The sequence below is a fragment of the Bradyrhizobium sp. 179 genome (assembly GCF_023073535.1).
Lineage (GTDB): Bacteria > Pseudomonadota > Alphaproteobacteria > Rhizobiales > Xanthobacteraceae > Bradyrhizobium.
Window position 1 is genome coordinate 1 of the sequence record NZ_JADPJR010000010.1, and the last position, 108,211, is coordinate 108,211.

Genomic DNA, 108,211 nt, shown 5'->3' on the forward strand with positions numbered 1-108,211 from the left:
CGCGGATCTCATCGAGGCCAGCGGCCATGTGCCGCGCGCAAAGGCCGGACATATGACCGCACCGTCCCAATGTGTGAATCGATTGAAAAAGCTCTTGCCACGCGGGCCGTTCCACATACGGGGGCAACGTCACCAGATCCGAAGTAAGCGTTTGCTGATTGATCGCCAGCCAAGCGGCGCCCATCTCTTCCCGAATACACTATCCGTTCTTGACGCTGTCCGAAACCTTCGAAACCACTTCCTTGCGCAACTTGATCTAAGAATCTGTCAGCCTAACAAGGAGGGGCATCAACATGGGTAATCGAGCATGTAGGCCATCTGTGCCGCCGAGATTGATACCGCGCCGTCGGACGCCGACGGCCAGATGAACTTGCCGCGATCCAAGCGCTTGGCGTAGAGAGACATGCCAAGCCCGTCATGCCAAAGGATCTTGACCAAATCGCCGCGGCGACCCCGGAAGATGTAGAGATCGCCAGCATGAGGATCGCGCTTCAGGCTCTCCTGGACCGCAAGCGCCAGGCTTTGCATTCCGCGGCGCATGTCGGTGTGGCCGGTGGCGATCCAGACCCTGACGCCGCTCGGGATCGGGATCATCGCTGTCTCAGAATCTCAAGAACCCGCTGCAGCGCCTCAACATCGACGTCGCGGTCAACGCGAACACGACAGCCGCCAAGCTCGATCTCGATAATGCCGGCCCTTGCGCGGTGCGCAGGCGGTGAAGACACCGGTTGTGGCACGCCACTCGAGATCGGAGCCGCCGCAGGCGTGATCTCAACCGGAACAAGCACCGGCGCAGCATCGCGGCTCAACTTGCCTTCGCGCGCCAACCGGCGCCACGTGAACAATTGGCTTGTCGACAGCCCGTTACGTCGCGCAGTCACCGACACCAGACGCGACCCGCCATAGCTCTCGCTGACGATCCGCTGCTTTTCTTCCAATGTCCAGCGGCGCCGTGCGCCCGTCGACACGACTTCAAGTCGGGAAACCTTCGGTATAGGCACATGGTCAGTCATACGCCTATGTCTTCCTCCTCCATCAAACCGCGCAAGGCGGTCTTCGCCGGAGCGATACTGTCGTGCAGCACAAGAACGAGACCTTCAGCAGCGGCTGCGCGATCACGTGTCGACTGGAAATGGCCGGCCGGAATGTCCGCTTCGCTGACCCGGTCATTGGAGAAGAAGCGGTAGGCTGCCTTGGTATTCGCCCAATCCTGGCAGACGAGCGGAATGCTTCGTCCCATGGCGCTTCCAATCTGCTTGAGCAGTTTGCGGAATCTGTCGCCGAGCCGCGCGTCCCTAAACTCGCATCCACGACTCTCTCGATCAATCCAACATTCGCCTTCTAAGGATCGTAAACAGCCCCTTGCCGATCGATCCCTTAATGTCAGCCTCATAGAGCACCCCCTCGCGAATCAGGTGCTCAGCAAGGAATCACAAGTGATTCTTTCGACTCAAGAGTTCGCCGATCGGCGGATCAAGCCGAGTGGTCAAAGTTGTGGGTAATTGAAAGCCGGCGGACCAGCGCCGAACAGTCAGGGTTTTCTTTGCAGAACCTCACAACCTCCGCCAAAGTCTCGGTGCCGAAGCCGGTGAACTTCTCCGACGCTATAGACCCAAATGACGCCATGTCGATCGCCCCTTCATTGGCCTCATCCCACAACACTTCTCGACTTCTACGAGGTTCTCCACAACCCGGGAACGGGGCGACGAGATGGAGCTTGTCGACGTTCATAATCACCCAGGTCTGCGTTGGTCTGCCAGAGCCATCAAATCGGCGGAAACTCGATCAAAGACGTAGTCCCAATCGCCCTCCGCACGAGGCCGATAAAGTCTCATAGAAGGATACCACGGACTATCGACACGGCTCAGGAGCCAAAGCCAATGTGCGTTGTGGCCAAGCAAGACCCAGACGGGTTTTCCCAGAGCGCCAGTTAAATGAGCCACAGAGCTGTCGGTCATCACGACCAGATCGAGGTGAGTTATCGCGGCCGCAGTGTCGGCGAAGTCTTGCAGGTGCGGAGCCAAATCTTTGATCGGTGCACCGCGAGGTAAGGAGGTGAGCTCCCTGACTGGCGGACCTTTTTGAAGGCTGTACAGCTCTACGCCTGGCAATGCACAAGCTCTTAGGAAGCTAAACAGTCTTTGCGCACGACGGTGATTCTTGCCGAATGTGACGCTTCCAGACCAAACGATCCCGACTTTCAGGCGATGGAGGCCGTTTTCAAACAGCGGAGCGAGCTTGGTCATGCGCTCACGTTGAGCCACAAGGTAAGATGCGCTTGGTATGGACGCAAAATCGGTCGTAAAAAAAGAGGGAATGCTGCAAATGTGCGCATGCAGATCCGCGTCGATTTCAGTGCCTGGGAGGACAACGCGATCGACAACCCCCATGTTTTCGATTATTGGAACGAGTTCGCGCCGACATTCTATGATAAGCTTCCCTCCAAGCGCTTTCACGTGGGGCAGATAGCGGGCCATCCATATTAGATCGCCGAAACCTTGCTCCGAAACGAGCAAGAGAGTCCGGCGCGAATAGGCCCTGCCGTCCCATTCCTTACCGGGAAGGTTACGCTCTGGCAGCTGACCAGTGTGCTTACGCACCTCATAATCTGGCCAAGCTTCACTGTAGTTTCCGAGCGTCAAAAGACTAAGCGCTCGGTCCCATCTTGCAGCCAGGTAATCGGGCTTGAGCTTCAAAGCTTTGCCAAACGCAATGACCGCCTCTGCATGACGTCCCGCTTCAGCTAAAGATACACCAAGATTGTGAAACAGCTGAGGATCCTTTTCCGACGAATGAGAAATCGCTCTCTCGTGGCAAGAAATTGCGGAATGGAGCTGATTCAGTTCAGTCAGGGAGTTTCCGAGATTTGACCAGACACCACTGGCGCCTTCGTCGTAGCGTAGCGCATCACGATAACACCATACCGCGTCGACGTGCCGCTTCATTGACGCGAACATCACTCCCCTGGCGTTGCGGAGGCTGACATCCGTTGGCCATTCCGCGACTGCATTGCGAAGCAGTTCCTCCGCTTCCGCAAATTGACCCGCTCCATGCAGCCGCTGAGCCTCGGCGAAGGCCGACTTTGCACTCGAGGTGGTCCGCTCGGTCAGGGTGGTCACTGTCACTTCTCACTCACGAATGCCAGGAACTTGCAATCGCGCTCGTCAGTGAGCTATCCGTTGGCATCGATATCGCCAGAGCAGGATTAAAGCCAGGATTCGCGGTTGAGTAAGAAGCCATTGCAGAGACCAGCTGAGCGACCTGACTATCAAGCTTGATCCCATCTGCGAGAGCAAATGTCTGTATCTGTGCTCGATCGTCCGCATACCAATCGCGAACAGCGATGCTATCGCTGGTGCCCAACCGGCTGATCTGCAGATCACTTCCAACCTGCTGAAACCAAAGATCTTGGTCAGTGGCCCCAGCAGAGAAGTCGATCTCGCCGGACGCCGCTGTGCTACCATCGGCGGCATTATTATCGATGACGTCTTGTCCAAAGGACGAGCCGACCCGGTAAATGTCATATCCACCCCCACCAACAAGCGTCGCATTGCCATCGCCTGCAATAAGCAGGTTGTTGCCATCGTTGCCAGTGATTGTATCCGACGTCGAAGGATCCGCGAAAATGAAATTGCCACCGTTCAGATTCGCTGTGGTAACGCCAGCGAGCAGGATGGAATTGCCGGTACCAAGCCCGATTTCCAGATACGAGCTGAGCCCATAATTTATTGTGTTGAAGGTGAGATCCGCAATAGAAGATACCCCTTCGATATTTGAGAGATCGATCGTGTCATTCGCTGAATCGAAATCCGCGATGACATTCTGCGGCTGATTCAGATCGCTATAAAAAGCGGCGCTTTCAACGACGAAGGTATTGTGGCCTGCACCACCGAAGAAAGTATTGCTACCGCTGCAGACGAATAAAGTATCATCTCCGCCGCCGCCCAAGACGACGTCGTCCGAACCCGAGGCAGTCAACTGCTGACCGCCGCTGCCGCCAATCAATGTGTCATTCGCACCACTGATCCAGGCCGCTTGAAGTCCGATGATGGTGTCGCTAACAGACGAGCCGTTGACAGTAGCGGCCCCTTGGCTCAGGTCGACTACAGTGTTATCGAGAGAATATGCGGCGACATCCAGGTAACTGCCAGTACCCACCAGCCTGCTACCCTCGCCATTGCCAAACAATAGATCCAACGTCCCCGCTGAAATCAGCGTATCTGCGCCCGCCGACGCAATGAGGGTATTACCAACGCCGGTAGACGACAGAGTGTCCGCGGCCCCGCCCGCAATCAAGGTGTCTCCAAATCCACTCGACGACACGAGATCGGTACCCGCTCCTCCTACGAGTAGATTGTAGCTTCCGGATGATGACAGTGTGTCGGTTCCCGTCGACCCCGTTAACGTGTCATTCGAACCTGAGGCCATTAGTGTTGAGCCCGACACGGACGCCAGCAACTGGTCGTTCGCGCCCGTCGCGAGTGCCATAGTCACTCCGATAAGTACATCCGACGTTCCGGACCCCACGATCGAGGCCGATCCGGCATCTAGATTAACCGTGATGTTGTCCTGGTCGTACTCCACGACCACACCAATTCCGGCCGAGGCGTTCAAGGTACTTCCCAAACCATTTCCGATTAAGGTGTCGCCTTCGCCAGTCGAAATAAGCAGCGCCGTCGTTGTACCCGCCGACAGGGTATTTCCCGACCCCATAGACAGCAGCGTGTCACCATCATTGCCGGCCGTCAGTATGTTCGAGCTGCCGGAGCTGAGCAAAGTACCGGCGGTCGCGCCTCCGTGAACGGTTTCATACTGCCCATGAGCGTCAACTGCGGAGAAGCCAATCAGCGTATCGAAGTTTCCTGAAAAGGCCGTCGCGCGGCCATTTTGGAGGTCGATGGTGACAAAGCTCCTGGCATACTCCGCGACAGCTCCCGAGGACGGGGCCGCCGCTATCAGCGTTGCTCCGAGAGCCTGACCTATGAGAGTATCATTAGCACCTGATGCTACCAGCGTCGCTGGGCTCAGGCCTGTAGCAGCGACATCGCCATCGCCCGACACCTCGACATAGCCCAATCCAACAAGTCGGTCCACTTGTGAGCTGCCAGCCACAGAAGCGGTTCCGGCGCCAAGATCTACAGAAACGTTGTTGACCTCATAGACCAATTTGGTCGACGAACTCGAGCTTATGAGAGTATTCCCACTCCCGTTGCTCACAATCGTCCCCTGTTCACCAGCCAAGTTGACGGCTTTGACACCAATAAGGGTGTCGCTCTCGCCTGAACCCTGAACCTCCGCAAGCCCTGTGACCAGGTCCACCATCATATTGTTCGCCGAATAGACTACCTCGACAGCATTTGAGCCTGCTTTCAAAGTGTTTCCTTGGGCGTCGCTATAAAAGGTGGCAGCTCCGTTCTCCGAAATGAGCGTCTGATTGGTTCCCAAAGCCGCCACGCCAACGAATCCAGACAAGCTATCAGTACCCAGAGCACCAGTAGCAATCGAGTTGTCGAGATCGATTGTCACCTCATCCGTCACGTAGGCCACGACGGTGCCGTTCAAATCGCCCTGCAGGACGCTCGATGACAGATTTCCATACAACGTGTCGTTCACGCCGCTTGAGATCAATGCACTCGCCCCCGAACCGGCAACAAGGCTGTTGTCTGAACCGGTTGATATCAAGGTTTGCGAGATCGCGCTTCCGATCAGGGTGTCGCCATGTCCTGTCACCCTGGCGTTTACGATTCCAACAAGTGAATCATAGAGACTGGTACCATTAACGTGAGCAGTTTGAGCGGCAAGATCGACGTTCATGTCATCGAGCTGATACTCCGCAATGGTGCCGGTCCCGCCCGCGACGAGCGTATTTCCGGTGCCATTGCCGATGAGCGTTGAGATGCCCGAGGAGCCGACCAGCGTATCATCCGTTCCAAGCGCTTCCGCAGCGCTAATCCCGATGAGGACATCACTTCCGACACCGCTCGTACTTGCCGTGCCAGAGCCGAGGTCGATTATCACATGATCGAGAGCATAAGCTGCGATTGCATCTCCCGCGGCAGATTGTAGCGTGCTGTCCGAAAGATTGCCGATGAGCTTCGCTCCCGCGGACGCCGCATCAGCAATGAGTTGGTCTGCGCCTGCGGACGCGATCAGCGTGTCATTCGTTCCGGTCGTGATCAGCGTATTGTCGGCGCTCTGGGCAATCAGGGTATTTTGATTGCCTGATGACGTCAGGAAGTTATTTCCCGATCCACCGAACAACGTATCGGATTGCCCCGCTGTCACTAGCGTCGATGATCCTGCACCTGCTACCAAAGAGTTCGAGTGACCCGTCGAGATAAACGTGTATGCACCCGAGCCGGCAGAGATCGTATCGGCCGTCCCAGTGACCGTAACTACGCTGACATTCAAGAGCTGGTCGCTGCCTACGGCTGACGACGCAGTGCCCGCATTAAGATCAATGTCGATACCATTGATCGCGTAAACGATATTAGTCACGCCGCTCCCGCCGACTAACGTATCTCCTGTGGTGTTGCCGACCAGGGTGGCATCACCACTTCCGCCGATAAGCGTATCGTTGGCGCCGAATGCTGTGATCGTGCTAACTCCTACAAGAAAATCATAGAGATCGCTTCCGTTCACGGACGCCGTGTTCGTGGATAGATCGATCGCGACGTTATCAATAGAATACGCTACCAGCGCGCCGCTTCCCGCTAAAACATCAAGAGTGCTGCCGTTGCCAGAACCAAAGAGGGTGTCGTTAAATCCGGAATCAATTAGTGTGCCGGCGGCAGATCCAGCGATGAGAGTATCATTCTGGCCCTCGCTTGAAAGTATGTAGGAAGGAACGGCTCCTCCAATCAGGGTTACATGGTTGCCTGCCGCGACGACATCATTGATACCGATCAGCACATCGGCACTGCCTGTTGCTGATGCTCTGGCAGTGCCATTAGCGAGATCAACCGTAGTGCCATAATTCTCGTACCGCGCTATGGTGTCAGATCCGGTTGAGATCAGGGTTGTCCCATGACCGGATCCAATCAAAGTGTCGTGCATTCCCGAGCTAATTACCGTATTGCCACCAGTGCCATCACAAAGCGTGTTTGAACTACCCGACGAAAACGCAGTGTCGTTGGCACCAAACACGTATAGGCCGTTTCCAGTGCCGCTGGTCTCAAGGACGTCACTATTTCCATCCGCTTCCATATACAAGTTCGCTCTACTGCCACCAATAAGCGTATCTCTATCGCCATAGGCGTAGGCTGAACCGATCGTGGTCAGGGAGTCGGTAACGTCGTTATCGAAGACCTGCAGAACGTCCAAGACCACGCTATTGTTAGACGTTGCCGAATTCCGGAGGGAAGCTTCGTCCGGCCATGGGTATAAATCGGCACCCAAGTTTGGCGAGTCGGATTGATATTGGCCGAGACTCACGTGCAGAGGAGTTCCATCGCCCTCTAGCCCAAATTGCCCCACGGAGGTGCCCAACGGATCTAGGGTCTCGAACGTCTCCGGGTCATAGTAATTTTGGAACTGCGACGCTGGATACTCCGCTAAGTGAGGCAAGCTGTTAAGCGGTTTTCCGTTCAGCTCCAGCACGTCATCCGACGTCGGATTGATCACGAATACATTCGTCCAATCATAGTATGTGGGATGATCTGGATATTCCATATTTATAATGGAAGTCGCAAATTTCGCGATGTCCAGGTTCTCGACCGTTTCAAGCGAGGCATCTGGCGCATTAACGACCCACACGGTGCCGCCGCCAATAATATTTATGGTATCCGCTCCTCCGCCGCCCCAGATGATTGAGGTCATGCGCACTGCACCCCAAACGTTGAATGTATCGTCTCCTTCGCCGCCAATCGCTATTACGTTTTGTGTGAGCAGGTTGCTCGCATCGTCCCAATTGGCATCGATGTTGAACGTATTATTTCCGGGTATCGGTAGATCTGGCGTGGGATTACCGGCCACTCCCGCAGCCTTGGCTGTTTCACCGCTGCCACCGACCAGCACCTGTTCCGGGCCGTAGCCAGAGTAGAGAACATTATTTCCCGCACCGCCAAAAATCAGATCGTTGCCGTTTCCTCCGTAAATGATGTCATCCCCGGCGCCGCCGTCGATAAGCGCGTCGCCGTCGCTCGGTGCATAGATTGTGTCGTTGTTCGGACCGCCGACAATTACCGTTGTACGATCGTCGTCTGGAGCCGATAAATTAGTATCCGCAGCCACTGTTCCCGTAACGTATTGTAGACCAGTCGAAACGTTGAAGGCCATCCGGAGTAACGACTGCCACAGTTGCCCACCGGCCGATTGCGAGAACACAATGTCTTCCGATGACGGTATGAATTCACTTTTCGGCGCGAGGCCGTAGTAGGTCTGAAAGAAGGACTGAGTGGTTTGCGCGAGTGATTTAAGGTTGCCGACGATTGCCCCTTGCGGGCCTCCAATCAGTGCTCGCATTCCATCGACTGCGTCGAACGTGTTGAACTTTTTCGAAGAAGGATCCGAGAGGTCCTGTCCTGTTTTCTGCGCCGCCTCAATACTCGATACGAGATCATAGGTCCCGCTCTCGTGCTTGAAGGTTATCGTTTGCGTTCCCTCCGGCCCTTGGATCGTTCCCGTAAAGGGTTCTGTATTACGAAGCCAGTTCGTGTAAAAACTGCTCGCACCAAGATAGGGAAACAGAAGCGTCCCAGCCCAACCTGCATAGTCCCCATTTGGGTTGTCGGAGTCGATGAAGACGGTTGATGCAGCGGCTCCGGCGTCGTAGACGCCCAGTCCCTGAACGCTTGGTATCACTCCGTCGCTCGCGAGAATGCCGCTGATTACGTTGAACGCAATGTTGTTCGAAGCCTTTTGAGCTAAACCGTCTACATCGTCGGTCTGCCCATCACGCAACTCCTTTTGTTCAATAGTATAGGTCGCGATAAAGTCCGCGGCAAAGCCGCGCTGACTGTTGATATTGATCGCATTCGATATCCAATTGAAGACACCCTGGTCGACGCCAGCCTTCGGCGTCAGCACTTCTTTGCCGTTAACAATGGTCTTGTCGCTGATGAAACCGAGGAGCGCTTTGTAGAGCGGTGCCCCCAAGCCAGCTTGGGAATTGTTCTGGCTATAGATCGCCGCTTGCTGGCTAAGCAACGCTTGCAGGCTGTCAAGCTCGTCAGACGTCAATCGCTGCACGATGCCTTCAAGGTTCCACCCACTACCGTACGAATATGTTGTCATCGATCACTCCCCGGATCAATTTTAAGCGGCCCAGGCCACTTGTAGTCATGGACCGTCGCGGCGCTGATATGCTCTTGCAGCGATCTGTCGAAGCTTAGGAGCTTGTCCAAAGGGAACGGATGAGCTCCGTGGTACGGGTGAAATCGATACGCCACGCCGAGCTCAGTGGTGATCGCGTATGCAACCTGGCAATCGTCTATCGGCGTGCTGAAGATCGTCGGGCCGCAACGCGCGACTAGCGGGTGTCCCAAGGGCGTTGCATATGTATTGGGATCGGTGCTGTAGTTCGCTGCCCAATCTTCAACGCGCGCATCTGGCGGGTTTGTTGGCTTCAGCCTACAAGCCTTCAAGCCATTCAGCAGGATTTCTGTGGTCGTGGCCCTCTCGCACATCAAACGAAGCATATCGAGACCGATATCCTCCCCGCGCCAAACCGAATTTTTTGCGTCCGTGTGCGCCCGTGGTCGCCAATTCCAGTAGAGAGTAATTGGCGTGACTGGTTCGTCGTCCTTCACGATCCAAAGAGAGCCAGTGAGCGCCCCAAACATCCGCACTTGGAGGGGATTACCTTGACATCCAACCTCTTCGGAGGAATCGGGTGGAGTTCGCTGCTCGTTCGGCGACAAACTGTCAATGAAATAGATTCTGCTGTCCGACCATGGAAATCTAAGAACTCTGTCACCGAATGCGACGTACACGTCGCCACGGACATCCGTCTTACACTTGCCCCAATCGTACCGAAATTCGTCCTTTGCGTTGGCCTGAACTGCCAAACAAGCGATCGCGATTAAGACACATAGGATGATCGACAGTGTTTTCGTCAACCGGGTCGCCGTCGAGGGGATTGGTGCTGTTCCTTTTACCGACAACGCGACAACCGATGAGACCCGATCTGGCCAGCAAGGGCGCCGTCTGGGGCTGAGTGCAACATTGAAACTCGCGAGCGGTTTAAGCCGGTTCATCCCGGACCAAATCTCCGCGGTAGCCGTGGTCCGGAGCTTGGGTTCTTCGCTAAATCCCAGCACTGCGGCAATGTTGGTCTCAAGCTTGCCGCACCGGAGACCAACCCGATCGAAGTCAACAATGATTCCATCAAATCGCAACGGCAGTGCATGCCGCGGCAATTGCATATCTTGGCATTTGGCTTGCAACTGACCGGTCCACTACCCTAAGTCGTCCTTGTAGAGTATTTCACGCTTGGCGAAATTGGCAAGAGGCAAATATTTGAAATGCGCAAGTGGAGCTTTCGAAAGACTGGGAAGGAACGTCGATGCTCGGATCGGCTGCAACGACAATTTCGCGGAAGCGCCGCTGATTAGCGTTCTGGCCCAACGTATCGCAGCCCCATATTGCAGGTCACGGACTTGCGGCGATCTTGCAGATTAGGTTTGCACGATGAGGCATCATCTTTCTCGCAGACTTTCTTGCTTGTACCGCAGCAGCGGCGAGATCACGTATTCGATGATCCGCCGCTGCCCCGTTTTGATCTCCACCGTCACCGCCATGCCGGGCGCGAGGTTCACCATCTTGTCCTCGACCTGCATCTGCGTCCCTTCGAGCGACACCCGTGCAGCGTAGAGCAGCTCCTGGCCCATGGGCTCACTTGATTCCGACAGCGCGCCGTCCTGCTTCACTGCGCCGTTCCGCTCGGGCGGCTTGTCCTTGACGATGGCATCGCGCGAGACACTGATGACCTTGCCGTGTAACAGGACATAGCGCGTGAAATTGAACGTATCGATCTTGATCTCGGCGTCCTGGCCGTGCTCGACGAAACCGATGTCGCGGTTGGAGATCATCGCCTCGACCTCGATGCTGGATCCCCGCGGAACGACCATCATCAATTGCTGCGCCGGCGAGACCACGCCGCCGACGGTGTGGATCGCGAGCTGCTGCACGGTACCGTCGATCGGCGCGCGCAGAAGCTGCTCGTCGGTCTTCTGCTGCGCTTTGACGGAGTCTTGGCGATATTCGTCGGCCTTCTTCTGGGCATCGGAGAGATCGCTCAAAACCTGCCGCTCGAACCCGGACTTGGTCTGAGCGAGCTGCTGCTCCAGCGCGCGGCGGGCGGCTTCGATCTCGACCAGCTTGCGCTCCTGCACGGTCCGTTCGTTCTGCTGATCCAGAAGGCGGGTCTGGGCGTCGATCCATGCGATGCGGTTGCCGTATTGAATGTCCATCGCCTTCTTGCGGATGGTGAGAGTTTCTTCGAGCAGCGGCAGGGTCGCGTCGATCTTGGCGATCGCGGCCGTGACCGACTGCGCCTCGGCGCGCTTCTGGTCGATCTGCTGGACCACCGAGGCGAGCTTGGCCTGCTGTTCGGCGGCCTGCGCCAGTATGGCGGAGCGTGCCCGCGCAATCTCGACCTCGGATGCGCCGGCGGGCTCTTCGATATCGTGGGGCGCGGCGAGATCGGCGAAGCTGCGGCGCAGCGCCGAGAGGCGGGCAACGTCGAGCAGGCTCGCGATCAGGTCCTGCCCCACCCGCTTGCGTTCGGCCTGGGTCACCGTGCGATCGAGCTCGACCAGCACCTGGCCAGCCGTCACCTTGTCGCCGTCATGCACGTGGATCGCCGAGACGATGCCGGTCTCCAGCGGCTGGATCGTCTTGGTGCGGCCGGTTGGCACCACCTTGCCGGTGGCGGTGGCGATGATGTCGACATGTCCGAAGGTCGCCCAGCCGATCGCCAGCGCAAAGAACAGGATGATGGTGAGGGCGACCAGCCGCCCGGCGGGCGAGGCCGGCGTCTCCAGGATCTCCAGCGCGGCAGGCAGGAACTCGCGCGCGTCGCGCTGGCGGCGCCAAAAATTGCGACTCTTGCGCTCGATCACATCAGCCGACGACATGGAGCCCTGCCTGGATCTGGTGCAGCATGGCGTAACGCCCGGCCTTCTTGATCAGCTCGTCATGGCTGCCGTCCTCGACGAGACGGCCGGCCTCGATGGTGAGGATGCGGTCGGCGTGACGCACCGCCGAGAGCCGATGGGCGATGATGAACACGGTGCGACCGGCGCAGATCTTGCGCATGTTGCGCTGGATGATGTTCTCGCTCTCGTAGTCGAGCGCGCTGGTGGCCTCGTCGAAGATCAGGACGCGGGGGTTGGTGACCAGCGCCCGCGCGATGGCGATGCGCTGGCGCTGGCCGCCCGACAGGCTGGCGCCGCGCTCACCGACCACTGTATTGTAGCCGTCCGGCAGGGCCAGGATGAACTCATGGGCGCCGGCGAGCTCGGCCGCCGCGATCACCCGTTCCATCGCCATGCCGGGGTCGGCCAGCGCAATGTTCTCGCGGATGGTGCGGTTGAACAGCACTTGCCGATCTGCCGCCTGAGCCAGACAACATCGGCGACCGTGAGGTCAATGCCGTCGATCAAGATGCGGCCGGCCTCCGGCACGTAGAGCCGCTGGATCAGTTTTGTCAGGGTCGACTTGCCTGATCCTGAAGGGCCGACGATACCGATCACCTGTCCGGGCGTCACCTTCAGCGAAATGTCCTGCAGCGCCAGCGAGGTGTCGGGCCGGTAACGGAAGTTGACATGGTCGAAGGTGACCTCGCCCTTGATCGGCGGCAGCGTCGCGCGCGAGGGATCGAACATCGGCTCGGGCGCGGCATTGAGGATGTCGCCGAGCCGCGCAATCGAGACCCGCGCCTGGTGGAAATCCTGCCAGAGCTGGGCCAACCGCAGCACCGGCTGGGCGACCCGCCCGGCCAGCATGTTGAAGGCGATGAGCTCGCCGACCGAGAGATTGCCCTCGATGACGAGGTGCGCCCCGAAATAAAGTGTCAGCGCGGTGACAAGCTTGCTGATGAACTGCACCGACTGGCTCGCCCAGTTGCCGAGCGACAGCACGTCGAAGCTGGCGCTGACATAACCGGCGAGTTGCTCCTCCCAGCGCCGCTGCATCTGCGGCTCGATCGCCATCGCCTTCAGCGTCTTGATGGCGCTGACGCTCTCGACCAGGAAAGCCTGGTTCTCGGCGCCCCGATCGAACTTCTTGTCGAGCCGTTCACGGAAGATCGGGGTCACGCCGGCCGAGATCGCGATATAGAACGGGAAGGAACCGACCACGATCCAGCTGAGGAACGGCGAATAGTAGAACATCACCGCGAGGAACACGAAGGTGAATCCAAGATCGATCACCAGCGTCAGGGCCGAGCTGGTGAGGAAGTTCCTGATGTTCTCGAGCTCGCGGACCCGCGCTACCGAATCTCCGGCCCGCCGCGCCTCGAAATAGGCGATCGGCAGCGCGATCAGATGGCGGAACAAGCGCGCACCGAGCTCGACGTCGATGCGGTTCGTGGTGTGGGAGAAGACGTAAGTTCGCAACACTCCCAGAACGGTCTCGAAGATCGACACGACGATCAGGCCGAACACCAGCACGTCGAGCGTAGTGTAGCCGCGATGCGCCAGCACCTTGTCGGTCACGACCTGGAAGAACAGCGGCGTAACCAGTGCAAACAACTGCAGGAAGAATGACGCGACCAGCACCTCACCGAGCAGCCGGCGGTATTTGTGCATGGCCTGAAGGAACCAAGTGATATCGAACTTGCGCGCAAGGTCGGACAAAGAGGCGCGCCGGGTCATCAGCACGATGCGGCCGGTCCAGCTCTGTTCGAACTCGGCGCGCTTGATCACCTGCGGACGACTGACCGCGGGATCGTGAATGAGCACGTCTTCTGGCCCGGCCTTGCCCAGAATCGCGAAACTGCCGTCATGCCGTTCGATGATGGCGGGCAGCGAAAGCTTGGCAAGGCCAGACCAGCTTTCGCGAACCGCCCGCGCCTTCAGCTTGAGCTGCTTGGCGCAGCGGAGCATTTCCTGGACGCCGACCGCGGAACCGGCAAACTGGTGCGCGATCTGCGCGGGATCGATTGCGATCTGCTGAAATCGCAACAGCAGCGCAAGGCACTGCAGTCCCGTGTCCTGACGTACGGCTTCCAAAGTCGCCCCTGCCACTACTTCCGGTCGTCATCTTGTGTATTGCACGTTTGTTTCTGAGAAGCAAAATGAAATCTCGCTGAGGTTGTGGATCTGGACACTTCATCAAAGTGTTACAATAGTGGCGAGCTAGACTTCTGGCTGCGCTTGGCAGCCGGACGAGACCGCGTTTCCCATTTTCATTGCGGCGTAGGAATTTTCCTAGCGTGAGAACGGCTTCGATCGCATTCTCGTTGGCCTAGATCCCAACGCGAGACACGTCGCATTGGAGAGATGCACAGGTGTGCCCAAAATCTGAGTGGTCTTCTGTGTGGTACTTTCTCTGGCCTTCGTGTGGCCATTAGTGGTCCTACAGTGAACTCGGTGGTCATGCGTGGCCCACCCCCGTGGGTGGACCTGAGATCGGAGGGGCTGCCTCGTCGAGTAAGCGAAGACAGAGCGGCTTGGTACGACTGTGGCGACCGTTTGCTGTCCAGCTTGAAAGACCGGTGTCCCGACCCGGTTCTTTAAGCTGGACCCACGCGCGGCTCGCGTCTCCCCCTTGAAATGACCGATTTCAGCAAAGCGCAGGCGCCCGCCTTCGGCGCCATTTGGCGGCCCACCGACTGCGAGCTTGAAGCGCGCGATCGTTCAACTTTGCACGATCCAGTTTGTGGTTAATTGGCCCTATCCTGGTTTACGAGTGGCCCTGCGTGTCCCCCGGGTGGCGCCGTTAACTTCCGCCACCTACGTAGCTGCATCATGGATATCGATCTAAAGGGCCTGCGTGCTCATGTGAAACAGCTCAAGGCTCGTCGTGCAAGCTCGCCCATAGGCAAAATCAAGACTGGGGCCACTGAGGTCATCCGGGCCAATTTCGAAGAGATCGAGCGCTTGCACCGCGAGGAGGGCGCGAGCTGGAAGGAAATCGCCAGCGGTCTGGCTGCTCAGGGCGTCACGCAAGGCGAGGGCCAGCCACTCACGGGACGGCGGCTGACGGCGTTGATGCACAACATCAGGACCCGCGCAGAGAAGCTCAAAATCAAAGGAGGCGCGCGAAATCGGACCACCATCGCGCCCGGACGCCTTCAGGATGTCCCAACCGGGAAGAGAGTCTCTCTCAGCCCCGAGATGAACATGCCGGCCGCCGGCAACAATGTGCCGGATACGATCAGTGAAGACGAAATACGGCGCAGCGAACTTGCAAAGCACGCCCACCTCCTTCGCAAGCCTTGATCGCACAACTGGGGCATTTGCATTCGCCTGCCCCCTTCGCTTTCCGCGCTAGACCCTCAGTTCACCCGACCGGCACCGCAAACCTGATTGCGTCGCTAGTCAGTGCTTCAGAGGAGTCCTCCATGTCACGCCTTTTGCTTGTTGCCCAAGAGACCGGCGGTGTCGGTAAGTCGACGCTCACCCGCGGGGTCGCGGAAGCGGTGCCCGACGCACCGATCATCGAGCTGGAGTCCACGCCGCGAATCCTGGAATACGACCACGGTAAGACCAAGGGTCCGAAGCGGGTATCGCATTTCCCGGTGCGTGCCGACCGGGCCTCCATCGACCGTACCGGCGGCCAGGCCGCCCGTGCCGAGTTCGACGGGCCGATCAACGCTATGGTCGGCGCCGAGCTGCCGACCATCATCGACGTCGGCGCCAACACCGCCTCGTCGCTGCTTGCTTCGTTCGACGATGAGTTCGTCACGGGTATCGCCGACGCCGGGATCGAGCTGGCGCTGGTCGTGGTGGTGACGGCCGATGCCGCCGCGTTGACCGACGGCGCCAAGCTGCTGGCGGCGTCGAAGCGCTGGGCTAAGGCCCGCTTCGTGGTCGAGAACAAGCTGCGCGGCGATGTCGATCCCGCGATGCTGAAGCGGGTCACCGACGGCGCGTATGTCACGGTGCTGCCGAAATTCGGCTTCGAGCCACGCACGCTCGGCTTCCTCCAGGCCACGGGGCTCTATGCTATCCCGCAGTTGAAGGCGTCCGACTTCCAGAAGGAGTACGGCTTCAACGAGGCACGTCGCATGGTGAGCGACCTCAAGGCGTTCCGCCTCGCGGTGATGGAAGCGGTTCGGCCCGCAGCGACGTGGCTCGCGTCATGAGCAAGCGTCTGGAAATTTTGCGCAAGCGGTTCATGGACGCGAAGGCTGACGCCGACGCGTCGAAACGCGAGGTGCGCCAGGCGAGCGCAGCAAAGCTCGCTCAAATTCGGGCATTGCCGGATCCCGCCGCGCGACTGGCGGGCTTGAAGGACCCGGCGCTGCTTCCCTCCGATCGTCAGATTCTGGAGCACGCGCTCGCGGACGTGTTGCCGCGGCGACGCATTCGGTTTCCCCTAGCGATCGGGGCGACCCTGCGGTCCGGACTTCGGCACGCGCGCTACCATTGGCGCGGGTTGGTGGTGGTCACCCTGATCTCGATTCCCGTCATGGTGATCGGCGGCTTCGCGGTCCACAACACGCTCGCCGTGATCTCGCCGCTCGCTTGGGCGAGCGGCTTTCCATTCTCGATAGTGAGCAGTCGAGCCAATTCCGCACTTCGCCGTTCAATTCGATCGGCCCACCCCAGCAGCGCCAATTGGCGCAACCGTGGATTCTGCGACCAGTTCGGACGTTCGAAAGCGTGTCTAGCGGCCGACACCGCCGCCTCTGCGTCAGGCCTTCCACTGGCCTCAAAGGCGCCGATTTTGGCCCCGTTAGAGGGGTCGATACTGCACGCGATTTCGCCAGAGGCCGCGTGCTGCCAATGTCCGCCGATGAGATTGCGAGCATGAAGTGACATCGCTTCAACCTAGTTTTCATGGCGTGCGCCGTTCCTGCACGACGCATCCGACTCAGCCATATTGTTCATCTCTCGCGAATTAGGGTCGCCCAAGCGCGCGTCCTAAGTCGCGCTCCGACTACGTCTGTCAGCGGCCGACGAATTTTGGCGGACGCTTGGCGTTGAAGGCTTCGACGCCCTCCTTGAAGTCCTCGGACTGGCGCAGGCGGCTGTAGCAGTGGCCTTCGAGTTCGATGGCGATGGCGAGCGTCGAATCCTCAGTGTCGTTGAGCAGCTTCTTGGCGGTGCGCTGCGCCAGCGGCGAGAAGGCGCGGAGCTCGTCGACCAGCTTGTCGGTCGCCTTCTCCAATTCGGCATCCGGAACGCATTCGGTGGCGATGCCCCACTCGTAGGCCTGCTTGGCCGAGATGCGCTTGGAGCGCATCACGATATCCTTGGTGCGGGTGATGCCGACCATCTTCTGAAGGCGGGCCGAGCCGCCGGAGCCCGGGATCTGGCCGAGCTTCTGTTCCGGCAGTGCGTATTGCGTGGTCTCGGAGGCGATGCGGAAGTCGCAGGCCAGCGACAGCTCGAAGCCGACCCCGAAGCAATAGCCGCGATTGGCGACGATGACGGGCTTGGCGCAACGCGCCGGCGCGGCAATGTTCCAGGCGAGCTTGGAGACGTGCTCCGGGCTCGCCTCCATGAAGCCGCCGATATTCCCGCCGCTGGAGAAGTGCTCACCCTCGCCGCGCACCACGATCACGCGCACGCGCGGATCCTCATCCAGCGTCTCGAAGGTCAGCCGCAGCTGGTCGCGCTGCGGCATCGCTACCACGTTGTAGGGCGGCCTCCCCAGGATGATGTCGGCGCGCTCGTGCGCCTCGTCGATCTCGACCTTGAACCCGTCGAGCTTGGCGAGCCGGGGATCGGAAAAATGATAGGGTGACGGCATCTTCTGTGCTTCCTTCTGTTGATGCGTGATGATCAGGCCGCGTCCGACGGCGGCAGGCGCTCGGCCTCGTATTCCCCGGCGACGAGCAGGCGCCGCAGCAGCTTGCCGACCGGTGATTTCGGGATCGCGTCGACGAAGACGTAGCGGCGCGGCCGCTTGAAATTGGCAAGGCCCGTAGTGCGGCAGAACTGCTCCAGCTCGACCTCGGAGACGGCGCGATTGCGCTTGACGAAGGCGACGACGATCTTGCCCCACTTCTCGTCGGCAACGCCGACCACCGCGACCTCGTCCACGGCGGGATGCAGCGACAGGCAGCTCTCGATCTCCACAGGCGAAACGTTCTCGCCACCGGTGATGATCATGTCGTCGACACGGCCGGTGACGAACAGGTCGCCGTCGTGATCGACAAAGCCGGTGTCGCCCGTAAAGTACCAGCCCTCACGCAGCGATTTTGCGTCGGCCTCGGGGCGGCGCCAGTAGCCTTCGAAGGCCTCGTCGCCCGCGAGCGTCGCGATGATCTCGCCCTCCTCGCCGACTGCAGCGAGGTCTGCGACCGACTTCGCAGCGATGCGAACGACCTTGACGTGCTGGTTCAGCCCCGCCTTGCCGGCTGAGCCGGGCTTTGCCGCGGCGTTCTGGTCGATCGTGAAGGTGTAGATCTCCGAGCTGCCGTAATGGTTGACGATCAGGTCGGGCTTGAACGCTTCGTTCAGCTTCTTCAGAAGGCCGTCGGTCATCGATGCGCCGGCGAAGCCGAGCTTGCGCACACTGGAGACGTCGGTTTTGGCAAACGCCTCGTGATGGACGAGGTCGTGATAGAGCGTCGGCACAAGATAGAGGTTGGTGATCGCTTCCTTCTCGATCAGCGCCAGCGCCTGGCGGCTGTCATAACGCGGCAGGCAGATGAAGGTGCCGCCGATCAGCGACATCGCCAGCAGCGAGCGGACGCCCATGGTGTGGTAGAGCGGCATCACGCCGAGAGTGCGCTCGCCGCGCCCGTAGAGATTTTGCGCAACATGAGCGATCGCCGCGGCGCGTTCGGCGCGGTGCCGGCGCGGCACGCCCTTCGGCCGCGAGGTCGTGCCGGAGGTGTAGAGCATGATCGACCAGGAATCCGCGCCGACGCGCGGCTCGGCATCCGGCGCAGCGTCCTTGATCAGACCGGCGAAGCTGGTCGCCTCGCCCTTTCCGGGATCGACGGAGACGCGCAGCAGCTTGCCCGCCAGGGCCGAGCCCTGCACGGCCTCGGCAGAGATGTCCTGATAGAACATCGCGCAGGCTTCGGCGTTCTCGATGCAGTAGTCGAGCTCGTCGGCCTTGGCGCGCCAGTTGATCGGCGTGATCACGACGCCGGCGAACTGGCAGGCCCAGTGCAGCGTCGCCGCTTCCCAGCGGTTCTGCAGCAGCGTCACGACGTGATCGCCGGGCTTGAGGCCAAGGCGGTCGAACGACGCAACGAGGGAGGAGATCTTGTCGTACCATTGCCGGTAGGTCAGGCGGAGATCGCCGTCGACCAATGCGATGGCGTGGGGATCGCGCGCGGCGCTGGCCATGAAGCTGCTGGCGAGATCAAGCATTCGACGTCTCTTTTTTGGATGAAGCGAGCTGGGCGGCGGCTTCGAGCGCCGCCTGGATGATCGGGGTGTAGCCGGTGCAGCGGCAGATATGCCCGCTGAGGAGATCGCGGATCTCCGCCTCGGTCGGTGCCGGGTTCTGTGCGAGATAATGGTCGAGCGACATCAGAATGCCGGCCGTGCAGAAGCCGCACTGGAGCGCGTGGTTGCGGCGGAACGCCTGCTGCAGCACGCCGAGCCGGTCCGCCGAGGGCGCGAGCCCTTCGACCGTCCTGAGCTCGCAACCGTCGACCTGCGCCGCGAGCGTGAGGCAGGAGCGTGTCAGCATCCCGTCGACGACGATGGTACAGGCCCCGCAGACCCCGTGCTCGCAGCCGACATGCGTGCCGGTCGCGCCCAATTGGTGGCGCAGGAAATCCGATAGTAGCATGCGCGGCTCGGCCTCGCCCTCGACGGCTTTGCCGTTCAGCGAGAAGCGGACGGGATGGCGGCTGTCTGCCTTGAGACGGGTCATTGCAGCACCTCGCCGATCAGGTCACGGCCGATCCTGCGGACGAGGTCGCGGCGATAGCGCGCCGTGGCGTGGACGTCGTCGCGGGCACCAAGCTCGTAGGCGAAGGCATTGAGGGCATCGTCGAGCGCACTGCCCTCCAGGTGAGGCCAATCGCGCGCGGTTGGTACATCGGCAACCCCGCCGACAGCGAGACGCACGCCGGTCGGAGTCTTCATCGCGGCGCAGGAGACGATGGCGAAATCGCCGTGGCGGCGCGCGACCTCGCGGAAGGCGACACGCGATCCCTTCATCGCCGGCAGCGAGATGCCCTCGATGAGCTCGTCGTCGGCGCGCGCCGTCAGCATCATGCCGGTGAAGAAGTCTTTTGCCGCGACGCGGCGGCGCCGTCTGGCGTTGCGCAAGAACACTTCGCCGCTGAGCGCGACCAGCGCCAGCGGCATCTCGGCGCTGGGATCGGCATGGGCGAGCGAGCCACAGATGGTGCCGCGGCTGCGGGTCTGCATGTGACCGACCCAGGGCAGCGCCAGCGCCACCAGCGGCAGCGCTTCGGATAGCTCCGGCCACGCCAGTAGATCAGCCTGGCGCACGCCGGCACCGATCACGACGGCCTCGCCCTTGCGCTCGATCCGGCGGAGCTCCTCGATCCGCATAATGTCGATCAGCAGCTTTGGCTTGGCGAGGCGCACGTTGAGCATCGCCATCAGCGACTGCCCGCCGGCGAGGATGCGCGCATCGCCGCCTTGTTGCGCCAGTACTTCGAGCACATCACCAACGGCTTCAGCACGGAGATAGTCGAATGCGGGCGGCTTCATCGGCGCCCCCCGAACAGGCCGGCCGTCTTCGCCAGCAGCGCGAACAGCGAGAAGCCGCCACCTGATGCACCGCCGCCGCCGGCCTTGCGGGCCAGCGCGGTGAAGAACTGGCCGATGATCACCCGCGTCGCGCCATCCAACAGGCGGCCGCCGATGCTGGCGACCTTGCCTCCGATCGCGGCGTCATAGCTGTAGGTCAGCTTCGTTCCGCCATTGCCGTCCGGCGCGAGCGTGATGCGTCCCTCGGCATTGCCGAAGCCGAGTGCGCCAGTGGCACCGCCGCGCAAGGTGGCCGCCCGCGGCGGATCGAGATCGAACAGCTCGACGTCGGCGCGATAGCGGCCGCTGACGGGGCCGATGCCCAGCGTCACGTCGGCGCGGAAGTGCGTGTCGGTGATCTTGTCGACGCGCCGACACCCGGGAATGACCGATTGCAGCGTGGCGGGATCGAGCAGCATGGCCCAGACCTGCTCGGGCGCACCTTTCACCAAAGCTTGCCCTTCGCCGCGCAAGCGTCGATCGCCGTCGCGCGCGGGCGCGGCAGTCGCGCCGACCGCGGGAGGCGGCGGTTCGGCGCCGCGCACGGAGTCGGCCAGCCGTGCCGGCACCAGCGGCAGCGTGATGTCGGCAACGCCGAGCGCATCCGCAACCGCATTGGCGAGGCACACCGGCGTCGACATGCAATTGCCCTCGCCGACGCCCTTGGCCCCGAGCGGCGTGAACGGCGACGGCGTCTCCATGTGAATAATCTGCGGCTCCGGCACCTCGGTCGTGGTCGGCAACAGATAGTCGGCGAGCGTTCCGGTCAGAAAGCTGCCGTCCTCGGCATAGGCATATTCCTCATAGAGCGCGGCCCCGAGTGCCTGCGCAAAGCCGCCGCGGATCTGGCCGTTGACCATGCCGGGATGCAGGATGGTGCCGCAATCGTGCATGGTGACGTAGCGATCGATCCGCGTCTCCAGGCTTGTGCGGTCGATCTCGACACCGCAGAAATCGAAGATGAAGCCGTGGCAGAGCGAGGAGTTGATGCGATCGTCCTCGTCGGGCGGCGTCAGCTCCGGCGGCGTCCAGAACACGGTCTCGCGGATGGTCTGGCCGGCATCGTCGGGCAGCGAACCCGGCGACCAATGGCTAAGCGCCGCGACGCGCGAGAACGCGATCCGGTTCTCCGGATTGTGCCTTGAGGCGACGAAGCCTTTTGCGAAGACGATGTCAGCGGCCTCGACGTTGAGCTGGCTGGCGGCAATGCGGGCGAGACGGCCGGCGACGCGCTCAGCGGCGATCTTCGCCGTGCCCGCGACCGCTGCGGCAAAACGGCTGGCGTAATTGCCCGATGCGATCGACCAGGCGTCCTTGGCGGTGTCGATCTCGGTGTTGACGCGGATATCCCCGGGCTGAAGACCGAACACGTCGGCGACCACCTGTGACAGCACGGTGCGATGGCCCTGCCCTTGCGGCACCGAGGCGACGTGAACGGTGACGCTGCCGACTGGGTCGAGCCCGACCGTCGCGGTTGCCTGTGCACCGTTCTTGGGGCCGGCCTTGCGGCGCTCGGCCGCCGTCAGCACGGTGGTGATGTAGCCCATGTTGGAGACGCTGGGCTCGACCACTGCGGTGAAGCCTATTCCGTACAGGCCGCCGCGCGCCCGCACCTCATCACGTCTCGCCTTGAGCTCCGCGAGCCTGCCCTGCTCGACCGCACGCGCGACCGCTTCCTGGTAATTGCCGGAATCGAGCAGCGCGCCGGTCGCGGTGCGATAGGGAAACGCCCCTGCGTCGATCAGGTTGCGCTTGATGACATCGAGCGGATCGAGGCCGAGGCCGATCGCGATCCGTTGCACCAGGCGTTCCAGCGCGAAATAGACCTGCGGGCCACCGAAGCCGCGGTTCAGCCCGGTCGGCGTCTTGTTGGTGACGACAACTCGGTTGCGGATGTTGACGTGGCGGATGTCGTAGGCGCCGGTCAGATTGCCGTGCATGCGGTAGAGCGTGGCCGGCTCGGGCGCGCGCAGATGAGCGCCGCAATCCTCGACCTGGTCCCAGTCGAGCGCGAGGATTTTGCCGTCGGCCGCAACCGCCGCCGACAGCGTCGTGGCGCGGTTGGTCGCCGACACCGAGGCGGTGAGATGCTCGAGCCGGTCCTCGATCCACTTGACGGGCCGCCCCGTGACGCGTGCGGCCGCCGCGATCAGCACGATGTAGGGAAACACGCCCTGCTTGACGCCAAAGCTGCCGCCGGAATCCGGCGGCGTGCGCAGCCGCAGCCGATTGCCCGGCACCTTCAGCGCACGCGCAATCACCGTATGGATGCTGAACGGGCCCTGGAAGTTGGCGAGCACCTCATAGGCATCCTCGCCGGAATCGTGCGAAGCAACGACACCATAGGTTTCGATCGGCGTGCAGGAGTTGCGGGGATATCTGATGTCGATGGAAAAGCGATGCGGCGCATCCGCAAAAGCTGTCTCGGGATCGCCGTAGCGGAAGGCGCGGTCGCTGGCGAGATTGCCGGGGAAGCCGTCATGCAGCACCGGCGCGCCTGATACGAGCGCACCAAGCGGATCGACGACGGCGCCGCGCGGGCGATATTCGACATTGATGAGCTCGGCTGCGTCTTCGGCACGGGCACGATCCGTGGCCACGACCACGGCGACCGGCTCGCCGACATAGCGCACGCGGTCCATCGCGATCGGCCAGCACTCGACCGGCGCCTTCACGCCGACGACGAGGCTTGTGGTGACGTCCCTGACGTCGCTGCCGGTCAGAACGGCGGCAACGCCCGGCAGGCGCTTGGCGGCCTCAACATCGATCGAAAGAATATCGGCATGCGCGTGCGGCGAGCGCAGGATCGTCGCGTGCTGCGTGCCGGGCGCAACGCCGAGATCGTCGATGAAGCGGCCGCGGCCGGAGAGCAGCGCGGCGTCCTCGACGCGCTCGATGGAACGGCCGAGCCAAGGCAGGTCCTCGCCATTAATGGCTGCGGAATGCGCCGTGGTCTGCTTCATTTCATGCTTCCGCGCGCCGGTCCGCGGCAGCATCGGCCGCAGCCTGCGCAGCCCTGCGCAATTGCGTGAGAGTTGTGGAAGGCGTGATTGCCTCGGGATCGATCCTCAACTCCAAAACGGCGGGCTTACTGTATCTCTCAGCAAAAGCCGTTGCCCGTTCAAACGCCGGGGCAAACTCCTCGGTTCTCTCGACAACTTCGCCGTAGCCAGCAAATGCACGCGCTAGTGCGGCAAAATCCGGATTTTCCAGCTCGGTTGCATGAACGCGCCCAGGATATTCCTTTTCCTGATGCATGCGAATTGAGCCGTACATGCCATTGTTGACAACGAGCGCGACGACGCCGAGCCTATACCGGGCCGCCGTAGCAAGCTCGTTAGCGCTCATCAGAAAGCAGCCGTCCCCCGCGAAGCAGACCGTGGTACGCTCCGGATGAACGAGCTTGGCGGTGATTGCTGCGGGCAGGCCGTAACCCATCGAACCGGACGTGGGTGCAAGCTGGGTACGAAAGCCGCCATAGCGGTGAAACTTGTGCACCCAGATGGCGTAGTTGCCCGCACCGTTTGAGATGACGGCATCTGCCGGGAGTACTTCGCGCAGGTGTAACATCACTGCGCCCAGGTCGAGCGGCCCTGGCATCGCCCCCGGGATCTGCTCGGCGAGGAAGTCCGCTCGAGCAGAGGCAATCCAAGCCTTTCGTTGCGCGGTTCCGTTCTGCAGTCCGGCCGTCGGTTTCATCTGCGCAACGGCGGCTGCGAACTCAGGCATGCCAGCGTTGATGGCGAGATCGGCTTGATAGACACGGCCAAGCTCGTTGGGATCGGCATGCACATGGACGAAGGTCTGCGATGGCCTCGGCACACCAAACAAGGTGTATCCTGACGTCGTCGTCTCGCCGAGACGGCCACCGAGGGCAATAACGAGGTCCGCGCTACGTATCCGCCGAACAAGCGTTTGGCTCGGGCCAAGACCTGCATGACCGATGTAGTTGAGGTGCCGATTGTCCAGAATGTCCTGTCGTCGGAAACCCGCCACGACAGGCAGGTCAAAAGTTTCGACGAACGTCTTGAGGTTGGTGCATGCCTGCGTATTCCACCCTCCTCCGCCCACGATCACGAGCGGTCTCTCCGCGGCACCGATCATTTCTCCCAGATGCAGGAGTTGATCGGCACCCGGGTGGGCGGCCGATCGCTTGTACGGTCTGGCGTCCGCCACCACGACCTCTTCGGCAAGCATGTCCTCAGGGAGGGAGACCACGACAGGACCTGGACGACCCGAAACCGCGACGTGAAACGCACGACTCACCAATTCCGGGATGCGCTCAGCGCGATCGATTTCGACAACCCACTTGGCCATGCCGCCGAACATCTGTCCGAAATCGACCTCTTGCCACGCCTCGCGTCCCAACATGCCACGCGCAACCTGTCCGATGAACAGGATCATAGGCGTCGAGTCCTGCGCTGCCGTATGAACCCCGATAGCCGCGTGGCTTGCGCCAGGTCCTCGCGTGACGAAGCAAATGCCCGGCTGCCCCGTCAGCTTCCCATAAGCCTCGGCCATGTGCGCCGCCCCGGCCTCATGGCGAGCCACGATGGTGCGGACCGCATCGCCTGCTCCGGCCAGCGCATCGATCGCGGCCAGAAAGCTCTCGCCCGGCAGGCAGAACACCGTATCTGTGTTGTGGATCCGCAGCGTGTCGACTAGAATTTCGCCGCCGCTGCGCCGACGGGTAGCCGTCAATTCCGAGGGGCCACCTGTCCTGCTTTGGCCGGCCGCAAAAGGCAAATGATCGTTCATGCCCGCGCCTTCCAGGGGATAAGGCGATGCTCAATCTCATCGAGCACGATAGAGAACAGGAACCCGAGCACCGCAATCACGAGCAAGCCAACATACATCGTGTCGACGGTCAGAACCTGCCAGGCATTCCAAATCATGTAGCCGATGCCGTCGTTGGCCGCGACCATCTCGGAGATAGCAATCAGGATCAGTCCCATACCGACTGCTAGCTTGACGCCCGCCATGATCGATGGAAGCGCCCCCGGAAAAGCGATGGTCCGAAATACCTGCCAGCGGTTGGCTCTGTAGTTATGACCTACGTCAAGATAGATCTTGTCGATGTTTGCGACGCCGACGACCGTGTTGATGATAATCGGATAGAACGCACCCAGTGCTACCATCACGACCTTCGACATCTCGCCAAGTCCGAAGATCAGAAGTACCAACGGCAGAATAGCGCTCTTCGGTATTGGATAGGTCGCCGAGATAAGAGGATCGATCGCTGCCCGTAGTGGTCGCGACACGCCCATGGCCAATCCGAGAAATAGCGCGGGAATTCCGCCGAGCAGCATTCCGAGCCCTAGTCGTTTGAGGCTGGCCATCACATTGGTGCCAAGCTCTCCGGAAGCGATCAGCGCACCAAATTGGTGAACGATAGCCGATGGCGGCGGAAAGAAGCGGACGTCAAGAAGCCCGAAATGGGCAGCGAGTTCCCATAAGCCGAGCAACAGAACGGGGGTCGCGATCCCGACCAGTCTGTCACGGCCTTTGACTTCTGAGCTCATACCTTTTCTCCCTCCGCATTTTGCCGCGCTCGCTGTACCTCCTCGCGCAACTGTTCCCAGATGTGGAAGACGAGATCGCCGTAGGCAGGCTTTTGCCTAAGTTCCAGCACGCTTCGCGGACGCGGAAATGGCACGTCAATGATCCCCTTCGCCCGACCGGGATTGGCCGTCATGATCATGATGCGGTCGCCGAGCGTAACCGCTTCGTCCACACTGTGCGTGATGAATACGACAGTCTTTTTGGTCGCCTCCCAGATCCGAAGCAGTTCCTCATGGAGCAGAAGCTTGTTCTGTTCGTCCAGCGCCGAGAACGGCTCGTCCATGAACAAGATCTCGGGGTCATTAGCAAAAGCCCGCACGATCGATACGCGCTGCCGCATACCACCCGATAATTGGCCAGGATACCGATCTCTGAAGCGCCACAACCCAATCCGCTCGAGCCATGACGCGACGGTCTCAGATACTTCTTTCTCTGGGACACGGCGCATCCGCAGTCCGTATGCAGCGTTGTCGAACACGGTCATCCATGGAAACAGCGAGTCGCCCTGAAAGATCATGGAATTTACTGGTCGCTTCTCATCGGTCCGGTTCACGGCGACCGTGCCCGCACTATGCGTATCAAGTCCGGCCAGGATGCGAAGCAATGTCGTCTTGCCACAACCGCTCGGGCCGACAATGACGAAGAATTGTCCCTGCGGAATATCGATCGTAATACCGTCGAGCGCGACGAAGCCCGACGAACCGAAACGCTTTGTGACGCCCGAGAGCGAAATCTGCGGCTTGTCTGGCACCAAGTGAGGCCGCTCCTGCTTGTTCAACCCGCTCGTCATAGCCATGACAAATCCTTCTTGCCGTCAATTTTCGGCGGGCTTGTAGGGGCCAAGCGTCTGCACCGCCTTCTCGGCGAATGACGCGTCGACAACATCCTCGACCCTGCCCGGTCGTTCCAGATAGCCGCTATCGGAAAAAAACTTCAGATCCTCGGCCATGCTCTTCACGTTGACCTTTCCGTCTGGATCGATGCCGTTTGGCACCATTTTCCGAAACAAATCCGAATCCTTGAGTCCCGTGCTCTTCATGATCGTCCGGATCACCTTGTCGGCGTCCTTTCCCGCGAACTTTCCGCCTGCGGTCGCATCGTTGTAGACGCGTGCGGCCTTGAGATAGGCGACCATGAACCGCTCAGCCACCGCAGGGCGCTTGGCGATGAAGTCGCCGCCATAGAGCAGTACGGCGACCTGTTGATCGGGATAGCCGTCCGCGACGAACTTCACGGCGACACCATTATCGATCGCCTGCGTCACCGAGGGCTCGGTCGTGATCGCCGCATCGATGGCGCCGGTGGTGAACGCAGCAATTTGCTGTGGGTAGTTGATGTAGTTATGGGTAACGTCCTTATAGCTCAGCCCCGCGCTCGCCAAGATGTGGCTGAGCTTTGCGTTGGTGGCTGCTCCCGGGCCGACCTCACCGAACTTCAGTCCCTTCAAGTCCGCAACGGACTTGACGCTCCCGTTGTCGATCAACCCCTTGCGGACCAGCAGCGGCATGTAGTCGTAGGAGCGAGGTGTGGAGCCCTTGTCGGCCACGACCTTCACGTTGATACCTCGAGCGACAGCATTATAAAGTCCAGCAGAGGACGCGCCTGCACCAACGTCAATCTGCCCCGCGCCCAGTGGCGCAATCATTTTCGGTCCTAAATCGAAGGCTATCAACGTGACGTTGAGGTTCTGCTCGACAAAAAAGCCGCGCTCGACCGCCAGATGAAATACGACGTCGCTGACAACGTTGTTGATGGCGACCTTGACTTCATCGGCCTTTTCGGCCCTTACGGGAACCACACTCGCGGCCGCAAGTGCGCCGGCAACCAGACCTGCGCAGATCATTCTCGAAATCATCAACCACCTCCCGAACTGTAAGCTACGACAGCGCCTCTCGCGGGCGCGTTGGGCCTGCGCGCCTATCGCGCCCTTGCGAGAGCACGAGAGAAAGCAGCATTTGGGTCTTTCTGCAGGACCGCGGAGAGGTCGACGTCTTCCTCACCCTTGACATGGATGCGCTTGAAGTCGAGTTCGGGCGCCTCCATCGGTACAGTCGCATCAAAACCCATTTTGGCGCTGATGCCGTTGTTCGTAGTCGGATCGAGCTTCGAGCCGAGCGCACCGGAAACGACGAAAAGATCGCGGTCGGCCTGGAAGCGCGTCGCCACGGCCCACTCTATCTCGTCGGAATCACCGATGTTGACGTCCTTATCGACAACGATGACCTGCTTGATGTCATAGTGGGCGCCGAAGGCAGACATGATGATGTTCTTCGGCTCGCCGTCGGCGATCTTCTGGATCTTGACTGCTAGATGGTAGCGGCAGGTGCCGCCGCGGGTCAGGCGCACATCGAGCACGTTCGGAAAACTGCGTCGCAGATGCTGGAGCAGCGTCGCCTCGCGGGGGACACCACCGAGAATGAGGTGCTCGTAACCGCCGCCGACGATGGTGTGGTAGATCGGCTGGTCACGATGAGTGACCATGTCTACTTCGATCACCTCGCGATTGGCACGCGGACCGTAATACTGCGGAAACTCTCCGAACGGCCCTTCCGGCTCCCGTACGCCCGGCAGTATTCGTCCCTCAATCACGATCTCCGCGTGGGCGGGAACTCGGACGGAGTTCGTCTTGCACTTCACGACGTCGATAGGATGCCCGAGCAGTGCACCGGCAATTCCCATCTCATCTTCGTCCAGCGCGGCAATCGCCTGGGAAGCGAGGATGAGAGCAGGATGGACCCCTATGACGATCGCGATCTCAAGCGCTTCGCTCGCCTCCTCGGCCATCCGAAAGTAGGACAGCGTATGTCTGGGTAGCAGAAGCACGCCGATCCGGTTTGGTCCGCTGATCTGACAACGATGGATCGACACGTTCTGGACGCCGGTGCGCGGATTGCGCGCGATCAACAGACCCGCCGTAATATAGGGTCCGCTATCGCGCTCATTGTGTTTTGGAATGGGCAGCTGCCGAAGGAGGTCAACCTCGTTATGGATGACCTCATGCACCGGGCCGGCTGCCACTTCGCGGCTCGCCAGTGGCGCGCGCGCCGCCGCGAGGAAACGAGTTAGCAACTGCTCCTCGTCCACCCCAATCGATTCGGCCACCCAATCGCGTGCCACGAACAGATTGGCGACCACCGGAATGTCGTGCCCGCCCGGCTTCGGAAACAAGACCGCACGCTCGCGCTCGAGCCGCTTTGATATCGCGGCAAGCTCGTCGGCAAGCGCCACGCCCTCGCACGCGACAGCGACCTTGCCCCGCTCGGCAAGGTATGCAAGCCAAGCCCGCAAGTCTTTTGGCGCCTCTGCCGGCGCGGTTCTGGCCAGGTTCTCGGTCCGCATTTGACGATTCTCTCTGTGGTCGTCCATCAAAACGTCAGGAAGGTATTTTCCGCAATGAACGACGCTTCAATGCTTCGTCCTCGCCCCAGCGCCGCACCGCGCCGATATCGATGTCGAACAGGTCGAGCACGCGCCCGACGGTATGCTCGACCATGTCATCCAAATCGTCGGGCTTGGCATAGAATGCCGGCACCGGCGGCGCGATTATCGCTCCCATCTCCGACAGCGCTGTCATGGTCCGTAAGTGCCCGGTGTGCAGCGGGGTCTCGCGCACCATCAGAACCAACCGCCGTCGCTCCTTGAGCACGACGTCGGCAGCCCGCGTCAACAATGTCGTGGTGACACCAGACGCGATCTCCGACATCGATCGCATCGAGCACGGCGCGACGATCATGCCCGCCGTGCGGAAGGAGCCGCTGGAGATCGAGGCCGCCATATCGTCGATGGCATGGCTCGCGTTGGCGAGCGCCCTCACCTCGGTGATCTTCAGGTCGGTTTCATAAGCGAAGGTCTGCTCGGCTGTTTTCGACATCACGAGGTGCGTTTCTACGCCCGCATTGCGCAGCAATTGCAGCAACCGCACGCCATAGACGACGCCGGACGCTCCGGAAATGCCGACAATCAACCGCGTGGGCCTCCGATCCTGCATGGCGTTCGCTTCAGCTCCCTTATTCCGTGATGCATGTACGCCCACCGTCAGCAAAGCGGTCGCAGCAATTCGGTTGACGTCGATTGCCTCGGCTGCGCGTGCCGCTTCGATCTAAGCGCTCATGATCTAAGCGTTTGAAGGTGACTCTATTGGTAAGTTAAGATCAGTACAAATAATGATTGATGATAAATTAGATCAGCCGCATTGATACAGTCTCTGGGCTGGATCGGGAGCTGTAGGAGGGAACCCCCATGGAATTCAGGCAGATGCAATACTTCCTGTGCCTGACGGAAGAGAAGAGCGTCACACGCGCTGCCCGTCAGCTCAACATCGTGCAGCCGGCGCTGAGTATGCAGATCGCCAAACTCGAGGCCGAGTTGGGCCAGAAACTGTTCGAACGCAGCATTCACGGAATGGCGCTAACCGTCGCTGGCGAGGCGCTTGCCCGATTAGTATCTCCGATCGTGCGAGACGTCGAATATGCCAAGCAGGAAATGGCGCAGCTTAACGGCCGCATTTCCGGGCGGGTATCGGTCGGCCTGATCACGTCGGTGGCGCAAAGCACTATGGCGAGTTCATCCGCTACTGTCGCGCACCTCTACCCGGAGATCACACTTTCGGCCTGTGAGGGATATACCGAAACCCTGACGGATTGGGTGAATTCCGGTCAGCTCGACTTTGCGCTGATCAACGTACCGCGGAGGCGGGTTTCTCTTGCGGCGCATCACATAATGGACGAGGAAATGGTGCTCGCGTGCCGGAAGGACGCACCGATAAGGCCGCCGACCAAACTGCGTTTCGGGCAGCTTGCCGAGTTTGACCTCGTCATGCCATCGAAGCGGCACGGGTTACGTATGATCCTGGAAGAGCATGCCGCGACGGCCGGCATCGAATTGAAGCCCAGGCTGGAGCTCGACACCTTGCCCGCGGTTTGCGACGTGATCGCGACCACAAATCTCGTGACAGTGTTGCCTACGATTGCGCTTCAACAATCGCTGGCCGACGGCAGGGTGAGAGCGCACCGGTTTTCCGAACCGCGCATCGCCCGATCGATAGCCTGGGTGCATCACCCACGCCGGACTGTATCCGCGGCAGCTAGAGCCGTGCTGGAAATCATTCGCCACGACCTACTCGAAGCCGCAGCATCGGCAAGCAATTACGTGCAGCCCGCTATAGGGGGAGCCGGGCGGCGCCAAGCCGCGAGGCGCACTAAATCACGTTGAGCAACTTGCGAAGCAAATCATCCAAAATTATGGCGGCCATCATCGCAAATTATTTGCGGTGATGGCTGGACGCGTCCTATGTGGAAGCTGTCACGCAATAAGGACACTTCCTCATGGCCGGCGATGTTCGCCGCTCGTCACGGCATGCCCAAGCCTGGGGTGCGGGCAGCGGCACGAGTCCCGAGGCTCGCCTTCGTCAGCGTTTGCCAACGCTGGATGATGTGGAGCGCCGTGCCCGTCGCCGCATTCCACGCTTTGCCTTCGATTTTCTTGAGGGCGGAACGGGAGATGATTTGGGGGCACGGCGCAACCGGATGGCCCTGGACGCGGTGGAGCTCGTCCCGAATTATGGCAAGCCCGGCCCTGTCAACACGGAAGTTGAACTATTCGGCATCCCCTGTGCCGCACCGATTGGCATTTCTCCGGTCGGGGTCGACGGTATCGTTTGGCCCGGTGCGACACGCATTCTCGCCGCCGCTGCCGGAAAGGCTCGCATACCCTACATAGCCGGCACGCTCGCCACCGCCACAATCGAAGAGGTCGCAGAGGTTGCTGGTCCTTATGCATGGTTTCAGCTTTACGGTCTCCCGGCAAATTGACCACGCCGTGACTTTCGATCTTATCAGGCGGGCGAGCGCTTCCGGCGTGCGCGTGCTTGCCGCGACGTTGGATGCGCCCGTTCGCTCCAAACGGCCCCGCGATCTGCGCAATGGCCTCGTCGTGCCCTTCCGCCCCACCCTCAAAACCACATTCGACGTAGCCTCGTCATTGCCTTGGCTGCTGGCCCTCCTCAAACAGGGAACCCCCGCGTTCCGCAACATGGAGCGATACGTCGACCAACCGCCGACTCTGGCCAAGACTGCCGGGTTCGTGCAGAGCCAGATCAAAGGTACGTTTTCGTGGGATGCCGTGAAGCGGATGCGGGACGCGTGGCCGGGCGCCCTGGTCGTGAAAGGCATCATGCACCCCGTCGACGCCGAGCAGGCAATTGCAGCGGGAGTCGACGGCATCCTGGTTTCCAATCATGGCGGCCGTCAACTCGATGCGGCGCCTGCAGCCATGATGTACTGCCAGCAATTGCGGCACGTGTCGGGAGCAAGGCCACTATCTTGTTCGACAGCGGCATCCGATCGGGACTGGACGTCGCGCGAGCCATTTCGCTTGGGGCCAACGGCACATTCGCGGGCCGCGCATTTCTGCTCGGCCTCGGTGCGCTCGGTGAGCGAGGCGCAGGCTATGTTGCCGAACTCCTGAGGGATGAGCTGGAGACAGCGATGGGTCAGCTTGGTGCCCCCTCGGTCAACGTGCTCAGTCAACAGGCGCGCCGGCACCGGCAGGCATTGGATTTCACCTGAAGGAAAATCACGGTCGTGTTCATCGCACCTACCGGCGAAATGCTGACGGACGATCTCGACGAGCGCCTTCGCGCCATCGTCGGCATTGAGGGTATGATCGAGCGGGAGACCGAACTCGAACGCTACTGCGTTTCTTTCGACAGTACGTTCCGCGGTTCCGCGCGCTATGTTGTGCGCCCGTCCTGTACAGCGCAGGTATCCGCAATCGTAGCAGCCTGCCGAAGGATAGGCGTTCCGATAGTACCGCAGGGAGGCAATACCGGCCTGGCAGGCGGCGCTCAGCCTACCGATCCGCGTAGCGTCATCATTTCTCTGGAGCGGATGCAGGCCTTGCGGGATATTGATCCGCGCAACGACACCGTGACGGTCGAGGCAGGAATGACGCTCGCCAGCCTACAAGCGCATGCCGCCGGCGTAGATCGACTATTTCCCTTAAGCCTCGCCTCGGAGGGGTCTTGTCAGGTCGGCGGAAATCTTTCGACCAGTGCCGGCGGAACCCAGGTTCTGCGCTATGGCAACATGCGGTCTCTCGCGCTGGGCATAGAAGTTGTATTTCCGGATGGCAGAGTTTGGGACGGCCTCCGCGGACTCCGGAAGGACTCGACTGGGTATGATCTGAAGCAACTATTCATCGGAGCCGAAGGAACACTCGGCATCATCACGGCAGCGACGTTACGGCTGTTTCCTCGGCCACGCGACGTCGCTACGGCCCTCGTGGGGGTGCCATCTCCGGCGGCCGCGCTTGACCTGCTGCACCTCACTCGTGCGCAGCTGGGCGAAGGCCTCAATGCCTTCGAGCTGATGCGACGCGAATGCCTGCAATGGGTGTTGGTTGCCCTTCCCGGCAGCACATCTCCGTTTGCAGAAGAATATCCGTGGTACTCCTTGATCGAAGCGACAGGTCAAGGTGAGCCGGGGGGTCTGCGAACCTCGATGGAACGGGCGCTCTCTGAGGCAATGGATAAGGGGTTAGTCCTCGACGGCGTGCTTGCGAACTCCGAAGCCCAGCGCCGTAGTCTTTGGGCATTGAGGGAAGGTCAGGCCGAGGCCCAGAAGGCCGGAGGCGCGGGCATCAAGCACGACGTCTCCGTACCGGTTTCCCGGGTGCCTGAGTTCATCGCTCTAGCAGACGCGGCATTGGCAAAAGCCTTTCCGGGCATTCGTCCCTTCGCGTTTGGCCATATCGGCGATGGAAATATCCATTACAATCCTATGCCGCCTGCAGATGTCGATCCGCGCGCATTCGCGGAGCGCCGCGAGGAAATCAATCGGGTTGTCCACGATATCGTAGCCAACCTCGGAGGCTCCATCAGCGCGGAGCACGGTATCGGTCAGCTGCGTCTTTCCGAGATAGCACACTACAAGTCCCCTACCGAGCTAAGTGCCTTTCGCGCGCTAAAGAAGGCTTTTGATCCGGAAAATTTGATGAATCCGGGAAAACTGCTGACTTAATTCGGCTCGATCCTTGCCGGAGCGCGGTATCGAGAGAGGCACGCTGGACGACCTATGGCGCTGCCGGTGATGTAACAAGTCAGCTTAGACGATCTCGTAAGTCTATTGACGGCACTGTCGCGTAGAAGCGAGCGCTCCCTCTTCTCGAGCGAGCGCATTCGCAAGGGCGACTTGGCGATCTGCCATTCGGACGCCAAGCGGATCCGTAAGTCGGCCACGTGCCCGAAGGTTTGTCCAGCTCTGACGCTTCACCGGGCGAAGCAAGATCGTTTTGCTCACGGCTATCCTTTGGACAGGCGCAATTCCTCGATGGCCTGGACGCAGATCTTGGCAGGGTCCTTGAGGCCGGTCTGCCCGATCTCAATGATCTTCCTGGCTATCAATTCGGTGAGAGGATCGTTTCGATCCTGCACGCCAATGGTACGGAGAGCCTGCTCGTAAGCGCTGGAAAGCCGCTTGATCTCTTCAGGCCCAAGAGGTGAGTTTTGCAGTATCCGATAGATAGCCAAGTTTTAGTCCCCCTGCTGGACGCAGCGTAGCATCAGGACGCTGAGGAGAACATTGCCATTTAAGAGCAACTTAGCTGCGAGAACCGCTGAGGCGCCGGCGGGAGATCCGCGATGCGTCCCGCGGATGCGCGACGCACTTTTTGGCGCAGACTGAACTCTTATCCACCGGTCAGGCGGTCCATGAGGAGGCAACATACGAAGCGCGTTCTTATAGGAGGGATCAGACCGGTCCTAAGCAATCGAATTGCCTTTTGCCTTTTTCTCGATTCTGGAGGTCGGCGGAAGCAGCCGCGAGGAGATCAGGAAGCCTTCGCCCGCGCCCGGCCGAATGCGTCTTACATCCTGCCACCATGTACCTGATTGGCGCAGCGCACAGCGTAGGTTGAATCCAAACGCTATCGTGTCGAATCGCGGGGAACGGTGCGGTCCATCCAGTTAGAAATCCATTTCGCGATCTCCAGACTATTCTTGTCCTGCATGATCATGTGAGAGTTTCCCTTGAATCCAAGGTCCGGCAAGACGACTAGTTCTGCCTTCGCTCCAGCCTTGCTCGCAGCCATGACGAATTCTCGGCAGGCGGGCAGGCGGGGTGCCCAAAGTCGACATTGTCTCCGAACATAACCAGGATCGGCATGCCGACATATGGTGTCATGTCGCTGTTTGCAGCCGGACAAGCCCCAGGTTCGATCGATACGATGCCCGCAATATTCTTGCGATCTAACGCGGCCGCCTGAAAAGGGTAGATGCCGGACTGCGAATGGCTGATCAGGATCGCGCCCTTTAGACGCTGCGAGAGCTCGACGAGGGCGGGAACCGTCGGGTTAGGCGTCGGCAGCGCGGCAAGCCAATCAGGCACCATCTGTTTCCAGAATTCCGCCTGCGCTTCGAGCGGAAACTGCATTTCGGCAAACGTCTGTGGGTACTCGGGCCCGAATCTGAAGGTCTTCCATGCACTCTCCCGCCCGGCTGCGAAGACAGCTGGCAGTTGGTCGGGCGGAAGCTTTCCTGCCTTCACAGCGTTGCTCGTCGCAGGGCTAGTGGCTGAACGGCCGCGCCAAGCTTGATCGATGATGTACGTGGGATAGCCCGCTCTCAGAAAAAACTCGTCCCATCCCATTCTGCCATCCGGCGTGGTTTCCCACGTCTTCCCCGTAAGGCAGCAGCCATGGATCAAGACTACCGGATGCCGGCCGGACGTATCGAGCGGCGTCTGATATCGAACATAGACCTGATCGACGACTATTGTTCCAACCGGATCCCGTCTCGCTTCCGTCGCGAGGGAGTCGGAATGCACCTCGCGTCCGCCGACGAAAAAACTTCCCTGCGAGGCTATCGTCAATGGCGTCGACGCCTCCTCGCCACGAGAAGCCGATATTGTGAGCTCATTCAAGCTTGCCGCGAAAACAAACGAGCATAGCAGCAAAGTATTCAGCAGCTTCAACCGCACCTTACACTCCTATTCATAAAATTCGACGCAAGAGCAGACCATGGTAGCTGGCCTTCGAACGAACGTTGCAAACGCTAATTTCCCGGACGGCTCGCGAGTTGGGGCACGAACATATCGCTCCACTTCGCCGGGTTGAGTTTGATGGACCCGGCTCGGTGCATGAACTCAGAGAACTGCATCATACCCGTCGGGGTGACCGAGAAGCGTGTATCCGGATCCTCGATCATTTCTCGAATTTCGGCGGGCTCAACCTTGATTTTTGAACTCCTGGCGTAGATCTCGGCGGCAAGTTTCTTGTCCTTGGCGATGAGAGCAGTCGCATCATCCATTGCATCTACGAAGGCCTGAGTCATCTTCGGATTCGCATCAACGAACGTTTTCGGAGCGAAGACGACGTCGAGGGTGATGTTGCCGAGATAGTCGACCGAGTTCAGCACACGATGGAGTCCGGGCGCCTTTGCTTCGATGTATTGGAATGGCGGCGAAGTGAAATGCGAGTTGATCTCGGTTTTTCCGCTCAGAAGCGCCGTCAAGGCTTCGGGATGTGGTAGACTCACGGTCTTCGGATCCATTTTGGCGAAGTTCGCATCTCCAAACTCCTTGGCCGCGATCATCTGAAGGACCACGGCGGCAAGAGACGTCTTGATGACCGGCAGCGCAATCTTGTCCTTGCTGGTGAAGTCCTTGAGCGACTTGAGTTCAGGCTTGTTCGTGTTAAGCCATAGCGAAGTCGAGCTCATGCCGGACACACCGACCACCTCGACATTCGGGATGCCCTTGGCCTTGGCCCAGAGTGTGATGAATCCGGGCGCGCCGGTGCCCGCGAAGTCGAGCGTACCCGCCATCATCGCATCGTTGATGACGTTGCCGCCATCCAGCATGAGCCACGTTACCTTGATGTCGCCGAGACCGGCTGTCTTGGCCCTCTTCTCCAGGAGCTGCTGATCCTGCATGACGATCAGCGGCAAATAGAGGATGCCAAATCCCTTGGAGACGCGGATCTCACGTACCTCGGCGCGGACAATGCCCGAACAAAGCATCGCGCTGATCGCGGCAGCGACAAACGCGCCCATTAAGCGGCTCCTCGACATCCAATATCATCCCCTAGTATGGCGGTTCGTCTTTGATTTGCGCTTGGTTTTAGTGCTGCATGCCCCAGCGTCGGATTGTCTTGCGCTCGATCGTTGCGAAGATAACATTCTCGACGAAGAGCCCGATCAGGATCACTGTGAACAGCCTTGCGAAAACATTCGCCGTCTCGAGCTGATTCCGATTTTCATAGATGAACCAGCCGAGGCCACCTGCTCCGGACGAGACGCCGAACACGAGATCGGCCGCGATCAATGTGCGCCAAGCAAAGGCCCAGCCGACCTTGAGACCGGTCAGGATCGCAGGGAACGCTGCGGGGATGAGGATCAGACGTACCAGCTTGAGGCCGCTCAACCCATAATTCTGGCCGACCATGCGCAGCGTGTTGGAAACCGATCGGGAGCCGGCATGGGTGTTCAGCGCGATCGCCCAGAGCACGGAATGCACTAGAACGAAGATCACGCTGCCCGAGCCGAGGCCGAACCAGATTAGCGCAAGCGGCAGCAGCGCAATCGCCGGCAGCGGATTGAACATCGAGGTCAGCGTCTCAAGCAAGTCGGCGCCGATCCGGGAGCCGATCGCCAGCGTCGTCAGCAACGCAGCCAAGCCGATGCCGATACCGTACCCGATCATCAGAGTCTGGAGCGAGACCAGCATGCGCTGCGGAATGACGCCGCTGGCAATATTGCTGACGAAGGCCTCGACGGTCTGGCCAAAGGTTGGAAACAGCAGCGGGTTGCCGAGCCAGCGGCCATACGCCTCCCAGGCGATGGCAAGCCCTGCAAGGATCAAGGTCTTGCGGACGAAACCAAAGCTATAGATACGCTCGGCGACGCCAATGGACTTCGCGATGACAGGTGCGTCGCTCGAATGGACTTCGTGAACTATTTCGGGGCGGAAAGTGAGAAGATCGGTCATTTTAGTCGCTCCCCTCAATGTGCTGCGAACAGCATGTCGTTGATGCGGGTTTCGAGCGCCGCCTGCGTGCCAGTGCCCAATTCCTGCTGCGGTACGCTGTTGAGCTCCGCCTTGACCTCGCCGGGATGAGGCGACAGAAGCAAAATGCGCGTGTCGATGCGGATCGCTTCCTCGATCGAGTGCGTGACGAACAGCACCGTAAAGCGCGTGTCATCCCACAGCCGCAGCAGTTCGTCCTGCATCTTACGACGCGTTAGCGCGTCGAGCGCAGCGAAAGGCTCGTCCATGAGCAGGATGTCGGGCTCCATCGCCATGCCATGGGCGATGGCGACGCGCTGCTTCATGCCGCCCGACAGCATATGAGGGTAGCTGTCGATGAATTTCGTCAGCCCGACCTTGTCGATATAAGACCTTGCGCGATCTTCCGCCTCAGTTGCTGTCGCCCGATCGCTTGCGGTCAGCGCGAACACGACATTCTCCCGTACCGTCTTCCAGGGTAGGAGTTGGTCAAACTCCTGAAACACCATCATCCGATCTGGACCGGGATGGGTCACCTCGCGGCCCTTCAAACTGATACGACCTTCGACCGGGGTGATATAACCACCGATCGCCTTCAATAGGGTCGACTTGCCGCATCCAGACGGACCGAGCAGCACGAACCGGTCCGACGAACACACGTCGAAGGAGACGCGCCGCGTCGCAGTGATGACGGCACTGGGGGTTTTGTATTGCAGCGTGACGCCGGTAACCGAAAGCAACGGGGAAACGTGCTGGTGTTGAAGGGGGCGTTCATGAACCCTTTCCTCTATGCGTTTCCTTGCGCGCTGTGGCGCTTGATGTGCTAGTAAGCCGCGAAACTGACTTTTACCTGACTCCAGTACGAGTGCTCCTAGGTGCGCATACTCGTCGTTGAAGACACCAGCGATATCGCCGAGGCCGTGGTGGCACGTCTCGAAGCGGCGGGTCACGCGGTGGATTGGGGTGCCGATGCCAGCGCAGCCACAGAACTGCTTGCTGTGCAGACCTATGACCTGATGATCCTCAACCTTAATCTTCCGGACGAAGACGGTTTGACGGTGCTCGCGAAAGCGTCGCGTCAAGACGCCCGTCCTGGTCATCACGGCACGTTCTGCCGTCGACGAGCGCATCGGCGCGCTCGATCTTGGGGCCGACGAATACCTCACGAAGCCATTTCGACTACCGCGAACTCGAAGCGCGGGCGCGCGCATTGCTGCGTCGCAGCATAGGTCTTTCGGATAACCTGTTGCGCGTCGGGCCGTTAACGATCGACCGAGCGGGCCGCGAGCATCGAAGAGAGGCCGCTCAATCTGACGCGCCGCGAATTGGCAGTACTTGAAATCCTGGCCGTAAGACCGGATCGTATTGTCCCGAAGGAGGAACTCGTCGAGCAGCTCTTCAACTTCGACCAAGAACCCAACGCAAATGCCATCGAGCAGTTTGTGGCGCGTTTGCGCCGGAAGCTCGCCGATGCACCCATCGAGATCAGGACTATGCGTGGTTTGGGCTATCAGCTTGTCGCGACGTGACCTGCAGCTTTCGCTCCGCTCCCGTATCATAGCGACCCTATCGGTGGTGCTTGCCGGCGCTGCCGTCATCCTCGGTCTTGCAGCCTGGCAATACTCTTCGGTAGCGGCGCAGCAAGCCTACGACCGCCTTCTGAGCGGAGCAACGATCCAGATCGCGGAAAACGTCTACGTCCAGGGCGGTGTCGCCGCTCTCGATCCCCCGGTTGCTGCCATCGCGACGCTCTCGGCCTATGACATGGTCTTCTATAAGGTCGTGGATCCACGCGGAATTGTCGTGGCTGGGTATGGGGAGTTGGCTTCCACAGCCACTGAATCTGCGGCAAGAAGCGGAGTCGTACTGGAGGATGGTGTCTATCAAGGGCAAATCGTCCGCATTGCGACGATGGCCCGTCAGATCGGATACCCTGCTCAGGCTGGAATGGGCAACGATCGTGGTCGCCCAGACCAGGGACGCGTCGTCGGCCCTCGCGCGCGAACTGACAAGGCGCTGACCGTCATCGCGGTCATGAGCGCGCTGGCTTTGCTCGCAGCAAGCTTCGCTATCGGTCTTGCCCTGAAGCCGCTCACCAAGATTGAAAGCGAGATTGCGAACCGGCGCGCGGACGATCTTAGCCCCATCCATGCCGAGCCGCCCTTCGAAATCCGTAGCCTCGTGTTCGCAATCGATGGCTTCATGCAGCGCCTTGCCGACAGAATGAATCTGATGCAGCGCTTTATCGCAAATGCGAGCCATCAGATTCGTACGCCGCTTGCAGCGCTCGATGCGCAAGTCGAACTGCTCTCCACTACGAAGTCGCCGCAGCGGCGCGCGGAATATCTGGCTCGAATCCGCGACCGGACGGCGCAATTGGCGCGTTTGACGAATCAATTGCTTGACCATGCGATGGTCATCCATCGCGCCGACGCGGCGCAAGCCGCGCCTGTCGGGCTCAACGAGTTGGCAAGGTCAGTCCTTGCGAGCGCCGTCCCGCTGTCGATGTCGCGCGAAGTCGACATCGCCTTCGAGCCGGCGGATCCGGCACCGGTTGTCATGGGCAATGCGATCAGCATACGCGAGGCGCTCGGTAATCTCATCCACAATGCGCTTGTCCATGGTGCGCGGAGTCGACTCACCATTGCCATCGGCCAAAATGGAGACTCTGCCTGGATCGAAGTGCGGGACGATGGTGCAGTTTTTGACCCGACGATAGCGGAGCAACTCATTGCGCCCTTTGCAAAGGGTGAGAGTTCGTCCGGCTCAGGGCTCGGGCTCTCGATAGCCGACCAAGTTGCCCGAGCCCATGGCGGCTCACTTAGCTTCGCCCGCTGCGATGGCTTGACGATTGTGCGTTTGTCGATCAGAGGAGGGGCAGCGTAATACACAGACCATCTGTGTACCGTCTTGTGTACCGACGGTGGTCCGGAAAGCACCTATCAAAGACCCGCTGATTTTGAGAGTTTCTCATGGATCGCCGTCCCCGCGTCGGCCAACAGGTCGGTTCAGACCTCCTGCCCGATTGAGTCCGTGGCCGCGGCTTGGCCATGTTCGTCACCGTTCTTCGGAGCGATGATCGCCGACAGCGTGCTTTGGGGACCCGCCTCGGGACTCGGCTTGCCCACGGCGCATTCCCGCGCCGTCGCGTGAGCGCGCTGACCGGGCGCTGGAAGCTTCAACAGGTGCAGGCATCAATCTTGCGCCCTCGATGCATTGGCCCACACGCGGGCAACTACGTGACGCAGGAATGCTGCTTTGGGGACACCTCGTCGATAGTCGGATCGTGGGACGTTTCAGTCCAATCCATCGCGGGAATGCCCCTTCGGACCGTACAGACGGCAATCATTTCTGAATTGACCTCGTGCATTCAGCGCTCACGCTCACGCATTCTCGCGCGGTCACCAGTCTGAACTATTCGGATCTCCTTGTCTCCTTCCGAGGGATGACGATCTCGAACCGGTTCCATGACTGTTGCTCGCGAGAACGTATGCCCCTCCTCCAGATGCCGGGCGATGCGCTCCTTGGCAAAAGCCATAATGTTCTGGCGAGCACTCTCATCGTTCGGCAGAGCGCGTTCGACAAGCTTGTTGATGACGGCGATCTGGGATTCGGCCGCGAGTAGGTCGGAATCATGCGCGGCCGCCAGTCGGTCTGCACGGCGTGTCTCCAACGTCACACTCCACCTGTTGCGCCACATCTGCCGCCGTTCAATGCCAGCGATTCCTGTGGCGGCGTCTATGGATTTGATTGCCCTGATGACGGGTTCGACGCCTTCCCTTCGCAGAGAGATGCGATCGCCAGGCTTGGCGCCACTGTCTGCGACGTCCGTTACGATGCCGACGCCCCACACCTGATGTCGCCGACCATCGTCCAGTTCAATGGCTACATAGGTTGATGGCTCTGCGTCGGCGCGATCGCGATAGGGGCCAAAACCGACCTTCATCAGACGTCCGGAAACGCCTTTATCGTAATCGAGCCTGTCCGCCTGCAATGGCCTGTCGGAGACGGTGCGAGCCTCTGCATCGTTGGCCCGGGTCTGGGCTCGATCCCATGCGACTCGTCGGTCAGCGAGCGCCTGCCGATCAAGCTCGCTTGGCTGATAGCCTTTCACATCCATCCCGCGCGCGCTGGCCTCGAGCCAGGCCTCGCGTCGAAACTCGACGGAGCCATGGACGTGAAGTGCCTCCCACTGGCGATGTTGTGCCACGCTGACCATGTCCCGGATCACTTCTGCGGCAGCTATGCGGGTGACGAGGCGATCGTCAGTGGCCTTGAACGCGAGGTACTCTTTCCGCTCATCGGCATAGAGCCGCGCTTCGCGTTCGGATCCATCCTTTTGGGATTGACTGGCCAGCACGTAATATTTCCGACGGATGCGGTCCGGAAACGCACTATCGGTGACCTCCGCGGATGAAGGCTGGTTAGGCGCCGTTGCTATGGTCTCGTGGTCCCCCTTGTCTCGGGCGGAAGCGCGGCCCGCGCGACGTTGCCGCTCCAGGCTGAACTCCTCGCTCGCATTATGCCCGTCGTTCATGCTGCTCACCCTTCTGCTTGCGGCCAGTCCGCCGAGTCGGCGGAATGGCCTGAGCGTCGATGTAGTTCAGGGTCCAGGCTTTCAGGTCGTCCTCAGAGAGTCCTTCGAGGTCGACGTCTACATCCCCAAAATCGAAAGAGGCGTCGGCCGGAATTGTGGAGGGGTCGGCCACCTCCTCGTCGGTCAACGGGCGCGACCGAAATACCGCCCGGAGCTCCGCGACCTCGGAGCGAAGCTCCTTGATCTCGGCGTCAAGCAGTGCGGTTGAGCGACCTTTCGGCAGCTTCTGGACAGGCGCGGGCAGCAGGCGTGTGAGGAACGCCTTGTCTTCGTAATAGACGATTTTGTCGGCGACGATCGGGGGAAGGCCGGTGCCCAGGATGAAGGCCTTGGACCTTGGAAGAAGCTTCAGCTCCTGCGGCAGCATCAGGGCGCGCCGATGCTCGGAGACGGTCTCGCTGGTCGACCGCGTTGCCAGCCCTTTCGGTCCGCTGCGGCTCCGCGCTTTGACCGTATCGTAGCCGATGCGCTCGGAGAGCTCATTTGCGACGTCCTGTTCTTTGGGCGCGAACACCACCTCGACGGCATGGTTGGTCATAAAATTGCGGGCCGCGTCGATTCCGTAGATCGCGCGCAGCTGGGCCGGACTCTGGACCACGGTCAGCAGACGGATGCCGTAGCCCGCGATGAACGCCACCGATTTGGCGAGCACATTGACATTGCCCAGCGCCGGAAATTCATCGAGCAACAGCAGCACCTTGCGATTGAGTTTGGGATTTTGTTCCGGCAGCTCGCGGGTATTGAGATCGACCACCTGCTGAAAGAACAAGTTCAGAAGCGGCGCCATGCGGTCGAGATTGTCAGGGGTCACGCCGAGATAGATCGACATCGGTCGTTGCCGCAGCTGCCGCAGATCGAAATCGTTCGTCGAGGTGGCGGCATCGATGCGGGGGTTGAGCCAGAGGCCCAGCCTCGCCGTGACGGTCTTGCGCACCGAGTTCATGGTGTTTTCGGAAGCGGCGAGGAAATCGTTCAACGCCGTGATGCAATGTCGCGACAGTGGCGAAGGGCCGGACTTGCGAGCGGCGATGAGTTTTTCGAAATGTGTCTTGAGGTCCGGGGCTGCGGACAGCTGGTGCAGGATCTCGCCGACCGTCAATGGCAAGCCAGGCGTTTCGGCGACATAACCGCCGATCGCGACAAAGGCCGAACGTGCCGCCTCGAACCAAAAGGGATCACCGCGGCTTTCGGCTGGAAACAGCATGACGGAGATGCGCTGCAGATCGTCATAGAGGTCGGCGGGATCGCTGCGCACATAGCTCAGCGGGTTGTAGCGCGCCGTGCGACCATTCTCGTCGAGCGGGTCGAACAGATAGACCTCCTGCCCATGGGCTGCGCGAAATCCGGCCGAGCGGTCCCAGTTCTCCTTCTTCACATCCAGCACGACGACTGAATCCGGCCAACTGAGCAGGTTCGGAATGACATAGCCGACGCCCTTGCCGGCGCGGGTCGGAGCGTAGACCAGCACGTGTTCCGATCCGCCGAAGCAGAGCAGAGCACCGTCCTTGCGGCCGAGCAGCACGCCTTCCTTGGATCGCAGGCCAGCGGCCTTGATCTCGCGCTCGGACGCGAAACGCGCGCTGCCGTGAAGCGGGAGAGGACGGTGCCGGAAGATTGCGCCGAGCAGGCCAAAGACCACTACCGCGCCGGCGAGGGTCGATAGGGTGAGCCAGCGGTCGAAACGTGGGTCAGCGCCATAGCGGGGCCAACCGGTGGCGATCTCCGACCAATGCAGACCACCATCGTGAAGCCTGAGCCCCAGCAGCAATGTGTTGGAGGCGACCAACAGGAACAGCGCTGAGGCCGCGAGCGCGACCGCTATTCCCTGCGCCGCCCTAACGGAGGTGGTCGCGTTTGCGAACGGGGTCATAATAGATCTCCGAAATGCGGTAGCGGCCGTCCCGCTTCTGCATCTGGATGACGACGTCGACGAGAAGCAGCAGCAGCGAGCGGATGTCGTCGCGATGCAGGTCGCGGCCTTCCGCACTTTCCTTGACCAACAAGGTCAGCTGCTCGAAGGCGAGCCGGGCGCTGTCGGCATGAACCGTTGTGATCGATCCTGGATGGCCCGAATTCACATTCCGTAGATAGAAGAATGCGGTCCCGTCGCGCAGCTCCTGGAGCAGAATACGATCGGGCCGCATCCGCAGGCAGGACTCCAGAAGTTCGCGCGGTCCAATTTTGGCAAGACCCTGCCCGTCCTTGGCGTAAAGCAGCCGCACACAATTCTGATGAGGGATGACAAGCTCCGCGGTATCCTCGATAGTGATGAGCCGCTCGTGTGCCGGGATCGCCGCGATCAGCGCCTTGGACAGCGTCGTCTTTCCCGAACCAGTCGCCCCGGAAATGATGATATTGCGGCGGGTTGAGACGGCCAACTGGAGGAAGGCGCGCCAGGCGCCGGCTTCTTTCAGGGCCAGAAGCCGATTCTCGTCGGTTGTGAGTTCGTCATCGGCGACACGGACCTCATCGAACAGTTTTGCCTGCTCAAAGGCATCCAGTGTCATCGTCAAAGCTGACGGCTTGCGTATCGTGAGACTTACGGTGCCTTCTGGCACCGCCGGCGGGACGACTATCTGGCAGCGCTCCTCGCCGATCAGGCTGGTCGAGACCACCGGATGCTCCGGGCCGATGTCCTGACGGGTGTGGCCGGCGGCCGCGGTCGCGAGGTGTGAGAGGTAGGCATGCGTCAAAGCTGGCGCTTCGTGCCGGGTCCAGCCGCCGGCGCCTTCCACGAAAATCTCGCCGGGACGGTTGACGACGATTTCGGTCAAGGATTTGTCCGCCAGAAATGGAGCCAGCGGCTCGAGATAGCGCGCCAGCACGAGCCGGCTGCCATCGCGCTCGATGGAATGTACGGCACTCACTTTGTCACCACGGCCGGAGCCACGAGGCCCCCGGGGACGGTGCGGTCCAAAATCTGCGTGCGGGTCTCGACCCGCCGCAATTGATAGACCGAGGAGAAATCGACGTCGCGGGCGACAAAGATGTTGACGAGTTCGCCCTGGTTCTTGTTGAGGGTCGGTGGAATGTTGATCGACTGCTCGACAGCGATGGCTGCGGCGGTATTGGTGGCGCCGGTGGTGTTGTTGATCTGGATGGAGCTGTCCTGCAGCTGCTGACGCCCGATCGAGCCGGCATCATTGACAACCGACAGTAGGAGCGCCGAGCCGAACCGTTCAAAGAAGTGGGTGTCGATGTCGCCGTCAAAACCCGCGCGGCCCAGCGCATCGGTCGCCGGCGAGGCCAATGCTGCAATGACGCCGGTCGGCGTCTTGGCGCGGGTCCACAGCACGAACAGGCGTTTTGATCCGCGCCGCACACTGCCGCGATATTCGCCGACCACTTGGGTGCCTTTTTCCATCAGCACCACGTTGCCGGAATCCGATATCACGTCGCGCACGACGACGCAGGAGACGAAACCGGCCACGTCGGAGGACATCGCCGTTTCCAGTACGCATGGGATTGAGGTGCCCTGGGTGACCAGCAGATTGCGATTGGGAAGCCGCGTTGCGCGCACGCCCTCGATCGGGGTCGGCTTCAGCTTGTCGGCGAGGTCGTTGCGCGGCTCGCCCCGCCCGAACCCATAGGGATCAGTGACGACACTTCCGGTCACGCTGTCGTGGGCCGGGCGTCCCGCAGAACTCGGCCGATTATAGGCCAGAACTGGTGCGCGCCGGGCGCTCTCCAGAAGCTGGTCGGAGGCGGGTGCGGGAGCCGCTGGCGTGGCTGGGACCGGAGCGGCTCCAGTTGAGGCTGTGGTAACAGGCGCGGCCGGCGCTTCCGGGATAGGCTCGAACGCCGCCGCCTGGCGGATCACCAGCTTCCGGGCGGAATCACTGACCGGCTTATCGCCTTTCCAGGTCCCCCAGATGATCAGAGCGGCAAAGGCGGTGAGCGCCAGCGCACCGAAGCCGCGTTTGAGCATCGCCGTTCGGCCATTGTCCCCTCCGCCCACAGGCGTAATGCCGCGGTCGCCGGCGATCGTCTCATCCTGATGTTCGGTCATATCGCCCTCGCCTATCGCGGCCTTGGGGTTAGTGGTGATTTCTTCGCCCGCCGCTCAATCGACGGGCTTGTGGTATTGGTGCCCGGATTAATTCCCACCGCGTCGAATGCTTCGTTGAAAATGCAGAGTACAGTGTCGCCCTTGCGCAACCGAAACTCCCGGGCCGTGGCATGAACCACCACGAGTTCCCCGCGAACATCTTTTGGCACCAGGCTTTCCGAGCCGTCGGAGTTTATCAGATAGATCGCGGGGATCTCGCGATTGCCCGCGAAGCGGAACGTGGTCTCCTTGCCGTCGTCGAAAACGGCTTCGGGCTCGAGGTCGACCGAGCCCTGCGCTGAAAAACGCCAGTTGCGCGCACCATAGGCATGATGCAAGTCGAAGGTCTGGTCGATCAGCGCGCCTTCCCGCTCGGCGCCGCGGGCGGCAGCTTCAGTGCGCCGACGCTCCAACTCGTCGCCGGGATAGGCGAAGCGGACGACGAAGTAACTGTCCGCCAGCGTCGTCTCGGCGATCGACAACTCGAACTGATACGAGCGCTTTCGGCCGTCGGGGCGCGTGGTGACAACCTGCAAATTGGTCGGCGGATGTTTCTCCCGGGGCTTGAGGAACAGGATCGAGCCCGCCGGTGCGACCTCCCATGCAATCGCGTCGCCGATCGCGACATGCGCAACCTCCTCATCGTCGGCGAACAACACCTGTGTCGATGCCCGAATCACGCCGTTGATTCGGACCACGTTGGCTGGGTCGTAGGTCACCGTGCGCACGCGGGCATCGTGTTGGCCTGGTGACGGCTGTTGCAAGGCCAGAACCGGCCCCGCAAATCCCAGGACAAAGGTCATCAAGAGAACGAATGATTTCATGGCACGACCTCCGGATCGGCGCGATATTCCGAGACCAGAAAGCCGAGGGGATTGATGAGACGGTCGGCGGAGGAGATTGGCGCGGTGGCATAGGAGAACGTCAGGGTCGAGACCCAATGGGTCACGCGGGTCTCCTCGCCCTTGCGGCTCTCCTTCAGGAAGCGGACGGACGCCACATTGTCGGCCAGGAGCGAGATCGCCTTGATCCGCACCGTCGCCACCCCGAAACGGCCCTGAACGACTTGCGGGCTTTCGGGATTGGAGCCGCGATACCAGGCTGCGAACCGGGCTTGTTCGCCCTGCCCCGAGAGTAGTGAGATCGTCCGAAAGTTGGTTTCGGCCTCCGGATAGCTGTACCCCTCGCGCGCGCGAACGTAGCGGGCAAGAAAATACTTGGTGACGGCTTCATCATAGCGCGCCGGCGTCGAAGTGAGCGCGGAGACGGTGTCCACAATGCCGGTGGCATTATCGACCCGGATAACGAACGGCTCGACCGTCTTGAGCGGTGCAAGTGCTGCGACCGCACCAACCGAGGCGGCCGCCAACGCGCAGGCAACAGCGGCAATCACCCATGCCGTTCGCCGCGAGCGATGGGCCGAGAGCAACAGATCCTGTTCCCATCGGCGCGCATTGTCGAAATAAGCTTTCAGCTCGTCGTGTCCGACCATCTCAAGCCTCCTTGCCGCAAGCGCGGTACGAGGCTGCTATGTCGGCGCGCTGGTCCGACGCGGCGAGTTGCCTGAAGGGTGCCGCCGGGTTGGTTTCGCCTTTGCGGATGACTGGCGGCGGTGCGGATGGCGGAATTGGTGGCTCCGGTGCCGCCAACGGCGTGCCGGTCTCCCAATCCCACAGCGAACGATTGAGCGGCCGCCGAGCTTGGCCATCACACGATGGCGGTCCCTTTGACCAGCTAGCGCAGCCGCCAAGCTGAAATCCGATGACGCAGATGATGAATAGTCGACGCCACATCGTTCTGATGCCCCTGTTTGCCGTTGTCGCCCGTTGTCGGCGAAAATTGTCTACGCGGCTGTTGTTCCCGGCGATCGGGTGCGCCGCATACTGCCGCCTTGCCGGCTGGCTCTTATGGCGGCCAGTCCACGGCTCGCCGACCAGCGGGCGCCGGCATAAGCGCCGCTGGCTGCGGCCGTGGCGTTGGCAATCATTGGGCTCGTGACCAGCCGGCTTGCGAGCGACGCACCGCCCCCGGCGAGGCCGCCGGCGATGACCGGCAGTTGAAGCGAGATGTAACCGGACAGGCCGAGCACCGCGCTGATGGCGACAGCGGCCACCACCATCTCGCCGGCTGTGCCGGCGTTTGCCGCAAACCTGTCGATGAAGCCGGTAACGGTCGTTAACATCAACCCGACCAGAGCAACCACCAGGACCAGGAGGATCACGAAGTTCGCGACCTGCCGAAGCCAGGCTTCGGTAAACGGCCGCGTGGCCTCAAAGAGTCCAAGCGCAATGAAGATCGGACCAAGCGCGATAACGACGCCGAGGCCAACCTTGGCATAGAGCAGAATGGCAAACTGCAAGAAGGACCCAACCGCCACAAAGACCAGGAGGATGGCAGCAACTAGCGCCGGTGCGATGTTGGTCAGGCCGGCCTGCTTGTAGATCCTGTTGGCGACGTCGATTCCTTTGGTCAGAAGCTGATCGAACGGAGCTCCGGAATTGGTGTTCAGTCCGGCACCCGCCAAGGCATTGCCGATCTCCCTCGGCAAGGAATCGAAGAACAGACCGGTGACGTATTGCTGGAATGCGCTTGAGTTGGTCGCTAGCAGCACCACGACCACGATCCGCATCGCCCGCCAGGCAAACTCCATGATTGGCTCCGAGATTGCGCCCCGCATCACCGCAAAGCCGTAGAGGATGACATACAGCATCACGGCCGCGCGGAGGGGACCATCAATGTAAGAGGCAAGATTTGATGCCGAAGTCGACACGAATGTCGTGATCGGCTGCTCGAATTCCTTCAGAAAACTGTCGAAGACATTTATGGCCATCGCGGCGGTCCCTACTTCAGAGCGTCTTCCATTTCTTGGACGGTAATCTTGTTGCGAGCCTCGTTCGCGTTGATACAATTCGGTGTCTTCGCGAACTCTCCGGGATTGTCGCCGCACGTACTAAGAGCCGCCGCAAGCTCGTCCCGATGGTCGAGATACCAGCCGACTGTTTTTGTGCGTTGGCTCTTGTCGGCCTCGTTGCAGCCCGTAAGAACAGCGACGAGAGAGAGTGCCAAAATGGACGTATTCAATTTCATTGCAGGGCCGCGCTCATTTCATCGATCAGTTGTTGTTGTTTCTCGCGCTCTCGCTGGCCATCCATGTCCGTGCGGGCCTGCTGGATCATTGCGAGACCTTGCATGCGGAGCACGTCGTTCTGCAGCAGGGCCTGTTCAGCTTGCAGCCGCGCCGACAGATCGAGCGTCTCCTTGACGTCGGTCGCCGAGCTGATGCGGGTTCTCAACTCTTCAAGCGCGTCGATTCGCTGCGAGGCCGTGTCATAGACCGTCTGGCCCATGGTGTGCTTGGTGCCGGTCTGCCGTGCGATCCGGTCGAGCTCGCTCTGGTAATACGAATTGCCGCTATTGCCGGCATACGCGCGGTTCTGCGAAAGATAATGGTTCATCGCGTCGGCGAAGTTGCCGCCACCCTGCCCCGCAACGAGACGTTCGATGTCGGAGAACTGTTGGGGCAGAACTTTCCGGAACTGCGGCGTGTTCAAGAGCGCGCCGATGTCGTTGGCGTTGGTCCGCTTGTTGAAACTGTCATAGAGCTGCTTGGCCTGATTCAATTGATCCTGGGCCACCCTGAGCTGGGACGTCAGGGTATCGACCTGCTTCTTCAGTTCCGTCAGCTGCTCGAATTGCCGCGCATAGACGCTGGGATCGAACACAATCTCCGCGCTCGCAGGTGCGGCCGTAAGAAGGGTCAAGCTCAGGACCGAGACGGACGTGAGAATCGTCGGGATAAGCTGAACCGTCATCGGATTGTCCTCCGTTCAGCGTGAAACACCGGCAGCCAGCGTGCCGGATCATCGCCGACCTCCGCCCGAATGCGGTCCAGCAGTTCGACTGTTTCCGTTCGTCCGGACAGCACAGCGAGGGCGTCGTCGAAGCCGCTGAGGTCAAGCTCCGCCACCACCGAATTGTGGCCTTGCTTGACCAGGAACCGCCGGCTTTCCGGCGCCAGCTCCTCCTTGATCAGACGGAATTCCGTGTCAGTGAGATGGAATCCGTCGACATAGTCCGAGCGTGTTCCGCGCGCGTTCGGCAGGAAGATTTGCGTGGGACACTGCTCGACAATGGTGTGCGCGATCGGGGAGGCCAGCGCGTCGCGTGGCGACTGCGTGCCGAACACCATGACGCCGTTCTGCTTGCGAATGGTTTTGAGCTTGTTGTTGGCGAGATCCCGAAATGCCTCGTCGCCAAGCGCTTTCCAGAACTCGTCGATGTCGATGATCAGGCGCCGGCCGTCGATCAGGCGCTCCACGCGATGGAACAGATACATCATGAGCGGCGTGCGAACGGCCGGATGATCCAGCAGATCGGTCATGTCGAAGCCCATGAACCGGGCTTCTAGCCCGATGGCATCCTCCTCGCCATCGAGCACCCAGCCGAAAGGAGCACCCCGGCACCATCGCTCCAATCGGGCGCCGATTCCTTCGCGATCCTGTTGGCCGAGAAAAGCCCGCAGCGCCCCGAACGAACGCTCCGCCTGCCGCAGGTGACTAAGCGCTCGCAAGCCGGAGTCGATCCGCTCCTCCTCGGATACGGTCAGCGCGCGGTCTTCTGGCGTAACGAGCTTCCGGGTAAGAGCGCCCAAGAAGGAAAGATTGGCTGGCGTCAGCTCCAGCGCCTTGAGCGGCGCGCAGCCGGTCGCAATGCCGTTGTGGAGCGTCAGATAGGTGCCCCCGGCGGCACGGACGAAAATCTCGGCGCCGCGGTCCTTGTCGAAGAAGACGTAAGTGGCGCCGAGCCGCTCGGCCTGCGACAGCAGGAAGTTCTGGACGACGGTCTTGCCCGACCCGGAGGGGCCGCAGATGAAGGTGTTGCCGAGGTCGCCGTGATGAAAGGAGAAGTAAAAAGGCGAGCCAGACGCGGTCTTGAGCATGGCGACCGCCGGTCCCCAATGGTTGCCGGCAGGCTTTCCGGTCGGATAGGTGTGGAACGGAGAAAGTGCCGCGAAATTGCGCGACGTGATCGCGCCAGTTCGCGCCCGATACTTGAACAGTCCCGGAAGCTGGGCCCAATAGGCCGCTTCCAGGCCAAGATCCTCGCGCGCAACCACGGCGCCCGCGTCGGCCAAAGCGCGCCGCGCCACGCTCATGTGATCCTGCAGCTGCGAAGGCGTCTCGGCGTAGATCAGCAGCGAGAGATGATGATCTCCAAGCACGAACCTGTTGGATTCGAGATCGTCGAGCGCGTCAGAGAGCTCATCGACCTGCGAGGCCGCCGGATCCTGCGCCGAGACCAGCTGGTTCTGCTTGCGCGTCAGGACAGTCTTGGCGTCGGCCTTCGACAGAAATGCCAAGGATTGCGTGAGGATAACTTCGAAAGGCGCGGAAAGCAGCGCGTTTAGCAATCCGGGCCGGGTGGACGCCGGATATTCCTTGAGTCCAAACATGCCAGCGAATCGCGACCCGCCCGCGCTGCGGATTTCGATGGCTTCGCGGCCGAAGATGACGCGGTTTGAATAGAGCGCGGGGCCGATCGGCCCTTGCGGCAATGGCATGGGCATCCACTCGCCGGAGGCGAGGCCGTGAAGCAGCTCCATTGGCTCTGAGAAGGTGGTGCTGTTGCGCTCAACCAATCCCAGGGCATGGGCGCCGTAGCGCTCCAATGCCGCGACCATATCGCTCGTGGCATCGTTGAGCCGCTTGATGGCTTCGCTGTCGACCTCGAGGGAAGCCGTGGCGCTCCGGCCAAGCCGTTTGAAGAACGCGGCCGCCGCGTCAGCGGGGGCGCGACCGGGATGCCAAACCAGCGTCAGATAGAGATCGTTGTGAAACAGCGCTGCCTTGCGGAGCCGGTCGCGATATTGCGCGTCGAGCGAAGCTGAAAATGTCGATCGGAACGCGCCGTCCGGATAGTCCGATGTCCGGCGTCGCACCAGATGGGTCCACAGCGCCAGCCGCGGGTCCGCAACATTGCGTAGGGTGAGGTTCAGCTTGGCGTGCAGGTCGTTCAGATCCGCCGTCTCGGCGGTCTCGAACGAGGTGCCATCGAGCCGGATCACCGTGAGCAGGGCCCGCGTCGTGAGACTGATCACCGTATCGGTGACGTGCCGGCCGAACGGCAGGTAGACTTCGGGCCCGATCTCCCGGCTTTTGAGCGTTGCGTTACGCATAACCAAGGTCTCGTGTTCGATACCGCCGGACGAGCTTGAGCGGCGTGCAGGACGATCCACCCCAGAATGCGGCGTTGCGCGTGCGTCCGCGGGTTTCGATCCAGGCGAGCAGAATCCGGAACATGTTGGGGTCGTACCGACAGATGATGCGGCAAAGACCATGGATCGGAATCGCGACCAGGCCGTAGATGATGCTTCCGGCGACCAGGAAGAGGATGCAGGAGAACATCACGTTGAGCGCCATGGCTTCCATGGTGACGCCGGCAATCATGGCCGGACGGGTGCAGGCGAGGAACAAGGTGTCCTCCGTGAGACGCGCGGCCTCATTCATCAACGACCCCCGGTCAGGGTCGAGACCACCTCGGAGGCGCCGAACGTGATGGCGACGCCGAGCACGACATAGGCGGCCTTGCGCAGGTCGAGATAGCCGAACATCCAGGCGATGCCGACGATGATGACCGCCAGCGTCGCCAGCAGGCGCGCGACGTTGCCGGTTAGCATGTTGACGATGTTCTGCAGCACACCCTCGATGTTCGCGGTCTGCGCGAGCGCAGGCTCGACTAAGGCGATGCTGAGAACGGCTCCCATGCAAAGAAGGGCAGCGGAGTGTTTAACAGGAGAAGTCATGACGTGGCTCCGATCGGCGTTGCAGCCGGACCAGCCCGGACCGCGGTCTTGAATCGAGACAAAACAAAACTCATCGCTCATACACAAAGGCTGACGTGCCAAGGCCCGAGCGATAGACGTCCCAGTTCGGACGCTCATTGATGGAGGGAGCTGGCGTGTTGATTATCGGCGCGTCGCCGGTGGAAATGTCGGCATCGCCGGACGGGGTTCGGGGCTCGGGAGTTGTTCGAGGAGCTTTGGCCGCAAAGCTCGCGACAACGCTGGCAATGGCCTGATCGCGGCCCGAGACGTTCACGTTTGCTGCTTGCAAGCGGGCCTCGAACAGTCTGCCGAGACCCGCGATGTGCTTGCAGGCATCGAAGGTCGTGGTGGCCGTCAGCCCTGCCTGCTTGGTTTCATCCGCATCAAGTTGAGCGAGACCAGTCCGGACCGGCTGGCCGGTGGCGATGGCCTCGGTCGCGAGCTGGATCGCTTCGTCACGGTCACTTGCCTGAATCGGAATCGGCTTGCGCGCCTGAATTGTGATCAGCAGCGGCTCGAACGAGCTCGCCTGCCGTACAATCGCCGTCAGCGGCCGTACAAGGTCCGGCGCCGGGGCACAGTGTTCGACCAGAGCCGCGAATGCAGCTGGATCCATCGCAGAAAGCCTTTCGGTATTGTCGGGAGATGGAGACGTTCGGCGCTATGCTGCGCGTGCCACGCTCGATGGAGCATCAATGACCGGCTTCGAAATCTTGCCGGCCGCCCGGATGGCCCCGAGGGCGTCATCGGTGACTGGCAACAGTCCTGCGACGGCCGTGGTGGTTCCGATTTGACGCGGTGTGCCCAGGCGATCGAGATGCCATCCGGCCCGGCGCAGGATTCGCTCCATGCGCAGATCAGTGACGGTCGCGATCGCCTGCAGGTCGCACTGCTGGCCCCATTCGATCATTGCCGCAAAGAGCAAGAACGTCGCTTTCCGCAAGCCGTTCTCAGCCGTCGCAGCGAGGGTTTGGGTGTCAACGCAAAAGCGCGAGCTCTCCCAGATATTGGCTGCTCTGGGCGCCGCGTGGCCATCCAGCAACATCGGGAACGTGTCGGCCAGCATGTTGCGCCCTGTGGTGGGCAGCAGGCGAACGCAACCGACGACCTCGCGCCGCTCGACCACCAAGAGATACGTCGGCTTGAATGCGTCGTACTGGTCGATCTCCAATCCGTCCGCGATAGAGACGTCCCAGTCGAGCCGCTCCTTGAACACGCGCCCTCGCAGACGATGCATTCCCATTGTCAGTTCAGAGTCGTGCAGGAGCGCCATACGCGTGCGCACAATGACCTTCATTCTTAACCTCTTGCTTACGAATCACAGCTTTGAGATCAAGAAAGCAGGCGCGGTCACGGCATTGCGCTATCAGTTCTGGCAGGGTGTTTTGGAATCGTTCTTGCCGCAAAGCTGCCGCAACGTCGCAATACACGGCCTGCACGTAGAGCGCGAAATGTCGAAGTGCTCGCGCATCTGGAGGCTGGGAAGTAGTGAAGTGACGCATGAAAGAAGCTAAAAGAGCGTTCAATGAATTTGTTGATTGTCTTCACTCTGCTCACACGGAAGACGATTTTCGACGCGTGGCGGAACGAACTGCGCATGCATTGGGTTTCCGCTGGTTCGCCTACTTTGGCCAACGTGCGAATGGCCCCAAACTGATCTCATCCTATCCGAAGAGTTGGACCAGCCACTATTTTCGGGAAGGATACGACAACATCGATCCCGTTCTTCAGGATCCGCGAAACACAAGCCGGATGTTCCTGTGGGATGGACGTGAGGCGCGAAGCGCAAAGTCGGCGAAAGAACGCCGTCTGTTTGACGATGCGCTCAGCTTCAAGATCAGGACCGGCCTGACGGTTCGCATTCCCGCAAGCCAAAATCAGTTCGCGGCGTTTACGCTAGCGGTGGACGACCGCAGCCTTGGACTCGATCGTTTCATCGAGACCTCGAAAGACATGTTGGAGAGGATGGGTCTCACCTTTCATGCGCATGTGAACGCCGCCAGAATGGGGCGAACGCCCCCGGACGGTCAGCAGGGGAGCCCCCTGACTCAGCGCGAGCGGCAGTGTCTCGGCTTGATCTCTGATGGCAAGACGATGCAGGATATTGCGGAGCTTCTCGGAGTTTCGATTCATGGGGTGAAGTATCATTTGGACAATGCCAAGCGGAATCTTGCTGCATTGACCCTGCCCCACGCTGTGGCCCTCGCGTTTCGGCAGGGATTGCTGCCATAGTGCGTAGAACAGCCGTCCGGGTCGGCAACCATGGCCCAAGGATCGGCGGCTTATCCATGAACTTGCCAAGGAGGGGTCAGTGACAATGACCGCGTTCTCGCTGTCGTCGATCGCTGTATTCGTCGAGAACGACCAGATACTCATCGATCGCTCCGCCAGCGGTTTCCGACGGTAATCTCTTGTCGCTTTCGATCCTCCTCTGCCGGTTGGCGTCGGCCTTGACTAGGTTCGCATCGACAGCAAATCCGTCCTTCTTCTTGATCTCCCGGTGCACACGTCGTGCGCACGCCGCTTTCTAGCCGATTGAACAACCTTGAATTCTCGGTCCAATCCATCATGGGCCAATTTGAGCTAGCTCCAGTCCAAAAGATCGAGCCGATCAATGGTGGTCAGCTTTACGCGCGAGAAGGCGGGCAGTGACTCCCACTTGAGCTACTCCGACATATAAGCAACTCCAGCCTGACGGATAGCTTCCGATCTCGAGCTAGCGAAGACTTCCATTGGCCTTTTCATGCATAGATCGCCTACAGTGCCGGTACGGTTGAGGTGCATCGCGCCGACGAGTTAGATGAAGCTCGCAAATGCGTCCCGTTGCGCCGCCGTCAGATGCAGGCCGTGTTTGGTGCGCCTGTCCAGAAAGTCCTGAGGCGCCCTGGCCCACTCCTTCTCGCGCAGAAACGCGGCCTCGCGTTCGTAAAAGTCTCCACCGAAATGCCGGCCGAGATCGGCCGAGACTCGGGCCGGTCCCAGCAGTTCGCGCGCTCGCGTGCCGTACAGGCGTGCATAATGATGGACCAGCTTGCGCGGAAGGTCGGGATATTCGCGCGCCAGCTTGACGCTGAAGGCATCGAAGTCACTCCCGATGTCGCCACCCGGCAGCGGCTGTCCCGCCGTCCAGGTGGGCGACATCTTCGGAAACCATGGTCCGAGACGTTGCAGCGCGTGTTCTGCGAGCCGCCGATAGGTCGTGATCTTGCCGCCGAAGATCGAGAGTAGCGGCGGCACGCCTTCTGCGCCGTGAACCTCGAAAACATAGTCGCGCGTTACTGCTGACGGGTTCTCGGTATTGTCGTCGTAGAGTGGCCGGACGCCGGAAAATGCATGGACGATCTCGCGCTCGTCCGGCGGGGCGCGAAAGTAGCGGCGCAGCACGCCGAACAGGTAGGCGATCTCGCTCTCGTCGATCGCGACGTCTTCTGCGCGGCCGTCATAGGAAATGTCCGTCGTGCCGATCAGCGCCAGATCCGTCTCGTAAGGGTTGACGAAGATGACGCGACGGTCCGCGTTCTGGAGCAGATAGGCCTGTGGCCCGCTCCAGAATTTTGGCAATACCAAGTGACTTCCCTTGACCAGCCGCACATTGTGCGAGGAGTTCAGCCCGGCGACACCCTGGATGACGTCCTGGACCCAGGGACCTGCGGCATTGACCAGCGCTCGCGCCCGAACGATCTGCGTGCCGCCGTCATCTCCCTGCATCTCCAGGTGCCATGCGCCCGCGTCCCGGCGCGCACGTAACGCGCGGGTGCGGGGCAGGATGATCGCGCCGTTGTGCGCGGCATCTACCAGATTGAGGATCACGAGCCGGGCGTCATCGACCCAGCAATCCGAATATTCAAAGCCGCGGCGAAACTCGGAGCGCAGCGGCGCGCCCTCAGGGGCACGCGTGAGATCGAAACCACGGCTCGACGGCAGAAGCTTGCGACCGCCGAGATGGTCATAGAGAAACAGCCCAGTGCGAACCAGCCACGCCGGCCGCTGCTCGGGCGAGTGGGGCAGCACGAAGCGCATCGGCCAGATGATGTGCGGCGCGGACGCGAGCAGGACCTCCCGCTCGGTCAAGGCCTCGCGCACCAGGCGAAATTCGTAATATTCGAGATAGCGCAGCCCGCCATGAACGAGCTTGCCGGAGCGCGACGAAGTGCCTTCGGCAAAGTCTCCCTTCTCGCACAACAGGACCTTCAGGCCGCGGCCTGCCGCATCGCGCGCGATACCGGCCCCGTTGATGCCACCGCCCATAATCGCGATGTCGACAAGCCCGTGATCCCTGCCCGCGTGCGGCGCAGTGCCCGTCATCACATCCTGCTGCGCTTCTTCTCGACGCGTAGTCGCGCCGCCGCCCTTGCAGGTGCGCGTGCCCTGCCCTGCTTCGCCTTCGAAGCAGCCTTGGATTTGGACTGCTGAAGACCATAGGTCGAGAAGCCCTTCGCGGTGTCGGCGATCTCCGCTTCGCTGAGAATGTGCGGCGATCCCAATGCAAGTGAAAGATAGTATTGCCGCGCGATGGTCTCGAGCTCGACCGCAAGCCACATCGCTTTGTCGAGATTGGCACCGACGGCGATCATGCCGTGATTGGCAAGCAGGCAGCCGTTGCGGCCTTCGAGCGCTTTGAGCGCGAGCTCTGACAACTCGGCCGTGCCGTAACGCGCGTAGCCGGCGCAGCGGATATCGTGGCCGCCGAACGCCGCCATCATGTAGTGACAAGCCGGGATCGGCTTGCGCGCGATCGCGAGCACGGTGGCGAAGGTCGAATGGGAGTGAACGACGCTGCCGACATCCGGCCGGCCGCGCATGATGTCGAGATGGAAGCGCCATTCGGTCGAGGGCTGCAGCGGCCCATCCCAAGAGCCGTGCTCGCCTTCAAGCGGCATCGAGGCGATCATCTCCGGTTTCATCGCATCATAGGGTGTCGCCGACGGCGTTATCAGCATCCGATCCTTGTAGCGGGCGGAGATGTTGCCCGACGTCCCCTGATTGAGCCCCGATGCGTTCATCCACCGACATTTGGCGATGATCGCCTCGCGCAATTGTCGCTCCTCGCGGGTCATGGCAAAATCCCTTTCGTCTTCAGCACGGATTGAGCGGCGGCTCGCCGGCAAGATAGCGGCGAACCTCCTCGGCCGCCTGCTCGGCGGCGATGGTGACGGTGCGCAACGAGGCCCCCGCAATGTGCGGCGTCAGAGTCACGTTGGGCAGTTGCAGCAGCGGCCAATCCGGCGGCACCGGTTCCACCGCAAAGGTGTCGAGCATCGCGCCTGCGAGCCGGCCGGACGACAGCGCCTCGTACAGGGCCTGGTAATCGACGAGGGGCCCACGCGCCGTGTTGATGAAGATGGCGCCCGGCTTGACCCGTGCCAGCGCCGCGCGATCGATCAAACCGGTGGTCTCGGCCGTCACCCGCGCATGCAGGCTGATCACGTCGGCGCGTGCCAGCAGCTCGCCCAGGCTGACATGCTCGACGCCGTCGTTGCGATCCTGCGCGCTGAGCTGGACATAGGGGTCCGACACCAGGATCTTGCAGCCGAACGCCTTGAGCAGTCTCACTACGCGGGTGCCGATCGCGCCATAGCCGACGATGCCGACGGTCATCTCGCCGAGCTCGCGCCCGGTGCGATCGGCGCGGTAAAGGTCGCCGCGCCACTCGCCCCCACGCAGGGATTCATGTCCGCTGCGGATCAAGCGCGTCTCGGCGAGAATGGCGCCGATGGTGAATTCGGCCACTGCGCTGGCATTACGGCCGGGCGTGTTGACCACCAGCACCTTGTGGTCGCGCGCGGCCTGCATGTCAACATTGACCGGGCCGCCGCGCGACACCGCGATGAATTTGAGGTTCGGCAGCCGCTCCAGCATCGATCGGGACATCGGCGCAAGATGCGTGACCAGCAGCGCGGCGTCGCCTATGAAATCCGCGACCTCGTCGGGGTCGCCCATGAACTCCTTCAATCCGTCGAGCTTGGAGCCGGCATAGCCGTGCTCCATCGGCTCGTCCGGCCAGGGCTGCTCCAGCATGCGCATGTCGATATCGATGCCGCAGGACGCGTTGATCCGTTTGGCAAAGACCGTCGGCAGCATGAAGCGGTCTCCGACGATGGCAATGGTCTTAGGCATGACCGGCTCCCGCACGCACCGCCGCAAGTTGCTTCCAGATCGGCCGCGCCGCCAGCCTGGCGTCCAGATAGGCTGGGAACAGCCGCGCATAGTGCGATGCCAATGCCGCGTCCGGCGTGTGCGCCGCAGTGAGATATGGCCGCACCCACTCGTCCGCACAGGCCGTCATATCCGGATAGAGGCCGGTCGCCACCGCCGCGATCATGGCGGCGCCCGCGGCTCCCGCCTCGCCGCGGCTACAGACGCGAACGTTGCATTCCAGCGCAGCGCCGAAGATCGCGCCGAGCGCCCGGCTTCGCGCCGCGCCGCCGGTGATGCGCACGTCCCGCGGCAGCGCGCCCATGGCGGCATAACAATCGCGGGCAGCGAAGGCGAGCCCTTCCATGACCGCGCGCATCAGGTCCCAATAGCCGTGACGGGTGCGCAAGCCGAGGAACTGGGCGCAGGCCTCGTGCGCGACGAACGGACCGCGCTCGCCGGCATCGGAAATGAAGGGGTGGAACAGGAGCTCGCCGGGCCTGGCCTCGAGCACGCGGTCATCGAGGCGACGGATCAGCTCGGCACGCGAGCGCGCGATTCCCTCCGCGGCCAGCAGGTCGCGCGCGAGGTCCAGGAGCCAGTCGATGTTCAGCGTCGCCGCCATGTTCGATTGCATCTGCGCATAGTGACCGGAGACCGGGAACGGCATGGTGTAGCCGGTCGCCTCGGGATTGAGCAGCACCGCATCCGCGCTCGGTGCAAGGCGCATATGCATGCCGGTCGAGCCGATGATGGTGCACCCGACATCCGGCGCGGGATCGTAGAGCCCCGCCCCCAGCGCATTGCAGATGACGTCGACATAGCCGAGCGAGACCGGAACGCCCTGCGGCAGGCCGATCTCGAGCGCCGCGCCGGCGTTCAGCGGATGCGTGGTCGCGACGCCGTCGACGATCTCGGGAAACAGCGCCATGCAGTCGACGATGCCGATCAGGCGGGCCGTTTCCGCATCAAAGCGGCGCTTGCGGAAATCGCCGCAGGAGAAGGTCGCCTCCGACGGATCGGTCGCACGCTCGCCGGTGAGGCGGAAATACAGCCAGTCCTTGCAATGAAAGACCGTGCGGGCGCGCGACAGGGTCCCGGGCGCATGGGCCTGCAACCAGGCCAGCTGTGGCCCCTGCTGGCAGGCATTCAACCCCGAGCCGGTCCGTCGATACAGCGCCGCGTTGCGCTCACTGGCGCGGATGTCGCCGACGAGACCGGCGGCGCGCGAGTCGAGCCAGAGCAGCGCCGGCGCAACGGGATGCCCCTCATCGTCGATCAGCCAGGTCCCGTCACCCTGCCCCGTCACCGCGATGGCGGCGAGCCGCGCAGCGAGGTCGGGGACCGCTGCCACGAGACCGCACAGCGCGGCCACGGTGTCGTTCCAGGTCCGCGTCATGTCCTGTTCGACGTGTCCGCCGGCCGACGTCGTGTAGCTGTTCGGCAGCGCGTATTCGCCGAGTTGCTGGCCATCGCGCGTGAACGCCACCGTCTTGATCAGGGACGTGCCCGCATCGATACCGATGATGACGTCGCGACCCGGCAAGGTGCTCATGATCAGGCCGCCTCCGCGTGGCGAATGCAATTGCCGTCGGCGCCGAACAAATGAAGATGCCGCGACTCCAGCGCGAAGGGCAAGGTGTCGCCCGGCCGCGCCGCGACCTTGTTCGGTGTTACCGCGATGAGAAGACGGCCATCGCATTCGCCTGCAACATGCGACTGGTCGCCCAGCCACTGGTTGGAGACGACGCGCACGCGCACGTCCCCGCTGCCGACGGAAATCTTCTGCGGCCTGATGCCGATCCGGAGTCGCGGGCTGTTTGCGAGCGCGCGCCCCGCTGCCGGGTCGAGCGTCGGCCCATCGAGCTGGAATGCGACGTCGGGGCCGATCGAGAGCCGGAAGCCGCCGTCGGCGCGAGCGACCTCGGCCTCGAGCAGGTTCATCGGCGGCTCGCCGATGAAGCTCGCGACGAACAGGTTCGCGGGGCGGTCCTTCAGCTCCCGTTCGCTCGCGAACTGTTGAAGCACGCCATCTTCCATGACCGCGATACGGTCGGCGAGCGCGCTCGCCTCGGTCTGGTCATGGGTGACGAATATCGCCGTCATCCCGCGCTCGGCAAGCAGTCCCTTGATCCTGCCGCGCAGCACCGCGCGCAGCTGGGGCTCGAGCTGCCCCATCGGCTCGTCCAACAGGTACAGATCGGCATCGCGCACCAGGGCGCGCGCCAGCGAGACGCGCTGCTGCTGCCCTCCGGAGATCGAGCGCGGATAGCTATCGAGGATGTCCTCGATCTCGATCAGCCGCGCGATCGCCCCGACCCGCCGCGTGACCTCGCCTCGCGACAATTGCCGGGCCTTCAGCGCAAAGGCGATGTTCTCGCGGACGGTCAGCGGCGGGTAGAGCGAATATCCCTCGAACGCCATCGCCACCCTGCGCTGCGCCGGCGGCAGCGTCTCGATCCGCCGCTTGTCGAGCGCGATCGAGCCTGAGGTGACGTCCTCGAAACCTGCGATCATCCGCAAGGTCGAGGTCTTGCCGCAGCCGGACGAGCCGAGCAGCGCGACGATCTCGCCCTGCTTCACCGTCATGTCGAGCGCGCGCACCGCATGCACCGGCGGCTTGCCGCGGCTGCGATAGACCTTGTCGACATTTTGCAGCTCGAGCATGCCCATTGTCGCTCCTATGCCGCCTGCCGCCGGTGCGGCAGCCCGATCCGGGCGCCGGTCGCCCGATCGAACAACAGCGAGGCTTCAGGTGCGAAGCGAACGAAGACGTTGTCGTCGGCGCCGGCCACCGTCGCAGTCGATGGTAGGGCCGCCAGCCATTCGGTGCCGTCGCTGAAACGGAGCAGCAGCACCGCCTTCTCGTGCATTGGCGTGACGGCCACGACGCGGGCCGGGATTGCATCGTCGCCCGCGGTCTGCGAGATCGCGAGATCGTCCGGCCGCACGCCGACCCAGCAGACGCCGAGATCCGCCGGCTCGCGGTCTCCCGCATCGAGCCGCACCCGCGTGCCCGAGACGTCCGCGAACAGAGCGTCATGTTCGGCCGCCGGCGTCACCTCGGTGAGATTGATGCTGGGGTCGCCGAACAGGCGCGCGACCGCCACGGAAGCCGGCTTGGCATAGATCTCCTCGGGACGGGCCACCTGCACCAGACGGCCGCCGACCAGCACCGCGATCCGGTCGGCGATCGCCATCGCCTCCCGATAGTCCTGCGTGACGTAGAGAACGGCGGCCGAGCTACGCCGCAGCAGGCTCGGCAATTCCAGCCGCATCTCGTAGCGAAGCTTGGCATCGACGTTGCGCAGAGGATCGTCGAGCAGAAGCACCTCCGGATTGCCGATCAGCGCTCGCGCCAGCGCGGTGCGCTGCTTCTGCCCGTTCGACAATTCGCGAGGCATGTGGCCGAGCACATGCTCGATCTTCAGGAGCCGGCTGATTGAGGTGACCCTGCTCGCCACCTCCGCCGCGCCCGCCCTTGCACGCAAGCCGCTTGCGATGTTGGCCCGAGCAGTCATGTGCGGAAACAAGGCAAAGTTCTGGAACGCCATCCCGATCCCGCGATGCTCGGGCGGAGCGCCGACAACGGATCGACCGCCGACCAGAATGTCGCCCTGGTCCGGCTCGAACATGCCGGCAATCATGCGCAGAAGCACGGTCTTGCCACTGCCGGAAGGACCGAACACCGCGACGATCTCGCCCGGCTCGACGGTCAACGAGACATCCTCGGCGCAGCGGACCGGGCCGAATGACTTGCCGACGGCGTTGAGTTCGAGTCGCGCCATGGCTCTCAGCCTTTCACCGCACCGAGCGACAAGCCCTCGACAAGGTAGCGCTGCGCGTAGAGCGCGAGCAACAGGGTCGGCGTGACCGAGAGCACGATCGCGGCTGCGATCTGCCCGTATTGGATACCTGACGCGGTGACGAATGCCAGCGCCCCCACCGTGACCGGCTGCTTATCGGCCGAGGCCAGGATCAGTGCGAACACGAAGTTGTTCCAGCAGAAGATGAAGGAGAGCAACCCGGCCGCCGCGATACCGGGTCCGGCGAGCGGCACCGCGATGCGCGTGAACGCTTCGCGCCAGGAATGGCCGGCCAGCCGATAGGCATGCTCGATGTCGGGGCTGATGTCCTCGAAATAGCCGCGCACGATCCACAGGATCAGCGGCAGCGCGATGAGCTGATAGACCCAGACGATGCCGAGATACGTGTCGTTGAGGCCGAGCTGCTGGTAGTAGAGGGACAGCGGCAGCAGCACCAGCAGCGGCGGGGCGAAGCGGAACGAGAGCAGCGTGAAGGCGATGGTCTCGCCGAGCTTGAACTTGAAACGCGCAAAGGCATAGGCCGCGGGCACGCCGAGCAGCAGCGCCAGCAGCACCGCCGCGCTCGACAGCACAAAACTGTTCATGAGGTTGCGGACGAAGGAGATCTCGAGATTGCCGGCCGTGGTGCGCAGCTGGCCCGAGATCAGTGCTTGATAATTCGCGAGCGTCGGCTCGAACAGGATGCGCGGCGGAATGCGCAGGATCTGCTCGTTGGTCTGGAACGACATCAGGAAGATCCAGACGATCGGCAACATGAAGAACACCAGCACCAGCGCGAGCGCGATGCCGCGGAAGATGCGTCCTGCGAGACTGGAGTGATCCATCGCCGCCTCCCGTGCCTCACGCGTGGCCGTGGGCGCGCGCCCGCAGGCGCAGCCAGTTCTTGATGAAGATGTTCGACAGGATATTGGTGATCAGCCACAGGATCATCAGCAGTGCCGCCGAACGGCCGACATTGGTGTATTGGAAGAATTCGAGATAGGCCTGGACTTGGAAAACCATCAGCCGGTCACCGGGACCTCCCTGCGTCATCGCATAGACGATGTCGAACTGCTGGATCGAATCCAGCAGGCGAAACAGCGACGCCGTGATGATGTAGGGCGCAAGCATCGGCAGCGTGATGCGGAAGAACACGAAGCTTGCCGGGACACCATCGAGCGCCGCGGCCTCGAACGGCTGCCGCGGCAGGGAGCGCAGGCCCGCCAGCAGCAGGATCATGATGAAGGGCGTGTAGACCCAGACGTCCACCAGCACCACCGTGAACAATGCGCTCGAAGGATCGGACGCCCATTTGAAGTCGTGCACGCCGAGCAGGCTGACGAGATAGGACAGGATGCCGAAGCTCGGATTGGTCATGAGCTTCCACATCAGCGCGGCGATCGCGGGCGCCGTCATCAGCGGCAGCAGCAGCGCGATGGACACCGCATTGTGAAAGCGCGTCGGACGGCGCAGCAGCAGGGCAATGCCGAGGCCGAGCAGCAGCTCGAGCACCACCGTCAGCGCGGTATAGGTGAGCGAGATGCGCAGCGTATTCCAGAAGGCGGGATCGGAGAGAAAGTCGATGTAATTGTTGGCACCGATGAAGCCGCGCAGATGAGGCAGATTGAGCCGGTAGCGCTGGAGCGAATAGACCGCCGCCGTGACGAAGGGGACGAGGATGGCGATGCAGACCAGCAGGGCCGGCAAGCTCAGCAGATAGGGCAGCATGCGCCCGCGCAGCCTCGTGGTGCGGCGCGGCAGCACATTCGTCTGGGACAACTGGACCATGCTCATGATGATACGGGATCACGCATTGGCTTCAACACCGCCGGCCCGGATCGCATGGGCGTTCCGAACCGACGGGTCGGGCGTGGCGCGGAGGAATGGGCGCCACGCAAGGCGTCATGTTCAACCAAGGTCTGTTCAACCAAGGCCAGCCTGCTTGAGCTGTCGGTTGATGCTGTCGGCGAGCTTGTCGAGCCCCTCGTCGACGCTGACCTCCTTGGCCACCATCTTCTGGAGCGAGGCGGCCCATTCCGTTGTCAGGTCGAAAAACAAGGGCTGGGCCGTGAAGTAGATCTTGGCGCCCGGCGACGACAAGTCGTGCTGTTCGAGATAGCCGGGATAGGATTTCGCGATGCGATCGCGGAATTCGCTGTCCTTCCAGACCGACGCGCGCACCGGATTGACGAAATCCATCTTGCGGGCTCCAAACAGATCGTGCTCGGTCGAGGCTGCCCACTGCATGAACAGCCAGGCTGCGTCCTTCTGCTTGGAGAAGCTCGACAGCGCGAGCGACCAGATCCATACGTTCGGCGTCGGCGCCTTGGCGGCCGGATTGGCCGCGAAGGGCGCATAGCCGAGATGGCCCCTTTCCTTGTTCTCGCCGCCGTTCATGAAGTAGCCGAGAATGTCGGCGTCGAAGATCATGCCGGAGGCGCCGGCGCCGAGATCGGTGCCGACCTGATACCAGGTGTAGGTCGACCAGTTCTTCGGGCCCGAGGTCTGGATCATCTTGACCCATTTCTCGTGGAACTCCTTCGATGCCTTGGTGTTCATGGCGGCCTTCAGCTTGCCGCCTTCCATCACAAAGTCCTTTTGGCCGAAATTCGAATAGGCCGAGAGGAAGCCGGGATGGATCGTGGCCCAGGAGCGCGAGCCGCGCACGCCGACGCCGTAAGGTCCGCCCGCATCCTTGGTGATCTTGGCGGCGACGTCGAGCAGCTCGTCCAAATTCTTCGGCGGCTTGACGCCGGCCTTGTCGAAGATATTGCGGTTGTAGGTGATGTTGTTGAGCTCATAGCCCCAGGGAATGCACCATTGCTTGGCCTTGCCCGAGCCGAGCTCGGAGCCGGCAACGCCGTCCCACGCGGTCGACGAACGAAGGCCGGGCAGCACGTCGTCCCAGGCGAAGGCCGGGTTGGTCTTTGCGGGGTCCTTGATGTAGGCGTTGAGATCCTCGATCCAGCCGGCCGGACCGTAGGTCCAGGTCATGTAGGCGCCGGTCATGAAGGCGTCGTACTGGTCCGATTTCGAGGACAGCGCCGCGGTGACCTTGTCGAAATAGACATCCTCGGGAAAGATGTCGTAGGCGACGTTCATCCCCGTCAGCGTCTTGAAGGCCTCGATGTCGCCGATCATCGCATCGACATAGGGATGCTTGTTCAACAGCAGCTTGACCGTCTTACCGCTATAGGCCTTCCAGTTGAAGTCCGCCGCCATGGCCCGCGACATTGCGGAGACATAGGCCGCGTTGGCGGCAACGCCAGCGATGCCGAGCTTGGCGGCGCCATCCAGCAGATCACGCCGGCTGATGCGTTTGGCGGCGTAGGAGTCGAACAGGTTCTTCTCGCGATCGTACATGGGTAACCTCCCGTTATGCGCGTTTACTTCCCTTCTGACGCTTATTCTTGGTCTTGTTGTTCTTGTCCTTGCCGGATGTCGCCTCCAGCTTGTCGGTTGCGAGGACCTGAGCAGTCGCCTCGTCGATGATGAGACCGTGCAAGAGGCGGCTGCGCAGCACCGCGCGCAGCGCCGTCACCTTGGCGAGACCGCCGCCGATGGCGACAATGCGATGTTTCCTGAGGTCCGCCGCCTCCATTGAGGTCGCACGCGCCGACAGGTCGATGTCCAGCAGCTCGCCGTTGGCGTTGAAGAAATGTCCGAGCAGGTCGGCGCAGGCGCCGGCGCGCTTCAATTCGACGACTTCGTCCGGCCTGATCATGCCGCTCGAGACCAGGAAGCCCTCGGCATGGATCTGTCCGATGCCGACGAACAGGAGCGAGGCCTCGCGCGCCAGCGCAAACACCTCCGCGATTCCGTACTGCTTCATCAGCACGGCACGGTCGGCGACCGAATTGGCGAACACGGGGACCGGCAGGAGATAGGCCTCCGCCCCGGTTCGCTCCGCCAGCCGATGGATCACGTCGAACGGGTTGGCGGCGAATTTCCGCGTCAATCCGCCGAGCAGGGAGACGAATTGCACGTCGCGCGCCGGTGTCTGCGGCAACTGCTCCACCACTGCCGCCAGTGTGCGGCCATGGCCGACGCCGATGATCTTTTCCTCGGCGCGCTCGAGGATCTGCCGCAGGAAGCTCGCGCCTTCGAGGGCCAGGGCCTTGAGTGGCAGGTCGCCCTCGCCGAGATCAGGCGCGACGCGGCAGAAGGCAAGGCCGTAGCGCTCGACCAGCGTGTTCTCCAGCGCGACGCATTCGGCCACAGGCCCTTCGACGAAGACGCGGATCATGCCCTCGCGGCTGGCGCGCGCGATCAGCCGATGCGCCTTGGTACTCTGGATGTTGAGGCGATCGGCGACCTCGGACTGGGTCAGGCCGGCGGCGAAATAGAGCCACGCCGCCCGCGTCGCGAGTGACGCCTCACCGTCCACCATCGGCAGCCTGTCGGAAGCTATCGCCACGCCGGAAATGCCCGCTTGCAATTTTCTTCACGTCTTGCAAAAAATTGCAGACGCGCGTCGGGACGTCAATCCCCCAAACGTGCTGCGCTGCAATCTGCCGCGCGGATCGCTGCAACCGTCGCCCTCGTGGAGGTCGAATGACAGGCGTGTTCCTCGGCATCGGCGTCGGAACCGGCGGCGTTCGCGCCTGCGCCGTCGGTGCGCGTGGCGCCAAGCTCGCCATGGGATCGGTACCCCTGCCCGCGCCGCGCCAGGATGGCAATGCACTCGAGCAGGATCCGGAACTGTGGTGGGATGCGACGGCGATCGCGATCCGGAAGCTCGGCCGCGAGATCGATCTCCAGGCGGTGGAGCGCGTCTGCGTCGACGGCACGTCGGGCACGCTGCTGCTGATCGACGCCGGGGGGCGGCCCTGCACGCCAGGGCTGATGTATAACGATGCGCGCGCGACGGCGGAGGCCGCTCGCATTGCGGCCGTCGCCCCTGCGGATAGCGGTGCGCACGGCGCGAGCAGCGCATTGGCAAAGCTGCTGTATCTGTGCGATCGCGCGGAAGCGGACAAGGCGCGCTTTGCCGTGCATCAGGCCGACTGGATCGCAGGAAGGCTCGCCGGGCATCATGGCGTCAGCGACGAGAACAACGTCCTGAAGCTCGGCTACGATCCGGTGACACGGACGTGGCCGGCCTGGCTTGAGCGGCTTGGCGTGTCACGCGAGCTGCTGCCGAAGGTGGTGGTGCCGGGAACGCCGTTCGCGGACATCGATCCCGAGGTCGCGGGCACACTCGGCCTGCCGCCGTCGGCGTGCATTTCGGCCGGCACCACCGACGGCGTCGCCGCCTTCATTGCCACGCAGGCGGATGCGCCCGGCGATGCCGTCACCTCGCTCGGTACGACGCTGGTCGTGAAGCTGCTGGCGACACGTCCGATCTTCGCAGCCGATCAGGGCGTCTACTCGCACCGGCTGGGCGAGCGCTGGCTCGCCGGCGGCGCGTCCAACTCCGGCGGCGGCGCCCTGCTCGCGCATTTCACGGCCGCCGACATGGAGCGATTGACGCCACGATTGCAGCCGGAGACCCCGACGGGGCTCGACTACTATCCGCTGCCCAAGCCCGGCGAGCGCTTTCCGATCGCGGATCCTGCGCTGCCGGCAAGGGTCGCGCCGCGCCCGGCTGAAGAGCACCGCTTCTACCAGGCGCTGCTCGAGGGCATCGCGGGGATCGAAGCGCTCGCCTATCGGCGCCTGGCCGAACTCGGTGCGCCAAAGCTGCGACGCGTCATCAGCATCGGCGGCGGGACGAAGAACGCAGCCTGGACCGAGATCAGGCGGCGGGCGCTGCGCGTTCCCGTAACCGTTGCCGAAGAGACGGAGGCAAGCTACGGCGCGGCGCTGTTGGCATTGCGCGGCGGCCCGCCATGACAGCCGACATTGTCGACATCGAAGGTCTCGGCGCGATCGCCGACCGGTTCGATCACGTGCTGCTCGATCAATGGGGCACTCTGCACGAGGGCCAGGCGATCTTTCCCAGGGCGCGCGACTGCGTGACGCGCCTGCGCGAGGCCGGCAAGCGCGTCCTCGTGCTGTCGAATTCCGGCAAGCGCGCGAGCAGCAATGCAGCCCGGCTCGCCTCGCTCGGCCTCCCCACGGGCGCTTATGACGGCATCCTGACCTCTGGCGAAGTCACCTGGCACGGCCTGAAGGCCCGCACGCAGCAGCCTTTCATCGGCGTCGGCCGCACCTGCTTCCTGATCGCGCGCGGCGGCGATCATGCGATCACCGATGGGCTCGACCTCGATCTCGTTGCCGACATGGGCAAAGCCGAATTCATCCTGCTCGCGGGGCTCGATGATGCCATGGCCGAGCCCGAACATTGGCGCGCAGACCTAACGGACGCCGCTGCGCGCGGCTTGCCGATGCTCTGCGCCAACCCCGACCTCACGATGTTCGGCGCCACCGGACTGATGCCCGCGCCCGGCGCATTGGCGCGCTTCTACGAAGCGCTGGGCGGCCGCGTCGCCTATGTCGGCAAGCCGCACCGGCCGATCTTTGCAGCGGCGCTCGAACGGCTGGGGCAGCCGGACCCGGCGCGCGTCCTGATGATCGGCGACAGCCTTGACCATGACGTTGCCGGCGCCCGTCATGCGGGCATGCTGGCGCTTCTGCTCAGGTCCGGCGTGCACCGGGACAAGACGCGGACTGGGCCGGGTGGATTGGTGCGAAAACTGCGCGGCGCGGATGTGCCGGCGCCGCACTGGACGATGGATCATCTGGCCTGGTGAGAGGCACGCGATGCAACAGCAACCTGCCCTGCTCCACGAACTCCGCCAGATGTCGACGCGTGTCGGCCGCAACATCCTTCTCGTGCAGGGAGCCGGCGGCAACTCTTCGATCAAGCAGGATGATCTGCTCTGGGTGAAGGCGTCAGGCGCATGGCTTGCGGATGCCGAGCAAAAGGACATCTTCGTGCCGGTATCGCTGAGCGCCGCGCGACGAGCGCTCGCGCAAGGTGACGAACGTGTCCCCCTCGCGCCTGGCGCGGGCACAGCCTTGCGCGCCTCGATCGAAACCTCTCTGCACGCGCTGATGCCGCACACGGTCGTGCTGCATGTGCATTCGGTCAACACCATTGCATGGGCGGTGCGGATCGATGCGCGGGAGGAATTTGCGAAACGACTGGAGGGACTGGCCTGGCGCTGGCTGGACTATCACCATCCAGGACTGCCGCTGGCTAAGGTCGTGAACGACGCGCTGGCGCAGGACAAGGTGGATGTGCTGGTCCTCGGCAATCACGGGCTGGTGGTCGGTGCCGAGACCAGCGCTGCGGCAGAGGCGCTGGTGGACGAGGTCGAGAGGCGCCTTGCGCTTGCGCCACGCTCCGCAATTCCCCCGGATCAAGGGGCGCTTCTCTCTATCTGTGCTGGCACGGCGTATCGCCTGCCAAAGGACCCGCAGTGCCATAGCATCGCTATCGACCCATACAGCCGCTCGGTTGCAATCAGCGGTTCGCTCTATCCGGATCATGTGGTCTTCCTCGGTCCAGGCTTACCCGTGCTCGAGGGAGGCGAGAATCTTCGCGCCCTGACATCGCGAGTGCAGCTGAACGGGCTGCCGCACCCGGTCGCGCTGCTTATTCCGGGCCTTGGTTGCGTCGTTCGCAAGGATGCAAGCGACGGCGCCGAAGCGATGCTAAGCTGTCTCGCGCTGGTGACCTGCCGTTTGCCTCTCACTGCGCAGGTCCGCTACCTAACTCAGAGCAACGAGGCCGCATTGGTGAATTGGGATGCCGAGCGGTATCGTCAGCAACTGACCGCAAATCGCGGAACCGACTTGAACTAACAATCCTGACTTCCGGTTACGAACCCTGCGCAGCCTCGGCGGGGTCGCCCTATTGCCCATTACATCTATTGGCAAACGACAACACTATTCTCGGCGTCCGAGGTGAGCGGCAATAGGCGTGTAGCGACGAATAGCGCAAACGCAGCCCTCCTCGTCGCCGTCGGAAACGTCGGCTTGTAGTCGTCCGCCGACCCGAGGCTGCCCGCGTACATCTCAGAAGGTCTGCTCATCTTGGCCGTGATGAGATTGTCTTTGACCTCCCCGTGCACACGTCGTTCACCTCTAACCGAGTGAGAATATTAAACTCTCGCTCCAATCCACATGAGGAAGTTTAAGCTGGGTCCAGGAGACGGCCAAATCCAACATAACGCGACAACGACCGCTCCACGCCGCATCGTGCACGGGGTCTTGAAAAAATACGCCAGACTCGGTGATCACCGAGCGGGCTCCGAACGGTCGATATGGACGACGGCGCGGAGACGTCGGATATTGGGCCGACAGAAAGACCTGAACATTTCCAGGGAGGCGCGCCGTGCTGAAGTCGATCGACCATGTTCTGAATGCTGACGTGCTTTATGCGCTGCGGTCCATGGGGCACGGCGACGACCTCGTGCTCTGCGATACGAATTTCCCGGCCGACTCAGTCGCCCGCCAGACCGCCCTCGGAAAGCTGCTCCGCATTGACAACGTCAGCGCGGGCCGCGCCGCGCGCGCGATCCTGTCGGTGCTACCGCTCGATTCCTTTGTCGACAAGCCGGCATTGCGCATGGAGATCCTGGGGCAGCCGAACGAAATCCCGGCCGTGCAGGCCGAGGTACAGAAGGAGATCGACGCCGCCGAAGGCCGCTCGCTTCCGCTGGCGTCGATCGAGCGGTTTGCCTTCTACGAGCTTGCGAAAAAGTCCTACTGCGTGGTCCAGACCGGCGAACGGCGCTTCTATGGCTGCTTCATCTTCAAGAAGGGCGTGATCCCGCCTGATGCGCGTTAAGTCGCGCCAAGGCATTCGCTGCAGCACGGGCTGCGCTACGCATTCGGCGCAAACAAATATGACGGCGACGCGCCATCCCTCGCCGAAGCCAGCTCACGCATGATGGGCTACTGCAGCGCGAGATCGACAGCACCGTTTGCATTGCATGCGGTCGACCGCGTCCGCTTTGCGCGGATTCGTTGACATTGATCGGTGCCGTTGCATACTCGCCGCGGCTTTCTCGCACCCCCGCCGCGACATGAAGTTCCGCGAGCGTCACTTCTCCATGGTGCTTAGGCGGCCCAATCTGACTGACCAAGACTTTGACATGAGCAGCGTCAAAAAACGGGAGGATTTCGTGGTGAAGCAGCAAGAGCATGATCAGCATCCCGCAATGCACCCGAGCCGGCGCACGATGCTCAAGAGCGCGGCCGGAGCCGCCGCACTTGGCACGAGCGGCGCATTTGGCACCTTCTCCGAGCTTGCATTCGGACAAGCCAATCTGCGCGCCGAGATCACGAAAATTCCAGGCGTTGGCAAAGGTGCTCCGACCGACGCCGACTGGCAAAAGGTCGGTGAGCTTTGCCTTGGCCCGACCAAGGCCAGCATCAAGGAGGGCGAGTTCAAAGGTGTCGAGCTCTCCTTCATGGGACTAAACAATCAGAATCTGCATAACCTGTTGTTTCGCGGCTTCCTGAAGCCGTGGGAGGCCTATACGGGCGCAAAGATCTCCTGGATCGATCTGGCGCAGGCCGACTACAACCCACGTCTGCAACAGGCGATCGCGACCAGCACGGTCGACTTCGACATCCTCGAGATGGGCGCCCCGTTCGAGGGTGATGTCTGCGGCAAGGGACTCGCCTCGGAGATGCCGGACTGGGTCAAGAAGCAAATCGACATCGACGATTACGTCGACTACCTGAAGCCGCCGGTCGGAACCTGGAACGGCAAGACTTATCGCATCACCATCGACGGCGACTGTCACAACTTCAACTACCGCACCGACATATTCTCCGACGCCACGCTTGCAAAGGCCTGGAAGGACGCCGGCAACACGAGTGAATGGGGCGTGCCGAAAACCTGGCAGCAGGTACAGTCGGTGACGAAATTCCTCAAGGGCAAGAAGTTCAAAGGCCAGAACGTGTTCGGCTACCTCGACGCTCCAAAGCCCTGGGGCGGCTTCGGCTTCTATTTCCTGGCGAGTCGCGCCTCGGCCTATGCCAAGCATCCAGACGACAAGGCCTGGCTGTTCGACATCGACACGATGAAGCCGCGCATCAACAATCCGGCCTGGGTCCGCGCCATCCAAGACGTGATTGACGCGCTGCCGTTCGAACCTGCCGATCAGCTCAATGCGGATCCGAACACCACCGGCTTCCAGCAATTTCTGGCCGGCATCGGCTCGATGATCCCCTGGTGGGGCGACATCGGCCAGGTGGCGAAGGCGAGCGACACCTCGGTAATCGGCGACGTCGTCGCCTTCGACATCCTGCCGGGCTCGGACGATGTCTACAACTCCAAGACCGGAAAGTGGGATAAGCTTGCGAACGGCCCGAACCATGCGCCGAACTGCGCCTATCTCGGTTGGGGCATCTACGTCATGGCCCGCGTCAATGGCGACGAGAAGAAGCACAAGGCGGCGTGGAGCGCGGCTGCGCATCTCGGAGGCAAGGATCTGTCGCTCTGGATGGTGATGTATCCCTCCGGCTTCCAGGCGCATCGGACCAGCCACTTCCAGTTCGACGAGTGGGTCGCGGCGGGCTACGACAGGAAATACATCACCTCCTACCTGAACTCACAGCTCGGCTCCTACAACCATCCGAACCGCGCGGTCGAGCCGCGCATTCCCGGCATCTTCCAGTATTACAGCATCGCGGAGGACGAGCTGACCAAGATCTTCTCCGGCAAGGTCGACGCGCAAACCGGCGCCGACAACATCGCCGCCGCCTGGGAGAAGCTCACCGACCAGATCGGCCGCGAGCGGCAGATCGGGCTCTACAAGGCCTCCTTGGGCGCGTAGTTGCGTGATGACCACCGTCGTTCCGGGGCGGTCCGAAAGGACAAAAACCGGAATGACGGAGTGAGAGGGGCCGCATCGTCGCGGACAGCTGCTCTTTAGGTAACCGCAGGCGCGGCAGAGTTCGATACCGATGCAGATTCTCGTTGACACCCCACCCCGGAAAGTGGTGCAGAAGCGCACAGCCAACCGGCGGAAAACGGTTGGTCGCGCGCTGATTGGGCTCGCCTCGCTTATCTTCCTGCTAGAGGTCGTCATGCAGATCCTGCACGCGACCGGGACGATCGCGACCGGATTTGCCAACTGGCGCCCGATCCTCGTCGGCTACCTACTCTGGGCGGCTGCGTTCGGCGCGGGACAGGTTTTGATCCGAGGCGAGCGCGGCCAGCGTGCGCTGTTCCTGCTCCCTGCAGTCTTCTTCACCGTGGCGGTCGTGATCTTTCCGACGGTCTTCGGGCTCTACATCGCCGCCCTGGATTGGAATCTCTCCTCCATCGAGGGCCCGCGCTTCAGCGGGTTCGACAATCTCAGGAGCATGTTGAGCGACACCTATTACTGGAATGCGCTTGGCAACATGGTCTTCTACACGGCCGCGGTGCTCGGCGAATACGCGATTGCCTTTGCGCTCGCGCTGCTGCTGAGCGCCGAGATTCGCGCGCGAAAATTCTTTCGCGTCGTGTTCTTGCTGCCGATGATGCTGAGTCCCGTCGCAGTGAGTTGGATGATCGGTAAGTCGCTCCTAGAATATCGGTTCGGCCCAGCGGCGACCCTGGCGCGCTATCTCGGCTGGGACAATCCGGCCTTCTTTGCGTCGCCCTGGATGGCACGCTTCACGATCCAGGCAATGGACGCCTGGGTCTCGATTCCCTTCATCATGATCATCCTGCTCGCGGGCCTTCAGGCCATGCCCAAGGAAGTGCAGGAGGCCGCTAAAGTTGATGGTGCGAACGGCTGGCAGTCGTTCTGGCACGTAACCTTTCCAATCATGCTGCCGGTCAGCGTCACCGTCCTCATCATTCGCATCATTTTCAAGCTGAAGCTCGCTGACATCGTCATCAACGTCACCGCCGGCGGGCCGGGCGGCGCGACCGACACGGTGTCGAGCTTCATCTACCGCGTCTACCGCGACCGCTCGAATGTCGGATACGGCACGGCGCTCGCCATGGTCTACCTCGCGTTGATCATCGTGCTGCTGACGCTGATGCTGCGACTGTCCAAACGCTGGACGCAGAGAGTCGAATAGCGAAAGGAGTTACGCTTGGCTGTAGTGACCGCATCTGACTCCGCCCGCAGACGTCTCGTCGCCCCGCGTGCGCGGCGCATCTTCGGCCGCGCGGCCGCCTACGCCGCGCTGCTGCTCTGGACATTCATCTGCCTGTTCCCGATCTACTGGACCGTCACGACTTCGTTCAAATCGGCGGTCGACGTGACGCAGGCCCATCTGATCCCCTGGCTGGACTTCCAGCCGGACTGGAAGGGATGGCGCTCGCTCGGGTTGTCGCCGGACACGCTCTTCGGGACCTCGACGGCGCGCTCGGAATTCGTCAACCGCTTCGTCAATAGCATCATCACTTCGGTCGGGGCATCGACGCTAGCGCTGATCCTCGGATCGCTGGCGGCGTACGGCCTCAGCCGCTTCCGCTACAAGTTCGCATGGATGCGCAATGAAGACATCCTGTTCTTCTTCATGTCGCAGTTGATACTGCCGCCGGTCGTGCTCGCGCTGCCGTTTCTCGTGCTCTACAAAGCTCTGGCGCTGCTCGACACGAGCTTCGGCCTGATCCTGCTCTATACGCTGACGGTGCTGCCGATCGTCATCTGGATCATGCGCGACCAGTTCAATTCGATCCCAATCGAGCTCGATGAGGCTGCCTTCGTCGACGGCCTGTCGACCTGGGGCGCGTTTCTGCGCATCATCCTGCCGCTAGCCGTTCCTGGTATGGCGGCGGCCTTCATTCTCTCATTGGTGTTGTGCTGGAACGAATATTTCTTCGCAGCGCTGCTCACCAGCACCGACGCCAAGACTCTGCCTGTGATGGTCGCGAGCCAGACCGGCTCGCAGGGCATCAACTGGTGGTCGATGGCGGCATTGTCGACGGCTGCAATTGCGCCCCTTGTCCTGATCGGCATCTTCCTCGAGCGCTACATCGTCAGCGGGTTGACGACCGGCGCGGGCAAGTAGGCGATGAGCGACCTGGTTACACCGGCACAGGCATGTCTTCCTTGAGCAAGCGCGAAGTCTTCAGATCAGCCCACAGTGCGGCGGCGGGCACGTTGGTGGTGGTCTTTCTCGGCCTTTCATTGAGCTGCCTTGCGAAGGTCGGCTTTCTATCGCGCGACTGGCTTGGTCAATCTCGAAGTACTTCCGAACTTCTGCAAAGGATGGATTGCTGATACTTGCCCTCGATAGATTTTTCTTGATCTCTCGGTGCACATGTCGTGCACACGCCACCTTCTAACCATCTGAACTCTCGCTCCAATCCATCATTCGGCTAATTTGAGCTAGCGTCGGGAAGCACCGTCGTAGGAAGTCAGTGCAGGCAAGTTGATCGGGAATGAGAACGTGGCGACTAGGTTCAAATCACGGAGGCGCAACCACCGATACCGACATTCGGTTCAAGTCCCGATCTGACCGTGCATGGTCCCTGCGTCCCGAACGCAGGGAGCATCTTCTAAGTTATTGATCTTTCTTGCGCTGGCAATTGTTCACGTCCCTTTTTGTTCACGGTCGTTTCACCCAATTCATTCTCCTCAGCGAGAACAGCCCCTCCCACAGGCGTTGGATCTTCGAGCGGCTGACAAGTCTAGCGGACTTCGGGCAAGGTCGACCGGGCGGCTATTTGCAGGGGCGGCACACGCCGCGGCGACAGAGTGGTCGGCTATCCAGTAGCGAGTTGCTGAGAGCTGTCGGGGGTTCGAGTCGGTGGAGCGCTACCTCCATTCCCCCCGACCATCATTGTCCGACTTCTTGATCTCCGTCGCATGACCCCCGCTTTCGCAGCGTGCAAGCTCAGCTCACACTACCGCGGGGGATCATGGCAAAACTGGCCAGTCCATCTATTAGCTTCTCGACTTCGCGGGGGACATCATCGCGTGTCATTGCGTCGATTATGGACGTTGCTGTTATATTGATCCCATACTCCTCTTGCAGTCGCTTGTTCAAAGCGGCGAGGGCATCTTTCCCGGGCACAACTAAGAGCCGAGAGGATGGGGCGTCCCACAATTTCTCGAACTCGTTTAAGACCTCCTCATTGAAGGTGGCGTCGTCGATACTGGAAGCCATGTTCCTTTCAAATTTGCGTCTGAATGCAAGATACTGCGCCTGAACGTAGCTCTTCATCTGTTTGCAGTACTGTTCCAAACACTCAGAGGCGAACGCGGAAAAGCTTGGAGGCTTCGCCCCCGAACGTCTCGCTTGGTCTACGATTTTTCTCTCCGCGGATCGGTCAATGGCAGCCGGCACAAGCAAGAAATTTTCAATTTCCTTGCAATGGTGAATGGTTACTAATTCGCAGAAAGTTTGGCACTGCCGTTCGAGCCATGATCTTTCTTTGTCGCTGCGAAAATCTTTGTCCAAGATAGCCGCCGCAAATATCTCCCCGCCCAGCGTCGTTTCCATGCCGGCTTTGAGGTTTCGAGCACGCTCCGGATTGAACCCATCGATAGGGACCACCGCGAAATCTGACCGGTTACCGACCCTGACATTTCCGAGCTTGTGCGAAAATCTTGCTAAAAGCTGAAAGTCCTGACCTTCCACAAATACCACGCGGCGAGTTTTCGCGAGCTGCGTCAGGACTGGATTAAGGTTGGAGCCAAGGATGGAAAACACCCCCTCCACCTGAGTGGGGTGCTTGATCCGCCTCGCGCTTGATCGTCTCTTGTTGATCAAGACAATATCATCAGTTTCCGCCTCGGTGATGATCTCAGTAGAGTGTGTAGCGATCAGGATGTCGGGCCCCATATCGCGCAAGAGGCCAATAAGCTGTCTTTGGAGCTCGGAATGGAGGTAGATGTCCGGTTCATCGATCAGAAATATTGCATTGTTGTTGCCCTGAATGACGTGTGTGAGCATTTGGCACCAGACTTGGAAGCCAAAGCCTGCCCAAAATATTTCGCGCGGAATGCGCTCTTCAGGACAGAACATGTGCAACCGAGGCTTTCCGTGCGTCATGTCGACGGTCGGCCTTTCGATATCCATGCCCGGCCACGTTCGCACGAGCGCGTTCCTAAACTCGTCGAACTTTTCCGGAAAATGGTACCAAATGTTGCGAAAATTGCGGGCAGCACGGTAGTTGAAAAGAGCTAGTCGGGCAGCTTCCTTTTCAAATAGGTGCTCATTGTGCTCTAGGGGTCCGAGGATCGGCACGAACCCGACAATGCAGTTGAACTCCGATTTGAAACTAGATGGCGTGTGATTAGTTTTGCCATTTGCATCTGCTATCAAATAGCAAGTACCTTGCTCCGGGAAATACAGTAGCAGCTCGTTTCCGTTCGATAACTTAAACCTCACGGTTGCAGGTTCTGATTGATCGTAGTTGAAGAACAGGTTCTCTTCCGCAACTGATATCGCACTTAGGTCTACGCGATAGCCGTTACTTGGACCACCCGGGCCTCGAATAATCTCCGCCTTCTTGCTTCCCGCGCGTCTCATGGCGGCCGCTAAAATGCGAAACCCGGCCAGTATGGTCGATTTTCCGGCGTTGTTTGGGCCGACAAGAATGTTGAAGTGACGGAGCGTTAAACTAAATTTCTTGAACGCTTTGAACCTAGTGAACTCGACGCGAGTAAACCGCGTACCTTCCATCTGCCCCACAAGAGCCCCCGGCGCTGCCGTTCTTCCGATGTAGCGAATATGCAACCTCAACTCTAGCACAAGCAAATGGATCGCGATTAGCGAGTCATTTCCAGTTATCAACCGGAACGTGGGGCTAAAGCACATTTGCGAGCTTTGGTCGTTGTAAGGAGCGCTGAGCAGACCTTCCACTGACCAACCGGAAAGATAATGCACTCACCGACGCTCTGATTTCCTCGACAGGCCCTTGAACGAACTGGCGCGCAATAGTCCCTCCGATGTGAGGTCGCGGTACTCGACCTCAGCATAAAACTGCGGCTCTACCCATGTCGTTTTCGGCTTCTTGATGGGCTTGGTCAGCTTGGTTTTCGGACTGACGACGGTCTCAAGCTGTTTCCTTATTTGACTGGACACGGTGCGAGACCAGCCAGTGCCGACCTTGCCCATGTAGCGCAGCTCCTTGCCTTCCTGCTTGCCGAGATAGAGCGCGGCGACGCCAGTAGGGTCTTTGATGAACCCGACGACCGGAAATTTTTCTCGCTGGACGGCTTTGACTTTCAGCCATGCCTCGGTCCTTTCCGAGCGGTACGGCGCATCGGCTCGTTTCGAGATGATCCCTTCATAGTTGAGTTGGCTTGCATGCTGAAAGAGTTGCTGCCCATCGCCTTCTAAATGCTCGCTGTACATTACGGGAGGTCTCAAGTCGTGCTTGTCAAACAGCTCCCTGAGCAGCCGCTTCCGCTCCTCCTGCGGCTTTAATCGGAGATCACCATCCAACCAGAGCAGGTCGAACGCATAGAAGAGCAGACGGTCTTGATCGCCTCTCGCAAGGTCGGCTTGCAACTCGGAAAAGTTGGTTCGTCCCTCGTGGACCACGACGACCTCACCGTCGATGATTGCTTGGCCGGGGATATCGAAGGCCCCGGCAATGACGGAAAACCGCTTGATCCAATTCAGACCGTTGCGGGTGAACGCTTTGCGGTTGTCGCCATCAATATGGAATTGGGTGCGGTAGCCATCGTATTTGATCTCGTGCAGCCAACCTGCGCCGGATGGGGCCTTGCCCTTCAATGTCGCGAGCTGAGGCTTGATGAAGCCCGGCATCGCCGAACGTGCTCTGGTACGCTTCGCCACTGTACGCAACCCACAAAAAACCCGCGCTGGGGTCAACGGCGAGGACTGTAGTCAACAGTTTCCCGTGAGTCATTACATGCTCAGGGTATGTCGTCCCTGCGGCTGCCGCCGATGCTGTAGGGCTTGTTCAGGAAGAACTCGCGATTGCCCATGGCGGCCTCGGCATACTGGTCGATGGCGACCTGAATGGCTTCGATGTTCGCCCGGCACCAGCCCTCCCCTGTGGACAGACGGCGCGTCTGTTCGAGCGATTTCAAGCACTCGGGCGGGTTCTCCATATCGGTAAAATACTTTGGTCGCTCGCCTACCACTTCCGGCCTCCTAGAACGCGCGTCTTCTTCTCCCGCGGCACGGTGCTCTTCATCTCGTCGCGCTGGGCCACGAGTTGATCCACCTTGGCCTGCATACGGGCAAGAAGGGCTTCGGCTGAAGCGGTCCCTATCGACGCTCGTTGAAGCTGGAGGATTTCCTTGCGCTGGCGACCTATCTGCGAGCGCATGCGCTCGATCTCCGAACGGATAAATTCGAGTGTGGGCATCTTCGCACCTTGGGATTACTCGAATAGAACAAAGCACGAACGAAGAGTCAAGCGGCTTGATGCAGGTTCGGTTTTTTCGCAATTTACGCGAGACCATTGTCCGACCAAGCGGCGAGAGATCACCCGCAAAAGCGTTACATCGTGAGGAGGAGCCATAAGGGCTGCGCTCCCGTGGGGACGAATTGAAGTTCCTAGTTGCAGGAACAAAGGTTTTGCGCTGTTTGCGGCTAAAGCAATTCCATAGGTCCAATCAAACCCATGTCTTCGGAGTTTAAGCCCACCCTGTCGGAGCAGGAGCGGGCCGCAATGCGGGCGCTTTATTTGGCTTTGAAGGAGTTTACAGCGTTACGCTCCACGATGCCTCTGCAATACGTCATGACGTTCCTGCTGGTCGCAACGGAGGAAGGCAAAGGCGTCGTGGAATACGCTCGGATGAACGACGTTGCGCCGACTGTTATGACACGCCACCTCCTCGACATTGGCGACCTAAACAGAGCACGCGAGGAAGGTTTTGGTCTTGTAACGCAAGAGCGAGACCGGAATGACCTGCGCCGTCACCACGCCCGCATCACACCGAAGGGCAAGGCGATAGCCCATAGGATCATGCAAGCACTCAAGACCGCGCCGAAGTAGACGGTCAGTACCGCCTCCAAGGAAGCGTCCGCGCTTTACACGCCCCGATCTCCCCAGAGCACCTAAACACATCGCGATAAGTTCAGCGCACCGCCCATACTAGAAATTAGGCCATTGCGCGATGGCCGCTTTTCCAGCGGTATCCATCGTCGCTGCATGCGGGTGCCAAGCATAACCCTAAGATTGTACAAAGGAATATCTTGAACCGGTGGGTCGAGTCGCGCATGCTATCGTGACCTGATCCTACAGCGATCCACATTTTGCAGCCTACTTCGGGGCCGGCTGCTGAGTACCGGGGCAAATTCGTGAACCACCAAAATCTGTCGTCATTCATCTGGTCGGTGGCTGATCTACTGCGAGGTGACTACAAGCAGTCCGACTACGGCAAAGTCATACTACCGTTCACGGTCTTGCGGCGACTGGACTGTGTCCTTGAACCAACCAAAGCGAAGGTACTTGCCGAGTTCGAGGCGAAGAAGAAGGCGGGCCTGAACCCTGACCCGTTCCTCCTGCGGGCATCGGGCCAGAGCTTTTACAACACGTCCAGCCTCGATCTGCGGAAGCTGATAGGTGATCAGGACCACATCAGCCAGAACCTCTACGCCTACGTTCAGGCGTTCTCTCCCGCCGTGCGCGACATCTTCGAGCGGTTCAGCTTCTCGACCCAGATCGATAAGCTCGCGAAGAGCGGCTTGCTGTATCTCGTCACCGAGAAGTTCGTCGGTATTGATCTCCACCCTGAGGCCGTTGACAACCACGAGATGGGACTGGCCTTCGAGGAGCTGATCCGCAAGTTCGCCGAACTGTCGAACGAGACGGCCGGTGAGCACTTCACACCGCGCGAAGTCATTCGGCTGATGGTCAATCTGCTATTCGTCGAGGACGACGAGGTGCTGACGAAGCCGGGCGTAGTCCGCACGATCTATGATCCCACGGCAGGCACCGGAGGCATGCTGTCGGTGGCCGACGAGCACCTTGCCGCGCTGAACCCACAGGCTCGGCTGACCATGTTTGGTCAGGAGCTGAACGACGAGAGCTACGCGATCTGCAAGGCGGACATGCTGATCAAGGGTCAGGATGTTGCCAACATCGTCGCGGGGAATACGCTGTCGGAGGACGGCCACCCCAGCGCCAAGTTCGACTACATGCTCTCCAATCCCCCGTTCGGAGTGGAGTGGAAGAAGGTCGAGAAGGAGGTTCGCAAGGAGCACGAGAGCCAAGGGTTCAACGGGCGTTTCGGTCCCGGACTGCCACGAGTCTCAGATGGCTCGCTCCTCTTTCTTCTGCACCTCCTCTCAAAGATGCGTCCTGCGAAGGACGGCGGGAGCCGCTTTGGCATCGTACTGAACGGCTCGCCGCTCTTCACGGGCGGCGCGGGATCAGGCGAGAGTGAAATCCGGCGCTACCTGCTGGAAAACGATCTGGTCGAAGCGATCATCGGCTTGCCGACAGACATGTTCTACAACACGGGCATCTCAACCTATGTCTGGATCGTCTCAAACCGCAAGCCAGCTCAGCGCAAGGGCCAGCTACAGCTCATCGACGCCTCCGCGCTCTGGCAGAGGACGCGCAAGAGCCTCGGCTCCAAACGCAAGGAAATGACTGAGGCACAAATTGCTGACGTGACGAACCTGTTCGGCTCCTTCGCCGAGGCGCAGCTCGCTACGGTGATCAACCGTGAGGGCAAGGAGGTACGGCAAGAGATCGTGCTTGCGGGTTCACCACCGCCGTCAGCACTCGAAGGTGGCAAGGTGAAGCTCGCGCCGTTGTCCCGTATCTTTCCGAACGAAATCTTCGGCTATCGCACCATTACCGTGGAGCGGCCGCTGCGCAATCAGGCTGGAGAGGTCGAGCTGGGCACCAAGGGGAAGCAGAAGGGCAAGCCACAGGCTGATACTTCTTTGCGCGATAATGAAAATGTGCCGCTGTCTGAGGATGTCGAGACGTATTTTACCCGCGAGGTGTTGCCTCATGCGCCCGATGCGTGGATCGATGAGGAGAAAACTAAGACGGGGTATGAAATCCCGTTCAACCGGTACTTCTATGTGTTCGAGCCGCCGCGTCCGCTCACTGAGATCGATGCCGATCTGGCACGGGTCACCGCGCGCATCAAGGCCATGATCGAAGGGCTGGCGGCATGAGCTTCTCGCAATACGAGAGTTACAAACAGAGTGGAGCCAATTGGCTGGGGCCCATACCCCGCAATTGGTCGGCTGCACGTGTCAAAACGCTTTTCGAAATCCGAAAGAGGATCGCTGGTGAGCTTGGACACGAGGTCTTATCTGTAACGCAGCGGGGACTGAAAGTTCGAGATACGGAGAGTAACGACGGCCAACTATCGATGGATTATTCAAAATACCAGCTCGTTGAGCCGGACGACTTTGTCATGAACCACATGGACCTCCTCACGGGATACGTCGATCTGTCGACGCTCCATGGTGTGACGAGCCCAGACTACCGAGTTTTCACTGCGCGGAAGAAATCACTGTCTCTAAAGTTCTTCCTATACTTGTTTCAGAACGGGTATCGGAGAAGGATCTTCTATGCATTTGGCCAAGGAGCATCCGGGCTCGGGCGATGGCGAATGCCGACTGACAGCTTCAACGACTTCATCCTTCCCGTTCCACCCCTCTCCGAGCAAGTTGCCATCGCAGCCTTCCTCGACCGTGAGACCGCCAAGATCGATGCACTGGTGGCAGAGCAAGAGCGGCTGATCGAGCTACTGAAAGAGAAGCGGCTGGCCGTCACCTCTCACGCGGTGACGAAGGGCCTCGACCCGACCGCCCCGATGAAGGACACCGGCGTCGAGTGGCTCGGTGACGTGCCAGAGCACTGGAGTGTTGCACCGCTGCGTTGGTATTCACGCTGCTCAAGTGGAGATGGTCTGTCATCCGAAGCCGTTGATGCCGAACCCGCTGAGAGCCGTTGCATACGTGTTTTTGGAGGCAATGGCCTCATGGGCTACACTACAACAGGCAATGTTGAGAAGCAGGTTCTGTCGGTGGGACGTGTGGGGGCTCTTTGCGGAAATGTTCACATAGCCGATCCGCCGATTTGGATTACAGATAATGCCCTCATCTTGGATGTGGACACAGCGACCTTTGATAACGGATATCTTGCACGAGTTCTCAAGGCGAGAAATTTGAACGAACTGGCGTCCAAGACGGCTCAACCATTGATCACGGGGACCCTGCTGGGCGATCAGCGTGTCCCATGCCCACCGATCAAGGAGCAGTCCCAGATTAGGAACTTTCTAGATCGGGAGCTTAGTAGGATTGATGATCTAACCACAGAGGTCGCTCGATCTATCGCTCTGATGCAGGAGCGTCGTGCAGCCCTGATCTCTGCCGCCGTGACCGGCAAGATTGACCTGCGCGGGCTAGTCGAGGCCGATGCGACACTTCCTGATGTGGTTGCCGCATGAGCCTGCACAAGGAGATCAGCTTCGAGGAGGAGATTTGCGGCTACCTTGCCGCGCACGGCTGGCTCTACACGGAAGGTGACGCAGCCCTCTACGACCGTGCTCGCGCTATCTTCCCGGCTGATCTTCTCGCGTGGGTGCAAACGACGCAGCCAACAGCGTGGCAGACACTCTCGAAAAACCATGGCGCGAGTGCCGAAAGCATCCTGTGGGATCGCATTCGTAAACAGCTTGATGATCGCGGCACTCTTGATGTGCTGCGCCATGGCGTCGAGCTGATCGGGCTGCGTCAACCCATTGCTCTGGCCCAGTTCAAGCCCGCGTTGGCAATGAACGCCGACATACTCGCTCGCTACGCGGCGAACAGGTTGCGCGTCGTGCGGCAGGTCCGCTACTCGTCGACGAACGAGAACTGTCTGGATCTCGTGCTGTTCCTCAACGGGCTTCCGGTGGCTACCACCGAACTAAAGACCGACTTCACCCAGAGCGTCGACGATGCCATCGACCAATATAGGTTCGACCGCGATCCCCGACCCAAGGGACGGGTCGTCGAGCCATTGCTGAGCTTTCCTAGCGGGGCCTTGGTGCATTTCGCCGTGAGCAACAGTGAAGTCCACATGACGACACAGCTTGCTGGGTCTGCGACGGCCTTTCTACCCTTCAACAAGGGTGATCACGGCGGCAAGGGAAACCCGCCGAACGCGGCGGGTCATCGCACGAGCCACCTCTGGGAAGAGGTCTGGCAGCGCGATAGTTGGCTGGAGATCATCGGCCGTTACCTCGTCACCCGGCGCGACGACAAGAAGAAGATCAGCAGCATTGTGTTCCCACGCTACCACCAGCTCGACGCGACCCGGAAGCTGCAAGCCAAAGTTCTTGAGGAAGGCGCGGGCGGAAAATTCCTTATCCAGCACTCGGCAGGATCAGGAAAGACCAACTCTATTGCGTGGTCGGCACACTTCCTCGCCGACTTGCACGATGCCACCAACGAGAAGCTCTTCTCGACCGTCATTGTGATCTCAGACCGCAACGTGATCGATGCTCAGCTTCAAGATGCGTTGTTCGACTTCCAACGCACCACCGGGGTCGTTGCCACTATTAAGTCCGAGGGGGCGAGCAAGAGCGGACAGCTCGCCGAGGCGCTGGCGGCAGGCAAGAAAATTATCGTCTGTACGATCCAGACTTTCCCCTTCGCGTTGGAGGAGGTCCGCAGGCTTGCGGCCACGGAAGGCAAGCGGTTCGCTGTGATTGCAGATGAAGCCCATTCGTCGCAGACCGGCGGAGCCGCCGCCATGCTCAAGCAGGTGCTGTCGCCCGAAGAACTGGGCGATCTGGGAGACGGCGGAGAGGTCAGCACTGAGGACATGCTGGCGGCGCAGATGGCCGCTCGCGCCAACGACAAGGGCATCACCTACGTCGCCTTCACCGCCACCCCGAAGGCCAAGACGTTGCAACTGTTCGGGCGTCCGCCGAAACCCGAACAGCCGGTTGGCGACAATAATCTGCCCGCCCCGTTCCATGTCTACTCGATGAGGCAAGCTATCGAAGAAGGCTTCATCCTCGACGTGCTGAGAAACTACACGCCATACCGGCTGGCCTTCCGTCTCGCTAACGACGGCAAGGAGTGGGATGACAAGGTAGTCGAGCGTGATGCGGCCCTAAAGGGGATAATGCGCTGGGTTCGCCTACATCCCTATAATATTAGCCAGAAGGTGCAGATCGTCGTCGAGCACTTTCGTGAGACCGTTGCTCCGCTGCTAGAGGGCAGCGCCAAGGCCATGGTAGTGCTGGGAAGCCGCCTTGAGGCGGTGCGCTGGCAGCTCGCCATCGAGAAGTACATCAAGGCTTGTGGCTACAAGATCGGAACGCTGGTCGCCTTCTCGGGCGAAGTGAATGACAGCGAGTCTGGCGCTGATCCCTTCACCGAGACCAGCAAGTCCCTTAACCCCGGCCTCAACGGGCGCGACATTCGCGACGCCTTCAAGGGCGACGAGTTTCAAATCCTCCTCGTCGCGAATAAGTTCCAGACCGGGTTCGACCAGCCCCTGCTCTGCGGCATGTATGTAGACCGGCGTCTGGCGGGCATCCAAGCGGTGCAGACGCTGTCGCGGCTCAACCGCGCCTACCCCGGCAAGGACACGACGTACGTGCTGGATTTCGTCAACAGCTCGGAAGAGGTGCTGGAGGCGTTCAAGACGTACTACGAAACAGCCGAGCTAGGAGGCGTCACCGACCCCAACCTCGTTTACGATCTCCGGGCCAAGCTCGATGCGTCAGGACACTACGACGACTTCGAGGTGGATCGCGTCGCCGCCGTTGAGATGAACCCCAAAGCCAAGCAGGGTGATCTGGTTGCCGCCCTTGAGCCCGTGGTGGATCGGCTCTTGAAGAGGTTCAAGCAGGCGCAGGAGAAGCTGCAGGCAGCACAAGCGAAGAAGGACACCAAGGCCACCGAGGAGGCGAATGGCGAGATCAACGCACTCATCCTGTTCAGGGGAGACATGAGCGCATTTCAACGCCTATACAGCTTCCTGTCGCAAATCTTCGACTACGGCAACACCGCCATCGAGAAGCGGTTCATGTTCTATCGTCGCTTGATCCCCCTGCTGGAGTTTGGTCGCGAACGTGAAGGGATCGATCTCTCTAAGGTGAAGCTCACTCATCACAGCATAAAAGATCAGGGCAAGCGTCAACTCGCTTTAGCGGGAGGCGAGGCACCCAAGCTGACGCCGCTCTCGGAGGTTGGCTCCGGGTCGCTGCACGAGAAGGAGAAGGCGCGACTGGAAGAGATCATCGCCAAGGTTAACGACTTGTTCGAGGGCGACCTGACCGACGGTGATCGACTCGCCTACCCCAATGTCATCAAGGGGAAGCTGCTAGAGTCCGAGGAGCTAGTGCTCCAAGCCAACAACAACACCAAAGCACAATTCGCCAACTCGCCAACGCTCTCAAAAGAGATCCTGAACGCGGTGATGGATGCATTGGCAGCGCACACCAGCATGAGCAAACAAGCCATCGACTCCGAGAGGGTGCGTGAGGGGTTGAAGGATGTGCTCTTAGGTCCCGCCCAGCTCTATGAAGCGCTGCGGGAAAAGGCTGCCGAGCAGACATGACACGCCGGAAAGCTCTGATGCCCTTGTCAGGCAGTGTGACGGGTCTGATGCGAGCCAACACGCTAGAGGGTTCCTCTCCAAGAACCTGAGCCACTTCAGCAACAGTCCAGCCTCGCTCGCGTGCTTGCTCGCTCCACCGATGTGTCAGCAGCTCAAAAGTGGTCTGCGCCATAAGTTTCCAAGCAGTTGCAGGCATGTCTCGGGGGAGAGACTGACTTTTTAGAAAACGTGCAAAACCTCCAAAAAACATATTGCAAACCTCCGGCGTTTGCGCATAGTTACGATGTATTTCAAACGGAGGTCATAACATGACGACATCAGGCAAGGCGGCGGTAGTCTTCACGTATAAAAGCATCGAACATATCTGCGCCGTCGGGGGAACCCAGTCTTGGCGCATGCATCAAAGCCATTTTGGAACATTTCAGTACGTTGTGTGCGCGCGGAACCGCCGCCACGAGGGCGTCGAAGGTCCAGAGGAACACGGCTCTGCGTTTCTCATCGGCAAGGTGCGAGATATCGTGCCCTCCACCGAACACGACGACCCGGCCAAGCCCCGCTTTCTCATTCGCATGACTGAGGCAGCCATCATCCGCGACAAGCCGGACTTTTGGCAATGGGGCCGCTGGCCGACCCACTATGACACCCTCGACGCGCTCGGCATCGACCCTTCGGATTACGACTTCAAACCGTTGCCGGAACTTCTGGAGGAAGTACGGAGAACATCCGAAGGTTTGGATACGCCTGCGGTTCCTTCCCTGCCCCGTCTTACTTCGAGCCGCCGAAGCTGGAAGGAAGCCATCGAATACGCGAAAACGTCGCTGGCCATCGAACTGGGGGTCGATGTCGAGGCCATCGAGATTGCCGTCAGGATGTGACCGGGTGCGAATGGCGCTCTTGGCCCTCACACGCGGTCGAACAAACCCGACCGCAGGCGTTCTCCGCACGCCCGCAGGGATCGAGCTAAGCGGGGAGCGGACGACTAGTTCATCGCCGGATGAATAGCGGGACGGCTCTACCTCGACAATGGCTCGAACAGATGTTTGGATTGCGCTGCGCGCAGCGTTGCTTCCTGCAGGCGACGCCTACGCTGCCGCTCCTCATGAAGCCCCTCGCGGCGTTCGCCTACATCGATCAACCGATTGATGTGGGCCTTGCCCGTGATCGTCCTCTGCTTGAGCAGCGCGCTTGCGAGCGTCAGCACCGCCCCGCGATGGTCTCCCAAAATCGCTTTCGTCTCTACCTGTGCCCAACTAACGAAGGCATCAACGGAAGCCGATGATTTACAGATCCGACGCCGGCAAGGAGATGCGCGGACGCAAGCAAGCCAATGCCTCCGCCGAGATAGTGCGGGCAAAACGTCCTGCCCGCCTTCAGGATGTCCCGTGCCAGCCCGGCACAGGCGCTGAGGCCGCCCCATTTCGCGATGTCGGGTTGAACTACGCCGAGCACGTGTTCGGCTAGAACCTCCTCGAAAGCTTCGACGCTTGCGATGTTTTCGCCAGCTGGCAATCGGCATCGTCGCCAGGCCGTGCAGCCTGCGCCATTCCTCGCGCGGCCGATTGGCGCGGATCGGCTCCTCCAGCCAGCGCAGATCGAACGCGGCAAGCTGTGGCAAGATCTCCATGGCCTGCGCGACCGACCAGCCCTGATTGGCATCGATGGCGAGCATGCCGGCGCCGACGATGCCACGCAGCGCGGCCAGATTGGCGAGATCGATCTCGATTCCGAACCCGACCTTCAGCTTCAACGCGCGATGGCCGCGTTTGAGCGCGGTTTCTGCCGTCTGCGCGGCGCCCCCGGGATTGATGCCGCTGGCATAGACCTTGATCGTGCGCGAGTGTCCGCCGAGCAACTTCCACAGCGGCAGCCGCTGACGGCGTGCCGAGAGGTCCCACAATGCGATGTCGACGCCCGCGATCGCCTGCGCGAACGGGCCGGGTTCGCCGCATTGGAGCGCCAGCACCTCGGTATCTCTGGTCAGGGTCTCGAAGGCCTGGACAGGACCGTAGAATTTACGCCCGACGAGACCGGGCGCAAGCACCTCATTGATGAGCCGAGCGCGATGTTCCGCGCCCGGTGCCGGAAAATTGGACCAGGCCTCGCCCCATCACTCGACGCCGTCTTCGTCGACGGCGCGAACGAAGACTGCGGGACGATTGAGCATCTTGCCGAGCGACGTCACCACCGGCATCGCCAGCGGATAACGATAGCAAAACGCCTCAATCGAGCGGATGGTGAAGCCGTTAGTCATGCTGCGGATCCTGCGATCGGGATGAACCACGCAGAGCCACTGTCTCAGTAGGCTCGCGCGAAGTCACCTTCCTGCTTGATATCAGCGAACACCGGAAAACGCGCCTTCCACGGCGCGGCCTTGGCCGTGGTCAGCTTGTTGAGCCGCTCCAGCACCCCGAGGCCATCCTTGCGCAGGCAGGCCGACACGGCTGCACGGTCCGGAAAATTCTTCAGGACAGCATCGAGCCAGATCGTGCGGCCCGCCAGGAAGCCGCTGGCGCCTGCGGCATAGGAGTAGTCGAGCACGCGCTCGAACTTCTCGGGTGCGGCGCCGCCCGACAGCAGCACCCAGGGGATGCCGCGTTCGCCGCAGATATCGCCGATCGCATCGAACTGCCTTTGCGCGGTTTTGGCTTCCGGGCTGCCGTCACGGGCCGGCAGACTGTTGGCTGCAAGCGGGCTCTCCAGCTTGAGCAGATCGACGCAATATTCCGGCTTCGCAAACTCGCGTACGCTCTCGATAACGAGGCTGGGCAGCTTGCCGGGCGACTCCACGTAATCGGCGGTGTGATTGGCGCTGCCGAGGAACGGATAGACCAGCAGCTCGAGCACGTAGGGTATATCGTGACGGGCGCAATCCTCGCCGATCTCGCGCACGAACTTCTTCTGATGCGCGTTCACCGCGGCCTCGGCGTCCGGCCGGTACCAGGCCAGCACCTTGACGGCGTCGCCGCCCATGGTGCGGATCTTCTCCACGCTCCAGTTGGTGATCGCACGCGACTTGCGGCCGCCCGCGGTCTCCTCGACGCGGTGCTCTTCCAGCGTCATGATCAGGCCGCAGCGCGGCGGCAGCAGATCGATCGCGGCAGGCACCGCGAAGTTCGGGTCGAACAGCATCGAGCTGCAATGGGGCGCGAGATTCTCGACCAGGAGCCGCTTGGCCGCCGTGACGTCGGAATACTCGACCTGCTCCCGCGTGATGCCTTTGGCTTTCGCGATGGCATCGAACAGCGGCGGCCGCTGGTCCAGTGCGACCATGCGAAAGTGACCGTCCGCGTCAGCAAGCCGGGCCAGGCCGCGGTTCTTTCCAATCGTTCTCATGGCTTCGTCCTCATGAATGCAAGACACTCGTTGATAGCGGGGATTCCGTTGCGGCCGCCGCCGTGGCGGCATTTCATGGCAGCGGTCGCTGCGGAAAACGCCATGGCGGCGCGCACCTCCAGGCCGGCGCCGATCGCCAGCGCATAGGCGCCGTGGAAGACGTCGCCCGCGCCGGTGGTGTCGACGACGTCGACGGCATAGGCGGCCTGCCGGTGCAGCCGGCCGTTCTCGTACCAGCTGACGCCGCCCTCGCCGCGCGTGACCGCGATGACGCGGCAGCCGAAGCGCGAAAGCCCGGCCAGGGATGGATCTTCGGCCGAGCCGGCAAATGATGTGAGCGCAGGCTCGGAGAAGATCGCGTGATCGGTCAGGGGCAGCAGCCGCTCGAACATCTCGGCATCGGCCACGTCGCCGTCGAGCACCGTCGGAACGCCGCGCGACCGTGCTTCGCCGAACAGCGTCGCGGCACCCTCGACCCAGCGCGGATCGGCCAGCACGGACGATGCGCGCGCGACCGCTTCGAGCGGAAGCCAGTCCGCGGCTTCGGGATAAAGGCCACGAAAGTTCACGATCTGCCGCTCGCCAGAACCGTCGACGATGATTCCGGAAACCGACGAGCGGCCGTCGGGAAACAGCCGGAAATTCTCGACATCGACGCCTTCGGCGGCGAAGGCCGAGCGCATCTCGTGGCCCGCGGCATCATTCCCTGCCCGCCCCCAGAACGCGACGGACGCGCCGAGGCGTGCCACCGCAACGCTCGCATTGGCGGCCATGCCACCGCCGAGCGTGCCGTATTCGACGGCCTTGATCTTTTCGCTTCCGCCTGCGAACGGCCGATCGACGCGCCAGACCTGATCGAGCGCCGATAGCCCGAGGCAGATCACGTGCACCTGCTTGGCTTTGGACGCGACGTCCGCCAGCGCCGAGAGATCGCCGATGTTGACCGACGCGCTCACCGCAAGACCCGTCCGTTGCCGGCACCGAACAAATGCGTCTTGCCCGGTTGCGGACGCAGCGTGAGGCGGTCGCCGACCTTCGGCCGCAGCGCCGGATCGACCCGCGCGATCGAGGACGCGCCGGCGAGATCGAAATGAATCAGCGTCTCCGAGCCGAGCGGCTCGACCAGCTTTACGTGGATGGAGATGCCATCGGCAGCATCCGCGGCCAAGGCGAAATGTTCGGGGCGAATGCCGAGCACGGCGTTGCCGGCCTTGCTCAGGCGGCTCGCGGTCTCACCATCAAGCGGCACCACCGCTCCGCCTTGCGAAAGAACTGCCCGCTCCTGACGCCATTCGACCGGGAAAAAATTCATGGCGGGCGAGCCGATGAAGCCGGCGACGAACTGGTTGGCCGGCCGCTCGTAGACCGTCTCCGGCGTGTCGTATTGCTGGATCGTGCCGCTCTGGAGCACCACGATCCGGTCGGCCATGGTCATGGCCTCGATCTGGTCATGGGTCACGAAGACCATTGTGGTCTTCAGCTCCTGCGACAGCGCCTTGATCTCGGCCCGCACCTGCCCGCGCAGCTTGGCGTCGAGGTTGGACAGCGGCTCGTCGAACAGGAAGGCCTTGGGATTGCGCACGATGGCGCGGCCCATGGCGACGCGCTGGCGCTGCCCGCCGGAAAGCTCCTTCGGCTTGCGGTCCAGATAAGGCTCGATGTGCAGCAGCGCGGCGGCGCGCTTAACCCGCGCGTCGATCTCCGCCTTCGGCGTGCCCCGCAACTCCAGCGCAAACGACATGTTGTCGTAGACGCGCATGTGCGGATAGAGAGCGTAATCCTGGAACACCATCGCGATATCACGCTGCGCGGCCTGCACGCCGTTGACGCGCTTGTCGCCGATATAGAGGTCTCCCCCCGAGATCGGCTCGAGGCCCGCGATGATGCGCAGCAAGGTCGACTTGCCGCAGCCGGACGGGCCGACGAACACGACGAACTCATGGTCCGCGATCTCCAGATTGAGATCGGGGATCACGGTGAAATTGCCGTAGCGTTTGGTGAGATTGCGGATCGAGATCGAGGCCATGATCGCTCAGTCCAGCGCCAGCACAGGCTTGATCAGCTCGCCCTTGGCGAAGCGGGCGAAATTTTCAGGGAGAGCCTGTAGGCCAAACTCGCCGTCGACGAGGACGCGGTACTCATCCTTGTACCGGCGCAGCAGTTCGACATTCGGCTCGAAATCCGAGACCGGGAAATAGAAGGTCCGGATCATGTAGAAGTCCTTGCGGCGGAACACCTTGCCTTCCTCGATGGTCCAGGGCGCGGCGTTCTCGCCGACCAGCACCAAGGCGCCGCGGGGCAGCACCAGCTCAATACCGAGGTTGCGCGCCGCATGGGCGCCGGAGCACTCCATGATCAGGGCGAAGCGCTTCGAAGCGTCGCCAACTGGATGCGCCTTCGCGCCAAAGGACTGCGCGATCCTCAAACGCACGGCGTTGGGATCGGCGACATGGATGTCGTCATAGCCGAGCGCGCGGAGCGCCAGCACGACGCCGAGACCGACGGGCCCTGCTCCCATCACGAGCACCGGGCCGCCTTCGCGTGGCGGCACGACACGACTGACGAAGCGCACGGCGTGGCCTGATGTGCCGATGGTGTCGAGCAGCAGTGGCGCGAGGCTATCCTCGATATCGTCGGGGACCAGCAGCAGGCAGTTTTCCGGCACCGGCACATATTCGGCATAGCCGCCCGGCCTGTTCCAGCCGATCAGGCTGGAGACTTCCAGGCACATCTGGGTATCGCCGCGCTTGCAGGCCGCGCAGTGATCGCAATGCAAGGGAATGTAGACGGCGCAGCGGCGGCCGTGCAGGCGATGGCCGGGCTGCTCGACGACGCCAAAGATCTCGTGGCCGGCGGTGAACTCGGCGCCCTTGTGCCAGAGCTTGAAATCCGAGCCGCACAATGCGGTGCGCGAGACACGGACCAGGACCTCGCCGGCGCCGACGTCCGGCATCGCCACGCACTCGATGGTGATACGGTCGTTGCCGTGGAAGACCGCGGCCTGCATGATCGAATTGGGACGGGGTAGTACATTCATCAGAGATCTAGCCTTTCACCGCACCAAGCGTCAGCCCCGACACCAGCCAGCGCTGAACCAGCGCGGCCAGCACCAGCGGCGGCAATGCGATCAGCGTTGCCGCGGCCATGAGGGCGCCCCATTGCGTCGAGCCTTCGCCGATGAAGTTGAAGGCCGCCGCGATCAGCGTCTTGGTGTCGCCATTGGAAAGCACCAGCGCAAACAGGAAGTAGTTCCACGAAAACACGAAGGCGAGGATCGCCGACACCGCAATGCCTGACGCCACCAATGGCATCGCAATGCGCCAGAGGATGCGCGTGACGCTGCAGCCATCGACTTGCGCCGCCTCGAACACGCTGCGCGGGATGGCGTCGAACGACGGCAGCAAAACCCAGATCACGATCGGCAGTGTGATGACGGCGTGGCTGAGGATCAGCGCGGTGTAGGAGCCGATCATTCCGATTTGCCGGAACATGACGTACCACGGCAGCAGGAACAGCGTGCCGGGCGCCATGCGCGCCGCCAACGTCAGGATCGCGGGCCACGTGATCCGCGTCCAGGAGACGGCGAAGGCGGCGGGGATTCCGAACAGCAGCCCAAGCGCGGTGGAGCCGACGGTGACGATCAGACTATTGAGCGCATAGTTCAGGAACGGCGTGGTCCTGGTCAGCTCGGCGTAGTTTTCCAGCGTCGGCGAGAAGACCAGCGTGGGTGGATAGGCGGTGACCTCGAAGGACGGCTTGAACGAGGACAGCACCATCCAGACCGTCGGCGCCATGATGAGCACGCCGGCGAGCACGAGCTGCGCCGTGTTGAGCCAGCGAATCCAGCGGTCGGTGTTGGCGGCATCGTTCATGAGGTCACCACGCCACGGCGCCGCGGAGGCGGTTGAAGGCGAGCACGGCGCCGAACACGATCGCCGTCAGCGTCAGCATCAGGGCGCTGGCATAGCCGATGTTGAAGAATTCGAAGCCGACCCGGAAGCCGTAGATGTTGAGCGTGTTCGAGGCATTGCCCGGTCCGCCCTGGGTGGTGATGTAGATGATGTCGAAGAAGCGCAGGAGGTCGACGCTGCGCAGGATCGCGGCGGTGACGATGGTCGGCAGCAGCAGCGGCAGCGTAATGCGCTGGAAGGTCTTGAACGGGGATGCCCCGTCGATCTGCGCGGCCTCGTAGACGCTCGGCGGCAGCGATTGCAGGCCGCCCAGCACGATCAAGGCGACGTAAGGCGTCCACTGCCAGCTGTCGATCAGCGCCACGGTCGGAATGACCCACGCTGGGGACGCCAGCCAGTCCGATGGCGGCAGGCCGAACGATTGCAGGATGTAGTTGGCCGCGCCCAGCGAGGGATCGAGGATGACCAGCCACATCATGCCGGCAACAACCGGCGGCATCATGAAGGGCGAGATGAAGAGCGAGCGCACGATGCCCGGCAGGCGTTTGGCGTGGAACAGCACCAGCGCGAGCCAGACGCCGAAGACGAGCTGAAGAACCAGCGACAGCACGAACAGTGCGATGGTGATCCACAGCCCATGCCAGAACTCGTAATCGGAGATCAGCTTGGAATAATTGGCGAGCCCCGCAAAGGATTGCTTGCCGGTCGAGGAGAACGTCTGGAAGCCGAGCCAGATCGTATAGACGACCGGAAACGCGATCATCGCGACCGTGAAGATCACGGCCGACGCCGAGAGCGCCGCCATCTCCAGCTTCTGCCGGTCCTGCGTGAGTGTCGCAGCCGCCTCAGACATCCGTCCGTTTCCTTGATTGAGTGAGATGCCGGCAGGCCGCGAGCCAGCCGGCATCGGGCGGTCAGTTCAGCGCGATCAGCGCATCCAGCGCCTTGTCGGCATCCGCGCAAGCCTGATCGACGGTCTTCTGCTTCAGGATCAGATCCTGCACCGCCTGCCCGATGAACTCGCGCGATTGCGGATTGGCGACGATGGGATAGCCGACCTCGGACGAGCCCTTGGTGGCGAGCACGTCGAGCGCGGCCTGCCACTCCTTGCGGACCGGCTCTTCGTCGATCCACTTGCGATATTCGGGATCGTTGGCGACGGACGGACGCGGCGGAGCAATGCCCTGGAGCGCCATCTTCTTCTGCACCTCGGGGCTGGTCGCCCATTGCACGAAATACCAGGCCGCATCCGGCTGCTTGCTGTGCGAGGACACCGCCATGCCCCAGCCGATCGTGGTCGGCACCTGGCCGGCCTCGCCCGCCGGGAACGGCAGCAGGCCGGTGTCCTTCAACCGCGCGCCGCCTTCCATCACGGTGCGCAATTCGTTGGACGACTCGAACGCCATCGCGGCGCGGCCGCTGCGGTAAAGCGCGGAAATCTGCTGGAAGCTGTAATTGACGACGCCGGGCGGCCCGAAATCGCGCAGCAGCCGACTATAGGTGTCGAGCGCCTCCTTGCCCTTGGCCGAGCAGAGGTTCGACTTGCCGCTCGCGATGTAGCTGCCGCCGATATTGTGCAGCATGTTGCTGAAGGTGTAGGCGACCGCCGGCTTGAGGCCGCGCGAGACGAACGGCGTGACCGTGCTGTCGCAAGCCTTGATCTTCTCGGCGGCGGCCTCGACCTCCTTGATGGTCTTCGGCGCCTCGAGGCCGCACTTCTTGAAGATGTCGGTGCGGTAATAGAAGATCGGCCCTTCGAGGTTCATCGGCATGCTGGTGAGCTTGCCGCCGAAGGTCGCAGCCTTCAGCAGGGCCTGGCTCAGCCCGGCCGGATCGTAGTCCTTGGCGATCTCGTTCTTGGCCATCGCGGTGAGATCGCCATACCAGCCGGCGGCGGCGAACTGCTCGCCCTCGCGCGAGGGCAGCGTCATGAACACGTCGACCTCGTCGCTGTTCGCATTCATGACCGTGACCAGACGCTGGCGCATCTGCTGTTCCTGATAGCCGTCGACCTTCAGGGTCATGCCGGTCAGCTTCTCGAAATCGGCCTTGTAGGTCAGCAGCGCCTGCGCCACCGGGTTGTTGTTGGCGAGAAAGGTGACGGTCTTGCCCTTGAATTTCGTCCAGTCGAAATCGGCCGCGTTCGCCTGCGCACTGATCGCGGCTATCGCGAGAACGGGCAACGCGACGTGCGTCGCGAGCATCCTGGCCTTCATTGAACTCTCCTCCCGGCTGGCCGCCTTAAGCTGGCGGGCCATTTTGACAGATCTGAACCACCATCTGAAAACGGTTACAAAATAGACCTCGCATCGATCGTGTCAAGCGGTGGACAAACTGCACGATCTACGCCAAATTTGCATCATTCCGCTAGTATGCGGCTCGTTATGTGAGATGTAACGTTACATCGATGAGACTGACCAACGCCAAGTCGGTAAAACAAGGCATCCGCGCCGTCGCGGCGCGCGCCGGCGTGTCCACGGCATCGGTCTCGCGCGCTCTCAACAATCCCGATGCGGTGAGCCCGTCCTTGCGTGCGCGCATCGAGCAGGCCATCGACGCGCTCGGCTACATCCCGCATGCGCCGGCGCGCATCCTGTCCTCGCGCCGTTCGCGCACTCTTGGCGCAATCGTGCCGACCATCGACAATACGATGTTCGCGCGCGGCATCGCCTCGCTGCAGCAATATCTGTCCTCGGTCGGATACATGCTGTTTCTCACCACCAGCGGCTACGATCTCGACGTCGAATTGCAGCAGGCGCGCAATCTGATCAGCCGCGGTGTCGACGGCCTCGTGCTGCGCGGCGATTGCCATCACGACGGCTTGCGAAAACTGCTCGCGGACAATGCGGTGCCGTTCATCAACGTCGGCATCTACCAGCCCGATCGGCCCTACCCCTGCGTCGGCACCGACAACGAAGCCGCCGCGCATCGCGCGGCCGCGCATGTCATCGAGCTCGGCCATCGCCGCATCGGGATCGTCTCCGCGCTCCAGCGCAACAACGACCGCGCCAGCGCCCGCGTCGCCGGCTTTCGCCGCGCGCTGACCGAGAATGGCCTCGAGCTTCCCCCGCAATGGCATGTCGAGGTGCCTTATACCCTGGATGACGCGCGCGAGGCGGCGCGCTATCTCCTGAGCCTCAAAGATCGCCCGACGGCCGTGGTGTGCGGCAACGACGTCATCGCCTACGGCGTGCTGCTCGAGGCGGAGCGCGACGGATTCTTCGTGCCGCGCGATCTGTCGGTGGTCGGCTTCGACGACCTCGACTGGAGCCGGCATTTGCGACCCAGCCTGACCACGATCCACGTTCCGACCGGAGAAACCTGGCAGCGCGCCGGCGAATATCTGGTGCGCAGCCTTGCCGGCGAGCAGACCATCATGCACCGCGAGATCGACTTCTCGCTGGTGGTGCGAGAATCCACGGCTCCGCCGCCGAAATCCATGAAGTGAGACACGCCTGATGACCTCGAATTTCTCCCTCGCGTCCGGCTTCCATGCCGTCGTGATCGGCGGCGCCGGCGACATTGGCGCTGCGATCAGCAATCAGTTCTGCGACCTCGGCGCGCGCGTGACCGCAACCGGCGCCAACGAGGCCGATCTCGCCCGCACCCTGCTCAAGCCGCGCGCGGGTCTCACGCTCGCCACGCTCGACGTCACGGACGACGCGGCCGTCACGGCCTTTGCCCGGCAGCACAAGCGCGTGGACGCGCTGGTGAATTGCGCCGGCATACTGGCGCGCGACAAGGAGTTCGAGATCGAGACCTTCATGAAGGTGATCGACGTCAATCTCACCGGCACGTTCCGGACCTGCATGGCCTTCCACCCGCTGCTCGCGGAGACGAAGGGCTCGGTCGTCAACATCGCCTCGACGAATGCGACGCTGGCGCTGCCGCGGATCCCCGCCTATTGCGCCAGCAAGGGTGGCGTCGTGATGCTGACCAAGGCACTCGCGTTGAAATGGGCCGAAGAAGGCATTCGCGTCAATGCCGTTGCGCCCGGCTACATCGAAACCGCCATCAACGCCGCCGGCCGCACTGACCTTGCGCATTATCAGCGCATCGCCGACCGCACCGCGTTCAAGCGCTGGGGCCAGCCGGAAGACATTGCTGGCACAGTTGCCTTCCTCTGCATGCCGGCCTCGCAATACGCGACAGGCACGGTTGTATCAGTTGACGGAGGTTTCCTGGCCGGATGACGAATCCGAAGCGCCAACCGTTTGGAGCTTCGCGCATTCACCCGCCTTCGCGAGCAGATCCCAATTTGCCGAAAGGGGATTTTTCTTGATCTCCCGGTGCACATGTCGTGCACACGGCGCGTTCTAACCGTTTGAAAACCTTGAACTCTCACTCCAATCCATCACAGGGAAGTTTGAGCAAGCTCCAGCTAATATGATCGGGTCTGAGCAAAAGTGGGCGGCTTTGCGCCAAGACCGCCGGTCCGCGTAAGTCGGTCAGAGACATGCGGCCGCAGCGGAACGTGCGGGCTTACGCGAACGGCTTTCACCGTCGCTCTGGAATGACCTACCTCTCAGCGTCAAGAACATGTGGGTAGTACTGCATATCCCATTCGTCCATGCGAAAGAGGACCTTCGCCGCATCGATAACTTTGTCAGTCGGCCTGTACCCACGACTGCCAAGCTGCACTTCGGCACCCTCGAAAGTGCCCAAGTGAAAGTGCTCGTTTTCTTCATTCAGAGCCCGCAACTTCTGGACGAACAAATCCCGTCCCTCCTCATTGAGCCAAAGCTCAAGCGCGCCCCCCGATGTGACGCTTATCGTAACACGCGGCGCCATGGACAAGATCCCATCATTTCAATTCGTATTCTCTCATCATTGACCGGCACACGCAAGATTGGCCTAGCAACCGTACTCATTTCGGAACGATCGTACCGTTCGGCATAATCCTCCACCAGAGGCCGTTTGGATCCTTGTAATCCCAATGCGGACCGATCGGATCTGGGTGATTCAAATCAGGATGATAGCTTTCTCCAGTCTGCGAGTTGAAGTAGTTACCATTGCCGCCGCCGGGTGTGCTGCCGGGCGCGCCGCGCCAAGTGGTGCCCGGCGGAGCCTTCGACGGGTCATCGCCCGGCCATTGCGGCTTCTTCGGGCCTTGGGGGTCATTGTTGCCATTGTTGTCCGCGCAAACGGCGTTGGCTGGACAGGGAGGAGGACCTGGTTGCGCTACTGGCTTCGGCACACTTGGGGGCGGCGGTTTGGGGCAAGCGCCCCCCAGGAAACAAGGCAGGGGCGGCTGGAATTGACACCCACCCATCGCACGGCAAAGGAGAAAACCACCGCCGACCACGATAATTCCGGCGCCGATACCGATGTCGTCAGCAATAGCAACGTTGCCACTAGGATCCCGAAGCTGCGCGGGATTGTTGCCGACGTAACGATACAGGTTGACATCGCCTCCATTTAAACCGATCGGGTCCTCGGAGATAAATCGTGCCCAAGTCGGACTGTAGTATCGGTTACGGTAGTTGTAGAGACCAGTGTTGTCGTTTTCGCGACCAGTGAACTGGAATGGATTGCTGGAGGCGGCCCCGGTTGCTTGCGACGCGCCATACGCGTCATAACCGTAGCTCGTCTGCACGGAAGTTCCCCTGGCAAGCGCGACGGTTGAGCCCAAGCCATCGATGAGAAGCGTCGAGCCGGAACGTGTCAACCGTTCGTCGGAAGCCAAGCCGATCAGGAGATCAGCGCTAGGGCTACCGCCCTCTTGCTCCTGCGATACCTCCCAGCCGTCGTAGAGGAACGACGTCGTGGAGCTATTCTTCGTTGCACTTTGCCTTCGATTGAATGTGTCATAGGTGAAGGCTGCGACACCGGCAATACCTGTTAGCCGGTTGCGAGCGTCCCAAATATAGGTTTGCACTCCATCGCTCGTCAAACTGCCGTTAGCGTCAAACATGGGCGCGGTCGTAATGCCGGCGGCGGTGCGGGAAGTCAGGCGATTGGCAAGATCATAGCTGCTGCTGGTGACCGCCCCCGGCAGAATCGATTGGAACAGACTCCCACCGCGAGAGATAATATGTCCGGTGAGATCGTAGCCATAAGTCAGTTCGCCCAATGTGGTAGAGCCATTGGAATAGCTGATTGCGTTGAGCTGCGAGGCCGCATCCCACGTGTAGGTAGCACTGATGCCGCCGGGCAAGGTCGCCGCAATGCGCCTGTTGGCGGCATCGTAAGTGAATGTGACGCTAGTGTTGCCTTGGGTGATTGTTGTCAACCGGTTGCCACTATCGTAGCCATAGGAGACCTGAGGCTGGTTGCCCGCTTGCATGGTCAGCCTGCGTCCAGCTGCGTCGTAGGTGTAGCTGACCGTTCCCTGTGGGGTGGTCTCACTGGTGATACGATCAAGACCGTCGTAGACGCGGCTTAGTGTCCCGCCCACACTATCGTCAACCTGCGTCAGGCGTCCGCCGAGGTCCCAGGTAAAAGCCACCGTACTGCCGTCGGCATAGCTTGCGCTCGCTGGCCGATTCAGAGCATCATAAGTTGTTGAAGTCGCCTGCCCCTTGCGGTCGTTAGTCGCCGTCACATTGCCTATGGCGTCACGCTGCGTAACGCTCGAAACCGCGTTGAGGGGATCGGTCCGCGTTGATAACCTTGCTAGCGAATCATAAGTATAGGTGATCTTGCCACCACGCGAGTCTGTAACGCTGGCGAGCTCGCCAATTGGCGTATAGCTATTGGTTACTGTAGCCCCGTTACTATCGACCGCCTGCAAAACGCCATAGATCGGGTCGTGCGTCGCTTGTATGAGGCCGCCACTGGGATCAGCGGTGCGGACCGGTCGACCAATACCGTCGGTGGAGGATTTCGTTACATGGCCGAGCGGGTCGGTGATCGAAATAAGATCACCATCCAAGCCGTAGTCGAGTTGCGTGACGTTGCTTAGCGGGTCTTTCACAGTTACCGGGCTCCCGGCCGAGTTGTACGTGTAAGTCGTGCTGTTACCGTTTGCATCTGTGACCGCAGTCAATAAGCCCAAGGCATTTCGCTGGTACGCTGTAATGTGTCCAAGCGGATCGGTGGTGCTGGTGAGCTGGTTAAAGACCGGCTCGTACGTGCTGCTAGTCGTCACCGCATTTGATGTGCCGGCAAGCCGAGTCGTGCTCAGCACGTTGCCTGATGCGTCGTATGTAAGATCAGTGCGGCGGCCGAGGGGATCGGTAATCGATGTCGGTAAATTCGACACCGGATCCCTGACGTAAGTCCATGTAGATTGCTGCGGCGTACCGACGGCAAACGTATCGGTCACGCTGTAACCGACGCCGTTGAACGTCGCGTTGCGCTGACTTCCGCCAGGGTCCGTCACCGTGACGGAGTACGGGCCCGAGCTACTGCCACTTGCGGGAATCGAATAGGCCAGCGTGTATGTTCCACCGTCGGCAAGCGTCTGCGAGATGACCCGGTCGGCCGTGTCGTAGACATTCGTCAGGTAGGTGATGCCGCGGGCATCCTTGATTGATTGGATGCGGTTCGCACTGTCCCAAGTGTAGGTCGTGATGCCACCATTGGCATCGGTCACCGTCGAAAGACGGCTGAGAGAATCGTAAGCGTAGCTGACCGTGCGACCGATATTGTCGACAGCCTGCGTGATGCAGTTGTTGCCGTTGTAGGCGAAGCGAATGAAGCGGCCATTCGATCCACTGACCTGCGTGATATTGCCAGAGATCCCGTTGGAACGCGCCAGCGTGATCCTGTTACCAAACCGGTCCTGGATGTATTGCAGCGGCGCGTTTTCACCGAACACGTAGAGCATGCCGTCAGTACGGACCAGATTCCAGCCGTTGCCGTTCCAGTCGATACGAGATTGATAGAACGCACCCGGCGTATTGGTGATGAAGTGCGCCGTGACCCAATTGTTGTCGGTCGGATTGTTTGGATCGATGATCCGCGTGTAGTGTACCGACCCGCCGTCCGGCAGGATGAGATCCACTTCCTGGTACTGGTGGGCAGAATACAGCTTCGTGCCATAAAGAAGCGAAATGCCGACACCGAACTCACGCCGATTGTAGTCACCCGGGCGATAGGTTCGCCTCACCTGCAATGCCGTCACACCACCTACCGAAAGATCGACGTCAGTTTGTACAAAGAGCCCTGACGCCAGATCGACCGGATCGCAGCACTGAGGAGGCGGTGCTGGCGCCTTCTGGGGCGCAGGCGGGGGTGGACACGGTCCGTTGACATTCTTACAAGGCGGCGGCGGCGGACTATTTTGGCTGAACATCGCGCCCGAGAGAGCATAGATGCGGGTGTCTGGATCGGGCAGCACCTGCTGGCCATCAGCGGTGACAGAGCCCGCCCCGTAAGGCGACCATCCGAGTGCATCGGGCTCGTAACGCCAGAACGTCCCGCGCGCCTTCGGGAGCTCGTGTCCGTAGTTGGGATACACGACCTGCATTCCGAGCCATTGACCATCGGTGCTGCTGATCACCGCACCTCCCGGCTGTGCCGTGAAGTAGATCGGCACCTCGACATGACGTGGCAGCGGGAACGGAGGCCGGTTGACCGGGATCGCCGTCAGGCTGACACGCGTGACGGCTTCGCCGTCGATCCCAGTCAACACGGCCCCCTTCGGAATGCGCAGCTCCAGACCCGGAACGCTCGGCGTCGTCGCGACAGCATCGTCTGCCAACGGCACGCCAAGCACCGTCTCATGCTCGTGGTCGATGCGCGGCAGCCAGCTCACCCAGGGCACCGCCGTGGTCCGCCCCTGCTCCACCTTCACACGTGTCTCGTGGATGCCGTGGTCGATCGCTTCCGATCCGTTGGCTTCGCGGGCCTTGCGGCCATCGATCACCAGCACAGCTTCGCCCGGAGCGACCCCCTCCAACAGATAGAGGCCGTGTTCGTCGGTCTGAGCCCGCACCGTGCCCATGCGCAAGGTCACATTCTGCAACGGCGTTCCATCCGTCGCCAGCACGCGTCCGGCAATTGCCGTCACACCATCGGCAGCCACCCGCAGCGGCAGGCTGCCTTCCGGTGCCGGATCGGACGGCGCATCGCGCGAGGAGAGCTCGGCGGGAGATATCGGCGCGACGAACGGAGCCGCCGGCGGGTTGACGGGCGCAACAATCCGCTCCGTGGCGGGAGGTGGCGCGGCCTGCGCCAGCGACATCAGTCCAGGCTCGAGGCCAATCAAAGCCGCCAGCAGCACGCGCGTCGACAGGGTCATCAGGCCTGAGAGGGTCATCGGTCGGCTCATCTGCATGGCTTCACTCACTGCTGCTTGGTCCGCATCTGCTTCTGCATGCGGATCTGATCGTGCGTGATACGTTCGGGCGGCGGCTGCCGTGTGCGCGTTGCGGGATCGCATTCGGCACTGGAGAAGTCGGTGAGCACCACGCCGGCATCCGGAATCACCTGACGGCCGTCACTGCTGACGGTGCCCTGCCCGTATGGAGCCCAGCCGTTGCCATCCGGCTCGTAGCGCCACAGCGTCGCGCGGGCCTTCGGCAGCTCCTTGTCGTAATTGGGGAACACCAGTCTTGCGGTGCCGATGCCGCCCTGGGCGTCGTAGAGACATGCCGCTCCGGGCTGGATGACGAAGAAGGTCGGAATGTTGGCGTTGGCCGGTAGCGGCACCGGCGTCCGGTCGGCCGGCACCGCGGTGATCCCGACGCGGCGTACCTCATGCCCATCGACATCGCGGATCACGACGCCCGCATCGATGCGCAGCTCCAGATCGGGAGCTTCAGGCGTGCGCACCACCACCTCGCCCCGCGTCGGCACGCTCAAGGTCACGTCATGGCTGTGATCGATGAGCGGGAGCCAGTTCTTGTAAGGCAGCACGGTAGTTTGCCCTGCCTTTGCCTCCACCCGCGCCTGATAGAAGCCGTGGTCGGCATCACGCTTGGCTCCTGCACGCCGGCCGTCGATATGAAGCACGCCCGGCCCGGGCCGGACATAAGTGAGCAGGAACCGTCCGTTTGCATCAGAGGTGGTCTTCGCTCCCACCGCGCTCAGCTCCACCCCGGGCAGCCCTCGGCCGTCGAGATCCACGATCTGGCCCGAGAGTGCGGTAACACCATCCGGCCCCTGTAACGGAGCATCGGGCTTGTTGTCGCCCGGGCGCAACGGCTCGGCGCAAGCGACACCCGCAACACCTAGCAGAGCGACCGATGCCAACAAGATGCACCTCATCCGCCGAGCAACATCCCCCTTCGCAGTCATTCCGATCATGGCGTGCTCACCCCAACGCTGAAGGTCCCAATCGACGTGCTCGTCGGATCGACCACGACCGTATATGTCCCGGAGGTCGGCAGAGTCAGCGAGCCGCTCGAGTAGCCATTGTTGCAGCTGCCATCGCCTCGCAGCGTGCTGCCGTCCGGCTTCTTCGTCGTGATGTTGTAGCAGGCACCCGAAGGGGTGCTGCTGACCCGGCCAACCGACACCGTGACGCTCTGGCTCGCCGTCCCCGTGAACGTCACCTGGATCGCCTGTCCGGGAACTGTCACGTCGTAGTTGGCGGCCACCTGCCCTATAGTCGTTGTTCCGGCGGTGTCCTGAGGCACGTCGTAGAGCGTAAAGGCCGCTGTTCCTGTGCTTGTACTCGAGGGATTAAGGGCGATTGCATAGGTCCCCGCGACCGGAAGCGTGAGAACATCAGTGAACCACGAAGATCCGCAATTATTGTTGTTGTAGACCTGGGTCGTCCCGTTCGGCTGCAATACCGTGAGCGTCAAGCAATTCAAACCGCCGCTCACTTGCGTAAGAAGACTCACGCGCTCGTTGGCAGCACCCGCGAAGGTTAGCCCGATGTTCTGGCCAGGGGCCGTCGTCGTCAACGACACCGTGCCGCCGCCTGGCGTAACCGTTGCGCTAGCATCCGCCGGCACGTCGTACAAATTGAACGTCACCGATCCAGTGTACACGCCGCTCGGATTCAGTTGTATCGTGTACGTACCAGCTACCGGCAGCACCAGGATATCGCTGAAGAACGTGCCCGAGCCACAGTCCGACCTGCCGTAGACTTGCGAGGTCCCATTAGGCTGCACGATAGTCGTGTTCCAACAGTACAAACCGCTTGGTTGCGTGAGGAGACTCACGCGCTGGTTCGCGGCGCCGGTAAACGTCAGGCTGAAGTTCTGACCCGGCACAGTTGTTGTCAGCGACACCGCGCTACCGCCTGGCGAGATCGTCGCGCTCGCATCCGGCGGAACATTGAATAGTGTAAGCGTAAGCGTACCAACCTGGAAACTGCCAGGATTGATCTTGACCGTGTACGTTCCGGAGAGTGGCAATACCAGGACGTCCGTGAAGAACGTACCGCCGCCACAATACGACGTGGAATAGAACTGCGTCGTGCCATCCGGCTGCAGCACCTTCATATCCCAGCAGGAGAAGCCGCTGTTTTGGGTCGTCAGGTTAATGCGTTGGTTGGCTGTCCCGTTGAAGGTGAGAGTCATGTTTTGGCCGGGCGCAGTCGTCGTTACTGCTGTGGCACTGCCACCCGGTGTCAGCGTCCCGGTCGCGTCTGGGGGCACGTTGTATAGCGTGAATTTAAGTGTGCCCGTCTGGAAGCTGCTTGGATTGATTAGGATCGTGTACGTCCCCGACGACGGCAATATGAGGACATCCGTAAAGAACATCCCGCCGCCACAGTATTGGGTCGAGTAGAATTGCGTCGTCCCACCGGGCTGGAGAACCTTCATGTCCCAGCAGGAGAAACCACTGGCCTCTGTGGTGAGGCTAATAGATTGATTAGCCGTTCCACTGAATGTCAGACTCATATTTTGACCAGGCGCGGTCGTCGTCATCGGAACCGTGCCGCCACCGGCCGTAAGTGTTCCGGTCAAGTCTGGCGGCACATCATATAGCGTAAAAGTCGCAGTCCCCGTGAACGCACCAGACGGATCGAACAGGATCGTGTATGTGCCTGCCTGCGGTAACACCAAGACATCCGTGAACAGCGTCCCTGTGCCGCAGAATCCGCCGGAATAAATCTGTCCGCGTTTATCCGGCCCCAAAAGGGTCACGGTCCAGCTACAAGCGCTTGCCTGAGTAGACAGGCTAATGCGCTCGTTAGCAGTCCCGGTAAAGGTAAGGCTTGCATTCTGTCCGGCTCCCGCCGTCGTCAACGACACGGGGCCACCGCCCACAGTGATTGCGCCAGTCAAATCAGGCGGCACGTCAACGAGTTTGATAGTTATCGATCCTGTCGGAGAATTACCTCCTGGAGCGATGAACACCGAATACGTTCCGGCTTGAGTTATCACGGCCGTATCCGCGAATGATCCCACCGATGCTGAGGTTGATCCAAGCACCGAGGCGTCCGGTCCCAATATCTGCACCGCACTTCCGAAAGACGATGCTGTCACTTGAGCCGCGAGCCGTCGTCCTGCAGTCGCATCGAACTGGATCAGCCCGAACTGACCCGCTGCTGCAATGTTAAGCGTCACCTAATTTCCAATCGATGACGCAACCACCGAGCCGATATTGCTCGGGGCATATGGCACCGGCGTTATCGTAAGATAGCTGCTGGATGCTCCCACCCCCTCGGGGGTGACAACACTTACCTTGCCGGACGAGACAATAGGAACAACGGCCGTCAACGTGGTCGAATTGACAGAGCTTACCTGGGCATAGCGCCCATTTACGAGAACCTTGTTGTTGCCAACCGCTGGGTCAAAATTCGTCCCGGTAATCGTGATCGTATGTAAGCGCTTAGCCGGAGCCCTTGGTTCGGGATCGGGATAGCTGTGCGAAGAAGCCTCCGGGTTGGACGGAGGTTTGAGATGGGATTGGACAGCAAAAAGGACGTCCATTTAGACGGCCCGTCGGCGGGGTCGGTGAGCCGGTTGGAAGTTCTTGA

At 61.3% G+C, this 108,211-nt stretch carries 85 protein-coding genes and 4 pseudogenes; 25 read left to right on the plus strand and 64 right to left on the minus strand.

Annotated elements, in window-relative coordinates; genetic code table 11:
* A pseudogene (locus IVB12_RS02805) lies at window positions 1-301 on the plus strand (hypothetical protein); the annotation flags it as partial.
* Here IVB12_RS02805 and tnpB read toward each other — a convergent pair.
* From tnpB to IVB12_RS02845, 8 genes and pseudogenes are all read right to left on the minus strand, one after another.
* Window positions 289-594: an IS66 family insertion sequence element accessory protein TnpB gene (tnpB, locus tag IVB12_RS02810; protein ID WP_247295427.1), complete on the minus strand. Its 306-nt coding sequence runs from the start codon at window positions 592-594 to the stop codon at window positions 289-291. The pseudogene IVB12_RS02805 and the gene tnpB overlap by 13 nt on opposite strands.
* Window positions 591-1,013, minus strand: a complete 423-nt coding sequence (locus IVB12_RS02815) for a transposase (protein WP_247295429.1) — start codon at window positions 1,011-1,013, stop codon at window positions 591-593. Before IVB12_RS02815 ends, tnpB begins: the two co-directional genes overlap by 4 nt.
* Entirely contained in the window at window positions 1,010-1,393 is a 384-nt protein-coding gene (locus tag IVB12_RS02820; RefSeq protein ID WP_247295430.1) for a transposase DNA-binding-containing protein, read from the minus strand. The genes IVB12_RS02815 and IVB12_RS02820 overlap by 4 nt, the downstream gene beginning before the upstream one ends.
* Window positions 1,394-1,733: 340 nt before the next feature.
* Complete coding sequence (locus IVB12_RS02825) at window positions 1,734-3,119, minus strand: tetratricopeptide repeat-containing glycosyltransferase family protein (protein WP_247295433.1); 1,386 nt, start codon at window positions 3,117-3,119, stop codon at window positions 1,734-1,736.
* A 13-nt stretch (window positions 3,120-3,132) separates the two neighbouring features.
* Complete coding sequence (locus tag IVB12_RS02830) at window positions 3,133-9,234, minus strand: calcium-binding protein (RefSeq protein WP_247295437.1); 6,102 nt, start codon at window positions 9,232-9,234, stop codon at window positions 3,133-3,135.
* Window positions 9,231-10,385: a hypothetical protein gene (locus IVB12_RS02835; protein ID WP_247295439.1), complete on the minus strand. Its 1,155-nt coding sequence runs from the start codon at window positions 10,383-10,385 to the stop codon at window positions 9,231-9,233. The genes IVB12_RS02830 and IVB12_RS02835 overlap by 4 nt, the downstream gene beginning before the upstream one ends.
* A gap of 252 nt (window positions 10,386-10,637) precedes the next feature.
* Entirely contained in the window at window positions 10,638-12,077 is a 1,440-nt protein-coding gene (locus tag IVB12_RS02840) for an HlyD family type I secretion periplasmic adaptor subunit (RefSeq protein WP_247295441.1), read from the minus strand.
* Window positions 12,064-14,174: pseudogene (locus IVB12_RS02845) on the minus strand (type I secretion system permease/ATPase). The gene IVB12_RS02840 and the pseudogene IVB12_RS02845 overlap by 14 nt, the downstream one beginning before the upstream one ends.
* 738 nt (window positions 14,175-14,912) lie before the next feature.
* On the opposite strand from IVB12_RS02845, the gene IVB12_RS02850 reads away from it, so the two are divergent.
* Together IVB12_RS02850 and IVB12_RS02855 are read left to right on the plus strand one after the other, a co-directional pair.
* Window positions 14,913-15,386, plus strand: a complete 474-nt coding sequence (locus tag IVB12_RS02850; RefSeq protein WP_247295444.1) for a hypothetical protein — start codon at window positions 14,913-14,915, stop codon at window positions 15,384-15,386.
* Window positions 15,387-15,508: 122 nt separating this feature from the next.
* On the plus strand, window positions 15,509-16,252 hold the full coding sequence (locus IVB12_RS02855; protein ID WP_247295445.1) for a chromosome partitioning protein: 744 nt from the start codon (window positions 15,509-15,511) through the stop codon (window positions 16,250-16,252).
* Window positions 16,253-16,529: 277 nt separating this feature from the next.
* Here IVB12_RS02855 and IVB12_RS02860 read toward each other — a convergent pair whose 3' ends face one another.
* The 12 genes from IVB12_RS02860 to IVB12_RS02915 all read right to left on the minus strand — a co-directional run bounded on the left by IVB12_RS02860 (window position 16,530) and on the right by IVB12_RS02915 (window position 30,354).
* Window positions 16,530-16,931 (minus strand): aldehyde dehydrogenase family protein, encoded by a 402-nt coding sequence (locus tag IVB12_RS02860; protein ID WP_247295447.1) that lies wholly within the window; start codon window positions 16,929-16,931, stop codon window positions 16,530-16,532.
* Between the two features lie 127 nt (window positions 16,932-17,058).
* Entirely contained in the window at window positions 17,059-17,865 is an 807-nt protein-coding gene (locus IVB12_RS02865) for an enoyl-CoA hydratase-related protein (protein ID WP_247295450.1), read from the minus strand.
* Window positions 17,866-17,897: 32 nt separating this feature from the next.
* Window positions 17,898-19,442: an AMP-binding protein gene (locus tag IVB12_RS02870; protein ID WP_247295452.1), complete on the minus strand. Its 1,545-nt coding sequence runs from the start codon at window positions 19,440-19,442 to the stop codon at window positions 17,898-17,900.
* Window positions 19,435-19,953: a (2Fe-2S)-binding protein gene (locus tag IVB12_RS02875; RefSeq protein ID WP_247295454.1), complete on the minus strand. Its 519-nt coding sequence runs from the start codon at window positions 19,951-19,953 to the stop codon at window positions 19,435-19,437. Before IVB12_RS02875 ends, IVB12_RS02870 begins: the two co-directional genes overlap by 8 nt.
* The gene (locus tag IVB12_RS02880; RefSeq protein ID WP_247295456.1) at window positions 19,950-20,765 is read right to left on the minus strand and encodes an FAD binding domain-containing protein; all 816 of its coding nucleotides are present in this window, start codon (window positions 20,763-20,765) and stop codon (window positions 19,950-19,952) included. Before IVB12_RS02880 ends, IVB12_RS02875 begins: the two co-directional genes overlap by 4 nt.
* Window positions 20,762-23,767 (minus strand): molybdopterin cofactor-binding domain-containing protein, encoded by a 3,006-nt coding sequence (locus tag IVB12_RS02885; RefSeq protein ID WP_247295458.1) that lies wholly within the window; start codon window positions 23,765-23,767, stop codon window positions 20,762-20,764. The genes IVB12_RS02880 and IVB12_RS02885 overlap by 4 nt, the downstream gene beginning before the upstream one ends.
* 1 nt (window position 23,768) lies before the next feature.
* Window positions 23,769-25,562: a thiamine pyrophosphate-binding protein gene (locus IVB12_RS02890; RefSeq protein WP_247295459.1), complete on the minus strand. Its 1,794-nt coding sequence runs from the start codon at window positions 25,560-25,562 to the stop codon at window positions 23,769-23,771.
* Window positions 25,559-26,326, minus strand: a complete 768-nt coding sequence (locus IVB12_RS02895; protein WP_247295461.1) for an ABC transporter permease — start codon at window positions 26,324-26,326, stop codon at window positions 25,559-25,561. Before IVB12_RS02895 ends, IVB12_RS02890 begins: the two co-directional genes overlap by 4 nt.
* On the minus strand, window positions 26,323-27,162 hold the full coding sequence (locus tag IVB12_RS02900) for an ABC transporter ATP-binding protein (protein WP_247295463.1): 840 nt from the start codon (window positions 27,160-27,162) through the stop codon (window positions 26,323-26,325). Before IVB12_RS02900 ends, IVB12_RS02895 begins: the two co-directional genes overlap by 4 nt.
* An 18-nt stretch (window positions 27,163-27,180) precedes the next feature.
* The gene (locus IVB12_RS02905) at window positions 27,181-28,209 is read right to left on the minus strand and encodes an ABC transporter substrate-binding protein (protein ID WP_247295465.1); all 1,029 of its coding nucleotides are present in this window, start codon (window positions 28,207-28,209) and stop codon (window positions 27,181-27,183) included.
* 74 nt (window positions 28,210-28,283) lie between these two features.
* Window positions 28,284-29,705 (minus strand): UbiD family decarboxylase, encoded by a 1,422-nt coding sequence (locus IVB12_RS02910; protein ID WP_247295603.1) that lies wholly within the window; start codon window positions 29,703-29,705, stop codon window positions 28,284-28,286.
* A 34-nt stretch (window positions 29,706-29,739) separates the two neighbouring features.
* Entirely contained in the window at window positions 29,740-30,354 is a 615-nt protein-coding gene (locus tag IVB12_RS02915) for a UbiX family flavin prenyltransferase (protein ID WP_247295468.1), read from the minus strand.
* A 251-nt stretch (window positions 30,355-30,605) separates the two neighbouring features.
* Here IVB12_RS02915 and IVB12_RS02920 point away from each other — a divergent pair, with 251 nt between their 5' ends.
* The 4 genes from IVB12_RS02920 (at window position 30,606) to IVB12_RS02935 (ending at window position 34,384) form a co-directional block, all read left to right on the plus strand.
* Window positions 30,606-31,577 carry a LysR family transcriptional regulator gene (locus tag IVB12_RS02920; RefSeq protein WP_247295470.1) on the plus strand — a complete coding sequence of 324 codons (972 nt, stop codon included), beginning with the start codon at window positions 30,606-30,608 and terminating at the stop codon, window positions 31,575-31,577.
* Between the two features lie 113 nt (window positions 31,578-31,690).
* Window positions 31,691-32,176 (plus strand): alpha-hydroxy-acid oxidizing protein, encoded by a 486-nt coding sequence (locus tag IVB12_RS02925; protein ID WP_247295473.1) that lies wholly within the window; start codon window positions 31,691-31,693, stop codon window positions 32,174-32,176.
* Window positions 32,127-32,831, plus strand: a complete 705-nt coding sequence (locus tag IVB12_RS02930; RefSeq protein ID WP_247295475.1) for an alpha-hydroxy acid oxidase — start codon at window positions 32,127-32,129, stop codon at window positions 32,829-32,831. Before IVB12_RS02925 ends, IVB12_RS02930 begins: the two co-directional genes overlap by 50 nt.
* A 116-nt stretch (window positions 32,832-32,947) precedes the next feature.
* The gene (locus IVB12_RS02935) at window positions 32,948-34,384 is read left to right on the plus strand and encodes an FAD-binding oxidoreductase (RefSeq protein WP_247295478.1); all 1,437 of its coding nucleotides are present in this window, start codon (window positions 32,948-32,950) and stop codon (window positions 34,382-34,384) included.
* Window positions 34,385-34,665: 281 nt separating this feature from the next.
* Here IVB12_RS02935 and IVB12_RS02940 read toward each other — a convergent pair whose 3' ends face one another.
* The 5 genes from IVB12_RS02940 to IVB12_RS02960 form a co-directional block, all read right to left on the minus strand.
* Window positions 34,666-34,893 (minus strand): hypothetical protein, encoded by a 228-nt coding sequence (locus IVB12_RS02940; protein ID WP_247295482.1) that lies wholly within the window; start codon window positions 34,891-34,893, stop codon window positions 34,666-34,668.
* Window positions 34,894-35,416: 523 nt separating this feature from the next.
* Window positions 35,417-36,340, minus strand: coding sequence for an esterase (locus tag IVB12_RS02945; protein WP_247295485.1), 924 nt, complete (start codon window positions 36,338-36,340; stop codon window positions 35,417-35,419).
* A gap of 74 nt (window positions 36,341-36,414) precedes the next feature.
* Window positions 36,415-37,431 carry an ABC transporter substrate-binding protein gene (locus IVB12_RS02950; RefSeq protein ID WP_247295489.1) on the minus strand — a complete coding sequence of 339 codons (1,017 nt, stop codon included), beginning with the start codon at window positions 37,429-37,431 and terminating at the stop codon, window positions 36,415-36,417.
* Between the two features lie 49 nt (window positions 37,432-37,480).
* The gene (locus IVB12_RS02955; RefSeq protein ID WP_247295491.1) at window positions 37,481-38,347 is read right to left on the minus strand and encodes an ABC transporter permease; all 867 of its coding nucleotides are present in this window, start codon (window positions 38,345-38,347) and stop codon (window positions 37,481-37,483) included.
* Between the two features lie 14 nt (window positions 38,348-38,361).
* Window positions 38,362-39,156 carry an ABC transporter ATP-binding protein gene (locus IVB12_RS02960; protein WP_247295605.1) on the minus strand — a complete coding sequence of 265 codons (795 nt, stop codon included), beginning with the start codon at window positions 39,154-39,156 and terminating at the stop codon, window positions 38,362-38,364.
* An 84-nt stretch (window positions 39,157-39,240) separates the two neighbouring features.
* Between IVB12_RS02960 and IVB12_RS02965 the strand changes: the two are divergent.
* Together IVB12_RS02965 and IVB12_RS02970 are read left to right on the plus strand one after the other, a co-directional pair.
* A pseudogene (locus IVB12_RS02965) lies at window positions 39,241-39,894 on the plus strand (response regulator transcription factor).
* A gap of 43 nt (window positions 39,895-39,937) precedes the next feature.
* Window positions 39,938-41,251, plus strand: a complete 1,314-nt coding sequence (locus IVB12_RS02970) for a sensor histidine kinase (RefSeq protein WP_247295608.1) — start codon at window positions 39,938-39,940, stop codon at window positions 41,249-41,251.
* Between the two features lie 484 nt (window positions 41,252-41,735).
* Here IVB12_RS02970 and IVB12_RS02975 read toward each other — a convergent pair whose 3' ends face one another.
* The 14 genes from IVB12_RS02975 to IVB12_RS03040 all read right to left on the minus strand — a co-directional run bounded on the left by IVB12_RS02975 (window position 41,736) and on the right by IVB12_RS03040 (window position 55,130).
* Complete coding sequence (locus IVB12_RS02975; RefSeq protein WP_247295493.1) at window positions 41,736-42,902, minus strand: LPD7 domain-containing protein; 1,167 nt, start codon at window positions 42,900-42,902, stop codon at window positions 41,736-41,738.
* Window positions 42,886-44,832 carry a type IV secretory system conjugative DNA transfer family protein gene (locus IVB12_RS02980; RefSeq protein WP_247295495.1) on the minus strand — a complete coding sequence of 649 codons (1,947 nt, stop codon included), beginning with the start codon at window positions 44,830-44,832 and terminating at the stop codon, window positions 42,886-42,888. Before IVB12_RS02980 ends, IVB12_RS02975 begins: the two co-directional genes overlap by 17 nt.
* A complete protein-coding gene (gene virB11 / locus IVB12_RS02985) occupies window positions 44,798-45,829 on the minus strand; it encodes a P-type DNA transfer ATPase VirB11 (RefSeq protein ID WP_247295497.1) in 1,032 nt (343 codons plus the stop codon). The genes IVB12_RS02980 and virB11 overlap by 35 nt, the downstream gene beginning before the upstream one ends.
* Window positions 45,826-46,971, minus strand: coding sequence for a type IV secretion system protein VirB10 (virB10, locus tag IVB12_RS02990; protein ID WP_247295499.1), 1,146 nt, complete (start codon window positions 46,969-46,971; stop codon window positions 45,826-45,828). The genes virB11 and virB10 overlap by 4 nt, the downstream gene beginning before the upstream one ends.
* An 11-nt stretch (window positions 46,972-46,982) precedes the next feature.
* A complete protein-coding gene (virB9, locus tag IVB12_RS02995; RefSeq protein WP_247295501.1) occupies window positions 46,983-47,834 on the minus strand; it encodes a P-type conjugative transfer protein VirB9 in 852 nt (283 codons plus the stop codon).
* Window positions 47,831-48,502, minus strand: coding sequence for a virB8 family protein (locus IVB12_RS03000; protein ID WP_247295503.1), 672 nt, complete (start codon window positions 48,500-48,502; stop codon window positions 47,831-47,833). Before IVB12_RS03000 ends, virB9 begins: the two co-directional genes overlap by 4 nt.
* A 351-nt stretch (window positions 48,503-48,853) precedes the next feature.
* Window positions 48,854-49,840, minus strand: a complete 987-nt coding sequence (locus IVB12_RS03005) for a type IV secretion system protein (protein WP_247295507.1) — start codon at window positions 49,838-49,840, stop codon at window positions 48,854-48,856.
* A gap of 11 nt (window positions 49,841-49,851) precedes the next feature.
* Window positions 49,852-50,097: an EexN family lipoprotein gene (locus IVB12_RS03010; RefSeq protein WP_247295509.1), complete on the minus strand. Its 246-nt coding sequence runs from the start codon at window positions 50,095-50,097 to the stop codon at window positions 49,852-49,854.
* Window positions 50,094-50,822: a type IV secretion system protein gene (locus IVB12_RS03015; RefSeq protein WP_247295511.1), complete on the minus strand. Its 729-nt coding sequence runs from the start codon at window positions 50,820-50,822 to the stop codon at window positions 50,094-50,096. The genes IVB12_RS03010 and IVB12_RS03015 overlap by 4 nt, the downstream gene beginning before the upstream one ends.
* The gene (locus IVB12_RS03020; RefSeq protein WP_247295513.1) at window positions 50,819-53,185 is read right to left on the minus strand and encodes a VirB4 family type IV secretion/conjugal transfer ATPase; all 2,367 of its coding nucleotides are present in this window, start codon (window positions 53,183-53,185) and stop codon (window positions 50,819-50,821) included. Before IVB12_RS03020 ends, IVB12_RS03015 begins: the two co-directional genes overlap by 4 nt.
* Complete coding sequence (locus IVB12_RS03025; RefSeq protein WP_247295515.1) at window positions 53,178-53,516, minus strand: type IV secretion system protein VirB3; 339 nt, start codon at window positions 53,514-53,516, stop codon at window positions 53,178-53,180. The genes IVB12_RS03020 and IVB12_RS03025 overlap by 8 nt, the downstream gene beginning before the upstream one ends.
* Window positions 53,516-53,812: a TrbC/VirB2 family protein gene (locus IVB12_RS03030; protein ID WP_247295516.1), complete on the minus strand. Its 297-nt coding sequence runs from the start codon at window positions 53,810-53,812 to the stop codon at window positions 53,516-53,518. Before IVB12_RS03030 ends, IVB12_RS03025 begins: the two co-directional genes overlap by 1 nt.
* Window positions 53,813-53,882: 70 nt before the next feature.
* Window positions 53,883-54,449: a type IV secretion protein gene (locus IVB12_RS03035; RefSeq protein WP_247295518.1), complete on the minus strand. Its 567-nt coding sequence runs from the start codon at window positions 54,447-54,449 to the stop codon at window positions 53,883-53,885.
* 45 nt (window positions 54,450-54,494) lie between these two features.
* Window positions 54,495-55,130: an acyl-homoserine-lactone synthase gene (locus tag IVB12_RS03040; protein WP_247295520.1), complete on the minus strand. Its 636-nt coding sequence runs from the start codon at window positions 55,128-55,130 to the stop codon at window positions 54,495-54,497.
* Here IVB12_RS03040 and IVB12_RS03045 point away from each other — a divergent pair.
* Together IVB12_RS03045 and IVB12_RS03050 are read left to right on the plus strand one after the other, a co-directional pair.
* Complete coding sequence (locus tag IVB12_RS03045; RefSeq protein WP_247295522.1) at window positions 55,120-55,347, plus strand: hypothetical protein; 228 nt, start codon at window positions 55,120-55,122, stop codon at window positions 55,345-55,347. The genes IVB12_RS03040 and IVB12_RS03045 overlap by 11 nt on opposite strands.
* A complete protein-coding gene (locus tag IVB12_RS03050; protein WP_247295524.1) occupies window positions 55,334-56,065 on the plus strand; it encodes an autoinducer binding domain-containing protein in 732 nt (243 codons plus the stop codon). Before IVB12_RS03045 ends, IVB12_RS03050 begins: the two co-directional genes overlap by 14 nt.
* A gap of 564 nt (window positions 56,066-56,629) precedes the next feature.
* Here the strand turns inward: IVB12_RS03050 and IVB12_RS03055 are convergent.
* The 10 genes from IVB12_RS03055 to IVB12_RS03100 form a co-directional block, all read right to left on the minus strand.
* Complete coding sequence (locus tag IVB12_RS03055) at window positions 56,630-58,138, minus strand: glycerol-3-phosphate dehydrogenase (RefSeq protein ID WP_247295526.1); 1,509 nt, start codon at window positions 58,136-58,138, stop codon at window positions 56,630-56,632.
* On the minus strand, window positions 58,138-58,890 hold the full coding sequence (locus IVB12_RS03060) for a class II aldolase/adducin family protein (protein ID WP_247295528.1): 753 nt from the start codon (window positions 58,888-58,890) through the stop codon (window positions 58,138-58,140). The genes IVB12_RS03055 and IVB12_RS03060 overlap by 1 nt, the downstream gene beginning before the upstream one ends.
* Before the next feature lie 19 nt (window positions 58,891-58,909).
* Window positions 58,910-59,950 (minus strand): 2-hydroxyacid dehydrogenase, encoded by a 1,041-nt coding sequence (locus IVB12_RS03065; RefSeq protein WP_247295531.1) that lies wholly within the window; start codon window positions 59,948-59,950, stop codon window positions 58,910-58,912.
* Window positions 59,943-61,523, minus strand: coding sequence for an FGGY-family carbohydrate kinase (locus IVB12_RS03070; protein ID WP_247295532.1), 1,581 nt, complete (start codon window positions 61,521-61,523; stop codon window positions 59,943-59,945). Before IVB12_RS03070 ends, IVB12_RS03065 begins: the two co-directional genes overlap by 8 nt.
* Before the next feature lie 2 nt (window positions 61,524-61,525).
* Window positions 61,526-62,635: an ABC transporter ATP-binding protein gene (locus IVB12_RS03075; RefSeq protein ID WP_247295534.1), complete on the minus strand. Its 1,110-nt coding sequence runs from the start codon at window positions 62,633-62,635 to the stop codon at window positions 61,526-61,528.
* Between the two features lie 14 nt (window positions 62,636-62,649).
* Window positions 62,650-63,756 carry an ABC transporter ATP-binding protein gene (locus tag IVB12_RS03080; RefSeq protein WP_247295536.1) on the minus strand — a complete coding sequence of 369 codons (1,107 nt, stop codon included), beginning with the start codon at window positions 63,754-63,756 and terminating at the stop codon, window positions 62,650-62,652.
* 5 nt (window positions 63,757-63,761) lie between these two features.
* Entirely contained in the window at window positions 63,762-64,619 is an 858-nt protein-coding gene (locus IVB12_RS03085; RefSeq protein ID WP_247295537.1) for a carbohydrate ABC transporter permease, read from the minus strand.
* Between the two features lie 16 nt (window positions 64,620-64,635).
* Window positions 64,636-65,562, minus strand: coding sequence for a sugar ABC transporter permease (locus IVB12_RS03090; RefSeq protein WP_247295610.1), 927 nt, complete (start codon window positions 65,560-65,562; stop codon window positions 64,636-64,638).
* Between the two features lie 135 nt (window positions 65,563-65,697).
* A complete protein-coding gene (locus tag IVB12_RS03095) occupies window positions 65,698-67,137 on the minus strand; it encodes an extracellular solute-binding protein (protein WP_247295539.1) in 1,440 nt (479 codons plus the stop codon).
* Between the two features lie 13 nt (window positions 67,138-67,150).
* Window positions 67,151-68,191: a sugar-binding transcriptional regulator gene (locus IVB12_RS03100; RefSeq protein ID WP_247295541.1), complete on the minus strand. Its 1,041-nt coding sequence runs from the start codon at window positions 68,189-68,191 to the stop codon at window positions 67,151-67,153.
* 137 nt (window positions 68,192-68,328) lie between these two features.
* Between IVB12_RS03100 and IVB12_RS03105 the strand changes: the two genes are divergently transcribed.
* The 7 genes from IVB12_RS03105 (at window position 68,329) to IVB12_RS03135 (ending at window position 76,692) form a co-directional block, all read left to right on the plus strand.
* Window positions 68,329-69,609, plus strand: a complete 1,281-nt coding sequence (locus tag IVB12_RS03105) for an FGGY-family carbohydrate kinase (RefSeq protein ID WP_247295543.1) — start codon at window positions 68,329-68,331, stop codon at window positions 69,607-69,609.
* The gene (locus tag IVB12_RS03110) at window positions 69,606-70,469 is read left to right on the plus strand and encodes a TIGR01459 family HAD-type hydrolase (RefSeq protein WP_247295545.1); all 864 of its coding nucleotides are present in this window, start codon (window positions 69,606-69,608) and stop codon (window positions 70,467-70,469) included. The genes IVB12_RS03105 and IVB12_RS03110 overlap by 4 nt, the downstream gene beginning before the upstream one ends.
* Before the next feature lie 10 nt (window positions 70,470-70,479).
* On the plus strand, window positions 70,480-71,526 hold the full coding sequence (locus IVB12_RS03115) for a class II aldolase/adducin family protein (protein ID WP_247295547.1): 1,047 nt from the start codon (window positions 70,480-70,482) through the stop codon (window positions 71,524-71,526).
* Between the two features lie 532 nt (window positions 71,527-72,058).
* Window positions 72,059-72,514, plus strand: a complete 456-nt coding sequence (locus tag IVB12_RS03120; protein WP_247295549.1) for an RbsD/FucU family protein — start codon at window positions 72,059-72,061, stop codon at window positions 72,512-72,514.
* A gap of 373 nt (window positions 72,515-72,887) precedes the next feature.
* Window positions 72,888-74,513 (plus strand): sugar ABC transporter substrate-binding protein, encoded by a 1,626-nt coding sequence (locus IVB12_RS03125; RefSeq protein ID WP_247295612.1) that lies wholly within the window; start codon window positions 72,888-72,890, stop codon window positions 74,511-74,513.
* Between the two features lie 130 nt (window positions 74,514-74,643).
* Entirely contained in the window at window positions 74,644-75,753 is a 1,110-nt protein-coding gene (locus IVB12_RS03130; RefSeq protein WP_247295551.1) for a sugar ABC transporter permease, read from the plus strand.
* Between the two features lie 78 nt (window positions 75,754-75,831).
* Window positions 75,832-76,692 carry a carbohydrate ABC transporter permease gene (locus IVB12_RS03135; protein WP_247295614.1) on the plus strand — a complete coding sequence of 287 codons (861 nt, stop codon included), beginning with the start codon at window positions 75,832-75,834 and terminating at the stop codon, window positions 76,690-76,692.
* A gap of 828 nt (window positions 76,693-77,520) precedes the next feature.
* Here the strand turns inward: IVB12_RS03135 and IVB12_RS03140 are convergent.
* The 4 genes from IVB12_RS03140 to IVB12_RS03155 form a co-directional block, all read right to left on the minus strand.
* A complete protein-coding gene (locus IVB12_RS03140; RefSeq protein ID WP_247295553.1) occupies window positions 77,521-79,518 on the minus strand; it encodes an ATP-binding protein in 1,998 nt (665 codons plus the stop codon).
* Complete coding sequence (gene ligD, locus IVB12_RS03145) at window positions 79,519-80,406, minus strand: non-homologous end-joining DNA ligase (RefSeq protein ID WP_247295555.1); 888 nt, start codon at window positions 80,404-80,406, stop codon at window positions 79,519-79,521.
* Window positions 80,407-80,516: 110 nt separating this feature from the next.
* A complete protein-coding gene (locus tag IVB12_RS03150) occupies window positions 80,517-80,693 on the minus strand; it encodes a hypothetical protein (protein ID WP_247295558.1) in 177 nt (58 codons plus the stop codon).
* Between the two features lie 47 nt (window positions 80,694-80,740).
* The gene (locus tag IVB12_RS03155) at window positions 80,741-80,974 is read right to left on the minus strand and encodes a hypothetical protein (protein ID WP_247295560.1); all 234 of its coding nucleotides are present in this window, start codon (window positions 80,972-80,974) and stop codon (window positions 80,741-80,743) included.
* Window positions 80,975-81,280: 306 nt separating this feature from the next.
* On the opposite strand from IVB12_RS03155, the gene IVB12_RS03160 reads away from it, so the two are divergent.
* The 5 genes from IVB12_RS03160 (at window position 81,281) to IVB12_RS03180 (ending at window position 89,016) form a co-directional block, all read left to right on the plus strand.
* On the plus strand, window positions 81,281-81,607 hold the full coding sequence (locus IVB12_RS03160; protein ID WP_247295562.1) for a hypothetical protein: 327 nt from the start codon (window positions 81,281-81,283) through the stop codon (window positions 81,605-81,607).
* Window positions 81,608-81,912: 305 nt separating this feature from the next.
* A complete protein-coding gene (locus IVB12_RS03165) occupies window positions 81,913-83,748 on the plus strand; it encodes a class I SAM-dependent DNA methyltransferase (RefSeq protein WP_247295565.1) in 1,836 nt (611 codons plus the stop codon).
* Window positions 83,745-85,031: a restriction endonuclease subunit S gene (locus IVB12_RS03170; protein ID WP_247295568.1), complete on the plus strand. Its 1,287-nt coding sequence runs from the start codon at window positions 83,745-83,747 to the stop codon at window positions 85,029-85,031. Before IVB12_RS03165 ends, IVB12_RS03170 begins: the two co-directional genes overlap by 4 nt.
* Window positions 85,028-88,141, plus strand: a complete 3,114-nt coding sequence (locus IVB12_RS03175; protein ID WP_247295570.1) for a type I restriction endonuclease — start codon at window positions 85,028-85,030, stop codon at window positions 88,139-88,141. The genes IVB12_RS03170 and IVB12_RS03175 overlap by 4 nt, the downstream gene beginning before the upstream one ends.
* A gap of 308 nt (window positions 88,142-88,449) precedes the next feature.
* Complete coding sequence (locus IVB12_RS03180) at window positions 88,450-89,016, plus strand: hypothetical protein (RefSeq protein WP_247295572.1); 567 nt, start codon at window positions 88,450-88,452, stop codon at window positions 89,014-89,016.
* 412 nt (window positions 89,017-89,428) lie between these two features.
* Here IVB12_RS03180 and IVB12_RS03185 read toward each other — a convergent pair.
* From IVB12_RS03185 to IVB12_RS03220, 8 genes and pseudogenes are all read right to left on the minus strand, one after another.
* Window positions 89,429-90,392: pseudogene (locus IVB12_RS03185) on the minus strand (mandelate racemase/muconate lactonizing enzyme family protein); the annotation flags it as partial.
* A gap of 44 nt (window positions 90,393-90,436) precedes the next feature.
* A complete protein-coding gene (locus tag IVB12_RS03190) occupies window positions 90,437-91,474 on the minus strand; it encodes a tagatose 1,6-diphosphate aldolase (RefSeq protein WP_247295575.1) in 1,038 nt (345 codons plus the stop codon).
* Window positions 91,471-92,430: a sugar kinase gene (locus IVB12_RS03195; protein ID WP_247295577.1), complete on the minus strand. Its 960-nt coding sequence runs from the start codon at window positions 92,428-92,430 to the stop codon at window positions 91,471-91,473. Before IVB12_RS03195 ends, IVB12_RS03190 begins: the two co-directional genes overlap by 4 nt.
* On the minus strand, window positions 92,427-93,500 hold the full coding sequence (ugpC, locus tag IVB12_RS03200; RefSeq protein ID WP_247295579.1) for a sn-glycerol-3-phosphate ABC transporter ATP-binding protein UgpC: 1,074 nt from the start codon (window positions 93,498-93,500) through the stop codon (window positions 92,427-92,429). Before ugpC ends, IVB12_RS03195 begins: the two co-directional genes overlap by 4 nt.
* A 6-nt stretch (window positions 93,501-93,506) precedes the next feature.
* The gene (locus IVB12_RS03205) at window positions 93,507-94,511 is read right to left on the minus strand and encodes a zinc-binding dehydrogenase (RefSeq protein WP_247295580.1); all 1,005 of its coding nucleotides are present in this window, start codon (window positions 94,509-94,511) and stop codon (window positions 93,507-93,509) included.
* Between the two features lie 7 nt (window positions 94,512-94,518).
* Window positions 94,519-95,346 carry a carbohydrate ABC transporter permease gene (locus tag IVB12_RS03210; RefSeq protein ID WP_247295582.1) on the minus strand — a complete coding sequence of 276 codons (828 nt, stop codon included), beginning with the start codon at window positions 95,344-95,346 and terminating at the stop codon, window positions 94,519-94,521.
* Between the two features lie 4 nt (window positions 95,347-95,350).
* The gene (locus tag IVB12_RS03215) at window positions 95,351-96,238 is read right to left on the minus strand and encodes a sugar ABC transporter permease (RefSeq protein WP_247295584.1); all 888 of its coding nucleotides are present in this window, start codon (window positions 96,236-96,238) and stop codon (window positions 95,351-95,353) included.
* 61 nt (window positions 96,239-96,299) lie between these two features.
* Window positions 96,300-97,601: a sugar ABC transporter substrate-binding protein gene (locus tag IVB12_RS03220; RefSeq protein ID WP_247295586.1), complete on the minus strand. Its 1,302-nt coding sequence runs from the start codon at window positions 97,599-97,601 to the stop codon at window positions 96,300-96,302.
* 191 nt (window positions 97,602-97,792) lie between these two features.
* Between IVB12_RS03220 and IVB12_RS03225 the strand changes: the two genes are divergently transcribed.
* Together IVB12_RS03225 and IVB12_RS03230 are read left to right on the plus strand one after the other, a co-directional pair.
* A complete protein-coding gene (locus tag IVB12_RS03225) occupies window positions 97,793-98,833 on the plus strand; it encodes a LacI family DNA-binding transcriptional regulator (RefSeq protein WP_247295588.1) in 1,041 nt (346 codons plus the stop codon).
* A 10-nt stretch (window positions 98,834-98,843) separates the two neighbouring features.
* Entirely contained in the window at window positions 98,844-99,578 is a 735-nt protein-coding gene (locus IVB12_RS03230; protein WP_247295593.1) for an SDR family oxidoreductase, read from the plus strand.
* 674 nt (window positions 99,579-100,252) lie between these two features.
* Here IVB12_RS03230 and IVB12_RS03235 read toward each other — a convergent pair.
* From IVB12_RS03235 to IVB12_RS03245, 3 genes are read right to left on the minus strand one after another with little or no spacing between them, the layout of a single operon-like run.
* The gene (locus tag IVB12_RS03235) at window positions 100,253-104,620 is read right to left on the minus strand and encodes an RHS repeat-associated core domain-containing protein (protein WP_247295595.1); all 4,368 of its coding nucleotides are present in this window, start codon (window positions 104,618-104,620) and stop codon (window positions 100,253-100,255) included.
* Window positions 104,617-105,528, minus strand: a complete 912-nt coding sequence (locus IVB12_RS03240; RefSeq protein ID WP_247295597.1) for a carboxypeptidase-like regulatory domain-containing protein — start codon at window positions 105,526-105,528, stop codon at window positions 104,617-104,619. Before IVB12_RS03240 ends, IVB12_RS03235 begins: the two co-directional genes overlap by 4 nt.
* A gap of 47 nt (window positions 105,529-105,575) precedes the next feature.
* Window positions 105,576-107,798: a hypothetical protein gene (locus IVB12_RS03245; RefSeq protein WP_247295600.1), complete on the minus strand. Its 2,223-nt coding sequence runs from the start codon at window positions 107,796-107,798 to the stop codon at window positions 105,576-105,578.
* Window positions 107,799-108,211: the final 413 nt, after the last annotated feature.

Coding starts and splice junctions, on each gene's coding strand:
- IVB12_RS03205 (WP_247295580.1), bottom strand. CDS start 94,511: ATGAATGTACTACCCCGTCCCAATTCGATCATGCAGGCCGCGGTCTTC.
- IVB12_RS03005 (WP_247295507.1), bottom strand. CDS start 49,840: ATGGCCATAAATGTCTTCGACAGTTTTCTGAAGGAATTCGAGCAGCCG.
- IVB12_RS02980 (WP_247295495.1), bottom strand. CDS start 44,832: ATGACCCCGTTCGCAAACGCGACCACCTCCGTTAGGGCGGCGCAGGGA.
- IVB12_RS03065 (WP_247295531.1), bottom strand. CDS start 59,950: ATGCCTAAGACCATTGCCATCGTCGGAGACCGCTTCATGCTGCCGACG.
- IVB12_RS03175 (WP_247295570.1), top strand. CDS start 85,028: ATGAGCCTGCACAAGGAGATCAGCTTCGAGGAGGAGATTTGCGGCTAC.
- IVB12_RS02905 (WP_247295465.1), bottom strand. CDS start 28,209: ATGATCTGCGCAGGTCTGGTTGCCGGCGCACTTGCGGCCGCGAGTGTG.
- IVB12_RS03155 (WP_247295560.1), bottom strand. CDS start 80,974: ATGCCCACACTCGAATTTATCCGTTCGGAGATCGAGCGCATGCGCTCG.
- IVB12_RS02855 (WP_247295445.1), top strand. CDS start 15,509: ATGTCACGCCTTTTGCTTGTTGCCCAAGAGACCGGCGGTGTCGGTAAG.
- IVB12_RS03000 (WP_247295503.1), bottom strand. CDS start 48,502: ATGGTCGGACACGACGAGCTGAAAGCTTATTTCGACAATGCGCGCCGA.
- IVB12_RS02880 (WP_247295456.1), bottom strand. CDS start 20,765: ATGAAGCCGCCCGCATTCGACTATCTCCGTGCTGAAGCCGTTGGTGAT.
- IVB12_RS02915 (WP_247295468.1), bottom strand. CDS start 30,354: ATGCAGGATCGGAGGCCCACGCGGTTGATTGTCGGCATTTCCGGAGCG.
- IVB12_RS02885 (WP_247295458.1), bottom strand. CDS start 23,767: ATGAAGCAGACCACGGCGCATTCCGCAGCCATTAATGGCGAGGACCTG.
- IVB12_RS03060 (WP_247295528.1), bottom strand. CDS start 58,890: ATGACCCGCGAGGAGCGACAATTGCGCGAGGCGATCATCGCCAAATGT.
- IVB12_RS02925 (WP_247295473.1), top strand. CDS start 31,691: ATGGCCGGCGATGTTCGCCGCTCGTCACGGCATGCCCAAGCCTGGGGT.
- IVB12_RS03160 (WP_247295562.1), top strand. CDS start 81,281: ATGCGGGCGCTTTATTTGGCTTTGAAGGAGTTTACAGCGTTACGCTCC.
- IVB12_RS02870 (WP_247295452.1), bottom strand. CDS start 19,442: ATGCTTGATCTCGCCAGCAGCTTCATGGCCAGCGCCGCGCGCGATCCC.
- IVB12_RS03025 (WP_247295515.1), bottom strand. CDS start 53,516: ATGAATGAGGCCGCGCGTCTCACGGAGGACACCTTGTTCCTCGCCTGC.
- IVB12_RS02920 (WP_247295470.1), top strand. CDS start 30,606: ATGGAATTCAGGCAGATGCAATACTTCCTGTGCCTGACGGAAGAGAAG.
- IVB12_RS03035 (WP_247295518.1), bottom strand. CDS start 54,449: ATGGATCCAGCTGCATTCGCGGCTCTGGTCGAACACTGTGCCCCGGCG.
- IVB12_RS03070 (WP_247295532.1), bottom strand. CDS start 61,523: ATGAGCACCTTGCCGGGTCGCGACGTCATCATCGGTATCGATGCGGGC.
- IVB12_RS03220 (WP_247295586.1), bottom strand. CDS start 97,601: ATGAAGGCCAGGATGCTCGCGACGCACGTCGCGTTGCCCGTTCTCGCG.
- ugpC (WP_247295579.1), bottom strand. CDS start 93,500: ATGGCCTCGATCTCGATCCGCAATCTCACCAAACGCTACGGCAATTTC.
- IVB12_RS02895 (WP_247295461.1), bottom strand. CDS start 26,326: ATGAGCTCAGAAGTCAAAGGCCGTGACAGACTGGTCGGGATCGCGACC.
- IVB12_RS02860 (WP_247295447.1), bottom strand. CDS start 16,931: ATGTCACTTCATGCTCGCAATCTCATCGGCGGACATTGGCAGCACGCG.
- IVB12_RS02840 (WP_247295441.1), bottom strand. CDS start 12,077: ATGTCGTCGGCTGATGTGATCGAGCGCAAGAGTCGCAATTTTTGGCGC.
- IVB12_RS03010 (WP_247295509.1), bottom strand. CDS start 50,097: ATGAAATTGAATACGTCCATTTTGGCACTCTCTCTCGTCGCTGTTCTT.
- IVB12_RS03050 (WP_247295524.1), top strand. CDS start 55,334: ATGAAAGAAGCTAAAAGAGCGTTCAATGAATTTGTTGATTGTCTTCAC.
- IVB12_RS03080 (WP_247295536.1), bottom strand. CDS start 63,756: ATGGCGCGACTCGAACTCAACGCCGTCGGCAAGTCATTCGGCCCGGTC.
- IVB12_RS02955 (WP_247295491.1), bottom strand. CDS start 38,347: ATGACCGATCTTCTCACTTTCCGCCCCGAAATAGTTCACGAAGTCCAT.
- IVB12_RS03190 (WP_247295575.1), bottom strand. CDS start 91,474: ATGAGAACGATTGGAAAGAACCGCGGCCTGGCCCGGCTTGCTGACGCG.
- IVB12_RS03110 (WP_247295545.1), top strand. CDS start 69,606: ATGACAGCCGACATTGTCGACATCGAAGGTCTCGGCGCGATCGCCGAC.
- IVB12_RS02890 (WP_247295459.1), bottom strand. CDS start 25,562: ATGAACGATCATTTGCCTTTTGCGGCCGGCCAAAGCAGGACAGGTGGC.
- IVB12_RS03230 (WP_247295593.1), top strand. CDS start 98,844: ATGACCTCGAATTTCTCCCTCGCGTCCGGCTTCCATGCCGTCGTGATC.
- IVB12_RS02975 (WP_247295493.1), bottom strand. CDS start 42,902: ATGAACGACGGGCATAATGCGAGCGAGGAGTTCAGCCTGGAGCGGCAA.
- IVB12_RS03125 (WP_247295612.1), top strand. CDS start 72,888: ATGCACCCGAGCCGGCGCACGATGCTCAAGAGCGCGGCCGGAGCCGCC.
- IVB12_RS02875 (WP_247295454.1), bottom strand. CDS start 19,953: ATGACCCGTCTCAAGGCAGACAGCCGCCATCCCGTCCGCTTCTCGCTG.
- IVB12_RS03225 (WP_247295588.1), top strand. CDS start 97,793: ATGAGACTGACCAACGCCAAGTCGGTAAAACAAGGCATCCGCGCCGTC.
- IVB12_RS02900 (WP_247295463.1), bottom strand. CDS start 27,162: ATGGCTATGACGAGCGGGTTGAACAAGCAGGAGCGGCCTCACTTGGTG.
- IVB12_RS02910 (WP_247295603.1), bottom strand. CDS start 29,705: ATGCGGACCGAGAACCTGGCCAGAACCGCGCCGGCAGAGGCGCCAAAA.
- IVB12_RS02950 (WP_247295489.1), bottom strand. CDS start 37,431: ATGTCGAGGAGCCGCTTAATGGGCGCGTTTGTCGCTGCCGCGATCAGC.
- ligD (WP_247295555.1), bottom strand. CDS start 80,406: ATGCCGGGCTTCATCAAGCCTCAGCTCGCGACATTGAAGGGCAAGGCC.
- IVB12_RS03215 (WP_247295584.1), bottom strand. CDS start 96,238: ATGTCTGAGGCGGCTGCGACACTCACGCAGGACCGGCAGAAGCTGGAG.
- virB9 (WP_247295501.1), bottom strand. CDS start 47,834: ATGAAATCATTCGTTCTCTTGATGACCTTTGTCCTGGGATTTGCGGGG.
- IVB12_RS03095 (WP_247295539.1), bottom strand. CDS start 67,137: ATGTACGATCGCGAGAAGAACCTGTTCGACTCCTACGCCGCCAAACGC.
- IVB12_RS02865 (WP_247295450.1), bottom strand. CDS start 17,865: ATGCCGTCACCCTATCATTTTTCCGATCCCCGGCTCGCCAAGCTCGAC.
- IVB12_RS03015 (WP_247295511.1), bottom strand. CDS start 50,822: ATGACGGTTCAGCTTATCCCGACGATTCTCACGTCCGTCTCGGTCCTG.
- IVB12_RS03115 (WP_247295547.1), top strand. CDS start 70,480: ATGCAACAGCAACCTGCCCTGCTCCACGAACTCCGCCAGATGTCGACG.
- IVB12_RS02820 (WP_247295430.1), bottom strand. CDS start 1,393: ATGAGGCTGACATTAAGGGATCGATCGGCAAGGGGCTGTTTACGATCC.
- IVB12_RS03170 (WP_247295568.1), top strand. CDS start 83,745: ATGAGCTTCTCGCAATACGAGAGTTACAAACAGAGTGGAGCCAATTGG.
- IVB12_RS02850 (WP_247295444.1), top strand. CDS start 14,913: ATGGATATCGATCTAAAGGGCCTGCGTGCTCATGTGAAACAGCTCAAG.
- tnpB (WP_247295427.1), bottom strand. CDS start 594: ATGATCCCGATCCCGAGCGGCGTCAGGGTCTGGATCGCCACCGGCCAC.
- IVB12_RS02815 (WP_247295429.1), bottom strand. CDS start 1,013: ATGACTGACCATGTGCCTATACCGAAGGTTTCCCGACTTGAAGTCGTG.
- IVB12_RS03075 (WP_247295534.1), bottom strand. CDS start 62,635: ATGCTCGAGCTGCAAAATGTCGACAAGGTCTATCGCAGCCGCGGCAAG.
- IVB12_RS02830 (WP_247295437.1), bottom strand. CDS start 9,234: ATGACAACATATTCGTACGGTAGTGGGTGGAACCTTGAAGGCATCGTG.
- IVB12_RS03030 (WP_247295516.1), bottom strand. CDS start 53,812: ATGACTTCTCCTGTTAAACACTCCGCTGCCCTTCTTTGCATGGGAGCC.
- virB10 (WP_247295499.1), bottom strand. CDS start 46,971: ATGACCGAACATCAGGATGAGACGATCGCCGGCGACCGCGGCATTACG.
- IVB12_RS03180 (WP_247295572.1), top strand. CDS start 88,450: ATGACGACATCAGGCAAGGCGGCGGTAGTCTTCACGTATAAAAGCATC.
- IVB12_RS03085 (WP_247295537.1), bottom strand. CDS start 64,619: ATGGATCACTCCAGTCTCGCAGGACGCATCTTCCGCGGCATCGCGCTC.
- IVB12_RS03040 (WP_247295520.1), bottom strand. CDS start 55,130: ATGAAGGTCATTGTGCGCACGCGTATGGCGCTCCTGCACGACTCTGAA.
- IVB12_RS03045 (WP_247295522.1), top strand. CDS start 55,120: ATGACCTTCATTCTTAACCTCTTGCTTACGAATCACAGCTTTGAGATC.
- IVB12_RS03210 (WP_247295582.1), bottom strand. CDS start 95,346: ATGAACGATGCCGCCAACACCGACCGCTGGATTCGCTGGCTCAACACG.
- IVB12_RS03105 (WP_247295543.1), top strand. CDS start 68,329: ATGACAGGCGTGTTCCTCGGCATCGGCGTCGGAACCGGCGGCGTTCGC.
- IVB12_RS03090 (WP_247295610.1), bottom strand. CDS start 65,562: ATGGTCCAGTTGTCCCAGACGAATGTGCTGCCGCGCCGCACCACGAGG.
- IVB12_RS03130 (WP_247295551.1), top strand. CDS start 74,644: ATGCAGATTCTCGTTGACACCCCACCCCGGAAAGTGGTGCAGAAGCGC.
- IVB12_RS03055 (WP_247295526.1), bottom strand. CDS start 58,138: ATGACGGGCACTGCGCCGCACGCGGGCAGGGATCACGGGCTTGTCGAC.
- IVB12_RS03020 (WP_247295513.1), bottom strand. CDS start 53,185: ATGCGTAACGCAACGCTCAAAAGCCGGGAGATCGGGCCCGAAGTCTAC.